We start from the raw sequence: 91,479 nt of genomic DNA on the forward strand, positions 1-91,479 counted from the left end.
GGCAGCGTCAGCATCCGGTCCGCGAGCTCCCTCACCGGGGCCGGGATGCCGGTCTCCGCCCCGACGGGGTCGCGCGGGTCGATGCTCTTCGACCAGGCGTCCTGCTGGCCGGGGGAGAAGCCGAGCGCGCGCGCCGCGTCCCGGACGGCCATGCGCGGGCGGTAGCTGATGACGTTGGCGACCTGCGCGGTGTGCTCCCGCCCGTACTTCTCGTAGACGTACTGGATGGCCTCCTCGCGGCGCCGGTGCTCGATGTCCAGGTCGATGTCGGGCGGGCCGTCCCGTCCGGGCGAAAGGAAGCGCTCGAACAGCAGGCCGTGCCGGACGGCGTCGACCCCCGTGATGCCGAGCGCGTAGCAGACCGCCGAGTTCGCCGCCGAGCCCCGCCCCTGGCACAGGATCCCCTTGCTCCGGCAGAACTCCACGATGTCGTGCACGATCAGGAAGTAGCCGGGGAAGCGGAGCTGCTCGATCACGTCCAGCTCCCGGGCGATCTGCTCGTAGGCGCCGGAGACCCGCTCCCGCTCGGGCGGCCCGTACCGCTGGAGCGCGCCCTCCTTCACCAGGCGCCGCAGCCAGCTCGCCTCGTCGTGCCCGTCCGGGACGGGCCAGTCGGGCAGCCGGGGCGCGACGACGTCGAAGGCGAACCGGCACTCCTCCGCCAGCGCGACCGTCCGCTCCCGGACTCCGGGGAACCGCGCCAGCCGCCTCTCCATCTCCGCGCCGCTGCGGATGTGCGCGGTGCCGCCCGCCGGAAGCCAGCCGGCCATGTCGTCCAGGCCGCGCCGGGCCCGGACGGCGGCCATGGCCTGCGCGAGCCGCGCGTCGGCTCCGGGCGCGGCGAAGTGGACGTTGTTGGACGCCACCACGTCCACCCGGGCCCGGCGCGCGAGCGCGAAGAGGGCGTCGTTGCGCAGGTCGTCGTCGGGCTGGTCGTGGTCGACCAGCTCGACGAACACGTTCTCGCGGCCGTAGGCGCCGACCAGCGCGCGCAGCTCCCGCTCCGCCGCGTCGGGGCCGCCCGCCTCCAGCGCCGCCGGGACCGGGCCCTTGCGGCAGCCGGTGAGGACGGCCCAGTGCCCGCCGTGCGCGCCGGCCAGCGCCTCCGCGTCGTACACCGGGCGGCCCTTGCGCCCGCCGGCGAGCTGCGCGGACGTGATCGCCGAGCAGAGCCGCGCGTACCCGGGGGCGCCCCGCGCGAGCACCAGCAGGTGCCGGCCCGCCGGGTCGGGCTCGCCGGTCCGCGGCCCGGGCAGGCCGAGGCCCAGCTCCGCGCCGAACACCGTGCCGATCCCGGCCTCGCCGGCCGCCCGCGCGAACTGCACGGCCCCGTACATGCCGTCGTGGTCGGTGACCGCCATCGCCCGCACGCCGAGCCGCGCCGCCTCGGCGACGAGCGAGCCGGGGTCGCTCGCCCCGTCCAGGAAGCTGAACGAGGAGTGGACGTGGAGCTCCGCCCACGGCACCTCCGCCTCGGCGCGGCGGGGGACGGCGGCCGGCTCCGGCGGCGGCTCGGGCGCCCGCTCGCCGGGCCGCCACGACAGCCGCTCCTCGAACTCCCGCCACGGGATCGGCGGGTTGTGCCATCCCATCAGCCGGGGCGCCTTCCGCTCGTCGGGGGCCGCTCAGTCATAGACGGCCTCGACGTGCCAGCGCCCGCCCTCGACGGCGAGCAGGTAGGCGGCGCCGTCGTCGGTGGTGACCTGGAACCGGGCGCGGCGGCGCGCGGCGGACGGGTCCCACCAGCGCTCGTCCGCCGGCCACGGGCCCGTCCAGCCGGTCACGGCGGCGGGACGGCCGTGCACGCGCAGCGTCGCGGGCGGCGCCGACACCTCGCACCGCGCCGACACCACGACCGCCGCGCCGGACGCGTCGGCCAGCTCGGCGGGCGCGGGCGCCGCCGGGACCACCGCCGGCGCGGGCCCGGACACGCTCCCGGGCCACGGCCCCTCCCGCGGTTCGGCGGGGGCCAGGTCGCCGACCGGGACGCGGACGACCCGCTCGCCCGGCCCGCGCCCGCCCACCAGCACGGGCCGCGCGATCCCCTGGTGGCCGAGGAGCGCCTGGATCCGGTCGGCGGCCCGCGCGACGCGGTCGGTGACGGTGGTGCGCCCCCAGAGCCCCTCCTGCCGTCCGAGGTCGGGGACGAGCTGGTCGGGCGCCAGTTCGACCCACGTGACACCGCCCCAGCCGTCCTCGCCGCCGCCGTCCCCGGCGGGCCGGTGGGCCGACAGCTGCCACCGCACCCGCTCGGCGACGGCCAGCGCCGACAGCCCGTCGTGCCGCCACAGCCGCCGCAGGACGTGCCCGTCGGCGAACCCGGCCGCGACCTCCAGCCGGACGCACGCCAGCCCGCCCGCCGCGAGGCCCTCGTGCAGCTCGCCCGCGAGGCGCTTCGCCGCGAACACGACCCGCTCCGCCTGCTCGGCCGGCGGGTCGAAGGCGGCGCGCACCGACAGGTCGGCGGCGGCGCGGACCGGCGCGAGCGGGCGCGGCTCCTCGCCCCGCGCCAGCCGGTGCGCGAGCGCGCCGTCCGTCCCGAAGCGGCCCGCGACGTGCCCGGACGGGAGGGCCGCGAAGGCGCCGAGGCTCGCGACGCCGAGCCGCCGCAGCAGGTCGGCCAGTTCCGGCCGGTCGAGCACGGACAGGGGGTACGGGGCGAGGAACGCCGCCGCGCCGCCCTCCGGCACGACGACGCCGCCCTGCCCCGCCCGCGCCGCCAGCTCGGCCGCGAACAGCCCGTCCGCGACGCCCGAACCGCAGTCGTGGCCGGCCTCGACGACCGTGTCCTGGACGAGGACGCGCAGCGCCTCCTCGCCTCCGTAGAACCGGGCGGGGCCGCGCGCCGGGATCGCGCACAGCCCCGGCCGCACCACCTCCACGCGCGGCGTCAGCTCCGCGACCGCCTGCGCGACCGCCTCGAAGCGCCGCCCCTCCGCGTCGGTGTCGCGCTCGCGGACCGCCAGCTCGGGGCACCGCCGCTGGGCGTCGCGGACGCGCTGACCGCGCCGCACCCCTCGGCGCGGGCCGCCGCCGAGCACGCCGCCACCTGCCCCCGCGCGACCACGGCGCCCGGGGTGGCCGCGTCGATCCCGACCGCGGTGACCGGCCAGTCGGGGCACCACGCCGCGAGGACCCTGGTCACGCGATCCCCTCCTCGACCGGCACCCGCACGAGCGGCGGGAGGGCGGAGGGGCGCGGGTGGACGGGCGCGCCCGCGGCCACGGCGCCGGGCACCAGCTCCAGCGGGGGCCGCGCCGTCTCCACCGGCCGGACGGAGCCGTCGGGCGCCGGGAGCCAGAGGAGGGCGCCGCGGCCGGAACCGGGGGCGTCGCGCCCCTCGGCGACGACCTGGACGCGGCGGCCGGTGAGCCGGCCGTGCCCCTCGGCGAGGCCCTCCCACACCGGGTCCTCCGCGCGGAGGCGGAGCCGCGTGCCGGGCCAGTCGCGGGCGAACGCGCCGGTCAGCGTGAGGACGCAGCCGTGCTTGCGGGCCAGCGCCGACAGCCGGCGGACCGCGGCGGCGCCGGGGCGCTCGGGCGGGCACAGCAGGACCAGCTCGACGGCCTCGGCCAGGGCGGCGACCACGTCGGGCCAGCGGTCGCCGGGCTCGTCGACGAGCAGCAGCCGCTCGGGCGCGGCGCCCATGCCCGCCGCGGCGGCCACGCCGAAGCCGGGGAGGCCGACGACGCCGCACCAGCCGCCGGCGCCGTCCTCGCCGCCGTGCCGGGACACGCCCGCGGCGAGGGCGAGGCCGAGGGAGGCGGCGCCGGGGCCGTCCAGCCCGACGACCGAGCCGGGCCGCAGCCCGCCGCCGGGGACCACGCCTCGCAGCGCGGGCAGCACCGGCACCGCCGCGTGCGGCGCCGTCGCCGGCCCGGCGTCCTCCAGCGCCGCCGCAAGTTCCCGCAGGGCCGCCTCCGGCACGCTCGCCCTCCTCTCACGCCCTCCCGCACAAATCTCGAACATGAGTTCGACCCGTGTCAAGTCGTCGCAGGTCACGCGGCGGACTCGGGACGGCCCGAAAGCCCGGCAGTGTCGGGCTTCGCGGCATTTTGTGCATCATGAAGACATGACGACCGATGTGCCGACCATCGAATGGACGGGCGAAGCCCTGCGCCTGCTGGACCAGACCGTCCTGCCCCACCGGGTGGAGTTCCTCACGGTCCGCGACACCGGCGCGCTCGTGGACGCGATCCGGCGGCTGGTGGTGCGGGGAGCCCCCGCGCTGGGCGTGGCGGGCGCGTTCGGCGTCGCCGTCGCCGTGCGGCAGGCCGAGCGGGAGGGCTGGGACGCCGCCGCCCGCGACGCCGCGATCGCCCGCGTCCGGGAGGCCCGCCCGACGGCGGTGAACCTGGCCGCCGGGGTGGACCGGGTCCTGCCGCTCGTCGCGAAGGGCGCCGACGCGGTGGCGGCCGAGGCCCAGGCGCTGCTGGACGAGGACGTGCGCGGCAACCGCGCCATCGGGGCGTTCGGCGCCGACTGGATCCTCGACCGGGTGGGGGACCGGCCCCTGCGCGTCCTGACGCACTGCAACGCCGGCTCGCTCGCCACCGCCGGCTGGGGGACGGCCCTCGGCGTCGTCCGGGAACTCCACGGCCGGGGACGCGTCGAACTCGTCTACGCCGACGAGACCCGCCCCCTCCTGCAGGGCGCGCGGCTCACCGCGTGGGAGCTCGACCAGGCCGGCATCCCCTGCGTGGTGCAGGCGGACGGCGCCGCGCCGAGCACCGTCCTGCGCGGCCTGGTGGACGTCGCGGTCATCGGCGCCGACCGGATCGCCGCCAACGGCGACACCGCCAACAAGATCGGCTCGGTCGGCGTGGCGCTGGCCTGCCGGGAGGCCGGGATCCCGCTGGTGGTCGCCGCGCCGTGGAGCACCGTCGACCTCGCGCTCCCCGACGGCGCGGGCGTGCCGATCGAGGAGCGCGACGCCGGGGAGGTCCTGGCCTTCGGCGGCGCGCGGACCGCCCCGGAGCGGGTGGGCGCGTTCAACCCCGCGTTCGACGTCACGCCCGCCCGCCTCGTGACCGCGCTGGTCACCGAGACGGGCGTGCTGGAGGTCTCGGCGGGCGCGACGCCGTCCACCGCCGCGCCCCGGATCTAGGCTGTGTTTCAAAGCCCCGGCCCACTTCGCTCGCCTGGCGGCTCGCTACGCGACCGGGCCTGGGCGAACGCAGCATCGCTTCGCGATCCGCCCGGCTCCGCTCGCCTCCGGCTTCGCTCCACCGGCCGGGTCACGCGTTCGCGAGCATGGCCGAAGCCACCTCGAGACAGGCACTAGCTCTGCGGGTCGGTCAGAAGTAGGTGCCGAACAGGTTCGTGGACGGCCAGGTCGTCATCGCGTTCGCGACCTTGTGCAGCGGGGCGCTGAAGTCGTCGTACTCGTAGGTGAGCCCGGACGGGTCGTCGCGCTGGTCGAACAGCAGCGCCCAGGTCACGCCGTCGTAGCGGCGCGTCACGATCGTGCTGGTCCCGTCGAGGGCGCCGGAGTGCCAGGTGTTCCGGCCGCCCGTCACGTCGCGCACGTACCAGCCGAAGCCGTAGTAGGACCCGCCCGAGTTCAGGCCCGTCTCCGGCTTGGCGAAGATCGAGGCGATCGAGGAGGAGTTCAGGACGCTCGTCCCGCCGTCGTGGATCTGGGTGAAGCGCACGTAGTCGACGGCGGACGCGAGCCAGCCGCCCATCGGGGTGCGGTTCTCGACGTTGAACGTGCCGTAGGGGGCCGGGAGGGTCGTCCCGGCCTCGTCGAACACCGACGGCCCGGTCCGCTGCGAGAAGTAGGGCACCTCCCCGGGCGCGCGGCCTGCCGCCAGCGACTTCCCGGGCCGCATCCGGGTGATCCCCATGGGGCCCAGCACGCTCTTCTGGACGTACTGCTCGTAGCTCGTCCCCGCGGCCTTGGCGATGATCTGGCCGAGCAGGAGGTATCCGTAGTTGCTGTAGGCGAAGGTGGAGCCGGGGTCGTGGTTGAGCTTCAGGCCCGTCCCGTACTGCACCATCTGGTCCCGGGTGATCGGCAGCGGGACGCCCAGCAGTTTCGCGGTGGTGCGGTCGCGGTAGGTGGCGTCGCCGGAGATGTCGCGGTCCCAGCCGCCGAGGTGCTGGAGCAGCCGCTGCACCGTCACCTGGGCGAGGCGCGGGTCGGCGGACTGGCCGGGCGGCGGCGTCAGCGTCAGCAGGTCCGTCACGCGCGCCGACAGGCTGAGCCTGCCGTCCTGGACGAGCCGGGCGACCGCCGTGGCCGTGACGGCCTTGCTGAGGCTGGCGAGCCGGAACAGCGACGTCGGCTGGACCTTGAGCGACGTGTCGTCGCTCCAGGTGTAGCCGCGCGCGAGCACGAGCTTGCCCTTGCGCATGACGGCGAGCGATCCGCACGGGATGTTCCGGGCCTGCATCAGCGACTTGACCGCGGTGTCGAAGCCGCCGAGCCCGGCGCCCGCCGCCCCGGAGACCTGCCACGTCCGCGTGCCCGCCCGGGTCGCCGCCTGCTGGGACGCCGTCCCGCAGCCGCCGACGAGCGCGGGCGCCGCGAGGCCGATCCCCGCCGATCCCATGAGCCTGCCGAAGTCCCGCCGACTGAGCCGCCGTGTCACCGCGTCCCCTCCCGATCACCTGTCCCACATGATCCACATGGGCTTGAGCGGGGAAAATAACATGATCTTGGGGTGGTGCGGCCGGTTTCCGGCATATGCCACCGGGCCGATCGGGCACCATGGTGGTCGTGCCGAGCTCCCCGAACCCGCCCGCCGCGCCGCATCCGGCGGAGTTGGAGGCGGTGCTGGAACGGATCACCTACGCCAACGAGGACACCGGCTACACCGTCGCGCGCGTCGCGACCGCCAAGAGCGGGCCCGACCTGCTCACCGTCGTGGGCGCCCTGCTCGGCGCGCAGGTGGGGGAGAGCCTGCGCCTGGTCGGGCGGTGGCGCTCGCACCCGAAGTACGGCAAGCAGTTCGAGGTCGACTCCTACACGACCGTCCTGCCGGCGACGATCCAGGGCATCCGCCGCTACCTCGGCTCCGGCATGATCAAGGGCATCGGCCCGGTGATGGCCGACCGGATGGTCGGGCACTTCGGCACCGACATCCTGCGCGTCATCGAGGAGGAGCCCGAGCGCCTCGTCGAGGTCCAGGGCCTCGGCCCCAAGCGCACCCGGCGGATCGGGGACGCCTGGCAGGAGCAGAAGGCCATCAAGGAGGTCATGGTCTTCCTGCAGGGCGTCGGCGTCTCCACGTCACTCGCCGTCCGCGTCTACAAGCAGTACGGGGACGCCTCGATCGACACCGTCCGCAAGCGCCCCTACCAGCTCGCCTCGGACGTGTGGGGCATCGGTTTCAAGACCGCCGACACCATCGCGCAGGCCGTCGGCATCCCGCACGACAGCCCTGAGCGGATCAAGGCGGGCCTCCAGTACACCCTGTCGGAGGCCGCCGACGACGGGCACTGCTTCCTGCCCGAGCCCAACCTGGTCACGGCGGCGGAGAAGATCCTCGGCGTCGGGCGGGAGCTGGTCGTCCCGGCGCTGGACGAGCTGGCGGGCGAGGAGGGCGTCGTCCGGGAGCCGATCCCCGGGGACGGTGAGGACGCCGCGACGATCCCGGCCGTGTACCTCGTCCCGTTCCACCGGGCCGAGCGCTCCCTCGCCCGCGGCCTGCTGGAGCTGCTCGACGCCCCCGCCGACCGGCTCAAGGCGTTCGCCGGCGTCGACTGGGACAAGGCGCTGCCGTGGCTCAGGCAGCGCACCGGCCAGGCGCTCGCCCCCGAGCAGGAGGACGCCGTCAAGCTCGCGCTCACCTCCAAGGTGGCCGTGCTGACCGGCGGCCCCGGCTGCGGCAAGAGCTTCACCGTCCGCTCGGTGGTGGAGCTCGCCGCCGCCAAGCACGCCAAGATCGTCCTGGTGGCGCCGACCGGCCGGGCGGCCAAGCGGCTCGCCGAGCTGACCGGGCACGAGGCCGCGACCGTGCACCGGCTGCTCCAGCTCCAGCCGGGCGGCGATCCCAAGTTCGACCAGGACGACCCCCTGGACGCCGACCTGGTCGTCGTCGACGAGTGCTCCATGGTCGACCTGATCCTGGCCAACAAGCTGGTGAAGGCGATCCCGCGCGGCGCGCACCTGCTGCTCGTCGGGGACGTCGACCAGCTGCCGTCCGTCGGCGCGGGCGAGGTGCTGGCGGACCTGCTCGCCGCCGAGGCCGTCCCCCGCGTCCGGCTCACCCGGATCTTCCGGCAGGCGCAGCGGTCGGGCATCGTCGTCAACGCGCACCGCGTCAACTCCGGCGAGCACCCCCAGACCCGCGGCTTCCCCGACTTCTTCCTGTTCCCCTGCGACGAGCAGGACGAGGCCGCCGAGCTGACGGTGGACGTCGTCGCCAACCGCATCCCGCGCAGGTTCGGCCTCGACCCGCGCCGCGACGTCCAGGTCCTCGCCCCCATGCACCGGGGCGCGGCCGGGGCCGGCACGCTGAACTCCCTGCTCCAGGAGGCGCTGACCCCGCACGACGACGCCCGCCCCGAGCGCCGCTACGGCGGCCGCGTGTTCCGCGTCGGCGACAAGGTGACCCAGCTCCGCAACAACTACGACAAGGGCGAGGCCGGCGTCTTCAACGGCACCGTCGGCGTCGTCACGTCCGTGTCCGTGGAGGACCAGTCGCTGACCGTCGTGACCGACGAGGACGAGAGCGTCGACTACGCCTTCGACGAGCTGGACGAGCTCGCCCACGCGTACGCGATCACGATCCACCGCTCGCAGGGCAGCGAGTACCCGGCCGTCGTCATCCCGCTGACCACCGGCGCGTGGATGATGCTGCGCCGCAACCTCCTCTACACCGGCCTCACCCGGGCCAAGAAGCTCGTGGTCCTCGTCGGCTCGCGCCGCGCCCTGGCCGCCGCCGTCCGCACCGCCGGCGCGGGCCGCCGCCACACCGCCCTGACCCACCGCCTCTCTCAGCGGTAACGGGCCAGTTCCCAGGGGTCGTGGGCGCTGAACACCTCGACCTCGCCGCCGCGCGCCAGCTCCCGCAGGCGCGCCACGTTCGCGAGCCGCAGCTCGCGGTCGACCTCGCCGCCCGCCTGGACGAGCTCCATCAGCGGGTGCGTGACCGGCTCGGGACGGTCGACCTCGCCGTGGTACATGTACGCGTCGCCCGCGTGGAGCAGCCAGCGGGCGCCGTCGCGGACCGCCACGCCCGCGTGTCCCGGCGTGTGGCCGCCGATCGGCACCAGCAGGACGTCCTCGGGCACGCCCTCCAGCGAGCGGACGCCCTCGAAGCCGTGCCAGGTCTCGCCCTCGGCGCCCGCGTAGGGGACCCACTTCGGGCCGTGGGCGAGCTGCGCCGGGGTCCTGCCGCCGTCGGCCAGCTCGGCCTCGAACAGGTGCACCGCCGCGTCCGGGAAGTCGCTCAGCCCGCCCGCGTGGTCGCGGTGCAGGTGCGTGGGGACGACATGCCGGACGTCGGCCGCCGCGTACCCGAGCGCCTCGATCTGCCGGACGGCCGTCGCGGACGGGTCGAGCGTGGGCCCCGCCATCTCCACCCAGTCGTCCAGCAGCCGCTCGGACGGGTGCTCGATGTCGCCGAGCCCGATCCCGGCGTCCACGAGCACGAGCCCGGCCGCGTCGGTCTCCAGCAGCAGCACGTGGCCCACGGCGCGCGCGGGCCTCAGCGGGCTCTCCGGACCGTCGGCCGGTTCGATCTCCCGCAGGGGAGCGCAGTCGAGATGGTGGACGCGCATGCGATGCTCCTTCAGATCAGGTCGCCGAGCTGGCGGGTGACCTCGTGGATGACGGACACGTCCCGCCGGACGCGGGCCAGCATGACGGCGCCCTGGACCGACGACAGGACGAGCGCGGCCAGCGGGTCGGCGCGCCCGTCCGGCACGCCCCAGCCGCGCAGGGCCATCGCGATGCCGTCCTGCCACTCGGCGTAGGCGCCGTCGCAGGCGGCGCGGATGGTCTCGCTCTCGGCGGCCGTCTCCAGCGCCACGGTCGCGACCGGGCACCCCTTGCCGAAGTCGGACTCCAGCAGGGCGCGCGCGAAGTGGTCGCCGAGGGCCGCCAGCCCGGCCCGGCCGTCCGGCGCGGCGACGAGGGACTCCGCGAGCGCCTCGCCCACCGCGCGGCCGGACAGCGCGACCGACTCCGACGCGAGCTGCTCCTTGCCGTCCGGGAAGTGGAAGTACAGCGAGCCCTTCGGCGCCCCGCTCTCGGCGAGGACCTGGTTGAGCCCGGTGCCGTGGTAGCCCTGCCGCTGGAACAGCTCCGCCGCCGTCGCCAGCACGCGCTCACGCGTCTCGCCCCGAGGTGCCATGGGGCGATTCTATGTAGACTGGTCTAATAATTCAATGGCGGAGCGCGGCCCGCAGCGCCTCCATCGACCCGGCGAGCCGCGCGCGCGGCTCGGCGGTGCGGACCAGGCCGTCCTCGCCCACGTCGGGCCGGGTCACCGGGATCCGCGCGCACGCGGCCTCGACGATCTCGGTGCCCGCGTAGCCGAGCACCTTGCGCAGCGAGGCGTGTGCGTCGCCGCCGCCCGTGGGCGCGGCGGGGGAGGCCACGTTCAGCCAGGCGACGGGCTTCTCGTAGATCTCGCCGCCGCCGATCGTCCAGTCGAGCAGGTTCTTGAACGAGCCGGGCAGCGCGCCCGCGTACTCCGGGGTGCAGATCAGGAGGGCATCGGCGGCGCCGACGGCCGCGCGCAGGCCCGCGACGGCAGGGTGGAGCGGCTTGCGGTCGTCGTCGGGATTGAAGTGCGGCAGGTCGCCCATGCCGGCGTAGAGCGTCGCGTCCACCCCGGGCGGCGCCGCCGCCCGAGCGGTGAGCAGCGCCGCCTCGTTCGTGGACCCCTTGCGCAGGCTCCCGCAGAGCATCAGCACCTTCGTCATGATCGTCAGGCTACGCGTCAGTCCCCGATGGCCAGGCGGTCGAGGCGCAGGCCGGTGAAGGCGTCGGCGGTGACGCCGCGGGCGCGCTCGGACCAGACCAGGTGGTCGTGGCGGGACCACAGCGGCATCGCGGGCATGTCGCGCAGCAGGGCGCTCTCGGCGAGGCGCGCGGGTATCACGCCCTCGTCCGGGGTGGCCGCGCGCTCGGCCTCGGTGAGCAGGCCGGTCGCGTACGCGTCGCCGGGGCCGGTCCCGGCGTCCAGCAGCGGCGCCAGCGCGGCGACGGGCGCGGGGTAGTCGGCCGTGGTGCGGACGACGAAGGGCCCGTCGACCTGGCAGGAGTCCGCGGCCTCGCGCAGGTCGGCGACGGGACGCGGGCGGGCGTCGAGCTTCAGCTCCCTGGCGAGCTGGTCCGCGACGGCCTTCACCCACGCGTCGTCGCCCCGGCCCGCCTCGTACCAGAGGTTCAGCGGGCCCTTCAGCCCGCCCGCGTCGGCCAGCGCGGCGACCGCCGCCCTGGAGTCGTGGACGCACAAGCGGCACTGCCCCTCGCGGTGACCAGGGCGGACGCCCGGAGCGACGAGAGAGTCGGCGGGGGAGTACTGGTGGCCGAGCGGCCCCTCCGTGACGGCGGAACGGTCGATCGCCATCGACAGCGCCGTCCGGACGGTCGGGGACGACAGCCGCTCCACCCGGGCCGGGAACGCCAGGAAGGTGACGTCGCGGCCGGGGACGGCGAGGTGCCGGTCGCCGAAGTCGGCCTCCATCGACTCGTGCCGGTCCGGCGGCACCAGCGTGGCGACGTCCAGGTCGCCGGCGCCGGCCGCGGCGTACTGGCGCTTCGCGTCCGGCATCGCCCTGACGACCACGGAGCGGCCCTCGCCCGAGCGGCGGCGCAGGACGATCTCGCGCGCGCTCCGCGACCCCACCCGGAAGGGCCCGTTGCCGACCGGGGCGCGGCCGTAGGCCGCCCAGTCGCGCGAGGCCAGGACGCTCTCCGGCATCGGGAAGAACGCCGGGTCGCCGAGAAGGGCGGGGAAGCCGTTCAGCGGGCGGTCCAGCGTCACCTCGAAGGTCAGGTCGTCCTTCACCTTCAGGCCGGGCACCCGGTCCTCGCCCGCGCGGGCGCCCTTGACGCGGGCGGTCTCGGTGAACAGGCGCGCCCCGGCCCAGCGTTCGCGCAGCACGGCCGTCCAGGCGCCGGTGAACGAGCGGGACGTGACGGGCGAGCCGTCCTGGAACGTCGCGCCGGGACGGAGCCGGACCGTCCAGACGCGCCGGTCCGGGCTCGTGACCGACGCGGCGGCGGCGTTCGCGGGCGCGCCGGTCTTCGGGTCGTAGGAGACCAGGCCCGTCCACACCGCGTTCGCGATCATCCGGCCGGAGGCGTCGCGGACGTCGCCGGGCAGCAGCGTCGCGGGGGCCGCGGCGCCGACCGAGATCCGCGGTTCGGCGGGCTCGCTCCACGCCTTCAGGGCCGCGACCGGCGCCACCAGCACCGCCACGGCGCCGGCGACCAGGGCGGCGGTGCGGGCAGAGCTCTTCACTGGCCTCTCCTGGGAGCTGGGCGACCCCAGGGGAGGGTAGACCACGCTGTCAGGTCCCACCAGTCCTCACGGTGCTGAGTCCATTTCGTGACCCGCCGACCTGTTGATCAAGTCCGCGGCGCCGGTCACACTGGCGCTTGCGAAGATCCATTCCGTGGAGGCGCGATGCTCCCCCGCACATCCTTTCCCACCCGACGCCTGCTGCAGGGCGGCGTCGCGGTCGCGGCGTCCGTCGCGCTGACGGCCGGCAGCGCCTGGGCGTGCCCGCCCGAGCCGGAGAAGTCCCAGACCACGCAGGCCGCCGCCACCGAGGGCGAGGGCGCCGGCGGCCACGCGGGGCACTACCGCCGGGCGGCCCCCGCGAGCACGAAGTCCGAGGCGGTGAAGGGCGTGCGGCGCGTCGGCGGCGTCACCGACGCCAAGGGCGCCATCTCCCTGATGTTCATCGACTACGGCCAGGGCCGGCACAAGCGGACGATCATGTACGCGACCGGCGAGTTCGGGCTGAAGGCCTACGACATCAGCGCCGACCCCCGCGTCCCCAAGCTGGTCGGGCAGCTGAACATGCCCGGCATGTGGGAGACCGAGGACACCGACTTCGACCCCAAGCGCAAGATCATCTACCTGTCCCGGGACCCGCGCGCGTTCGGCGGCACCACCGCCACCGGCGAGTCGGGCATCTACGTCGTGGACGCCTCCAAGCCGGAGAGCCTGCGCCAGATCACCTACGTGACGGTGCCCGCGGGCCACACGACGACCTGCGTGGACGACTGCAAGTACCTGTGGACGGGCGGCCCCGCGAAGGCGAGCTGGATGCCCGCGGACTGGGGCGGGCGCCCCGTGTGGGTCACCGACGTCCGCGACCCGGCCAAGCCGAAGGTCCACAGGGACCCCATCGACACCGGCCGCAACGACGGCAAGACCGACTACACCCACGACATCCAGGTCGACTCCGACGGGGTCGCCTGGGCGTCCGGGCGCGGCGGCGTGCGCGGCTACCACACCACCGGCCGCCACTACGACCCGGTGAAGAAGAAGTGGCGCAGGGCCACCGCGGTCGACCCCGTCCCGTACGCGGGCGGCGGGCTGGACGAGGCCACCACGAACTCCACCTTCATGCACAACAGCTACCGGGCGGTCGGGCAGACCCGCGACCAGGCGGCCGACCCCCGCAGGTGGGGTAACGGGCAGCTGCTGTACGTCACCGAGGAGACGTTCAACGACGGCTGCGCCAACGACGGCCTGCTCGTCATCGCGTCGCTGAAGGGCTCCTACGGCGGTGAGGGCTGGCGGTCCACGCCGGAGCGCAAGTTCCGCCTGAACACCGTCGCGACGTGGGGCGTGGCGGGCAAGGAGGGGAGCGACCCCGCGAGCACGGACTGCTCGGCGCACTACTTCGACGTCCGCGACGGCGTGATCGCCCAGTCGTTCTACTCGCAGGGCACCCGGTTCCTGGACGTCCGGGACCCGACGAACCCGCGGCAGATCGCCTACTACCGCCCGGCGGACGCCGCGTCCTGGCAGCCGTACTGGCACGGCAAGTACGTCTACGTCGCCGACAACACCCGCGGCGTCGACGTCCTGGAGCCCACCTTCCGCTGACCGTCCCACCGGGGTCCGCGACCCCGCGCGAAGGCCCGTCCTCATCCCCCCGAGGACGGGCCTTCGTCCTGCTCGGGCCGGTTGACGCGCGTTTCGGTCTCGCCTGCGCCGCGCTCGGCCGCCGCGACCGCGGACCCGGCCGCGCGGCGCAGCTGCTGCCCCGCCTGCTGGACGACCTGGACGGGCCGCGCGGGCAGGTGCCGCGAGGCGCCGCGGTGCCGCCGCCAGTGCTCGCGGGCGCGGGCGCGGTGCTCGACGCGCAGGTTCTCGATGAGCCGGTCGATGTCCATGGACACCTCCCCGTACAGCGGCCACAGGTCGCCGGCCGCGGCCCGCTCGTGCAGCCGCCGGGTGAGCCGGGCGCGGCGCTCGCGGGCGACGTCCACCCGCACCTCCAGTTCGTGCTCGGCGAGGAACGGCCGGGCGTCGCGGGTCAGGTCCGAGCGGGCCAGCCGGCCGTAGGAGGCGACGCTGGCCGCGATCCCGGCCAGCGCGTCGCCGAGCTCGCGGCGCAGCTCGGGGTCGGTGAGCAGCCGGCCCCGGTCGCCGAGCCGCTCGTCGTCGGCCAGGGACCGGGTCAGCCCGCGCAGCGACAGCGTGAAGTGCTCCATCGTCTCCATGGCGTTGCGCAGCGCGACGCCGGCGTCGATGAGCCGCCGCGCCCGCGTCCGCGGGTTGAGCCGGACGCTCTCCTCGGCGGCGCCGAGCTCGCGGTCGGTGCGGCCGAGCTCGCGGGCGAGCCGCTCCGCCTCCGCCTGCCAGCGGGCCGCCTCGTCCTCGGTGCGCTCGCCGCGCAGCCCGTCGGCGATGCCGGCGATCAGCTCCCGCAGCTTCTCGGCGACGTCCTGGACGGCCTCCTCGGCGGGCCGCACCCGCACCGTCGGGACCAGCAGCGTCGCCGCCAGCCCGGTGGCGGCGCCGATCAGCGTCTCCAGGACGCGGTCGGCCGCGCCCGCCTCGCTCGCCGACCCCAGTGCGAAGATCAGCATGGCGGAGATCGGCGCCTCCAGCACGTGCTCGCCGAGGCGCAGCGCGTGCCCGATGACCAGGGCCGCGAGGATCGTCAGGCCGAGGGTCCACCAGGAGAACCCGATGGTGCCGGCGGCCATCACCGCGATCAGCACCCCCGAGGTGACGGCGGCGACCCGCAGGACGCTCGCCTTGATCGTCTGGTAGACGGAGAACTGCACGACGAGCAGCGCGGTCAGCGGCGCCAGCAGCGGCTGCGGCCCGCCGGCCGGCAGCACCGCCAGCGCCAGCACGAACGCCAGCGTCGCGGTGATCGTCAGACGGGCGATGCGATACGCGGTGGACCGCACCTCCGTCGCCACGCGCAGCGGCGAGCGGCCGACGCGATCACCCTCGCCGGAGCGGCGGCGGAAGAACACGAGCGACATGCGCACTGTCATGCCCGCCGGCGGGCAAAGGTCACAATGGGGCTGGTCACTCCCGCCGGCGGGCGCGGAACGCGGCGACGTTCGTGCGGTTCGCGCAGGCCTCCGAGCAGAACCGGCGCCGCCCCGCCCGCGAGGTGTCGGCGTACACGCGGTCGCAGCCCTCCGCGGCGCAGACGCCCGTCCGGCCGAGCCCGTGCTCGACGATCAGCTCGGCCAGGTTCATCAGCGTGGTCGCGCGGAACCGCTCCACCAGCCGGGACGACGGCGGCGCGTAGTGCATGTGCAGGCCGTGCGGCTCGTGGTCGGCCAGATGCGGGTGCATGGGGATCTCCAGCATCAGCCGGTTCAGCATCGCCATCGCCTCCTCCAGCCGGTCCGCCTGGAAGAAGGGGCGCAGGACCCGTCCCCAGCGCCGGAAGTCGGCGGCGTCGGCGTCCTCGAACTCCTGCCAGAAGAACTGGTTCTCCCGCAGGACGCGGCGCAGCGCCTCCGGGGAGTCGTCGCCGTCGGCGCTCGTCACGGCGTTGACCAGCGCGGCGGCGGCCGCCACCCCGTGACTCTTGTATCCAGTGATGCGCATTACCCGGGCCTCCGGTCCCGCAGCCGATCAGTAAATGTTATCTTGTTTACAACCCTTACAGACGTTCCTGGGATGCGCGGTGGAATGCCCACGCTGTGGCTGGTCTGAGTCCGATGTCTACGAGGTGCTGTCACGGCACCTGACCTCCGAGGGAGTGGTCACCTACACCCGCTGCGCCTGCGGCAGGCCGCAGATGCGCGTGCAGCGGTTCGAGCCGGGCCCGGTCGCGGCGGCCGGGCGCGACGGCGCGCCGGAGCACCGCTAGTGCCGCCAGCGGGTGGCGGCGGCCACCTGCTGCGGCGTGGCCCCGTCCAGTAGCGCGATCTCCCCGCGCCGCACCGCCGCCACCGTGTCGGCGACGGCCTCGCCGAGCGCCGCGCGCAGGACGGCGTCGGCCTCGAACGCCGCGACCGACTCGGCCAGCGACGCCGGCAGCGGGGCGATGCCCCGCGCGGCGCGCTCCTCCTCCGCCAGGGCCGCCGGGTCGACGTCGACCGGCTCCGGCAGCCGCAGGCCGTCGCCGAGGCCGTCGCGCCCCGCCGCGAGCAGCGCCGCCAGCAGCAGATACGGGTTCGCGGCGGCGTCCAGGCACTTGACCTCCAGGTTCGCGGCGGTCGCCCGCTCGCCCTCGGCCCCCGTCACGAACCGCAGCGCGGCCTCCCGGTTCTCCAGCCCCCAGCACGCGTACGCGCCCGACCAGTGCGACGGGACCAGCCGCAGGTAGCTCGCCACCGACGGCGCGCCGATCGCGAGCAGCGCGGGCAGCCGGCGCAGGATGCCCGCGGCGAACGCCTCCCCGGCCGCCGTCATCCCGTACGGGCCGGGGCCGCCCGCCATCGCGTTCACCGGGCCCGCGTTCACCGGGCCGTCCGCCGTGCCGTCCCGCCACAGGCTGAGATGGGCGTGCGCGCCGTTGCCGACCGCGTCGGCCTCGACCTTGGGCGAGAACGAGGCGGCCATCTCATGCCGGATCGTCACCGCCCGGATCGTCTCCCGGACGAGCACCGCGGTGTCGGCCGCGCCGACCGGGTCCTCGGCGGCCACCGACACCTCGTACTGCCCGGCCGCGTACTCCGGGTGGAGCTGGACGACCGTCACGCCGGTCCGCCTGAGCGACTCCAGGACGTCCCGCAGGTAGCCGGCCAGTTCGGTGACCCGCGTCATCCCGTACGCGGGGCCCTTGCAGGCGGGTGAGAACTCCTCGCCGTCGCCGTCCGACACCGCCCACTCGATCTCGAACGCGGCCTTCACCGTGTAGCCGCGCCCGGCGAGCCGGTCCACCTCGCGGCGCAGCAGGGCCCGCGCGTCCAGCGGGTGGACGGATCCGTCCTGGGCGTACCGGAGCGCGGGCGCGTGCGCCCAGCCCGGGAGCGCGGCCAGCGGGACGAGCCGATCCAGGTCGGGGTGCAGCCGCAGGTCGCCGGTCGGGCCGCCGATGTGGCGCCCGGACACGATCGAGTCGTCCAGCAGGAACACGTCGAACACCGGGGACATCCCCACGCCCCACGCCGCGGCGTGCTCCAGCCGTTCCACCGGGACGGTCTTGGTGCGGGTGATCCCGCTGACGTCCACCCACGTCAGCGCGACGGCGGCGATGCCCTCGCCGGCCAGCCTGCGCGCCGCCTCGGCCGCGCGGGCGCCGAGCCTGGCGCGCTCGCGCCCGTCCAGGGCCCGCTCTCCGGCGTCGCGTCCCCGCGGGGCGGTCTGAGAGGTCGGTTCCACGGTTGCTGACTCCCGGTCGGGTGGCGGTGGACGTGAACACGGTCCGTAAGGGCATCGTAGGGAGAACGCAGTCGTGTTTCAGGGAGGAAGCGGGAGCCGTGCTGGAGTATCTGGAGGCGCTGCGGCTGGTCGACCACCACTGCCACGGCGTCCTCGGCGAGGACCTCGGCCGCACGGCGTTCGAGGAGATGCTCACCGAGGCGGAGAACGCGGGACCGCCCGGCGTGAGCATGTTCGACACCCAGGTCGGGTTCGCGCTGCGGCGCTGGTGCCCGCCGGTCCTCGGCCTGGACGCCCACGCCGAGCCCGACGAGTACCTGGCGCGCCGGGCCGAGCTCGGCGCGGCGGAGGTCAACCGGCGGTTCCTGCGCGCCGCCGGACTCGACGCGCTCTGCGTGGACACCGGCTACACGCCGGCGGCGATCCTCGACCCGCCCGGCCTCGGCCGGCTGGCCGGCGCGCGGGCGCACGAGATCGTCCGGCTGGAGGCGGTCGCGGAGCGGGTGGCGGCGGACGGCGTCGAGGCGGCCCGGTTCGCGGGCGAGGTGCGGGCCCGGCTCCACGCCGCGTCCGCCGCGGGCGCCGTCGGGGCCAAGTCGATCGCCGCCTACCGGGCCGGGCTGGAGCTGTCGGGGGAGCGGCCGGCGGAGGCCGAGGTCGCCGGGGCGGCCGGGCGGCTGATGCTCGCGGCGCCCGGCGGCGGCGCGCCGCCGCGCGTGTGCGACGAGACCCTGCACCGGTTCCTCGTCTGGTGCGCGGTGGACGCCGGGCTGCCCGTCCAGTTCCACGTCGGCTACGGGGACGCGGACGCCGACCTGAGGCGCGGCGACCCGCTGCTGCTCGTCGGGCTGCTGCGCGCCATGGACCCCGTCCCCGCGATGCTGCTGCACAACTACCCGTTCCACCGGCACGCCGGGTACCTGGCGCAGGTGCTGCCGAACGTGTACGTCGACGCGGGCCTGGCGACCCACAACCTCGGGCACCGCTCGCCCGCGCTCATCGCCGAGCTGCTGGAGCTGGCGCCGTTCGGGAAGGTGCTGTACTCCTCGGACGCGTTCGGGCTGGCCGAGCTCTACCACCTCGGGGCGCTGCTGTTCCGGCGCGGGCTCGCCGGATTCCTGGCCGGGGGAGTGGAGGACGGCGCCTGGACGGCCCGCGACGCCGAGCGGGTCGCGGGGCTGGTGGGGTCCGGCAACGCCCGCCGGGTCTACGGTCTGGAGTGAGCCGATCTTCGCGGCGGAACCGGCATTCGGGAGGACTCGTCATGGCGGCACGTGAACGCCTGCTCGTCATCGGGGGCGACGCCGCGGGGATGAGCGCCGCGTCCCAGGCCCGCAGGCTGCGCGGCCCGGACGACCTGGAGATCGTCGCCGTGGAGCGCGGGCACCACGCGTCCTACTCGGCGTGCGGCATTCCCTACTACGTCGGCGGCGTGGTGGACGAGCTCGACGCGCTCGTCGCCCGCACGCCCGCCGAGTTCCGCTCGCGCGGCATCGACCTGCGGCTGCGCACCGAGGCCGTGGAGATCGACACCGGCGGCGGCCGGGTGCGGATCCGCTCGCTCGACGGCGGCGGCGAACACTGGGAGCCCTACGACCGGCTCGTGGTCGCGACCGGCGCCGTCCCCGCGCGCCCGGATCTGCCCGGCGCCGACGCGACGGGCGTCCACGGCGTGCAGATCCTCGACGACGGTGTGGCGATCCGCCGCGCCGTCGGGGAGGGGAGCCCCCGCCGCGCCGTCGTGGTGGGCGGCGGCTACATCGGCCTGGAGATGGCCGAGGCGATGGTGATGCGCGGCCTGGAGGTCTCGCTGGTGGACTTCGCCGACCAGCCGATGCGCACCCTCGACCCGGACATGGGCGCGCTCGTCGCGGACGCGATGCGCGGCATCGGCGTGCGGCTGTACCTGGGGGAGCCGGTCGAGGGCTTCGACACCTCCCCGGACGGGCACGTCACCGCGGTCCGCACGCGCGACCGCACGCTGCCCGCGGACCTGGTCGTCCTCGGGCTCGGCGTGCGACCGGCCTCCGGGCTGGCCGAGAGCGCCGGGATCGCGACCGGCCCGACCGGCGGGATCGTCACCGACCGGCGGATGCGCACCCGCGCCGAGCGGGTGTGGGCGGCGGGCGACTGCGTCGAGACCCGCCACCGGGTGTCGGGCGCGCCGGTCGCGATCGCGCTCGGCACGCACGCCAACAAGCAGGGCCGCGTCGCCGGGATCAACATCGGCGGCGGCTACGCCACCTTCCCCGGCGTGGTCGGCACGGCCGTCTCCAAGATCTGCCGGGTGGAGGTCGCGCGGACCGGGCTGAACGAGGCCGAGGCGGCCGCGGCCGGGTTCGAGACGCTGAGCGTCGCCGTCGAGTCCACCACCCGGGCCGGCTACATCCCGGGCGCCGCCGCGATGACGACCAAGCTGATCGCCGAGCGCCGCTCCGGCCGGCTGCTCGGCGCGCAGATCGTCGGCGAGGAGAACGCCGCCAAGCGCGTCGACGGCCTGGCCATCGCGCTGTGGAACGGGATGACGGTCGAGGAGATGACGGGCCTCGACCTCGGGTACGCGCCGCCGTTCGCGCCCGTCTGGGACCCCGTGCTGGTCGCCGCCCGCAAGGCCGCCGACGCCGTCGAGCGGGACATGCGCTCCGGTTCCTGATCCGCTTTGTCGGTGATCTCCCCTACGGTGATGCCTCATGGCGACTGCGGGGCCGGTGGCGGCCGACGAGAGCACCTGGGAGATGCCGGACGCGTGGCGGCGGGTCGCCCACCCCCGCCGGGACCGGCCGGGGCCGTGGCCGCGGGCGCGGATCGACCCCGCCGCGGCCGAGAAGGCGAGGGCGTTCGTCGAGGCCGCCAGAGCCGATGTCGAGGACGTCCTGGCACTCCCCGGCACCACTCCCGAACTGGCCGAGCACGGCCGCGCCTACCTGAAGGGCGAGGCCGACGCGCTGGGCGCGGCGGTGGTCGCGACCGTCGCGGTGTCCAAGCGCGGCCTGCCCGGATCCCGCGGGAAGGACCCGTTCCGGGACGCGTGGGCCGCCGAGCACGGCCTGCCGTTCGCCGCGTGCGCCTTCGCCGAACTGAGCGACGTCACGTCCGACTACGTTCAGGCGGGCAGCAAGGCCACCTGGGCCGGGGTCCGGTGGGCGCGGCCGTCGGACTACCAGGGCGGCTGGTGGGCGGAGGAGAGCGCGGCGCGGCACCTGCGCGCCCTGCTGGCCGCGGCGGACGACGACGTGTACGCGAGGGCCGTCGATGAGCTGGCGGGACGGCGCCGGACGCCGCTCCAGCGGATGGTCGTCTCCTACCTGGCGCCGACCAGGCGGGACTGGGTGGACGAGGTCCGCGCCGACCCGGCGGTCATCGGCCTGCCGCCCCACTCCCAGCACCGGTGGATGCTCTTCTGCGCGCTCGCCGACCCGGAGCAGGTCGACCCGGTCGCCCTGCCGCTCGGCTTCTACGACCGGAGGACGAGCGTCGTCGCGACCCTCGTGGACGGCCTCGGGCCGTCCGGGGCGGTGCCGCTGGTGGTCGAGGCCCTGGAGGGCCAGTACACCCAGACCGACACGTTCCGGAGCCTGCTGGACGTGCTCGTCGAGCTGCCCGTGGACGAGGCGTTCCAAGCGCTCGTGGACCGGGCCGGCCACAGGTACGTCCTGCCCATGGTGATCGCCGCCGCGCGGGCGCATCCGCGGCGGGCGCTGCGCCTGCTCGCCCCGGCCGCCGGGACGCCGGAGGCCGGGGAGGTGCTGCGAGCCCACCTGCTCACCCATCCCGAGCTGGTGGAGGAGATGCTGCCGGAGCTTCCGGAGGAGTCCCGCGCGGCGATCGACGCACTCCGCGAGACCATCGTCCGGGTGCCGGAGGCGCCCGCCGACGCCCTGCCGCCGCTGCTCGTGGACCCTCCGTGGACCCGCCCCCGGACGAAGGCCAAGGCCGTCGTCATCAAGGACCTGGCCTCGCCCGGCACGCGCCTCATCGACTGGGAGCCCGGCGAGCGGGACGCCTGGACGGTGGACCTCCACCATCTGTGGCGATGGGTGGAGCGCATGAAATGGCCGGCCATGGTGGAGAGGTTCCAGCACGGTGCGCTGTCCTCCCACCAGCAGCCCGTGCTGTTCGTCGAGGCGCCCGAGGACCTCGTCCGCCCGCTCCTGGCGGGCTGGGAGCCGCCCGACCCGTGGTACGTGGACGACTGGATGCGGGTCGTCGTCGCCCGGTTCGAGCTCGACGCGCTGGACCCGGCCGTCCACGCGGCGCGGCGCGACCCCGCGGGCGCGGGCGGCGTCCTCCTGCCGTTCCTGAGCGACGAGGTCGCGCGGCTGATGGCCGACTGGCTCGTCCGGCTCAAGCAGGCGGGCCGCACCGCGCAGGCCTGGTTCCGGCGGCACGGCACGGCCGCCGTCCCGGCCCTGGTGCCGCCCGCGCTCGGCAGGGCGGGCGCCCAGCGCCGCGCCGCCGAGGCCGCGCTGCGGTTCGTCGCCGCCCGGCACGGCGCCGAGGCGGTCGTCGCGGCGGCCCGCGTCCACGGCGACGCGGCGGCGGACGCGGTCCAGGCCCTGCTCACGGCCGACCCGCTGGACGTCCTGCCCGCGAAGACGCCGCACGTCGGCGACTGGGCCGACGTGCGGCTGCTCCCGCAGATCCTGCTGCGCGGCCGCGAGCGGGCGCTGCCGGACGCCGCCGTGCGGCACGTCCTGACGATGCTCGCGATGTCCCGGCCCGGCGAGGACTACGCGGGGGTGCGGACGGTCCGCGACGCGTGCGACGGGGAGTCGCTCGCCGAGTTCGGCTGGCGGCTGTTCCGGCAGTGGGAGGCGCAGGGCGCGCCGTCCAAGGACGGGTGGGCGCTGGCGCAGCTCGGCCTGACCGGCGACGACGGGACCGTCCGCCGGCTGACCCCGGTGATCCGGGCGTGGCCGGGCGACGGCGGGCACGCCAAGGCCGTCGCCGGCCTGGACGTCCTCGCCGGCATCGGCACCGACGTGGCGCTCATGCACCTGCACGGCATCGCGCAGCGGGTGAAGTTCAAGGCGCTCAAGGCCAGGGCGCAGGAGAAGATCGAGGAGGTCGCCGCCGGGCTGGAGCTGACCGGCGAGCAGCTCGCCGACCGGCTCGTCCCCGACTTCGGCCTCGACGCCGACGGGACCCTGACGCTCGACTACGGCCCGCGCCGCTTCGTCGTCGGCTTCGACGAGCAGCTCAAGCCGCAGGTGTCGGACGAGGGCGGCGCCCGCCGCAAGGCGCTGCCCAAGCCCGGCGCCAAGGACGACCCCGAGCTCGCCCCCGCCGCCTCCAAGGCGTTCTCGGCGCTCAAGAAGGACGTGCGGACCGTCGCCGCCGACCAGATCCGCCGCCTGGAGGCGAGCATGGTCGCGCGGCGCCGCTGGCCCGTGCGGGAGTTCCGGGAGCTGCTGGCCGGGCACCCGCTCGTCCGGCACCTCGTCCGGCGCCTGGTGTGGCTCGCGTCCGGCGGCCCGGAGGGGGACGAGGGGACGATCGCGTTCCGCGTCGCCGAGGACGGCACGTTCGCCGATGTCGACGACGAGGCCGTCGAGCTCGCCGGTCAGGCGGAGGTCAGGGTCGCGCATCCGGTCGACCTCGACGGCTCGCTCGCCGCCTGGTCGGAGGTGTTCGCCGACTACGAGATCCTGCAGCCGTTCCCGCAGCTCGGACGTCCCGTCCACGCCCTCGCCGACGGCGAGGGGAGGAGCGGCAGGCTGGAACGCTTCGAGGGCCTGACCGTCCCGGTCGGCAAGGTGCTCGGCCTGACCTCGCGCGGCTGGGACCGCGGCGCCCCGCAGGACGCGGGCGTCGAACCCTTCATCTCCCGGCGGCTGCCCGGAGGCCGGTACATCGTCATCGACCTCGATCCCGGCATCGCCGTCGGCACCGTGGACGCCCTGCCGGAACAGCGGCTGGACGCGGTCGCCCTGGCGAGTCGCCCCGAGCAGGGGTGGCTCGGCGGCGGCCCCACGGGCTCCTTCGCCGATCTCGACCCGGTCACCGTTTCCGAGATCCTCGCCGACCTGGCGACGCTCACCTGAGAGAGAGAACCCCCACATGGATCTGCCGAAGGCGCTGCTGGACCCGCCATGGGCGCGCCGGCCGACGCCCCCGCCGGCCGGCGACGAGCCGGTCATCGTCCCCGGCCTGGCCGCGCCGGACGGCCGCGCGGTCGTCTGGGAGCCCGGCGAGCGCGAGACCTGGGCCGAGGTGAGCCCCTACGGCTCCTGGCAGGACGGCGAGTGGGAGAAGGCCGCCGAGGGGTTCCGCGACGGGTGGATGGGCTACGAGCCCACGCGGGCGGGTTTCCTCGCGCAGGCGCCCGAACATCTCGCGCTGCCCCTGCTGGCCGGGTGGGAACCGCACGTGACGTGGGACTTCGACCACTCCCTCAAGCCGATCGTGGCGCGTTTCGAGACCGCCGCCTGGGACGTGGCGGTCCGGCTGGCCAAGCAGAACCCCCACGGGACGGGTCGGATCGTGCTGCCGTTCCTGTCCGCCGACGTGGCCCGGCTGGTCGCCGACTGGCTCTACCGGCTCAAGTCGGCGCAGAAGCTCGCGCGCGCGTGGTTCGCACGGCACGGTCTCGACGCCGTCCCCTACCTGGTGCCGGACGCGCTGGGCAAGCGGGTCGGGCCGCGCCGGGGCGCGGTGAAGGCCCTGCGGATCATCGAGGGCGACGTCGTGGAGGCCGCCCGCGTCCACGGGGACGAGGCGGCCGAGGCGGTCGCGCGGCTCCTGGCCGCCGCGCCTCGCGACTCCGCGCCCGTCGAACCGCCGGTCAGGGCGCCGTCCCTGCCGAGGTGGCTCGACGCCGACGCCCTTCCCCGCCCGGCCCTGCGGGACGGCGGGGAACTGCCGCGCGACGCCGTCCGCATCCTGCTCCTCGCCCTGACGGTGAGCCCGGGAGGCCGGCTCGACGTGACCGGCGTCGTCGACGGCGCCGCCCAGGTCTGCGAGCCGGAGTCGCTGACCGCGCTCGTCTGGGCGCAGTTCGAGGCGTGGCAGGCGGCGGGCATGCCCAAGGGCAGCGGGTTCGTGGTGTCGGCCCTCGGGCGCTTCGGCGACGACGTGGTCGTCCGCAGGCTCGCCCCGCTGGCCAGGGAGTGGCCGGGGCGCAGCGGCGGGTACAGCAGCGCCGTCCAAGGGCTGGAGGCGCTGGTCGACATCGGCACCGACCTCGCCCTGACGCACCTCAACGGCATCGCGCAGAAGTCCCAGTACAAGGGGCTGCGGGGCGAGGCGCAGCGCAAGCTGGCGCAGATCGCGAAGCGGCGCGGCCTGACGGCCGTGCAGCTCGCCGACCGGCTCGTCCCCGACTTCGGCCTGGACGCCGACGGGACCCTGACGCTCGACTACGGCCCGCGCCGCTTCGTCGTCGGCTTCGACGAGCAGCTCAGGCCGCAGGTGTCGGACGAGGGCGGGGCCCGGCGCAAGGCGCTGCCCAAACCCGGCGCCAAGGACGACCCCGACCTGGCCCCGGCCGCCCACCGGCGGTTCGCGGAACTGAAGAAGGACGTCCGCGCGGTCGCGGCCACCGAGGTGGCGCGGCTGGAGTCGGCCATGGTCACGGGCCGCGCGTGGACGCGCGCCGAGTTCGGCGCGTTCCTCGTCGCGCACCCGCTCATGCGGCATCTCGCCCGCCGGCTGGTCTGGCTGAGCGGCGACCGGGCGTTCCGGCTCGCCGAGGACCGGACGTTCGCCGACCTCGACGACGAGGCCGTCGAGCTCGCCGATCCGGCGGACGTCCGGATCGCCCACCCGGTGCTGCTGGGCGACTCCGTGACCGCCTGGTCGCAGGTGTTCGCCGACTACGAGATCCTGCAGCCGTTCCCGCAGCTCGGACGCCCCGTCCACGCCCTCGCCGACGGCGAGGGGAGGAGCGGCAGGCTGGAACGCTTCGAGGGCCTGACCGTCCCCACCGGCAGGTTCCTCGGCCTCACCCGCACGGCGTGGCGGCGCGGCGCGCCGCAGGACAACGGCATCGAGCGCTGGATCTCCTGCGCGCTCGCGCCCGGCGTCACCGCCGTGGTCGACCTGAACCCCGGCATCGCGGTGGGCTACGTCGACCTGAACCCCGTCCAGACCATCGAGCGGGTGTGGATCGGCGCGGCGCCCGGCGACCCGTCCCGCGCGATCGAGAACGGGCTCGCCGGCGTCGACCCGGTCCTCGTCTCGGAGCTGCTGGCCGACCTGACGGGCCTGACCGCCTCCTAGGCGAAGCGGCTGCTCGGCACGGGGCCGGGGGAGCGCACCATGTCCCTCGGCCCCGTGAGCCAGTGGCCGGCGACCGTCCGGACGAAGCCCGCCAGACGCTCGTCGGGGTCCGGCGGCGCCCCGTCGCCGTCGTCGTCGGCCAGGGGCTCGGCGGCGACGATCTCGGCGGCGAGCTCCTCCTCGGGGCGCTCGTCCGGCGGGGCGGTCTCCGGCTCGCCGCCGGACGCGACCCTCAGCCGCTCGCCCCAGGGAGCCACCGCCACCTGGTGCAGGAACCCGGCGACGTCGGCGCTCACCGCGGGCGGGTCGGTCCAGCAGGACGCGTGCTCGAACAGCACCTGCCCCTCGGCCCGCTCCCGCAGGCCCTCCACGTCCGTCTCGTTCAGGTCGTAGGCGACCACGAGCGCGCCGGGGCGGCCCGGGGCGAACGGCTCGGCGGGCAGCCCGAGCAGTCGCGCCGCGGCCAGCCCCAGGATCCGGCTCGACCGGCCGGGGAGCAGGCCGACCGACGCGGGGCGCCGCCCCGCCGCGTCCAGGACCAGCCGCAGCCGGGCGAGGGTCCGCCTGCACATGGCGAAGCTGTCGGAGGTGTAGGCGTAGCGGCCCGTCATGCCGTCGTCGAACCCGTACGGCGAGATCGCGGCGAGGACGCCGCCGCCCAGCGCGAATTTCGCGCTACCCGGCCGCCGCGAGCGCTCGCAGGACGTCGGCGACGAGGTCGGCGGTGTCCTCGACGCCGGCCGAGAAGCGCACGAAGCCGGGCGCCACGGCGTCGCCGCCCCACCGGGCGCGGCGCTCGGCGGAGCTGTGCACGCTGCCGAAACTGGTGGCCTGCATGACGAGCCGCAGTGAGGCGAGGAACCTCTCGGCGGTGGCCTCGTCCTTCAGCGCGAACGACACGACGCAGCCGAACCGGCGCATCTGCCGGGCCGCGGCCTCGTGGGACGGGTCGTCCGGCAGCCCCGGATACCGGAGCCCGGACACCTGCGGACGCCCCCGCAGCGCCTCCGCCACGGCCATCGCGTTGGCCGCCTGCCGGTCCAGCCTCAGCTGGAGGGTGGCGAGCGACCGGTGCGCGAGCCACGCCTCCATCGGCCCGGGGATCGCGCCGACGGTCCTGCGCCAGACCCGGACCCCCTCCGCCAGGGCCGCGTCGCGGGTCGCGACGTGCCCGAGCAGCAGGTCTCCGTGCCCGGTCAGCGCCTTGGTGTCGCTGGCGACGGAGAAGTCGGCCCCGAGGTCCAGGGGCCGCTGCCCGAGCGGGGTGGCGAGGGTGTTGTCCACCGCCACGAGCGCGCCCGCCCGATGCGCGGCCTCGGAGACCCGCCGGATGTCGCAGACGTCCAGCTCCGGGTTGGACGGTGTTTCGAGCCAGACCAGCCGCGCGCCCTCCAGCAGCCCGATCTGGGCGTCGCCCGCGGTCGGGCCCATCCGGACCACGGCGCCGTAGGACTCCAGGCGCTCCTTCAACGCGCGGGTCGTGTGGTAGCAGTCGTCGGGCAGCACCACGACGTCGCCGGACCGGACCTGCGACAGCAGGACGGCCGAGACCGCCGCCATCCCGGAGGAGAACGCGACGGCCTCCGCGCCGCCCTCCAGCTCGCCGATCGCCCCCTCCAGCAGGGTCCACGTCGGGTTGGTGTCGCGCCCGTAGGTGTAGGGCCCGCTCGCCTCACCGGCCAGGTGGTAGTGCGCCGCGAACACGGGCCCGGGCAGCCCCGGCGCGAAGTTCCGCGCCTCCGGCCGCCCGGCGCCCACGGCCAGCGTCCCGTCCCCGATCTCCATGCGCGCCCTCCCCGGCAGGTCCGCCCCCATCGTCCCACCTGCGGGAACCCTCCCGGGCCGGGCCCCTCGCGGGGCGTGCGGAGAACCGGCTGCATTCATCGGAACCTACGGATTTGTCGGCTCTCTCCTCTACCGTTGGGCGGCATGGAAGATCAGCTCCCCGGCGAGGACGATCTGGTGATCCCGGACGCGTGGCGGCGTTCGCTGCACGCGCGGCGCGGCGGCGCGCCCGGTCCCAAGATCAAGGTGAACGGATCGGCGGCGCGCGCCGTCCGGGACTTCGTGGAAGGCGGCCGCGGGGTGGTGGAGGCGCTGCTGGAGGGCGGCGCGGGCGAACCCGAGCTGGCCGAGGCGGCGCGGCGGCACCTGGACGGGCAGGCCGATCCGGCCGGGGCGGCGGCGGTCGCGGCCGCCGCCTCGATGGGCGTGGGCGGCCACCAGCAGGACAAGGTGTACCGGGCGTACGTCGACGCGTGGGTCGGTGAGCACGGGCTCGCGTTCGCGGCGTGCGCGCTGGTCGAGCTGAGCCGCATGAAGGCCACCCGGAAGGGCGGCGGCAACTGGCTCGGAACGTGGGTCGGCGTCGACCGCATCACCGACGAGTACGCGTTCAGGATCCCGGAGCAGGAGGCGCGGCGCGTCCGCGGGCTGCTGGCCGTCGCGTCCGAGGCCGACTACGCCGGCGCGGTCGAGCGGCTCGCGGAGTACAGGTCCGGATGGTGCGCGGGCTGGCTGGTGTCCTACCTCGTCCCGACCCGCGAGGACTGGGTCGAGGAGTGCTGCGCCGCCCCGCCCCCGCAGGTGCGCCGCCACGACCTCCTGGGGGTGGTCATGCCGGCGCTGGGCAAGCCGGAGCAGCTCGCGGCGGCGTACCCGGCGCGCGGCCTGTTCTACGGCCACGCGAACCGGGCCCTGCTCGCCAGCATGGCCGACGGCATCGGTCCCGGCGTCCTGCCCTTCCTGCTCGCCCAGGCGGACGGCCTCTCCCTGGAGTCCGACGACCGCAAGCGCATCTACGAGACGGTCGCGATCCTGCCGACGGACGAGGCATTCCAGGCGCTGCTCGACCGGATCGACCACAAGCACGTCCGGGCCGCCCTCGGGGAGGCCGCGCGCCGGTTCCCGATGCGGGCGCTGCGGCTGCTGGCCCGCGCGGACGCCGGCGACCTGCTCGCCTCCCACATCGAGGCCAACCCCGAACTGGTCGCCGCGGCGCTGCCCGACCTGCCGGCGGAGGTCGCCGCCGCCGTCCGGCGCGTCGCCGCCTCGTCCGCCCGCGTTCCGGACGCGGCGCCGGGCGAGCTGCCCGCCGTGCTCGTCGACCCGCCGTGGCTGACCCCGCGGCGCCCCGTGCTGCAGGGCCTCGCCGTCCCGGAGCCGCGACTCGCGTGGCGGGACGGCGAGCGGCAGAAGTGGCTCCAGTGGGACCCGAAGACCGAGAGGCCGGAGGACCCCGACTGGGAGGCGCTGGTCGAGGCCTACACGTCCGCGGGCCACGACTCCGGCAACGTGCAGCTGATGGTGTACGGGCCGGAGGAGCTGATCCGTCCCCTCATGCCGCGCTGGAAGGGCTACGGCGTCCGGTGGGCCCACGTGTGGATGCGGCCGCTCGCGGCCCGCTACGAACTGGACGCCCTGCCTTCGGCGATCCGGACGGCCAAGGCGTTTCCCGACTACTGCTGCGAGCCGCTGATGCCGTACCTGGACGGCGGCGTGGCGACGTTCATGGCGGGAGGGCTCGTCAAGCGCGGCGCGCTCCTCGTCCCCGCCCGCCAGTGGTTCGGCCGCCACGGGCTCGACGCGGTGCCCCTGCTGGTCCCGGCGGCGCTCAGCGACAAGCCCAAGGACTGGCGGAGCGCCGAGACCGCCCTGCGGTACGTGCGTGACCTGCGCGGCCTCGACGGCGTGGTGGCCGCGGCCCGCGACGCGCACGGCGAGGAGGCCGCCGAGGCGCTCCGGGCCCTGCTGTCCACCCCGCCGGTCGAGACGGGCCTCGACAAGGCTCCCGTCATCGGCGCATGGATGGATCCGACCCCGCTCCCGCAGGTGCTGCTGCGGGGACGCGACCGCGCCCTGCCCCGGGAGGCGGTCGGTCACCTGGTCGGGATGCTCGCCCTCCCGACCTCGTACAGGGTCGAGGAGCTGGCGGAGGCGGTCGCGCCGGGCACCCTCGCGGAGTTCGGGTGGGCGCTGTTCCGGCAGTGGCTCGACGCCGGCAAGCCCTCCAAGGACGCGTGGGCCCTGCGGCAGCTCGGCCGCACCGGCGACGACGACACCGTCCGGCTCCTCACCCCCGTCATCCGGGCGTGGCCGGGGGAGGGCGGGCACAAGAACGCCGTACACGGCCTGGACGTGCTCGCCGAGATCGGCACCGACGTGGCGCTGACGCATCTGCACGGCATCGCCCAGAAGGTGAAGTTCAAGGGACTCCAGGCGGAGGCGCAGGAGCGGATCCGGCAGGTCGCGGAGCGGCTCGACCTCACCACCGACCAGCTCGCCGACCGGCTCGTCCCCGACTTCGGCCTCGACGACGAGGGGGGCATGACCCTCGACTACGGGCCCCGCCGCTTCCTCGTCCGGTTCGACGAGCAGCTCAAGCCGTTCGTCGCCGACGAGGACGGCAGGCGGCGCAAGTCCCTCCCCAAGCCCGGCGCCCAGGACGACCCCGAGCTCGCGCCCGCCGCCTTCAAGGCGTTCGCCGGGCTCAAGAAGGACGTCCGCGCCGTCGCCGCCGACCAGCTCCGCACGCTGGAGCGGGCGATGGTGGCGCGGCGCCGCTGGACGCCCGCCGAGTTCGGCGAGTACATCGTCCGGCACCCGCTCGTCTGGCACATCGCCCGCCGCCTGGTCTGGCTGGCGGAGGACGGCCGCACCGCCGCCGCGTTCCGCATCGCAGAGGACCGGACGCTCGCCGACGCCGGCGACGACGCGTTCGCCCTGCCCGAATCGGCCCGCGTCGGCATCGCCCACCCGCTGGACCTCGGGGAGGCGGTGAAGGCGTGGTCGGAGGTCTTCGCCGACTACGAGATCGTGCAGCCGTTCCCGCAGCTCGCCCGACCCGTCCACGCGCTGACCGAGCAGGAGCGCGGCAGCGGCCGGCTGGAGCGGTTCGAGGGCCTGAAGGTGCCCTTCGGCAAGGTCCTCGGCCTGGTCAAACTGGGCTGGGACCGCGGTGTACCGCTCGACGCGGGCGTCGAGCGGTGGATCTACCGGCGCGTCGCCGACGACCGGTACGCCGTCATCCAACTCGATCCCGGCATCGCGGTCGGCGCCGTCGACGCCACCGGCGACCACCAGGTCCTCGACGTCGTGTGGTTCGCGCAGGAGCCCACCGACTTCCGGATCAGAGTGGGCACCCCGCTGAGGTTCGGCGAGCTGCACCCCGTCACGGCGTCCGAGATCCTGTCCGACCTGACCACCCTCGCCGAGGCGGCCGAGAAGTGAAGGACACGACCAAGAGCGAGACCCCGCCCGGCCACCAGCGGCCCCCGGCGGAGGTCCGGTTCGCCGGCGAGCTGGAGAGGCTCCGCGAGAGCGACACCGGGCCGAGGCCGCCCGGCTGGGCGCTCGGCCTGACGGCCGCGCGGCGGTTCATCGTCGGGGACGAGGCGCTCGGCGTCCGCCGCAAGTTCGTCGGCGACACCGCCCTCATCGACCGGGCCCTGGTCACCCTCGCCACCAGCCGGGGGCTGATGCTCGTCGGCGAGCCCGGGACGGCGAAGTCGCTGCTGTCGGAGCTGATCGCGGCCGCGGTCGGCGGCACCTCCACGCTGACGATCCAGGGCGGCGCGGCCACCACCGAGGACCAGATCAAGTACTCGTGGAACTACGCGCTGCTGGTGTCGGAGGGGCCGTCCAGGCGCTCCCTCGTCCCGGCGCCGCTGCTCACCGGGATGGCTGAGGGCAGGGTGGTCCGGTTCGAGGAGATCACCCGCTGCCCGCTGGAGGTGCAGGACTCGCTGCTGTCGCCGCTGTCCGACCGCGTCCTGGCGATCCCGGAGCTGTCCCGCGCGGCCTCCGGCGGCGCGGCGCCGCCCTCCCACGGGGGGCAGAGCGCGGACGCGATGGTGTTCGCCCGCGACGGGTTCAACATCATCGCGACCGCCAACACCCGCGACCGCGGCGTCAACGAGATGAGCGCCGCGCTCAAGCGGCGGTTCAACTTCGAGACGGTGTTCCCGATCGCCGACTTCGCGACCGAGCTTGACCTGGTCGAGCAGGAGGCCGGGCGGCTGCTGGAGCACAGCGGCGTCGAGGTCGCGCCGCGCCGGGACGTCCTCGAGGTGCTCGTCACCGTGTTCCGGGAGCTGCGCGACGCCACCACCGAGGAGGGCCGGTCGATGGACCGCCTGTCGGCGGTGATGAGCACCGCCGAGGCGGTGTCGGTCGCCCACCAGGTCGGCGTGCGCGGCTGGTTCCTGCGCGGCGAGGCGGGCGGCGCCGCCGACATCGTCGAGAGCCTCGCCGGCACCGCGGCCAAGGACAACCCCGAGGACCTGGCCCGGCTGCGCCGCTACCTGGAGCAGCAGGCTCCCCGCCGCGACGGGGAGCAGTGGAAGGCGCTGCACGCCGCCCGGCACCTGCTGCCCGGCTGATGGCCGCCACGTTCGTCGGCGTCCGGCACCACAGCCCCGCCTGCGCCCGGCTCGTCCGGGAGACGATCAGGCGGCTGCGGCCCGCGTACGTGCTGGTGGAGGGGCCCGCCGACTTCGGGGACCGGATCGGCGAGCTGCTCCTCGGGCACGAGCCGCCCGTCGCGGTCTTCAGCCACTACCGGGACGACGAGCGCGTGCACGCCTCCTGGTCGCCGTTCTGCGCCTACTCCCCGGAATGGGTCGCGCTGGAGGAGGGCCGGGCCGCCGGGGCGGAGCTGCGGTTCATCGACCTGCCCGCCTGGCACCCGGCGTTCGCCGGCCGCAGCAACCGCTACGCCGACGCCGAGCGCCGCTACGCCGAGGTGACCGCGCGGCTGTGCCGGGAGTTCGCCGTCGACAACACCGACATCCTCTGGGACCACCTGTTCGAGATCGACGCCGAGGGGGCGGGGGAGCGGCTCGGCGCGTACTTCGCCCTCCTGCGGGGCGAGGCGGAGGCCGGGGAGGACGACACCGCCCGCGAGTCCTACATGGCGGAGTGGGTGCGGGCCGCCGAGGCCGACGCCGGAGACCGCCCCGTCGTCGTGGTGACCGGCGGCTTCCACAAGCCGGCCCTCGAAGTCCTCGCCGCGTCCGGCGGCACGGCGTGGCCGAGCGTGCCGGAGCCGCCCGGCGACGCCACCGGCGGCAGCTTCCTCGTCCCGTACTCGTTCCGGCGCCTCGACGCGTTCACCGGCTACCAGTCGGGCATGCCGTCGCCCGAGTACTACCAGCGGCTCTGGGAGGACGGCCCCGACGCGGCCGCCGGGGCGCTGGTGGAGACGGTCGTGGCCCGGCTGCGCAAGCGGGGGCAGGTCGTGTCGACCGCCGACCTGATCGCCGCCCGCACCCTCACCGGCGGCCTCACCCGCCTGCGCGGCCACCCCGCGCCGGCCCGCACCGACCTGCTCGACGGCCTGGTGGCCGCGCTGGTGAACGACGACCTCGACCAGCGGCTCCCGTGGACCTCCCGCGGCGTGCTCGCGCCGGGGGCGCACCCGGCCGTCGCCGAGATGGTCGACGCGCTGAGCGGCGACCGGACCGGGCGCCTGCACCCGGACACCCCCGCCCCGCCGCTCGTCGGCCACGTGACCGCCGAGTTGAGGCGCCTCGGGATCGACCGCGACGGCCCGGTCGCGCTGAAGCTGGCGACCCCCCGCGGCCTGGAGCGCAGCCGGGTGCTGCACCGCCTGCGCGTTCTGCGGATCCCGTTCGCCGACCGCGACTCGGGCCCCGACTCGGGCGCCGACCCGGTGCTGGAGGAGCGCTGGACCGTGGACGCCTCCGACCGCGACGGGCGCCGCCACGCCGCGCTCATCGAGGCGGGCGCCTACGGGCCGACGCTGGCCGGTGCCGCGGCGGCCGCCCTGGACGAGCGGATGAACGCCGCGGGCGCCGACATGGAGCGCCTCGCGGGCGTGCTGTTCGACGCGGCGCTGTGCGGCTGCGCGGACCAGTCCGGCCGGATCGCCGAGTCCATCTCCGCCGGGATCGCGGGCTCCTCCGACATGGCCGCGCTCGGCGCCGCGCTCGGATCCGTCCTCGGGCTGTGGCGCCACGACCGCGTCCTCGGCACGGCCGGCAGCCCCCTGTTCGGCACGGTCATCGAGGAGTGCGCCGACCGGATCCTGTGGCTGGCCGAGGGCGTGCGCGGCGGTCCCGCGCCCGCCGACCTGCGCCGGCTCCGCGCGCTCGCCGCCGTCCGCGACGCGCTGCTGCACGCCTCCGGCGCGCTGCGCCTCGACCGGGACGCGGCGCTCGGCGTCGCGCGCCGCGTCGCCGCCGGATCCGGCGCGCCGCCCGACCTGCGCGGCGCCGCGTTCGGGCTCGCCCGCGTCCTCGGCGACGCCTCCGACGCGGCCCGGGCGCTGCGCGGCGCCGCCGTCCCGGCGACGTTCGGCGACTGGCTCGCCGGCCTGTTCGCGCTGGCCAGGCAGGAGGTGCTCGACCCGGGCGCCGCCCTCCTCGGCGTCCTGGACGAGCTGGTCGCCGGGCTGAGCGAGGACGACTTCCTCGTCGCGCTGCCCGCGCTGCGGCAGGCGTTCGAGTTCTTCCCGCCCCGCGAGCGCGCGGCCATCGCCCAGGGGCTCCTGGACCGCCGCGACCTGCGCGGCTCCGCCCGCGCGCTGCTCCGCGCGCCGGCCTCGCCGGTGCTCACCGCCGAGGCCCTCGCCCTGGACGCCCGCGTGGACCGGGCGCTCGCGGCGGCGGGCCTCGCCGCGGACGCGGAGGACCCGCCCACCGCACCGCCCAGCGAGGAGGCATCGTGATCCCGCCCGACCTGGAACGATGGCGGCTCGTCCTCGGCTCGCCCGCCGAGTCGTGCACGGGCGCGCTCGACGGCGAGGCCGCCGAACGGGACGCGGCCCTCGGCTGGCTGTACGGGCGCGACCCCGACCTCGCCAGGCGCGGCGTGCGGCGCGGCTCCGGCGCGGGCGGCGGCGCCGACGCCGACCGGCAGGGCGACGACCGCACCGGCGGGACGGGGCCGTCCCAGCTCACCACCGTCGACTGGCTCGACGCCGTGCACCGGCTCTTCCCCAGGGAGACGATCGAGCGGCTCGAACGCGACGCCGTCGAGCGGTACGAGATCCACGAGATCGTCACCGACCCGGCCGTGCTGGAGCGCGTCGCGCCGGACGAGGCGCTGCTGCGCGCCGTCCTGCGGACCAAGCACCTGATGAACCCCGAGGTCCTCGCGCTGGCCCGCAGGATCGTGGAGGCCGTCGTCCGGCAGCTGATGGAGCGGCTGGTCACCGAGGTCCGGCAGGCGTTCCACGGCACCCGCTCGCGGCGGCCGAGCCGGGTGAAGAACTCCCGCAACTTCGACTTCCACGGCACCGTCCGCGCCAACCTCGCCCACTACCGGCCGGACGAGCGCCGCCTCTACATCGAGAACCCGCGGTTCGTGTCGCGGACGAGGCGGCACGTCGAGCAGTGGCAGATGATCCTGCTCGTCGACCAGTCCGGCTCCATGCTCGGGTCGGTCGTGCACGCCGCCGTCACCGCCGCGTGCCTGTGGGGGCTGCCCGGCCTGAAGACGCACCTCGTCGCGTTCGACACCTCCGTCGTCGACCTGACCTCCGACGTGACCGACCCGGCCGAGCTGCTGATGAAGGTGCAGCTCGGCGGCGGCACCGACATCGCGCGGGCCGTGGCCTACGGGGCCGGCCTGGTGGAGAACCCGCGCCGGTCGATCGTCGCGGTCATCACCGACTTCTACGAGGGCGGGAACGAGCACCGGCTCGTCGAGGAGGTGCGGCGGCTCGTCCAGCAGGGCACGCAGGTGCTCGGCCTGGCGGCGCTCGACGAGGAGGCCAACCCCTCCTACGACCGGAGGACGGCGCAGCGCCTCGCCGACGAGGGCGCCCACGTCGGCGCGATGACGCCGGGGCAGCTCGCCGGGTTCGTCGCGGAACGGATCGGCCGATGACGCGCGCCGACCTGCTCGCGCTGACCCCGGACGCGCTCGCCGCCCTCGCCAACCGCGGCCTGGTCAAGCGCGCCGCCAAGGACCTGGACGCCGGCGGCGGCCCCGAGATCACCGTCGCCCCGGACGGCGGGATCGACGGCGCCTTCCCCGACGGCACCATGACGTCCCTGCCCGCCGGGGCGGGCCTGGAGGCCGCGCGCTGCTCGTGCGCGGCGACCGGGACGTGCCGGCATCGGATCTGCCTCGTCCTGGCCTATCAGCGGACCGCCGCCGGGCCGGAGGCCACCGGGGCCCCGGAGCCGGCGGCCGGCTGGTCTCCGGGAGCCTTCGACGACGACGCGCTCGCCCGCGTCCTCGGGCGGCGGGCCCTCACCGCCGCCCGCCGAAGCCTCCGCGCCGGGTACTCGGCGAAGATCCGCCGCCCCACCGCGCAGGACCCGGTGGCGCAGGTGGAGCTGCCGGCCTGCACGGTCCGGTTCCTGGTGCGGGGCGAACTCGGCTACGTCCACACCGACGCGGTGGCGGCGGTGCGCGGCGAGGTCACCGTGCTCGCCGTCTGGGCGTTCCGCGCCGCCGACGAGCGCGGCCTGGCGGGCGAGGAGGTCCGGCTGGACGTCGGCGGTTCGGCCAAGGCCGGCGGGGACGGCCTCGACGCCGCGCTCGACCTCGCCGACCAGGTGCTCCTGGAGGGCGCGGCGCACGCCGGGCCCGTCCTCGCGACCGCGCTCGGACGCACCGCCGCCGACCTCGGGGCGGCCGGCCTGCACTGGCCCGCCGCCGCGCTCGCCGACCTGGCCGCGCAGCTGGCCGCCCACCACGACCGCCGCGCCGACCACGACCCGGCGCGCGTCGCCGAGCTGCTCGCCGAGGTCCACGCCCGGCACCGCGCCGCGCGCGGCGGCGCCGCCCGCTCCCAGGTGCTCGGCACGGAGGAGGCCGCGGACACGCCGCTGCGCCGCGTCCGCCTCGCCGCCCTCGGCTGCCGCGTCGGCGGCACGGGCGCGGCCCGCACCGCCGACGTCTACCTCGCGCACACCGGCACCGGCATCGTCCTGGTGCTGAAACGGCGCTGGGACGTCCCGGACGGCGACGGGCTCACCGGCGCCGATCTCGCCGGGCGCCGCGTCCTCGGGTCGCCGCTGCGGTCCCTCGCCGCCGCGAACGTCGTGTCCGAGAGCGCCTCGCGCAGCGCCGGGCGGGTCGTCCGGGTCGCCGCCGGGCGGATCGCCAGGACGACGGTCACCCCGCTCGGCGACGCCTGGGAGGGCCTGCCCGCCGCGCTGCTCGTGCGCGACCTGGCCGCCGCGGGGCGGGCCCTGGACGCGCTGCCGCCCCGCCTCGTGCGGCCCCGCGTGGAGGCCGAGCTGGTCCGCGTCGTCGAGATCGCCGAGGTCCGCGAGATCGGCTACCACCCCGGGGCGCAGCGGCTGGAGGCCGTGGTCGCCGACGCGGCGGGCACCGCCGCCGTCGTCCGCGCCGACTACAGCCCGCACCGCCCCGCCGCGCTGGACGCCCTGTCCGGGGCGCTCACGGCGGGGGCCCGGTTCGTCTCGGGCGCCGTCCGCAGAGACCGCGGCGGCCTCGTCATCGACCCGCTCGCCGTGCTGACCGAGGACGGCCCCGTCGTCCCCGACCTGGCCCCCGGCGACGGCACCGCCGCCCTCGGGGCGCCGCCCGCGGCCGCGCCCGATCCGCTGGCCCGGGCACTGGACGAGGCGCTCGCCGCCTGCGCCGAGGCGGCCCACCGCGGCCTGCTGCGTCCGCCGTCCGGGACGCGGGAGCGCCTCGCCCGCGCGGGCGAGGCGCTGGAGCGCGCCGGCCTCCGCACGTCCGCCGGGACGCTCGCCGCCCTCACCGCCGCGCTCGCGGCCGACGACCCGCAGGGCATGACCCGCGCCTGGGCCACCGCCCACATCCGGCTGGTCACGGCGGCCGAACTGCGCTGACGCGCCGCTACGCGCGGCAGGTGAGCGGGCGGCCCCCGTTGAGGGCGACCATGTCGTTCAGGGCGGCGACCAGGTCGATCGGCGCGCCGGGCGCGTGCCCGTCCAGCTCGGCGTAGGCGCGGTGGAGGTTGCCCGCCAGGCGCTCGGGGTCGGTCAGCTCCGCGTACGGGCCGAGGTCGGCCTCGCGGGCGGCCTCCAGCGGCGACAGCCCGGCCGGCTTGGCCTCGGCGGCCGTCGCCTGGACGAAGCGCGCGTAGCCGAGCACCCGGTCGACGAGTTCGGGACCGGCGACGGGTCCGTGCCCGGGGACGATGGTCTCCGCGCCCAGCGGCGCGACGACCTCCTCCAGCACCCGGACCGCGCCCGCGACCGACCCCTGCATCAGGAACGGGGTGCCGCCGTTGAACAGCAGGTCGCCGCAGAACAGCACGCGCCGCTCCGGGATCCACACGATGGAGTCGTTGGTGGTGTGCGCGGGCGTCCCGACGTGCCGGACCTCGCAGCGCAGGTCGTCCACCCACAGCGTCACGCCGTCGGTGTAGGTGAGGAACGGCGGCTCGATCTCGACGTCGCCCCACTCGACCTTCGTCCAGAACGGCTCGTCGAACGGCATGCCCCAGCTGAGCGCGCCCTCCCGCGTGCCCTCGTGGCCGACCACGGTCGCGCCGGAGAACAGGTAGTTGCCGAAGGTGTGGTCGCCGTGGTGGTGGGTGTTGACCAGCGTCCGGACGGGACGGTCGGTGACCGACCGGATCGACTCCAGGTACGCGCGGGTGCGGCGCTCGGTCGAGCAGGAGTCGACGCTCGTCACCCCCCGCGCGCCCGTGAGGAAGCCGGTGTTGTTGATCCACCAGGTGCCGTCGGGCTGGACGTAGGCGAAGATCCCGTCGGAGACCTCCTCCAGCCGCGGGCGGCCCGGTCCCTCGCGTTCGGGTGCGTCGCTCATGGGTGTGGAAGTGTAACCGGCATCGGAAGCGCGACCGCGGCGACGGGAGGGCCGCGGCCCTCCCGGCGGTCGGCCGCGGTCAGTACTCCGCCAGGCTCGTCAGCAGGTGCGGGCGCGGCGAGACCTCCCGGGCGGACGGCTCCCGCGACCCGGCGGAGCGCAGCACCTCCCCGGCGCCGAGCACGGCCGCGTCGCCGGTGTCGTCCCCGACCCGCGCGCCCAGGCCCGTCCGGTCCTGGATCAGCCGCTCCAGGCCGGGCAGCCGGGCGCAGCCGCCGGTGAGCGTGATGCCGACGCCGAGCAGGTCGCCGGAGATCTCGGGCGAGCAGCCGGCGAGCCCGGCGCCGATCGCGTCCACGATCCGCGCCACCGGAGCGGAGATCGCGCGGGCGACGTCCACGGTGGTGAGGACGACGCCGCGCGGCATGCCCGTCGCGATGTCGCGCCCGTGCACGACGGTCTGCCGCACCGGGCGGCGGCCGAGCGGCGGCACCGCGCCGACCTCCAGCTTGGCCGCCTCCGCCGCCGGCAGCGACACCGCGATGCCGTGCTCCTGGCGGACGAGCGCCGCGATGGCGCGGTCCAGCGCCGACCCGCCGACGTGCGCGGTGTGCGAGGTGACCAGGCCGCCGAACGCGATGACGCCCACGTCGGTGACGTCCGCGCCGATGTCGGCGATCACCGTGATGTCGGGCCGCGCGCAGGAGGTCATGCCCATCCCGATGGCGGCGGCGATCGGCGTCGGCACGAGCGTGAGCCGCCGCGCGCCCGCCTGGTAGGCGGAGAACTGCAGCGCCCGGTAGTGGACGGAGGTCAGCCCGCTCGGCACCGTGACGACCAGGCGCGGTCGCGCCGTGTAGTGGCGCCGGTGGTGGCGACGCACCAGGTGCCGCATCAGGTACTCGGCCTCGTCGGTCTCGGTCGGCGCGCCCTCGCGGATGGGCCGCACGAGGGTGACCTCGGGGTTGCGTCCGGCCATCTCCCGCGCGGGGGCGCCGAGGGCGAGGATGCGCCCGGTGTCCCGGGAGCGCGCGAGCAGCGACGGTTCGCGGCACACGACGCCGCGGCCCTTCACATGCATCCGCACGGTCGAGCTGCCCAGGTCGATAGCGGTGTCCCGGCCCGCGAAGTCCCACATCGCGCCCTCCCAATCGCCCTGTTCGTCGCAAGAGTCCAGATGATTCCCGTGCTACCTGCGGCGATGCCCACGCCCGGGTAAGCGAATCGCAACGACCTGGCGATCCAGGATCCGAAATGTCGGGAACGCGGAGCGCGGTGCGGCGCCCGCCCGGGACGCAATCCCGGGCGGGCGCCAAAAGATCATGTGGGGACGGTCCCGGGCCGCGCGCCCCGCCGCGCCGTCCACCCGCGGCGGGCCCGGACGGCGCCCGCCGCGCGGCACGCCCCGTACAGCAGGAACGAGACCGTGGTGACGTACGGGCTGATCGGGATGCTGGACCCGATCGACAGCAGGATCCCGCCCAGCACCGACACCGTCGCGAGCGCGGCGCTCAGCAGCGGCGCCAGCACCGGCGACGCGGTGACCCGCACCGCGGCCGCGGCCGGGGTGCAGATCAGCGCGAGCACCAGCAGCGCGCCGACGACCTGCACGGACACCGCCACCGCCAGGCCGAGCACCAGCATGAACGCCGGGGACAGCACCCGCACGGGAACGCCCCGGGCCGCCGCCACGTCCGGGTCCAGGCTGGCGAACGCCAGCGGGCGCCACATGACGGCGAGGCAGGCCAGCACCACCGCCGACGTCGCGAGCAGCCACGACAGCCGCGGCGTGTCGATCGCGACGATCTGCCCGGTGAGGATGCCGAACTTGTTGGCCGACCGCCCCTGGTAGAGCGACAGGAACAGCACGCCGAGCCCGAGCCCGAACGGCATCAGCACGCCGATCGCCGACCCGCGGTCGCGCGCCTTCGCGCCGAGCACCCCGATCAGCGCGGCGGCCGCCAGCGCCCCCGCGATCGAGCCGCCCGCCACGCTCGCCCCGGCCAGCAGGGCGGCCGCCGCTCCGGCGAACGACAGCTCGCTGATGCCGTGCACGGCGAACGCGAGGTCGCGCATGACGACGAACGTCCCGGCGAGCCCGCCGACCAGCCCGAGCACGGCCCCCGCGACGAGTGAGTTGCGCACCAGCCCGAGCAGCGCCCCGTAGTCCTGGAAGTTGAAGATCTCGTGCCATGCCTCCTGCCAGCTCATGCGGTCTCCTGGCGGGAAGTTTGCGCGCCGCGGCCGGCGCCCATGTCCAGGATCCGGTCGGCGAAGGGGACGACCGGGTCGATGTCGTGCGTGACGAACACGACGGCGGTGCCGTGGTCGCGGCGGTGCCGGTCCACCAGACCGGCGACGACCCGCTGGTGCTCGGCGTCCAGGGAGGCCAGGGGCTCGTCGCACAGCAGGACGCGCGGGCCGGTGGCGAGGGCCTGCGCGACCCGGACGCGCTGCAGCTCGCCGCCCGAGAGGAGCGCGACCGGGACGTCGGCGAACGCGGCGGCGCCCACGTCGGCGAGGAGGGCGTCGACCCGGCGGCGCGCGTCCCTGCGCGGCCGCCCGGGGCCCCAGCGGTGCCCGTCGATTCCGAGGCGCACGAGGTCGCGGGCGCGCAGCGGGGTGTGCGGCGGGACGGCCCGGTGCTGCGGGACGTAGCCGACGGCGCCGCTGCCCCGCCGGGGGCGGCGCCCGTCCACCTCGACCGTTCCGGACGACAGCCGCTGGAGCCCGAGCAGCACCCTGAGCAGGCTGGTCTTCCCCGACCCGTTGGAGCCGACGACGGCGAGGAACTCGCCGGGCCGCACGTCCAGGTCCAGCCCGCGCCACAGGGTCCGCTCGCCGTAGGACAGGGCCGCGCCGCGCATGGCGATCACGACAGCGCCTTGTGGAGCGCGGCGATGGAGCCGTCCATCCAGGCGACGTAGTCCCGCCCGGCGGGGAGGGTCTCGGTGACCGGCACCACCGGCACGCCCGCCTCGGCCGCCGCCTTCCTGACCCTGTCGGTCTGCGGTCCGCTCGTCTGCACGTTCACGACCAGCGCCCGCACCTTCCCGCCGTCGAGCAGCGCCAGCGTGTCGCGCATCGCGCGCGGCGGGACGTCGTCCCCTTCCTCGACCGCCTCGGCGAACTCCTCCGGGGTCCGGTCGACCAGCCCGGCCGCCTCCAGCAGGTAGACGGGGACGGGCTCGGTGACGGCCACGCCGTCCCCCGAGTGCGCGGCCCTGACCGCCGCGACCTTCTCCTCCAGCGCCTTCAGCCGCGTCTTGAAGGAGGCGGCGTTCGACGCGTACGTCCGCGCGTTCCCGGGGTCGGCCCCGGCGAGCGCGGCGGAGATCCGGTCGGCCAGCAGGGCGACGGAGGGCAGGTCGTACCAGACGTGCTCGTTCAGCTCCTCGCCCTTCGGGGCGGTCTTCCCGGAGATCTGGACGGCGTTGAGCACCCGGGCCTTCGACCCGGAGCCCCGGAGCAGCGTCTCCATGAAGTCGTCGTAGCCGCCGCCGTTCTCGATGACCACCCCGGCCCTGGACAGCGCGAGCCGCGTGCGCGTGCCCGCCTCGAAGGAGTGCGGGTCCTGCGCGGGGTCGCTGATGAACGAGGTCACCTTCACCCTGTCGCCGCCGATCTGCCGCGCGATGTCCCCGTACACGTTGGTCGAGGCCACGACCGAGACCGCCTCTCCGGCCCCGGCGCCGGAGGACGACCCGCAGGCGGCGGCTCCGAGCGCCGCGAGGGTGAGGGCGGCGCCGGCGCCGAGGACGCGGGTGCGCTGAGCAGACATCATGGAAGCTCCTGAAAATGAAAACGATTTTCAGTGGCAACTTAACATGAATCGTCCCCCTTGGTCCGGTCCGCTTGCCGCTTCGGCAACCCCCCGCACGCGAAAGGCCGCCGTCCCGGTCCCGGGTCGGCGGCCTTCGAGGCGGTCGCTCTAGCGCTTGCGGAGGACTCCGCCGTACTCGTAGATGCCGCGGTCCAGCTTGGAGGCGCCCTCGTACTGCTCCAGCTCCGGCGGGACGGGGGCGAGCGGCGGCTGCACGTCCAGCGGGCGCCAGTCGACCAGGTTGCACAGGCCCGGCTCGACGGGCTCGAAGTCCGACAGCAGCGCGTCGATCTCGGCGGGCGTCCGCGTCTGCCACGGGATCCCGGCGCCGCGCACCTGCTCGTTCATCTGCGCGCTGCGCGCCGGGTCGTCGCAGGCGACCTGGGAGAAGGTGAGGTGGCTGCCCGGCGCGGCCCGGTCCATGATCGCGTGCAGGACGCGGCGGGGGTCGTCGGCGTCGGGAAGGTGGTGGCCGACCGACAGGAACAGCGTCGCGACCGGCTCGCCGAAGTCGATCAGCCGTTCGACCTCCGCGTCGGCCAGGATGGCCTCCTGGTCGCGCATGTCGCCCTGGATGACCGTGGTCGAGGAGTCGCCGGCCAGCAGCGCCCGCCCGTGCGCGAGGACGATCGGGTCGATGTCGACGTAGACGACGCGCGCGTCCGGCGTGAACTCGCGGGCGACCTGGTGCACGTTCGCGTCGGTCGGCAGGCCGCAGCCCATGTCGATGAACTGGCGGATCCCGGCCTCGGCGGCCAGGTACCGCACGGCGCGGTACAGGAACAGGCGGTTCTGCCGGGTGATGTCGAGCCCGGCGGGGTGGTGTTCGAGCTGCCCCCGGATGAACTGCCGGTCGACCTCGTAGTTGTCCTTGCCGCCGAGCAGCCAGCCGTAGGCGCGGGCGGACGTCGGGACGTCGTGGGGGATGTCCGCCAGGGACGGCCTGTCTTGATCGTTCACAGGGGGAACGGTACCCCGCCGCGGCCCGGCGCGGGGGCTTGCCGCCACCCCGGCCCGCGGCGGCGGGCCGAGCGTGACGCGCGCCCCGGCGTCGTGCGCCGCGCGCACGACGCCGGAGCGGCGGAAAGGGGCTAGGGAGAGACGTACTTCGCCCACGGCTCCAGGCCGGGGTCGTCCCAGGAGGGTCTGGGGTGCGCCACGGCTCTCGGCCGGGGCTCAGGCTTTGACTCGTTCGACGGTCTGTCGCTTCGCGGAGCCTGTGCCGCGGAATCGTCCGGCTTCGCGGGGTGGCCGCCGGGTGGCGCGGCCTTCTTCGCCGGGATGTGTCCGGGGGCGGTGATCGGGGGATTGTCGGATTTCTTCGAATGTGTGCTACTTCGTGGCGGAATCTGGGGGGTCCGCTCGCTATCAGGGGGCTGTGCGGACCGCTTCTCCGCGCTCATCCGGTCTATCTTGTCCACGAGCTCCCGCACGGACGGCGACCACTCCCGATAGGCGGGGGCGCCGGGCCGCACCGCGCCCGCGAACTGCCTCTTGCGCGCCGCCCCGAACTTGTCGATGCGGATCCTGCTGCCCGAATTGGGCGCGTGCAGGAATCGGCCGTGCCCCACGTACATGCCGACATGGCTGCGGCCGTGGAAGAAGATGAGGTCCCCGGGTTTGAGATCGCCCATCTGCACCTTCCGGTTCACCTGGCGGTACTGCGCGTAGGTGACCCGGGGGATCTTGACGCCCGCCCGGCGCCACGCGGCCATCATGAGACCGGAGCAGTCGTAGCCGCCGGGCCCGTCCGCGCCCCACCGGTACGGCTTGCCGAGCTGCTTGCGGGCGAAGCGCAGCGCCTTCTTGGCGCGCTTGCGCTGGACGGTCTCCTTCGTCCGGTACTTGTCGTACGCCTGGACCCTCTCCAGGGTGGCCGCGTCGAGGTGCAGGCTCTTCAGCACCGTCGGGTTGAGCGCGGCGAAGGCCGTGGAACCCAGCGGGACCGTCAGCGCGAGCCCGGTCACCGTCGCCGTGACGGCCGTTCGGAGCATGCCCCGTTTTCGGTCGGCCCCCCGGCCGCGGCCGCTATGGCCGGGGATCGCTCCGCTTGCGCTTGCGCTTCCGGTCTCCTGCGAGTGGCGTGCGGTGGACATTCCTCTGCTCTCCTGTTTCCGTTCGGGAATCGGCAGGTGATCATCATCCCGCCGAAGGATCGGATACCCGTTGATCGGCACGGAATTGTGAGAGCGGCCCGATTTTACGTGATCATGGTGCGGAATTGGATGCGGGCTTCAGTGTCTTTGATCAGGCGGTCAGATGGGCGAGCGATTTCAGCGGAACGGCGAGCCAGGCCGGCCTGTTCCGCGCCTCGTAGCGCACCTCGTAGACGGCCTTCTCGAATTCGAACGCGCGGATGAGCACCGAGTGGGCGGCCGGATCCGGCCCGCCTCCCGCCGCGTAGCCGCGGCAGAACGCGGCGCGGTTCCGCGCCGCCCAGGCGTGCGCCCGGGTCTCCAGCCGCGGCCCCGACTCGCGCGGCACCGCGCCCGCCTTGGTGATGAGGAACCGCGCGGCGTACTCGAACGAGCGGAGCATCCCGGCGACGTCGCGCAGCGGGTGCGCGAGGGCCCGGCGCTCGCTCTGCGTCCGCGCCGGCTCGCCCTCGAAGTCCAGCACCGTCCACCCGGACTCGGTGCGCAGGACCTGGCCGAGGTGGTAGTCGCCGTGCACGCGCTGGACGGGCAGCGGCTCCGCTCGCGCCGCCAGGTCCAGGAACGCCTCGGTGAGCGCCTTGGCGTGCGGCGCGAGACCGGGCACCGCCCGGCAGGTGCCGGTCAGCTCGGCGTTCATCCGCGCGGCCATCGCGCGGACCTCCGCGGGCGGGACGACCGTCACCCCGAACGCGTCGGCGAGCGCCCGGTGCACCTGCGCGGTGGCCGTGCCGAGCCGTTCGGCCTCGGCGGCGAAGTCGCCGCCGGCGGCGCTCGCGTCCAGTTCCGCCCACTCGTCGCCGCCGGGCGGGGGCGTGTGCGCGAACCAGTCGCGGACGCTGGCGATCGCGAGGCTCCACCCGTCCACGCCGGTGTGCAGGTAGTCCGACAGGAGCGCGAGCGTCACCGGCTCCCCGCCGGCCCCCGCCCCGCGCCCCGGTTCCAGCTCGATCCAGCCGAGGACCGCCGGGACGTGCGCGCAGCCGCCGCGGGTCAGCGCGAGGTTGACCTCCAGGTCGAGGTTGACGCCGGGGGACAGGCGGCGGAACAGCTTGCAGATGTACTCGTCGCCGAACAGTAACGAGGTGTTGCTCTGCTCCGCGGTCATGGGCAGGCTCGCCAGGTCCGTCCGGATGCGGGAGCCGCCGGCGTGGTGGAACCGCAGCGGGCCCACGGACGCCCCGCTCTCCAGGTCCTCCAGCAGTACCCGGGTCAGCTCCGGATCGTGCGCGGCGTCGTACAGGCGGGCCTTCGCGGAACGGTCGCCGCAGGGCCCGCCGATCTCGACGTGCCGGAGCCGGTCGGGCAGGTCGCGGCGGACGCCGAGGAGGAGCTGGTAGTGGTCGGTGGTGCCGTCCTGGTGGACGTCGAGGATGAGGTGGTGCAGGGCGGGGTCGCCGGGGTGGAGTTCGGTGGCGGTGCCGATGGCGAGGTCGTGGATGGGGCCGTCCTTGCCGCCGAACCACCGTTGCCGGGGCAGCCAGTCGGCGAGGTCCCGGACGAGGTCCGGCTCTGGAGGAAGCACGGTCAGACGGTCCTTCCCGCGCGGGTGCCCGGCCCCGCGTCCGCGCCCGTCCCGGGAACGCCGTCCTCAGGAGGGACCAGCTGGAACCAGTAGAAGCCGTGCCCGGGAAGGGTCAGCAGGTAGGGCAGTTCGCCGATGGCGGGGAACTGGACGCCGCCCATGCACTCGACGGGGGAGTAGCCCTCGAAGCGCCGCAGGTCCAGCTCGACCGGCTGCGGGAACCGCGACAGGTTGCTGACGCACAGGACCGTGTCCATCTCGTCCCACGGGCTCTCGTCCTCGGTGATCTCGCGGGTGAAGGCCAGGACGGAGGGGTTGGAGGCGGACAGTTCGACGTAGGAGCCGACGCCGAAGACGGGGTGGCGCTGGCGGATCTCGATCATCTTGCGGGTCCAGTGGAGCAGGGATCCGGGGTTGTTGGCCTGGGCTTCGACGTTGACGGCCTGGTAGCCGTAGATGGGGTCCATGATGACCGGGAGGTACAGGCGGGCGGGGTCGCAGGTGGAGAATCCGGCGTTGCGGTCGGGTGTCCATTGCATGGGGGTGCGGACGGCGTCGCGGTCGCCGAGCCAGATGTTGTCGCCCATGCCGATCTCGTCGCCGTAGTACAGGACGGGGGAGCCGGGGAGGGAGAGCAGGAGTGCGGTGAACAGTTCGAGTTGGTTGCGGTCGTTGTCCAGGAGGGGGGCCAGGCGGCGGCGGATGCCGATGTTGGCTTTCATGCGGGGGTCTTTGGCGTATTCGGTGTACATGTAGTCGCGTTCTTCGTCGGTGACCATCTCCAGGGTGAGTTCGTCGTGGTTGCGCAGGAAGATGCCCCATTGGCAGTTGTCGGGGATCTTGGGGGTCTGGGCCATGATCTCGGAGATGGGGTAGCGCTGCTCGCGGCGGACGGCCATGAAGATGCGGGGCATGACGGGGAAGTGGAAGGCCATGTGGCATTCGTCGCCGCCGGCGGCGGGGTCGCCGAAGTACTCCACGACGTCGGCGGGCCATTGGTTGGCTTCGGCGAGCAGGACGCGGTCGGGGTAGAGGCGGTCGACTTCGGCGCGGACGCGTTTGAGGTAGGCGTGGGTTTCGGGGAGGTTCTCGCAGTTGGTGCCTTCGCGGGCGTACAGGTAGGGGACGGCGTCCAGGCGGAATCCGTCGATGCCCAGGTCGAGCCAGAATCGCAGGTTCTCCAGCATGGCGTCCTGGACGTTGGGGTTGTCGTAGTTGAGGTCGGGCTGGTGGGTGAAGAAGCGGTGCCAGTAGTACTGGCCGCGGACGGTGTCGTAGGTCCAGTTGGAGGACTCGGTGTCGACGAAGATGATGCGGGCGTCGGGGTAGCCGGTGTCGTCGTCGGCCCACATGTAGAAGTCCCCGAAGGGCCCGTCGGGGTCGGTGCGGGAGGCCTGGAACCAGGGGTGCTGGTCGGAGGTGTGGTTCATCACCAGATCCGCGACCACCCGGATCCCCCGCGCGTGCGCCTGCTCGATCAACTCGACGAAGTCCCCGAGTTCCCCGAAGTCGGGGAGGATGCTGGTGTAGTTCGCGATGTCGTAGCCGCCGTCTTTCAGCGGTGACTGGTAGATGGGCAGGAGCCACAGGCAGTCCACGCCGAGCCATTGCAGGTGGTCCAGCTTGGAGATCAGCCCCCGCAGGTCCCCGTACCCGTCGTCGTTGGAATCGGCGAACCCCCGGACCGACACCTCGTAGAACACCGCCGTCTTGAACCAGTCCGGGGTGCGCGGGGTGTCCTCGTCGAACGGGTCCGGGATGGGGCCGGCGGCCGGTCCCACGGCCGGCCGGGGGGCGTCCTCCGGGGGGACGGCGCCGGCGTCCGGCGCGGTGAACCCGTCGCCGCCCCGGTCCCGTCGGGTGCTGCGGGTGAAGTTCTTCGGCTGGCCGTCCATGGGTCACCCCGGGTGTGTTGGAGACATCTAGATCAGCAATTCCCTCCGGCCCGTCCAGGTGTATGCGCGACAGGCAACCATCCGTAAAAGGTTCCGTACGGTCCGTGACCGTGGGGCCGGTTTCGGGACCCGGCGGCGCCGCGCCGCCGCGCGGAGGCGTCCATGACCGGGGTAGATCGCGCCGGTCCGCGGGCCGTCCCCGCGGGCGGCCGCCCGCCGGGAAGGTCATCGCCCGGTCGCGGCCGGGCAGCGCGCGGAAAAGCAGCGCAAAAGGACGGCGATTCCCGGCCCGTCGAGTGGCGCCGGACGCCGCGAATACTTGCCGCGCGACGGTTGTGTCATGTCCGTGTTTTTAGATTCGTCGCTTTTTTTGTCGCAACCCTCGGGTAGGTCATTTCCAACCTCAGAACCCGTCAGGTCGGCGGGTTCTGCTCAGTTCGGACGGAATCGCGTCCGTCCAGAAGCGATCGGAGGGACAGTGGAGCGCTGGGAGAAGTCGCCATCGGTCGTACCGACGCGGGATGACCTCGTGGCACGGCTGCGCGTCCGCTTCGCCGACATTCCGGTGGAGCGCGTGCGGCGCTGCGTGGACGACCTGTGGTGCTGCTGCGCCCATCTGGGGGTGCGGCCCGAGGAACGGACCATCGAGCGCCTCGCGGCGTCCCGGCTCACGGGCGTCGTGCGGGGCGGCCGCCCGCCCTACCCGGACGAGCGGCCGGGGTCCAGACCGCCCGGCCACCTGACCGCCCCGCCCCGGCCCGCCCGCGCGGCGGCCCGAACTCCGATCGGGATGTGACAGATGAAGGACACGGCGGTGCCGGGCCTGAGCACCGAGACCCGGCGAGGGTTCATCGTGCTCAGCCTGCCGGCGCAGATCAGTTGGCAGAACTACGCGGGGATCCGGGAGGAGGTGAGCAAGGCGCTCTCCCTCGCCTGCGCGGGCGCGCGGGACACGCGGGGGCGCCGGCGCGGCGGGGTCGTGGTCGACTTCGGCGACGCGGTCCTGCTGGACGCGGCCGGGCTCGTGCTGATGGCGCGGGCCGAGACGCGGGCACAACTGCTCGGCTGCCCGCTGCGGGCCGTGGTGCCGGCCCTGTCGGCGCACGTCCGGCGGGCGCTGCACCTCACCGGGCTGGACCGCCTCGTCCCGGTGTTCGCCGACGTCGGGTCGGCGACGGCCGCGCCGGTCCCGGAGGCGGCGCCGGGGGAGGTCGACACCACGCACGTGCTCGACGCGATCCGCGCGCTGCATCCGGGGGACGCCGGCCTGACCCCGACGCCGCCCGCCCCGTCCGAGTTGATGATCACCACGGCGGCGGCCGGCGACGGCGACCACACCGTCGTGCACCTGTCCGGGGTGCTGGACGAGGTGACCGTGCCGCGGCTGGGGGAGACGCTGACCAGGCTGGTCGAGGGCGACCTGCGGCACCTGATGGTGCGGATGCACGACCGGCTCGGCGTGCGCTGCGACCCGCTGCCGATCCTGCTCGGCATCCGGTGGCGCGTCGCCGCCGAGGGCGGCTGCCTGGCGCTGCCGGCGCTGCCCGCGAAGCTCCGCGAGATCATCGACCGCGAGGGCCTCGGCTCGGTGTTCACCGGCTGCCGGTCCATCGAGGACCGCGCCCTCAGCGGCGCCGGGGCCGGGTAGCCCCGCCGTCCTGACCGTCACCGGCCCGCACACGCCCGTTCTCCTCGAACGTGAAGACGTGTGCGGGCTTGGTGTGCGGGTCGAGCCGGACGTAGTTGGACCTGGTCCAGGTGTAGGTGGCGCCGTCGAGTTGGTCGGTGAGGGTGTGGGGTTGGTCGGGGTGGTCGGGGAGTCCGAGGGCGGGGAGGTCGAGGTGGACGGTGGCTTCGCGGGGTTGGTGGGGGTTGAGGTTGATGATGGTCAGGACGGTGTCGTGGAGGTGGCGTTTGGAGAAGGCGAGGAGTTCGGGTTGGTCGATGTGGTGGAAGTGGAGGTTGGTGAGTTGCTGGAGGGCGGGGTGGGTGTTGCGCAGGGTGTTGAGGGTGGTGATGAGGGGGGCGATGGTGGTGCCGGTGCGGTCGGCGGTTTCGTGGTCGCGGGGGCGGTACTGGTATTTCTCTGAGTCGCGGTATTCCTCGCTGCCGGGGCGTACGGGGGTGTTCTCGCAGAGTTCGTAGCCGGAGTAGATGCCCCAGGTGGGGGAGAGGAGGGCGGCGAGGATGGCGCGGATTTCGAAGGCGGGGCGGCCGCCGTGCTGGAGGTATTCGTTGAGGATGTCGGGGGTGTTGGTGAAGAAGTTGGGGCGCATGTAGGCGGCGGTGGGGCCGGTGAGTTCGTGCATGTATTCGGTGAGTTCTTCGGCGTTGTTGCGCCAGGTGAAGTAGGTGTAGGACTGGTGGAACCCGATTTTGGCGAGGGTGTGCATCATGGCGGGTCGGGTGAAGGCTTCGGCGAGGAACAGGACGTCGGGGTCGGTGGTGTGGATGTCGGCCAGGAGCCGTTCCCAGAAGGCGACGGGTTTGGTGTGGGGGTTGTCGACGCGGAAGATCCGGACGCCGTGGTTCATCCAGTGGTGGATGAGGTCTTTGACGGCGGTGTAGAGGCCGTCGGGGTCGTTGTCGAAGTTGAGGGGGTAGATGTCCTGGTATTTCTTGGGTGGGTTCTCGGCGTGGGCGATGGTGCCGTCGGCGCGGGTGGTGAACCATTCGGGGTGGTCGTGGACCCAGGGGTGGTCGGGGGAGCATTGCAGGGCCAGGTCCAGGGCGATTTCCAGGCCGCAGTTGCCGGCGTGTTCGACGAAGGCGTCGAAGTCGTCCAGGGTGCCCAGGTCGGGGTGGATCGTGTCGTGGCCGCCGTCGGGTGATCCGATGGCCCAGGGCGATCCGGGGTCGTAGGGGCCGGCGTCCAGGGTGTTGTTGGGGCCTTTGCGGTGGCTGGTGCCGATCGGGTGGACGGGCGGCAGGTAGACCACGTCGAAGCCCATGTCGGCGATCGCGGGCAGGCGTTTCATCGCGGTGCGGAGGGTGCCGGAGGTCGGGCCGCGGCGTCCCAGGGGGTCGAAGGCGGCGCCTTCGGAGCGGGGGAAGAACTCGTACCAGGCTCCGAACAGGGCCCGCTGCCGGTGCACGACCAGCGGACACCAGTCACTCACCGTCAGCAGATCCCGCAACGGATACCGCTCCAGGACGTCCAGCACGGTCGGGTCCTCGGTGGCGGAGAGCCGGTCCAGGGCGTCCTCGCCCTCGTCCGTCAGGAAACGGGCGACACGGGCCAGGACGCGGCGATCCTTCGACGGGGCCTGGCGCGCCGCCCGCATGAACAACGCGACGCCCTCGGCGAACATGAGCGCGACGTCCTGCCCGCGGGGGACCTTGATCTCGGCGTCGTGCCGCCAGTGCGCGATCGGATCGCCCCACGCCTCCACCCGGAACGACCACGACCCCATCTCGGTCGGGGTCACCCGCGCCGACCACCGGTCCAGCCCGACGCCGACCTCGCTCATCCGCTGCGGCGCCAGCTCCTCGCCCTCCGGCGTCCGCAGCACCACCGCCGCGCCCAGCCGCTCGTGCCCCTCCCGGAACACCGTCGCCGACACCTCGACCGTCTGGCCCACCACCGCCTTCGCGGGCCACCGCCCGCACCCCACCACCGGCGCCACGTCGAGGATGGGGATGCGGCCGAGCTCCGCCTCCAGCTTCACCTGCATGCGTCCCGCTCCCGCTCGTCGTGCCGGGCCGTCCCGGTACCGGTCGCAGACATCCATGCCCCGTCCGCAACTCACCGGCATCCGCGAAATCACAAGATCACGCAAAGAACCGCCCCGGGCGGAGAACGGCGGGGTCCCGGCGGGACGCGCCCGCCGGGACCCCGATCCGCTCAGGCCCCTAGCCGGCGGCGCGGATGACCGAGGCGACGCCGTCGGCGGTGGTGACGAGGCGCTGGTACTCCGGCCTCCGCAGCTCCCCGCCCATGAACGGGTACGGGTTGCGGTGCACGGCCGGGCTCGGCTCCTCGCTGAGCGCGGCGAAGTGGACCTCGCGGGCGCCGGTCGCCGCCACGACCCGCGCGACGTTCCGGTCGGTGACGCCGCCGCCGGGCATCACGATGACGCGGTCGCCGGCGTGCCGCACCAGCTCGGCGATCAGCGGCGCGCCCTCCAGCGCGCTCGCGTCCTGCCCCGACGTCAGGACGCGGGCCACGCCGAGGCCGGCGAGGACGTCCAGCGTGCCGAACGGGTCGGCGGCCATGTCGAACGCCCGGTGGAAGGTGACGGGCAGCCCGTCCGCCGCCGCCATGAGCCGCTCGGCCACCGGGCGGTCGACCGTCCCCTCCGGGGTGAGCGCGCCGATCACCACGCCGTGCGCGCCCGCCTCCCGGACGAGCGCCACGTCGTGCTCCATCGCCGCGACCTCGTGCTCGTCGAAGATGAAGTCGCCGCCGCGCGGGCGGATGATGACGTGCACCCTGATCGAGGACACGGCGGCGAGCGCGGCGCGGACCGTGCCGAGGGTCGGCGTGAGCCCCCCGTCGAACAGCGCCGCGCACAGCTCGACGCGCTGGGCGCCCGCCTTCTCGGCGGCGACGGCGCCCGCGACGCTGTCGATGCAGATCTCGTAGGTGAGGCTCACGAACGTCCTTCCGGGATGGTGCGGATCTCTCCCACCGGGCGCCCCCCGCCGAGGACGGGGACGGCGCCGAGCGGGTCGGCCGGGGTGGTGTCGGCGCCGAGCGCGGCGAGCGCGCGCAGCGCGATGGCGGTGGTGGCGCGGGGGCTGCCGTCGATGACCTTCACTGCGACGGCGCGGCCCTCGGCGGTGGCGGCGACGAGCACGCCCTCCGCGCCGCCCTTGCAGACCGAGCCGGGCAGCGCCCGCATGAACTCGGTGTTGGGGTGTCCCGTCCCGCCCACGTACTCGGGATGGGCGCGCATGGCGTCCGCGACCGGGCGGGCGTCCTCGGCCAGGACGAGGGACCGCGCGGCCCGGGCCAGGCCGGTCAGGGTGAGGCCGAACAGCGGCGCGCCGCACCCGTCGACCGCGACCGGTGCGGGGTCCTCCCCGGCGCAGTCGGCCATCACCTGCCGCACCAGCCGCTGCAGCGGGTGCGACGGGTCGAGGTAGGTGTCGAGCGGCCAGCCGTTGGCGGCGCACGCGGCGAGCATGGCGGCGTGCTTGCCGGAGCAGTTCATCCGCACCCGCGACTCGCCCTCGCCCGCCTTGACCAGCGCGTTCCTGGTCGCCTCGTCCTCGGGCCAGGACGGCGGGCACCGCAGCGCGCCGGCGCCGAGGCCCGCGTCCGCGAGGATCCCCTCGACGGTCCTGACGTGGAAGTCCTCGCCGGTGTGGCTGCCCGCCGCGATGGCGAGCCGCTCGCCCTCCAGCGGCGCGCCCGCCTTCAGGCAGGCGAGCGCCTGGAACGGCTTGGTCGTGGAGCGCGGCAGGACGGTGTCCGCGACGGCGCCGCGCGCGTGGGCGAGGGAGCCGTCCGGGGCGATCCCGGCGACGCTGCCGTAGTGGCGGCTCTCGGCGAAGCCGTTGCGCACGACCTCGGCCAGTACTTCGTACATGTCGGTCCTCACGGTCGCGCCGCCGGGGCGGCCTCGCGGACGGCGCGGGACGGACGGGTCCGCTGCCGCGCCTCCAGCGTCCGCGCGAGCTTGGCCAGCGACGCGTTGATCACCAGGTAGATCAGCGCGATCACCAGGTAGGTCTGGATGAGCAGGTGGTTGTAGTTCGCGAGCACCTTCCCGCTGTAGAGCAGTTCGGCGTAGCTGACGACGTAGCCGAGCGAGGTGTCCTTCAGCAGCCCGGCGGACTGGCTGACCAGCGACGGCAGGACGCGCCGCGCCGCCTGCGGCAGCACGACCAGCCGCATCGCCCGCCCGCGGGTCAGGCCGAGCGCGAGGCCCGCCTCCAGCTGCCCGCGCTCCACCGACCGGATCCCGGCCCGGAAGATCTCGGCGAACGCGGCGGCGTTGGACACCGACAGCGGGACGACGAGCTTCCAGAACAGCGGGAGGTCGAGGCCGTACTTCGGCAGCGCGAACAGCACGACGTAGACCAGCAGCAGCGCCGGGACCGTCCTGACGATCTCGACGTAGGCCGCCGATGGGACGCGCAGCCACCGCGCCGGCGACAGCCGCCCGAGCGCGAGCGCGACGCCGGCCGCCATCGCGATGGCGATCGACACGGCCGCGGCGTAGAGCGTGGAGCGCAGCCCCTCCAGCAGGTACCGCCACATCGGCCACGTCCCGTAGGGGCGCCACCGGTCGGCGGCGAGCTGGCCGTTCTCGCCGAACTGGCGCAGCGCGAGCGCGACCAGGACGGCGCCGCCGAGCAGGGTCAGCGCGGTGGCGATCCGGATGCGGCGCCGGGCGCGGGGGCCCGGCTCGTCGAACAGCAGGCGCGAGGAGCTCATCGCAGGATCGCCAGCTTCCGTTCCAGGCCGCCGGTCACCAGGCCGAAGACCGCCGACAGCGCCATGTACGCCAGGCCCGCCGTCACGAAGATCCAGATCGGCTGCGCCTCGGCGAGGTTGACCCGGTTCGCGGCGGCGGTCAGCTCGACCACGCCGACGGCGGCGGCCAGCGCCGTGTTCATCAGCGTCATGATCGCGATGTTGCCGAGCGGCTGGACGACCGTCCGCAGCGCCTGCGGGAGGACGACCAGCCGCAGCGACTGGACGAACGTCAGCCCGAGCGCGCGGGCGGCCTCGCCCTGCCCGGCCGGCACCGCGTTGATCCCGGAGCGGATCGCCTCGGCCGTGTACGCCCCCTGGTAGAGGGCGATCACGACGACCGAGGTGGTGAACAGCCCGGCGATCACCCCGATCTCGGGCAGCCCGAACACGGCGATGACGAGCCACACCAGCAGCGGGATGTTCTGCAGCACCTCGACGTAGGCCATTCCGGCGGCGCGCAGCACGCGCACCGGGCTGACCCGCATCGCGGCGACGGCGATGCCGGTCGCGAGGGCCCCGGCGAGGGCCAGCAGCGTCAGCTCGACGGTGAGCAGCAGGCCGTCGCCGAACTCCCCGAGGTGGTCGGTGATGACGTTCATGACAGGGCGGGGCCTCCGCTCACTCCGAGCCCGGGGCCGAGCCGATCGCGGGCGGCTGCGGCGCCTCGCCCTGCACGACCGTCCCGATCGAGTTCTTCCAGACCTTCGCCCACAGGCCCGACTGCTGGATCTGCTTGAGCCAGTCGTTGACGAACTGCTTCATCTGCGCGTCGCCGTGCTTGAGCCCGATGCCGTAAGGGTCGCTGGTGAACGGCTTGCCCTGGATCTGGATGGAGGGGTCCTGCTTGGCGGTCGCGAGCAGCACGGCCTCGTCCTGGACGTAGGCGTCGCCGCGGCCCTGCTTGAGCGCCTGCACGCACTCGGGGTCACTGCCGAAGGTGACGATCTTCGCGCCCGGGGCGGCCTTCTTGATCGCCGGGATCGCCGGGGTGTTGGCGCCCGCGATGACGGTCTTGCCCTTCAGGTCGGCCGGCGCCTTGATGCCGGTCTCGTCCTTCTTGGTGGCGATGACCAGGCCGGAGCTGTAGTACGGCCCGGCGAACGCGACCTGCTTGGCGCGTTCCGGAGTGATGCTGTAGGTCTGGAACACCACGTCCACGGTGCCGTTGGCCAGCAGCGCCTCGCGGGTCTCCGACGCCGAGTTGACGATCTTCACGTTGGGCTTGCCGATGATGTACTTGGCGAGCAGCCGGCCGAAGTCGGCGTCCAGCCCCTCGACCTTCTTCGTCGCCGGGTTCTGCTGGGAGAGCAGCGGCGCGTCCAGCGAGCCGCCCACGACGAGCTCGCCGCGCTGCTTGATCTTCTCCATGGTGGAGCCGGAGGGCAGGTTCGCGGCGACCGGGGCCGAGGCCGCCAGGTCGTCGCCCTTCCCGCCGCCGGAACCGGGGACCGCGGAGTCGGAGTCGCCGCCGGAGCAGGCCGCCAGGCCCGTCAGCGACAGCGCCGCGACCGCGGCCACCGCCGCCCGCCGCATCCCCGCAGGGGTACGCACCATGATCATCAACCTTTCTCGGGTGGCGCGCCATGGGCGGCGCGCCGGGGTCGCACTAGTGGCTGAGGACCTTGGCCAGGAAGTCCCGGGCCCGGTCGCTGGCGGGGGAGTCGAAGAAGGCGGCCGGCGCGCCGGTCTCGACGACCTCGCCGTCCGCCATGAACACGACGCGGTCGGCGACCCGGCGGGCGAACCCCATCTCGTGGGTGACGACCACCATGGTCATGCCGTCGCGGGCGAGGCCCGTCATCACGTCGAGGACCTCGCCGACCATCTCGGGGTCGAGCGCCGAGGTCGGCTCGTCGAACAGCATCGCCTTCGGCCGCATCGCGAGCGCGCGGGCGATCGCGGCGCGCTGCTGCTGGCCGCCGGACAGCTGTGCGGGCAGCTTGCCGGCCTGCTCGCCGATGCCGACCCGGTCGAGCAGTTCGCGGGCGGTCCGCTCGGCCTCGGCGCGCGAGACGCCGCGCACCCGGGTGGGCGCGAGCGTCAGGTTCTCCAGCACGGTCTTGTGCTGGAACAGGTTGAACGACTGGAACACCATGCCGACGTCCGCGCGGAGGCGGGCGAGCGCGCGGCCCTCCGCGGGCAGCTCCTCGCCGTCGACGCGGATGACGCCGCCGTCGGGCGTCTCCAGCCGGTTCAGGCACCGGCACAGCGTCGACTTGCCCGACCCGGACGGGCCGATCACCACGACGACCTCGCCGCGGGCCACGTCCAGGTCCACGTCGCGCAGGGCGGTGTGGTCGCCGAAGCGCTTGTACAGGCCGCGAACCTCGATCATTCGGTCACCTTCGTTCCAACTTCCTTTGAAATCGAAGTCAAAGAGGACGATAGAGTGTCAAATCGACGTAAGTCAACGCGTTGCCGTACCAAGTTCGCGCATGCTATCTATCTGGGGTGCGTAACAGCAGAGACGACGGACCGGCGGCACTCGTGCGGCTGGTGGCGACCGGCCAGGCGGAGTCGCGGGCCGAGCTCGCCCGGCTCTCCGGCCTCGCGGCCTCCAGCGTCTCGCTGCGGGTCGAGCAGCTCATCGAGGCCGGCCTGTTCGCAGAGGAAGGCGCCGGGGCCTCGCGCGGGGGCCGGCGGCCCCGTCGCCTTCGGCTCGCCCGCGAGGCGGGCGTGCACCTGGTCGCCGACCTCGGCGCGCACCACGCCCGCCTCGCGGTCGCCGACCTCGCCGGGACGCCCCTCGCGCTGTCCGACCTCGCGTGCGACATCGCCGTCGGGCCCGAGGAGACGCTGGCGGCGGTCCTGCGCAGCCTGCACGCCCTCGCCGGCGAGCACGGCCTGCGGGACGTCCCCGTCCGCGGGGTCGGGATCGGGCTGCCCGGCCCGGTCGACCCGGCGACGGGCCAGGTCGTCTCGCCCTCGCGCATGCCGGGCTGGAACGACTTCCCCGTCCGCGACTACGTGGCCGGCCGCGCCGGCGTCCCGGCCCTGGTCGAGAACGACGCCAACCTCATGGCCGTCGGCGAGCACCGCGGGTCATGGCCGGGCCTGGACAACGTGATGGTCATCAAGCTCGGCAGCGGCATCGGGTGCGGCGTGATCGTCGACGGGCGGCTGCACCGGGGGCGCGGCGCGGCGGGCGACATCAGCCACGTCCGGATCCTGTCCGAGGCCACCGTCGACTGCTCCTGCGGCCACCCCGACTGCCTGGAGGCCCACGCCAGCGGCGCCGCCCTCGCCGCGTCCCTGGCGGCCCAGGGCATCGAGGCCGGCACCCCGTCCCGGATCGTCGACCTCGTCGCCGACGGCGTCCCGCAGGCGACCAGCGCGGTGCGGACGGCCGGGCGCCTCATCGGCGACGTGCTGACCGCGCTGGTGAACTTCTTCAACCCCGACGCGCTCGTCATCGGCGGCAGCCTGTCCAACGCCGAGCCGCTCGTCGCGACCATCCGGGGCGTCATCTACGAGCGCTGCCTGCCGCTCGCCACCCGCAACCTGGAGATCGCCACCTCCCGCGCGGGCCGCGACGCCAGCATCCTCGGCGCGGGCCACCTGCTCCTCGGCGTCGCGGACGAGTGGATCGACCGCGCCCTGGAGCGCTGAGGGGCTACCCGCCGCGCGCCGCCGACAGCGCCTCGCGGGCCGTCGCCACGTCCGGCGCGATCGCGACGCGGCGCTGCAGCCCCGCCACCTCCGACACCCTGCGGACGATCCCGCGCGGCGGCAGCACGACCCACATGGGCACGCCCAGCTCCGTCGCCCGCATCTGCGAGCGCGTGATCACGTTCAGCCCGTTGGAGTCGCAGAACGTGCAGCCGGTCAGGTCGAGGATCAGGGCGGGCGTCCCGGAGTCCAGGAGCCGGACGGCCTGGTCGAGGACCGCCTCGCCGTTGCTGAGGTCGACCTCGTCCGGGAACGTCAGCGTCCCGCAGGTCTCCGTGCGCTCCACGCGTCCCACTCCGAGATCCATGACTCGCCCCAAAGCCGATTTCCTCACCTGGATGACAACGGGGGGTACTTCACTGCGACTGTAAGCTCCAAAGCTGGACGAAACCTGAAAGAAAGAGTCAAGTCTAGGACCTCCCTCATCCATATCGCCGACGATCCCGTTCACTAGCGATTGATCCTGGTTTGTCGCATTGGAGGATGCGTGCCGAAGCCGCTCTCCCTCGCCGCCGTCCAGCCGCCCTGCACGTCCCACGACGTGGCGGCGAACGTGGCGGAGCACGTGCTGGCGATTCATGCCGCCGACTCCAGGGTGGTCCTCTTTCCTGAGCTCTCCCTGACCGGATACGAACTTGACGCTCAGGACGTCCTCCTGGATGACCCGCGCCTGGAACCTTTGGCCGAAGCGTGCGCGTCCTCGGACACCATCGCCCTCGTGGGCGCCCCGGTCGAAAGGCGCATCGCGATGCTCCGGGTGGACTCGTCCGGCATAACGGTCGCCTATCGCAAGATCTGGCTGGGCCACCTTGAGGTGGAGCACTTCGGACCAGGCGAGAAGCCCGCCGTCATCACCGTCGACGGCCGCCGCCTCGGCCTCGCCGTCTGCAAGGACACGGGCGTCCGCCGGCACGCGGCCGACACCGCCGCGCTCGGCGCCGACGCCTACCTCGGCGGCGTGTGCGAGGACGACGCGGCCGTCCTCGCGGAACGGTCCCGCCGAATCGCCGCCGAGCACGGCGTCTGGGTGGCGTTCGCCAGCTTCGCGGGCATGACGGGCGGCGGCTACGCGCCGGCCGCGGGTTGCTCCAGCGTCCGCGACCCCGCCGGGCGCGTCGTCGCCCAGGCGGGCCCCGAACCCGGCGGCATCGCCCGGGCCGTCCTGGTCTGACCACCACGCTTGTCACACCAAAGCCCTATATTTCCCCCTACGCCTGCAAGCCTCGCGGAGCCGGAGGTGGGAATGAGTTCGGACCCCGTCGTCATCGACGGCGGCGACCGCTCCTGCGTGCGTCTCCTGCTCGAACTGCGCGGCCGCATCGCGGACCTGGCGCCCGGCACCGTCGTCCACCTCGTCGCCGCCGACCCGGCGGCCCCCATCGACCTGCCCGCCTGGTGCCACCTGACCGGCCACGACTACCTGGGCCCCGTGGACGGCGCCCCCGCCCCCACCTACGCGCTCCGGGTGGCGGCCGAGGCCCGCCCGACATCCCCGAACTCCCCCTGGCGCCCGGGCTGACCCCCGCGGCGCCTCGCCGCGCCCCGGCCGCCCCCGGTCTCAGTCCTCGCTCGCCGCGCGCCGCGCCGCGGTGCGGACGGCGTCCGCCATGGTCGTGTCGCCCTGGGCCCGGTAGCCCGCGACGACGCCCGCGATGTCGGCCTCGGGGCGGTTCTGACTCATCTTCGCCTTGGCCTCGACGCGGGTGACGCGCAGTTCCAGGCCCACGATCGCGCGCAGCTGGCCGGCGACGAACGAGGGCGGGGCGTCGTCGACCGCCCAGGACGGGTCGCGGCCCTGCTCGTGGCGTTCGGTCAGGCGGCGGACCATCGACTCCACCCACGCCGGGTCGTCGTGCACGACGAGGTCGCCGTAGACGTGGGCGGTGAGGTAGTTCCACGTCGGCACCACGCGCCCGTGCTCGGCCTTGGACGCGTACCAGGACGGCGACACGTACGCGTCCGGCCCGTGCACGATGAGCAGCGACTCCCCGGCGGCGGGCTCGCGCCACTGGTCGTTGTTGCGCGCCACATGCGCCAGCATCGCGCCGTGCTCGCCCGCCGACGGGTCGTACAGGACGGGCAGGTAGGTCGCGATCAGCCCGCGCGGGGAGGCGGTGACGAGATCGGCCGCCCCGCACCCGGCCAGCAGCTCCCTGACCTCGGCGTCGTCCACCGAGAACTGCGAGGGTACGTACATGGGAGCGACGCTACCCCACGGCGTTGTCGGCACCCCGTGCGAAGCTGGAGGGGTGAGCGCCGATGAAGAGCGTGACGGGGTTCGGCTGACGAACCTCGACCAGCCCCTGTTCGAGGGGGCCGACGCGACGAAACGCGACCTGGTCGACTACCTGGACGCCGTCGCCGGATGCCTGGTACCCCATCTCGAAGGCCGGCCGCTGTCGGTCAAGCGCGTGCTGCGCGGCCAGAAGCCGTTCATGCAGAAGAACACGCCGAAGTACACCCCGTCCTGGGTGCGGACTGTGGCGGTGTGGGCGCAGACCTCGCAGCGGGAGGTGTCCTACGCGCTGTGCGACGACCGCCGCACGCTGCTGTGGTTCGCCAACCAGCGCGCCGTCGAGTACCACCCGCCGCTCGTGCGCGCCGAGACGTGGGACCGGCCCACCCACCTGGTCATCGACATCGACCCGCCCGGCGCGGACGCGTTCGGCGACGCGGTCGCCGCCGCCCACCTCGTGCGCCGCGCGATGGACGACTCGGGCCTGCGTGGCGCCGTCAAGACCAGCGGCGCCAAGGGCGTCCACGTGTTCGCGCCCCTGGACGGCGCCACGCGCGCCGAGGACGTCGCCGCCGCGACGCGGGCCCTGGCCGTCCGCGCCGAGCGGCTCGACCCCGGCCTGGTCACGACGGCGTTCATCCGCGAGGACCGCGGCGGCAAGGTGTTCCTCGACTCGACCCGCGCGGGCGGCGCGACCGTCGTCGCCGCCTACAGCCCGCGCATCCGGCCGGGCGCGCCGGTCTCGTTCCCGGTGGCCTGGGACGACCTCGACCGCGTCGCGCCCGCGGACTTCACGATCCGCACGGCCGCCGCCCTGCTCGCCGGACGCGACGTCTGGACGGACCTCATGCCGGAGCCGCAGCCGGTCCCCGCCGACCTCGTCGAGCAGGGGCACACGATCCCGATCGCCCGGGTCCAGGCCATGCACGAGGGCAGGCGCCGGGCCCGGGCGCGCCGCGACGGGTAGCGGAGGCGCTCAGGAGCCGAGCACGACGGGCAGGTCCCGGTGGCCGTTGGAGATGAACGACGCGACCGGCTTCAGCTCGGCGGGGCCGACGGCGAGCGCCAGGTCGGGGAAGCGGCCGAAGAGCGCCGGCAGCGCGATCTCGGCCTCCATCCGCGCGAGGTGCGAGCCGACGCAGAAGTGCACGCCGTGCCCGAACGAGATGTGCTCCTTGTTCGCCCGCCTGATGTCGAACAGGTCGGCGTCGTCGCCGTGCAGGGCGAGGTCGCGTCCCGCGGCGCCGTAGGCGGCGAGGATCGCCTCGCCCTTGCCGATCGTCACGCCGTCGACCTCGATGTCCTCCACGGCGTAGCGCAGCGGCAGGTTCATGACCGGCGCCTGCCAGCGCAGCGCCTCCTCGATCACCTCGCTCCACGGCACCTCGCCGGACCGCACGAGCGCGTACTGCTCCGGGTGCGTCAGCAGCGCCGCGATCGCCTGGTCGAGCAGGTTCACCGTCGTCTCGTGCCCGGCGGCGATCATCAGGATCAGGGTGTCGACCAGTTCCTGCTCGCTCAGCCGCGAGCCCTCCTCGTCGCGGGAGGAGATGAGCACGCCGGCCAGGTCGTCGGCGGGCTCGCGGCGCCGGAACGCCACGAAGTCCTGGAGGATGCCGTACATCTCGACCTGGTTGGCGAGGGCCTCCTCGGGCGTCTGCCCGGTGTTGAAGATGCCGTCCACGCAGTGGCGCAACGCGGGCCGGGTCTCGTCGGGGATCCCGAACAGGCGGCAGATCACCTCGATGGGCAGCGGGTAGGCGAACGCCTCCCGCAGGTCGGCGCGGCCGCCGGGGGCGGCGGCCAGGTCGTCCAGGAGCGACCGGGTGATCTCCTCGACGTCCGGCCGCAGCGCCTCGGTACGGCGCGGGGTGAAGGCCCGCGAGATGATGGTGCGCAGCCGCCGGTGCTCGTCGCCGTAGGCGGTGAACATGTTCCGCACCGAGACCCACAGGCTCAGCGGCCAGTCCTCCCCGACCTCGCCGCTGATCCACTTCGTCCAGTGCAGGTTCGGGTCCTTGGAGACCCGCGGGTCGGCCAGCAGCCGCTTGAGCTGCTCCTGGCCCGTCACCGCCCAGGCGACGACGCCGCCGGGCAGCTCCACGGGGGTCACCGGCCCCCGCGCCCGCAGTTTCGCGGCCTCTCCCTGGACGTCGCTGCCGGCCGGGTCGATGACGTGCGGGATCTCCATTGAGGTCCTCTCCAAGCGGGATATGGAACATGTCCGTAACGACATGCATGCGATGAGCGACGGGTGCCAACGTAAGGGGTCGTGGCGCCTTACCGCCAATTCACCTGGAAATGGACGCGTCCCGCTCGTTTCGGCCTTTCCTTAAACAGCCGTACGGAAATCCTCTGCTCGGGTCTCGGTGTACTGGGGGTCCCGCCGCCTCACCCGTGCCCGGGCGCCGCCGCGTTGCCGGGCGGCGCCTCCGGCACGGTGCCGTACGGGTGGGAGCCGGGCCCGATCCGGTTCAGCCGGCGGCCGAGGCGAGGCCGGGCGGGGCGGCGGCGAGGGCCCGCTGGATGGCCTCGACGAGCGCCAGCGCCGACTCCTCGGTCAGCTCGACCGCGACGCGCGCGGACGGCCCCTCCCCGGCGTTGGTGAAGTCGATGTTCACGGTGTGCTCGTGGCAGGCGTGGTACGGGTGGTCGACGTAGACCGCGCCGCCGGTCAGCGTGAACCAGCCGTTCGCGCCCTTGGCCGCGCCGTCCAGCTCCATCTTCACCGTCTGGTAGGTGCACATGGGGTCTCCTCTCAGGCGCCGAGGTGGCGGCCGAGGAAGGCGAAGATCTTCTCCCAGCCGTCCTTGGCCGCGGCGGGACGGAACGCGGGCCGCTCGACGGCGAAGAACGCGTGCCCCGCGCCGGGGTAGCTGTGGAACTCGTGCTCCTTGCCGAGCCTGGTCAGCTCGGCGTCCAGCGCGGCGACCTCGTCGGGAGCGGGGAACCGGTCCTCCTCGCCGAACAGGCCGAGCAGCGGGCACGACAGGCCGGGCGCCTTGGACAGGATCGACCGGGCGGAGGTCGGGTAGTCCTCGGGCGGATCGCTGACGACGAAGGCGCCCTAGCAGTCGACGGCCGCGTCGAGGTCCAGCTCGCAGGCCGCCAGGAACGCGTGCCGCCCTCCCGAGCAGTGCCCGATCACCCCGATCTTGCCGCTGGCGTGGTCGAGCGAGTTCAGATGCGCGGCGGCCCCGGTGACGTCGCCGACGAGCTGCTCGTCCGGGACACCGCCCTTGGCGCGGGCCGCGGCCGCATGGTCGTCCGGGCCGACGCCCGCGCCCGCGCCCTCGCGCGAGTACAGGTTCGGGGCGTTCGCGGCGTACCCGTGCGCCGCGAACGTCCGGACGAACTCCTTGGTGCCGGGGTCGTAGCCGGGCATGTGGTGGATCACCACGACGCCGCCGCGCGGGGCGTCGCCCAGCGGCCGCGCCAGGTAGGCCTCCAGCTCGTCCTCGCCGTGCCCGGTGATGGAGACCGTGCCGGCCCACATCGCGTCGCTCATGCTCGAAGCTCCGTTCCTCAGCGGGGTCCGCGCGCACGCCGTGCTCTCACCGACATGCGGACAGTCTCTCGCATACCGTTGCTCGAAGCCTTAGCGGCACTGAGCATCCCGGGCCTTTTGGCCTAGAAGGTCCGTCACATCACCAAAGCTTGGGGCTTTGGTTTGAGTACGGTCTCTCGTTTCTGTCTGCCGCTGGTGCGGCAGGGTTGCGCCACCTGCCCGCCCCGTCCTCGTCTTGAGGCGACGACGGGTGGTGCGGGTCTTCCGGTCGGCTCCACGAGGTTTCGGCACCATGCGGGTGCCCAGGTCTCCGGCCACTCCGGTACCTGTTACAGCGCCAGCCGCGAGTGCGGCGAGGTTGAATGCGGCGTTGGCATCCCGGTCGATGACCAGGCCGCAGGCGTCGCATTCGAAGGTCCGGACGTGCAGCGGCAGTTTGGCTTTCACCGCGCCGCATCCCGAGCAGGTCTTGGACGAGGGGAACCAGCGGTCGGCGACCACGATGCGGCTGCCGTTGCGCTTGGTCTTGTAGATGAGTTGGCGGCGGATCTCTGCGAACCCGGCGTCGGCGATGTGGCGGGCGAGGCGCCGGTTGCGGAGCATCCCGGCGACGTTGAGGTCTTCGACCACCACGGTGCCGTACTCGGCCGCCACCTTCGAAGTGAGCTTGTGCAGTGCGTCTTGGCGGAGGTCGGCGACGCGATGGTGAACTCGGTTGCGGGTCGCATCGGCCTTCTCCCACCGCTTGGACGGCTTGCGTCCACTCCTGCGGTCGGGCCCCTGGCGGCGGGAGGCGATGCGGGAGGCGCGGCGCAGCCGTGTGAGCGCCGCGTCCAGGTGCCTGGGGTTGGGCTCCCGGCATACTTGGCCGGTGCTGTCGGCCATGACCGCGAGGGTCTTCACACCGAGGTCGACGCCGACCGCCGTGTCCGGCCGGGCGACCTTCACCGGATCGTGCTTGACCTCGGTCTGGAAGGAGACGAACCAGCGCCCGCGCTCGAACCTGACCGTCGCCGACAGGATCCGCGCCGTCCCGGCCTGGAAGCGTGCCAGGAGCTTGCAGGTGGGCTCATGTGTGCGGATCGTCCCGAGCCTGGGCAACGTCACGTGACGGCCGCTGGACTCGAGACGAATGGTGCCGGTGGTGAACCGGCAGGCCAGACGCGCTTTCCGTTTCGACTTCAAGCGTGGCATCCCGACCCGCTTGCCCCGCCGCTTGCCCCGTTTCGACCTCGCGTAGTTGTCGAACGCGGCGGCGGCGTTGGCCAGGCCCGTGGAGTACGCCTCCTTGGAGTTCTCCTGCCACCACGCGGCAAATCTCGGATCGGTGTGCTTGGCGGCGTTGAACGCCTTGCGCAACGCGGGCAGCGACCACGGCCGCCACCCGGTCAACTCCTCCTCGACGATGCCGTACGAATCTTCCGCACGGCGCTGCCACCAGGACGCCTCGACCCACGCGACGGCCCAGTTGTAGGCGGCGCGGGCCGCACCGCAATGCGAGCGCAGCACAGACTCTTGGGTGACATTGGGATCCAACGCGAACCGATACGCCTGCATCACGAAACCGGGCTGCGGCCGGAACTTCTTCACTCGACGGCCAAGCTCGTGGCCATGGCCCTCGTGTGAGCCGCACAGTTCTTCGCCACTCGTCAACCGTAGAGCCACGTGCACGTCGAAGTCAGCGCCTCCGTGAAATCAGGCGTTCAACGTCCCGGCGCTGAGGAGGCCGAACAGGAGGAGGCCGACGACGATCCGGTAGACCACGAACGAGGTGAAGCTGTGCCGGGCGACGAAGCGCAGCAGCCAGGCGATGGAGGCGTAGGCCACGACGAACGACACCGCCGTGCCCACCGCGAGGGGCAGGACGCCGGCGCCCGAGCCGAGGGCGCTCGGCAGCTCGTAGATGCCGGCGCCGGTCAGCGCGGGGATGCCCATGAAGAACGACAGCCGGGTCGCGGCGACACGGTCGAGGCCGAGCATGAGACCGGTCGACATCGTCGCGCCCGACCGGGAGAAGCCGGGGAACAGCAGGGCGAGGATCTGCGACGAGCCGATCAGCATCGCGTCGGTGAGGGACGTGTCGTCCTCGCCGCGCTTGTGCGTGCCGAGCCGGTCCGCGGCGAACATCACGGCGCTGCCGCCGATCAGGGACCCGGCGACCACCCACAGCGAGGCGAGCGGGCCCTCGATGAGGGGTTGGGCCGCGACCCCGACGATCACGACCGGGATGGTGGCGTAGATGACCCACCAGGCGAACTTGTAGTCGTGGTGGTAGCGCTCGGACGGCCGGGCGAGCCCGACGCCCCAGGCCTTGACGATCCGGACGATGTCGGAGAAGAAGTAGACCAGGACCGCCGCGATGGCCCCGACCTGGATCACCGCGGTGAAGCCGACCACGGACTTGTCGTCCACCGGGATGTTCATCAGACCCTCGGTGATCTTCAGATGCCCCGTCGAGGAGACCGGGAGGAACTCGGTCAGGCCCTCCACGATCCCGAGGACGATCGCCTGCCCGACATTGATCACGCTCAAGGACCCGGTTCCTCTCCGACCTGCGCCTGGTTCGCGCCGAGCCTACTGCCGAGACGCGACCGGATCCCGTGACGAGAAGGATAACTTCACTGATCGTTAACCGGCCGGACGGCGTCCGGACATGCTCGGCCCCAGGTCTTCTGGGCCCGCCCCGGTGCTACCGGCCGGAACCGGCCGGGGCGGCGACCCCCGGGCCGTGCACGGCGGCGACCGCCGCGAGGGCGCGCCAGGCGTCGGCCGGGCGCAGCGTCTCGTCCGGGTCGCCGTTGAAGGGATCGAGGAGGACCGTGCCCGCGCCGAGCAGCCGCAGCTGCTCCAGGTCGTCCGCGACCTGGTCGAGGGTCCCCTCACCGGCGAGGCGGTCAGGGCCGGTGACGGGGGAGGACGTCAGCCGCAGGACGATGCGGGGCTCCAGTGCGGGAACCGGGCGCTCCTGCTCGTCCGCGAGGGCGCTCAGCCGCTCCAGCGCGCCGCGGAGCCAGGGGAGGGTGAAGCGCAGGGGGTGCCAGGCGTCGCCGACGCGCACGGCCCGGCGGAGTGCGGCGTCGCTGTTCCCGCCGATCCAGAGGGGGATCCGTCCGGAGCGGTAGTCGCCCTCGTCCTCCCACGCCGCGCGGATCGCGTCCAGGTGCTCGTCGGTGAGGGCGCCGCGCCGGGTGAAGGGGACTCCGAGCGCCGCGAACTCCTCGCGGGCCCAGCCGACCCCGGTGCCGAGGACGAGGCGCCCGCCGCTCAGGTCGTTGAGGTTGGCGGCCATGCGCGCGACGAGCAGCGGATGCCGGTACGGGACGATGAGCACGGTGGTGCCGAGCCGCACCCGCTCGGTCACGCCGGCCAGCCAGGAGAGCGTGGTGAACGGTTCGTAGAACGGGGCCGGGTACTGCGCGGCGACGTCGGCCGTGATCGCGACGTGGTCGGAGACCATCAGCAGGTCGAAGCCGAGGCCCTCGACCGTTCGCGCCCACTGCCGCAGGACGCCCGGGTCGGTGCCGGGCCCGAAGTTGGGGACGTTCACACCGAGGCGCATCGCCCCAGGCTATCGGCGGCCCCTGGCGGGCGTGCCAGGTCAGGGGCGGGGCCAGGGGCTTCCGGCGAGGCGCTCGATGTCGGTGTTGAAGCGCTGGAGGAAGACGGCGAAGGCCTCGACGTCCTCCGCCGTCCAGTCCGCCATGATCTTGTCGATGCCGGCGGTGATCTGGCCGCGCTCGCTGTCGAGGCGGCGCTCGCCCTCGCCCGTGATGCGGAACTTGCGGGCGATGCCGCCCGCCGGGTCGGGGATGCGCTCGACGAGGCCGTCGCGCAGCATGGCCGAGGTCTGCCGGTTCAGCGTCGAGGGGTCCAGGTCGAACGCCTCGCTGAGCTGCCGGATCGACATGGGGCCCTCGATGCGGATGCGGCTGAGCAGGATGTAGGCGCTGCGCTCCAGCAGGCCGCCCTCGCGTTTGGAGCGGCGGGTGGCCAGGCTGTGCCGCCCGAGCAGCATGGTCTCGTACTCGATCAGATCCGTGGGCTTGTGCATTCCGGTCCTTCTCCCGCGCGCGGTCCGCCCGGGTCGTTCCCGCATCGATGCTCGCACCCCATGCCTACCACAGGGATGTGCGCCGTACATAAGTTGTGCATCGACCATATCGTATGTATGGTGCACATGTTCCTTGACCCGACAGAAGGGATGTCACGTGGACGAGTCCGCGCCCGCCGTCCGACCCGGCGGGATCGTCGGCGTTCTCGCCGTGGGCGGCATCGTCGCCGCGTTCATGCAGACCCTCGTGGTGCCGCTCATCGCCGAGCTGCCGCGGCTGCTGCACACCTCGGCCTCCAACGCGACCTGGGTGGTCACCGCGACGCTGCTGGCCTCCGCGGTCGCCATGCCGATGATCGGGCGGCTCGGCGACCTGTACGGCAAGCGCCGGATGCTGCTGGTCTGCATGGTGCCGCTCATCACCGGGTCGGTGGTCTGCGCGCTGTCCGGCTCGCTCATCCCGATGGTCGTCGGCCGGGGCATGCAGGGCGTCGGCATGGGCATGATCCCGCTCGGCATCAGCGCGCTGCGCGACCTGCTGCCGCCCGAGCGGCTCGGGTCCTCGATCGCGCTGCTGAGCTCGTCCATGGGCATCGGCGGGGCGTTCGGCCTGCCGCTGGCGGCCGTCATCGCGGACAACATGAGCTGGCGGGTGCTGTTCTGGGGCTCGGCCGCGCTGAGCGCGCTCGTCGCCACGCTGATCTACCTGCTGGTGCCGGCCACGCCCGTCCAGGCCAGGGGCCGCTTCGACGCGCCGGGGGCGGTCGGCCTCGGCACCGCCCTCGTGTGCCTGCTGCTCGGCGTCTCCAAGGGCGCCGACTGGGGCTGGGCGAGCGGCACGACCATCGGGCTGTTCGCCGCCACGGTCGTCATCCTGCTGGCGTGGGGCTGGTGGGAGCTGCGGACCCGCGACCCGCTGGTCGACCTGCGCGTCACCGCGCGCACCCAGGTGCTGCTCACCAACGCCGCCTCGGTCGTGATCGGGTTCTCGATGTACGCCCAGTCGCTGATCGTGCCGCAGCTGCTGCAGCTCCCGAAGGCGACCGGGTACGGCCTCGGCCAGTCGATGGTCGCCGCGGGCCTGTGGATGGTGCCGTCCGGCCTGCTGATGATGGCCGTGTCCCCGCTCGGCGCCCGGCTGTCGGCCGCCCGCGGGCCCAAGGTCACCCTGGTCGCCGGGAGCCTGGTGATCGCGCTCGGCTACGGGTCGTCCACGCTGCTCATCGGCGCCGCGTGGGGCCTGATGATCGTCACGGCGATCTGCGGCATGGGCGTCGGACTCGCCTACGGCGCGATGCCCGCGCTCATCATGGGGGCGGTGCCGCGGTCGGAGACCGCGTCGGCCAACAGCTTCAACACGCTGATGCGCTCGGTCGGCACCTCGGTGTCGGCGGCCGTGGTCGGGGTCGTGCTGTCCCAGCTGACCATCGACCTCGGCGGGCACGTGCTCCCGTCCGAGGACGGCTTCCGCGCCGGGCTGCTGATCGGCTGCGGCGTGGCGCTGCTCGCCGGGCTCATCGCGCTGGCCATTCCCGGGCGCGGGCGCTCGGTCACCGCCGCGGCCGGGCAGGACGCCCCGGCGGAGCGGAGCGCGGCGTCCAAGGCCTGACGCCGGACGGCGCCGCGCCGGTCAGTCCCGCGCCGGGGACTCGCGCCGCAGGAGGTAGGTGTCCATGATCCACCCCTTGCGGTCGCGGGCCTCGGCGCGCACGGCGCGGATCTCCTCGGCCACCTCCGCGACCGGGCCGGAGACGAGGATCTCGTCGGGCGTGCCGAGGTAGGCGCCCCAGTAGATGTGGTAGCCCTCGCCCGCCTCGGCGAACGCGCAGTGCGCGTCCAGCATGACGAGCACGTCGTCGGCGGTGGCGCCCTCGGCGGCGAGGCGGCGTCCGGTGGTGACGTGGACGGGGCGCCCCACCCGCGTGAGCCCGACGCGGTGCCGCGCGGTGAGCGCGGAGACGCTGCTGATGCCGGGGATCACCTCGCACTCGAACTCGGCGCCGACCTCCTCCAGCGCCGCGAGGGTGCTGTCGTAGACGCCGGGGTCGCCCCAGACGAGGATCGCGCCGGTCTGCCCGTCGGCCAGCTCGCCGGTGACGAAGGACTCGTAGATCCGCGCGCGCCGCGACCGCCAGTCCTGCACGGCGGCGGCGTAGGCGGCGGCGTCCCGGTCGCGGTCGGGATCGCGGGCCTCCACGACCCGGTACGGGGGCCGGCCGTGCGCCGCGATGAGGTCGTGCCGCAGCCCGGCCAGGTCGTGCTTGGCCTCGCCCTTGTCCACGACGAGGAAGACGTCGGCCGCGGCGATGGCCTTGGCCGCCTGGAACGTCAGGTGGTCGGGGTCGCCCGCGCCGATGCCGATGATCAAAAGCCGCTTCACGGCGCCAAGTGTGCCAGAGCGCTCCTATAGGGTTGATCTCCCTTTCGACCGAGGAGACCAGTGGACGCGCGTGTCATCACCGTCGTGGGAATCGGCGCGGACGGGTGGGACGGGCTCGCGGCGGAGTCGCGCGAGGCGCTGCGGGCGGCGGAGGTCCTGTTCGGCAACCGCCGGCAGCTCGACCTCGTCCCCGGCGAGGACCACGAGCGCATCGCCTGGCCGTCGCCCCTGCTCCCCGCGCTGCCGGGGCTGATCGAGCGGCACGAGGGACGCGCGATCGCCGTGCTGGCGAGCGGCGACCCCATGTTCCACGGGATCGGCTCCACCCTCGCCGGGATGCTCGGCGCCGACCGGCTCCGCGTGCTGCCCCATCCGTCGTCGGCCTCGCTCGCGTGCGCCCGGCTCGGCTGGCCGCTGGACCGGGTGGACGTCCTCAGCATCGTGGGCCGTCCCGCCGCGGCGCTGAACGCGATCATCGCCCCCGGGCGGCGGCTGATCGTGCTCGGCGCCGGACGGGAGGCCCCGATCATCGTCGCCGCCGTGCTGTCCGGCCGCGGCTTCGGCGCGAGCCGCATGACCGCCCTGTGCGACCTGGGTTCGGCCGGGGAGACGGTCCGGCACGGCGTCGCGGAGGAGTGGACCGAGCCCGCCGCGTCCGCGCTGGCCCTCATCGCCGTCGAATGCGTGCCCGGCCCGGACGCGGCGCCGCTGCCCCGCGCCCCCGGGCTCCGCGACGACGCCTTCGAGCACGACGGGCAGATCACCAAGAGCGAGGTCCGCGCGGTGACGCTGTCGCGCCTCGCGCCGCTGCCCGGCGAGCTGCTCTGGGACGTCGGCGCCGGCTCCGGCAGCGTCGCGATCGAGTGGGCGCGGGCGCACCCGGCCTGCGAGGCCGTCGCGATCGAGAGCAGCCCCGCGCGGGCCGAGCGGATCGGCGCCAACGCGGCCGCGCTGGGCGTGCCGCGCGTGCAGGTCGTGAAGGGCGAGGCTCCGGGCGTGCTGGACGGCCTGCCGGCGCCGGACGCGGTCTTCGTCGGCGGCGGCCTCACCGCTCCCGGCCTGCTGGAGCGCTGCTGGGACGCCCTGAAGCCGGGCGGACGCCTGGTCGCCAACGCCGTGACCCTCGAATCCGAGGCCGTCGTGGCCGAGGCGCGCCGGTCGCGCGGCGGCGAGCTGGTCCGGGTCAGCGTCGAGCGCGCCGGGCCGCTGGGCGGGTTCACGGCCTGGCGTCCGGCGATACCCGTCGTCGTCTGGACGGTCCGGAAGAGCCCGGCGTGACGGTGTACTTCGTCGGCGCGGGCCCCGGCGCCGCCGACCTCATCACCGTGCGCGGCCTGCGGGTCCTGGAGGCCGCGCCGGTCTGCCTGTACGCGGGGTCGCTGGTGCCGGCCGAGCTGCTGGAGGCGTGCCCGCCCGGCGCCCGGCTCGTCGACACCGCGAACATGACGCTGGACGGGATCGTCGCCGAGCTGACCGCCGCCCACCGGGACGGCCTGGACGTCGCGCGGCTGCACTCCGGCGACCCGTCGGTGTTCAGCGCGGTCGCCGAGCAGATGCGCCGCCTCGACGCGGCGGGCGTGCCGTACGAGGTCGTCCCCGGCGTCCCGGCGTTCGCGGCCGCGGCGGCCTCGCTCGGGCGGGAGCTGACCGTCCCCGGCGTCGGCCAGACCGTGATCCTGACCCGCACGGCCGTCCGCGCCACCCCGATGCCGGACGGCGAGGACCTCGCCACCCTCGGCGCGAGCGGCGCCACGATGGTGCTGCACCTGGCCGTCCAGCGCATCGAGGAGGTCGCCGCCGAGCTGCTGTCCCGCTACGGCGCGGACTGCCCGGTCGCCGTGGTCGCCCGCGCCAGCCGCGCGGACGAGCTGGTCCTGCGCGGCACCCTCGCCGACATCGCCGCCCGGGTGCGCGAGGCCGGGGTGCGGCGCACCGCGGTGATCGTCGTCGGGCGGGTCCTCACCGCGTCGGCGTTCCCCGACAGCCACCTCTACAGCGCCGCGCGGGACCGGGCGTGCGGCGCGTCCTGATCCTCGGCGGGACGGCGGAGGCACGCGCGCTCGCGGCCCGGCTGACCGGCGTGCACGTCGTGTCCTCGCTCGCCGGCAGGGTGTCCGATCCGCTCCTGCCCGCCGGAGAGGTCCGCATCGGCGGGTTCGGCGGCGCCGAGGGGCTCGCCGCGTGGCTGCGCGAACACCGGATCGGCCGCCTCGTCGACGCGACGCACCCGTTCGCGGAGCGGATGAGCGCGTCCGCCGCGCGCGCGTCGCGCCTGACGGGCGTGCCGCTGCTCGCGCTGCGCCGCCCCGGCTGGGACGCGGAGGGCGGCGACGACTGGCGGCGCGTCCCGTCCCTGCCGGACGCCGCCGCCGCGCTGCCGGACGGCGCCCGCGCCTTCCTCACGACGGGCCGCCGCAGCATCCCGGTGTTCGCCGCGCGGACCGGCGTGTGGTTCCTCGCCCGGTCGGTGGACCCGCCGGAGCCGCCCGTCCCGCCCAACATGCGGGTCCTGCTGGCGCGCGGCCCCTACACCGTGGACGGGGAGCGCGCCCTGATCCGCGAGCACCGCCTGGACGTCCTGGTCACCAAGGACAGCGGCGGCGCGATGACCCGCGCGAAGCTCACCGCCGCCCGCGAGGCCGGGCTGCCGGTCGTGATGGTCGACCGCCCGGCCCTCCCCGGGGGCGTCGAGGCGACCGGCGACGTGGCCGTCGCCGCCGCCTGGGTTCAGGGGTAGCGGCGCGGGGTGAAGACCACGCCCCGCCCGGTCACCCGGGTCGCGGACGACCCGACGATGAGCAGGCAGCGCATGTCGACCCGCTCGGGGTCCAGCGCGCCGAGCGTCGTCACCGTCACGCTCTCCTCCGGCCCGCCGACGTCCCGCCCGACCACCACCGGGGTCTCGGGGGAGCGGTGCTTGAGCAGCAGGTCGCGCGCCGCGGGGAGCCGGTGCCGGCGCCGGCTCGACGAGGGGTTGTAGAGGGCCAGCACCAGGTCGGCCTCGGCGGCGAGCGCGAGCCGCCGCTCCACCACGTCCCACGGCTTGAGGATGTCCGACAGCGACAGGACGCAGAAGTCGTGGCCGAGGGGCGCGCCCGCCCGGGCGGCCACGGCCTGCGCCGCCGTCAGTCCGGGCACGACCTGCACCGGCACGTCCGCGAACTCCTCGCCGGCCGCCGCCTCCAGCACGGCCGTCGCCATCGCGAACACCCCGGGGTCGCCGGACGAGACGACGGCGACCCGGGCCCCGTCCCGCGCGAGCGCCAGCGCGTGCCGGGCCCGGTCGGCCTCCACCCGGTTCCCGGAGCCGTGCCGCCGCTGCCGGGGGTTCGGCGGCACCCGGTCCAGGTAGGGGCCGTAGCCGACGAGGTCGGTCGCGGACGCCAGGACGTCCTGCGCCTCCGGGGTCAGCCACGGCCGCCCCGCCGGTCCGAGCCCGACGACCCACACCCCGCCGGCCCCCTCCGGCCGCGCCGGGGGAGGCGCCGCGAACGAGCGCTCCGCCGGGCTCGTCAGCAGCGCCAGCGACATGTAGGGCACGTCCGCCGGGTCGACCTCGGCGAGCGGGAGGACGCGCTGCCGGCCGGTGGCGGCCCGCTCGACGTACCAGCCGTCGCCGAGCCGCCCCGCGTCCTCGAACGCCTGCCTGACCTTGGGGAACGTCCGCCCGAGCTTGAGGACGGCCGCCGCGTCCGCGGTGCTCAGCCGCTCGGCCAGCTCCTCGCCGGGCAGCGTCCCCGGCAGGATGGTCAGCGTCTCCTCGCGCTCCACCAGCGGGCGCCCCGCCGCCGCCGACGCCGCGCTCAGCGACGTCACGCCCGGCACGACCTCGGCCGGGTAGTGCGGCGCGAGCCGCTTGTGCAGGTGCATGTACGACCCGTAGAACAGGGGGTCGCCCTCGCTCAGCACCACGACCGTCCGCCCCGCGTCGAGGTGCGCGGCGAGCCGGGCGGCGCAGTCGGCGTAGAACTCCTCCAGCGCCCCGTGGTACCCGCCGCGGTGGTCGGTGGCCTCCGTCGTCACCGGGTAGACGAGCTGCTCCTCGATCCGCCCGTCCCGCAGGTACGGCTCGGCGATCGCCCGGGCGATGCTGCGGCCGTGCCGCGCGCAGTGGAAGGCCACCACGTCCGCCTCGCCGATCAGCCGCGCCGCCCGCACCGTGACCAGCTCCGGGTCGCCGGGCCCGACGCCCACGCCGAACAGCCGTCCCGCCATCACTCCGCCTCACTGGCGAGGGCGTTGACCGCCGCCGCCGTCATCGCGCTGCCGCCGCGCCGCCCGCGCACCACCAGATGGTCCAGCCCGCTCGCGGCGAGCGCCTCCTTGGACTCGGCCGCCCCGATGAACCCGACCGGGATCCCGAGGACCGCCGCCGGGCGCGGCGCGCCCTCCTCCATCAGCTCCAGCAGCCGGAACAGCGCCGTCGGCGCGTTGCCGATCGCGACGACCGCGCCGCCGAGCCGGTCGCGCCACAGCTCCAGCGCCGCCGCGCTGCGCGTGGTGCCGAGCCGCTCGGCCAGCTCGGGGACGCCCGGGTCGCCCAGGGTGCAGACGACCTCGTTGCCGGCGGGGAGCCGCGCGCGGGTCACCCCGGAGGCGACCATCCGCGCGTCGCACAGCACCGGCGCGCCGGCCAGCAGCGCCGCCCGCGCCCGCTCCACGACCCCCGGCGACCAGGCCAGGTCCCCGACCAGGTCGGTCATGCCGCAGGCGTGGATCATGCGGACCGCGACCCGCGCCACGTCGTCCGGCAGTCCCGACAGGTCGGCCTCCGCGCGGATCGTCGCGAACGACCGCCGGTAGATCTCGGCGCCGTCCCGGACGTAATCGATCACTGCTGTCCCTCCGCCGTCCTCAGCACGACCGGGCCGCGGGGCATCCCGCAGCGCCGCTCGCACCCCGTCCAGTGGACGGGGGTCCCGGGCGCGCGGACCAGGCCGTCCACGAAGCGCCGCGCCTCGCCCTGCACGTCGCCGCGCGACTTCGCGCATCCGGGGCTGCCGGTGCAGGCCGTCACGCCGCCCCAGGGCGACGCCGGATCGGTCGCGAAGCCCGCCGCCGCGAGCTCCGCCGCCGCGCGTGGCGCCTCGCCCGCGTCCCGGTCCCGCAGCACCACGCTGCGCCACGGCGTCACCCGCACCTCGTCCGCGACCGCGGCGAGCGCCTCGGCCTGCGCGGCGGACAGCCGGCCGAGCGGGGGCACGGCCTCCAGCGCGGCGCGCCCGTCCCGCTGCGCGACGATCCCGGCGTGCGGCGGCGCGGGGTCCGGGCGCGGCGGCGCGTCCCGCACGTCCGCGCCCAGCCGCTCCGCGACGAGCCGCGCGCCGTCCGGCACCTCCGCGAGGCGCCAGGCGTCCCCCGGATCTCCAGGAACGCCTCCGCCGCCGCGAGCAGCGCGGCGACGGGCTCGCCGGGGACGGGCCCGAGCCGCGTCCCGGCCAGCCGCAGCCCTTCGGGGGTGCAGGCGGCGTCGGCGCCCAGCGCCGCCATGTCGCCGGTGCCGTCGTCGAGCGCGAACAGGAACCGCCCCGGCAGCCGGGCCAGTTCCGGACGCGCGCGCAGCGCCTCGTCCAGCGCCGTGACCAGCGGGTCCGTGGCGAGAACGCCGCGCGGGCCGCGCCCGCCGAGCGGGGACGCGACGATGTTGCGCACCCGCTCGTGGGTCGCCGACGGCAGCAGCCCGGCGGCCGCCAGCCGGGCCGCGAGCGCCGCCGGGTCGCGGACGCCGCGCACCTGGAGGTTGCCGCGGGACGTGAGTTCGATCACGTCCCGCCCCAGCTCGCGGGCGGCGGCGCCGAGCACCGCGAGCTGCGCGGCGGACACCGCGCCGCCCGGGACGCGGACGCGCGCCAGCGGCCCGTCGGCGGCGTCGTGGGTGCGCAGCGCCCCGGGGCACGCGTCGGCACGGGCTCTGACATTCGGCACGGGGAGGATGTTAACCACAGTTTGCAGGGCGACCGCGCTGCCGTACTCTTCTGCTCAGGCGATGGCAATGGGAGGAAGCCGGTGCGAATCCGGCGCGGTCCCGCCACTGTGACCGGGGAGCGAACCCCGCTGTAGGCCACTGTCCGCAAGGACGGGAAGGCCGGGGCGAGCGTCGATCCGGGAGCCAGGAGACTCCTGCCGTCGACACCCGCGACCGGGGCGAGGACCCCAGGGGGAGGATGCGCCGTGCCCGAGCACAGCCGCACGGTCCTGTTGCTGTCGACGTCCGACACCGATCTGCTGAGCGCCCGCGCGTCCGGCGCCGCCTACCGGCTCGGCAATCCCGCGCGGCTCGCCGCCGCCGACCTGCCCGAGCTGACCGAGGGCGCCGACCTCGTCGTGGTGCGGCTGCTCGGCGGCCGGCGCGCCTGGGAGGACGGCCTCGACGCGCTGCTCGCGGGCCCCCGGCCCGTCGTCGTCCTCGGCGGCGAGCAGGCCCCCGACGCCGAGCTGATGGAGCTGTCCACGGTCAGCGGCGGGGTGTGCGCCGAGGCGCACGCCTACCTCGCGCACGGCGGCCCCGCCAACCTCGCCGAACTGCACGCGTTCCTGTCCGACACCGTGCTGCTGACCGGGCGCGGCTTCGCTCCGCCGGCCCCGACGCCGACCTGGGGGCGGCTCGACCGCGCCGCCCGCGACGGCGGCGGGCCCGTGGTCGGCGTGCTCTACTACCGCGCCCACCACATGGCGGGCAACACCGCGTTCGTCGAGGCGCTCTGCGCCGCCGTGGAGGACGCGGGCGGGCGCGCCATGCCGGTGTTCTGCTCGTCGCTGCGCACCGCCGAGCCCGAGCTGCTGGACACGCTGCGCCAGGCGGACGCGCTGGTGACGACCGTGCTCGCGGCGGGCGGGTCGCGGCCCGCCACGGCCGGGGCGGGCGGCGACGACGAGGCGTGGGACGTGGGCGCGCTCGCGGCGCTGGACGTCCCGATCCTCCAGGGCCTCTGCCTCACGACCAGCCGGTCCGACTGGGAGGGCGGCGACGACGGGCTGTCCCCCCTGGACGCGGCGTCGCAGGTCGCGATCCCCGAGTTCGACGGGCGGATCATCACCGTCCCGTTCTCGTTCAAGGAGGTCGACGAGGACGGTCTCACCGTCTACGCCGCCGACCCCGAGCGGGCCGCGCGGGTCGCCGGGATCGCGGTCCGGCACGGCCGGCTCCGCCACACCCCGGCCCCCGGGCGCCGCCTCGTCGTGATGCTGTCGGCGTACCCGACCAAGCACGCCCGCGTCGGCAACGCCGTCGGCCTCGACACCCCGGCGAGCACCGTCCGCCTGCTGGCCCGGCTCCGCGACGCGGGGTACGACCTGGGGGACGGCTTCCCCGGCGTCGACGAGCAGGACGGCGACGCCCTCGTCCACGCGCTCATCGCGGCGGGCGGCCAGGACGAGGACTGGCTCACCGAGGAGCAGCTCGCGGGCAACCCCGTCCGCATCTCCGCCGCGTCCTACGCGCGCTGGTACCGCACCCTGCCCGCCGACCTGCGGGAGGGGATGGAGCGGCACTGGGGCCCGCCGCCCGGGGAGCTGTTCGTCCAGGACGGCGACATCGTCCTGGCCGCCCTGCGCGCCGGCAACCTCGTCGTCATGGTGCAGCCGCCGCGCGGCTTCGGGCAGAACCCCATCGCCGTCTACCACGACCCCGACCTGCCGCCCAGCCACCACTACCTGGCCGCGTACCGGTGGCTCTCGGACGAGTTCGGCGCGCACGCGATCGTCCACGTCGGCAAGCACGGCAACCTGGAGTGGCTGCCCGGCAAGGCGGCGGGCATGTCCGCCTCGTGCGGCACCGACGCGGCGCTCGGCGACGTCCCGCTGGTCTACCCGTTCCTCGTCAACGACCCCGGCGAGGGCACGCAGGCCAAGCGCCGCGCGCACGCCGTCCTCGTCGACCACATGGTCCCGCCGATGGCCCGCGCCGAGACCTACGGCGACATCGCCCGCCTCGAACAGCTCCTGGACGAGCACGCGACGATCGCCGCGATGGACCCGGCGAAGCTGCCCGCGATCCGCGCCCAGATCTGGACGCTCATCCAGGCCGCCAGGCTCGACCACGACCTCGGCCTGGACGACCGCCCCCACGACACCGAGTTCGACGACTTCCTCCTGCACGTCGACGGCTGGCTGTGCGAGGTGAAGGACGCGCAGATCCGCGACGGCCTGCACGTCCTCGGCCAGGCGCCCACCGGCGCGACCCGCGTCGACCTGGTGCTGGCCATGCTCCGCGCACGCCAGATGTGGTCGGGCCGCGAGACGCTGCCCGGCCTGCGGGAGGCGCTCGGGCTCAGCGAGGCCGGCGGCGAGGCGCTCGCCGACGTGGACGCCGCCGAGGCCGCCGCCCGCGCCCTCGTCCAGGCCATGGAGGACGCGGGCTGGGCCGTGGACGCGGCCCGGGAGGCCGCGAGGGACGTTCCGGCGGAGCGCCGCGACGCCGTGGCGCGGGTCCTGGAGTTCGCCGCCGCCGAGATCGTCCCGCGCCTGGCCCGGACGTCCGACGAGCTCGACCACGTCCTGCACGCCCTGGACGGCGGCTACGTCCCGGCGGGCCCGAGCGGGTCGCCGCTGCGCGGCCTCGTCAACGTCCTGCCGACCGGCCGCAACTTCTACTCGGTCGACCCGCGCGCCGTCCCGAGCCGCCTCGCCTGGGAGACGGGGCAGGCGATGGCCGACTCGCTCCTGGAGCGCTACCGCGCCGACCACGGGGAGTGGCCGCGCTCGGTCGGGCTGTCGGTGTGGGGGACGAGCGCGATGCGCACGGCGGGCGACGACGTGGCCGAGGTCCTCGCGCTGCTCGGCGTCCGCCCGGCCTGGGACGAGGCGTCCCGCCGCGTCACGGCGCTGGAGCCGGTGCCGCTCGCCGAGCTCGGCCGGCCGCGCATCGACGTGACCGTCCGCATCAGCGGCTTCTTCCGGGACGCGTTCCCGCACGTCGTCGCCATGCTGGACGACGCCGTCCGGCTCGTCGCCGGGCTGGACGAGCCGGACGACGACAACCACGTCCGCGCCCACGTGCGGGCCGACCGGGAGCGGCACGGCGACGAGCGCCGCGCCACCCTGCGCGTGTTCGGGTCGGCGCCCGGCGCCTACGGGGCCGGGCTGCTCCCGCTCATCGACAGCCGCAACTGGCGCGACGACGCCGATCTCGCCGAGGTCTACGCGGTGTGGGGCGGCCACGCCTACGGCCGCGACCTCGACGGGGTGCCCGCCCGCGCCGACATGGAGAGCGCCTACCGGCGGATCGCCGTCGCCGCCAAGAACGTCGACACCCGCGAGCACGACATCGCCGACTCCGACGACTACTTCCAGTACCACGGCGGCATGATCGCCACCGTCCGCGCGCTGACCGGCCGGGCCCCGGAGGCCTACGTCGGCGACAGCACCCGCCCGGACGCCGTGCGCACCCGCACCCTCGCGGAGGAGACCGCGCGGATCTTCCGGGCCCGCGTCGTGAACCCGCAGTGGCTGGCCGCGATGCGCCGGCACGGCTACAAGGGCGCGTTCGAGCTGGCCGCGACCGTGGACTACCTGTTCGGCTACGACGCCACCACCGGCGTCATGGCCGACTGGATGTACGACCGGATCACCGCCGCCTACGTCCTGGACGAGGAGAACCGCGCGTTCATGGCGGAGTCGAACCCGTGGGCGCTGCACGGCATCGCCGAACGGCTGCTGGAGGCGGCCGAGCGCGGCCTGTGGGAGCACCCCGACCCGGCGGTCCTGCAGGGGCTCCAGGAGGTCTACCTCAAGACGGAGGGCGACCTGGAGGACGACACCAGCCGCTGAGCCGCCTCCGGGAACCCCGCCCAGTGCAGGTGGAGGTAGGAGGCGGTGATCCGGTCGTCGCCGTACCCGTCGCGGCCGTCCCGCCACCGGAACAGCGGCCCGGCCCGCGTGCCCGGCGCCGCGTCCAGCTCCGTCCGGTGGAACTCGTGGCCGCGGAACCGCTCACCGGGACGGGTCAGCGGCGACTCCGCCACCGCGACCGCCTCCCGGTAGCCGAGCGTCAGCCGGGACGTCATCCGCGCGCGCCCCGGCACCCGCCCGCACATCGCCCGGCCGTCGAGCTCCTCGCACAGGTAGAGGAGCCCGGCGCATTCGGCGGCGATCGGACCGGGGAACGCCGCGACCTCGGCGAGCATCGGCGCGTTGGCGGCCAGATCGGCGGCGTGCACCTCCGGGAAGCCGCCGCCGACGACGAGCGCGGCGGCCCCGTCCGGCAGGGCCTCGTCCCGCAGCGGATCGAAGACCGCCACGTCGGCGCCCGCCGCGCGCAGCAGCTCCACGTGCTCGGCATAGGAGAAGGTGAACGCCGCCCCGCCCGCGACCGCGACCACCGGGCCGCCCTCGACCGGCACCACCTCGCCGGACGGATCCCACGCGGGCCCCGGCAGCGGGGGAGCGGCGGCCGCCAGACGGAGCAGGGCGTCCACGTCGCAGGAGCGCTCCACCAGCGCGCCGAGCCGCTCCACCGCCCGGACGGCGTCCGCGCCCCGCTCGGCCGCCGGGATCAGCCCGAGGTGGCGGGACGGCGTGACCACCGCGTCGTCCCGCCGGATCGCGCCGAGCACCGGCACGCCCGTCGCCTCCAGCGCGCTCCGGCACAGCTCCTCGTGCCGCTCCGAGCCCACCCGGTTGAGGACGACGCCGCCGATCCGCACGCCCGGCTCGAACGTCGCGAAACCGTGCACGAGCGCCGCCACCGACCGGCTCTGCCGCGCGGCGTCCACGACCAGCACCACCGGCGCCGCGAGCAGCCGCGCGACGTGCGCCGTGGACGCGAACCCGGTGTCGCCGCGCCCGTCGAACAGGCCCATGACCCCCTCGACCACCGCCACGTCGCAGCCGGCGGCGCCGTGCAGGAACAGCGGCGCCACCCTTTCCTCGCCCGCGAGCCACGGGTCGAGGTTGCGGCCGGGCCGTCCCGCCGCGAGCGCGTGGTAGCCGGGGTCGATGTAGTCGGGGCCGACCTTGTGCGGGGACACGGCGAGACCGCGCGCCCGCAGGGCCGCGATCAGCCCGGTCGCCACGGTCGTCTTGCCGCTGCCGGACGCCGGCGCCGCGACGACCAGCCGGGGGATCACCACTCGATGCCCCGCTGCCCCTTCTGCCCGGCGTCCATCGGATGCCGGACCTTGCCCATCTCCGTCACCAGGTCGGCGGCCTCGACCAGCCGGCCGGGCGCGTCCCGGCCGGTGACGACGACGTGCTGGTTCCCGGGACGCGCGGCGAGGGTCTCGACCACGTCGTCCAGGTCGAGCCAGCCCCACTTGATCGGATAGGTGAACTCGTCGAGCACGTAGAAACGGTACGTCTCGGCGGCCAGGTCCCGCTTGATCTGCGCCCAGCCCTCCCGGGCGTCGGCCGCGTGGTCCTCCTCGGCGCCGGGCCGCTGGATCCACGACCAGCCCTCGCCCATCTTGTGCCAGGCGACGGGCCCGCCCTCGCCGCTCTCCCCGAGCACGCGCAGCGCCCGCTCCTCGCCGATCCGCCACTTCGCCGACTTCACGAACTGGAACACCCCGACCGGCCAGCCCTGGTTCCAGGCCCGCAGCGCCATCCCGAACGCCGCCGTCGACTTCCCCTTCCCGGGGCCGGTGTGGACCATCAGCAGGGGCCGGGTGCGGCGCTGCCGCGTGGTGAGGCCGTCGTCGGGGACGGACACGGGCTTTCCCTGGGGCATCTCAGGCCGCCTTTCCAGCGTCGCGCCCGCGGTGGGCGCGGACGATCCCGTCGAGGTCGGCGAGCGGGACGAGCCGCGCCCCGAGCCGGGCCGCGAGGCGTCCCGCGAGGCCGAGCCGGACCGGGCCGTCCTCGCAGTCCACGACGATGCCGGCGGTGCCGGCCAGCGGCCCGGCGGCCCGGTCCACGTCGCCGGCCGCGGTCGCCCGCCCGTCGGTGACGACCACGAGCAGCGGGCGCCGCGCCGGGTCGCGCAGCCGCTCGGCGCGCAGCACCTCGGCGGCGCGCGCGAGCCCGGCGGCCAGCGGCGTGCGGCCCCCGGTCGGCAGGGCCCGCAGCCGCGCCGCGCCCGCCTCGACCGACGACGTCGGCGGCAGCACCAGCTCGGCGGTCCGCCCCCGGAAGGTGATCAGGCCGATCTTGTCGCGGCGCTGGTAGGCGTCCAGCAGCAGGCTGAGGACGGCCGTCTTCACCGTCGTCATGCGGCGGCGCGCGGCCATCGAGCCGCTGGCGTCCACGACGAACAGCACCAGGTTCCCCTCGCGGCCCTCGCGGACCGCCTCCCGCAGGTCGTCCGGGCGCAGCACGAGGCCGGCGCCGGACCGGCCGCGCGCCCGCTGCCGCGGCGCGGCGGCCAGCAGCGTCGCCACCACGTGGGGGTCGCGGACCTTCGCGGCCGGGCGGCGCGCCCCGGTGACCCGGCCACGCGCCGCCCGCGACCGCGACCGCCGTCCCGCGGCGCCCTCGCCGACGCCCGGCACCTCCAGCAGCGGCACGGCGTGCGGCGCGGCGGCCGCCGCGACCCGCTCGCCGCCCCCGCCTCCGGGCCGCCCGTCCTGCCCGGAGCCCGCGTTCTGCTCCGTGCCCGCGTCCTGGGACGAGCTCGCGTCCCGCTCCATGTCCGCGCCTTGGGGCGAGTTCGCGTTCTGCTCCGTGCCCGCGCCCTGCCCCGTGCCCGCGCCCTGCCCCGGGCCCGGGTCCGGGTCCGGGGACGAGGGCTCCTCGCCGCCCCCGCCGCCGTCCGGGGGAGGGCCGTCGGGGGACGTGCGGTCGAGCAGTTCGTCGAGCAGGGACTCGTCCAGGCCGGGGGCGTCGAACGGGTCCCGCCTGCGCCGGTGCGGCAGCGACAGCCGGGCCGCCGCGCGCACGTCCTCGTCGGTCACCTCCTCGCGTCCCCGCCACGCGGCGTGCGCGAGGGCGGCGTTCGCCGTGACCAGGTCGGCGCGCAGCCCGTCCACCTCGAAGCCCGCGCACACCGCCGCGATCTGCTCCAGCCGCTCGTCCGGCAGCGCGACCCCGGCGAGCCTCTCCCGCGCGGCCGAGATGCGCCGCGCCAGCTCGGCCTCGGCGTCCTCCCAGCGCGCGGCGAAGGCGGCGGGGCCGGCCTCGAACGCCAGCCGCCGCCGGACGACCTCGGCGCGCTCCCTCGGGTCCCGCGACGCCCGCACCTCGACCGTCAGCCCGAAGCGGTCGAGGAGCTGGGGGCGCAGCTCGCCCTCCTCGGGGTTCATGGTCCCGACCAGCAGGAACCGGGCCGCGTGCCGCACCGACACCGACTCGCGCTCCACGTAGCAGGTGCCGAGCGCGGCGGCGTCCAGCAGGAGGTCGACCAGATGGTCGTGCAGGAGGTTCACCTCGTCCACGTACAGGACGCCGCGGTGGGCCGCGGCGAGCAGCCCCGGCTCGAACGCCTTGACGCCCTCGGTCAGGGCGCGCTCCACGTCCAGCGACCCGGCGAGCCGGTCCTCCGAGGCGCCCACCGGCAGCTCCACCAGCGCGGACGGCCGCCGCACCGCCGGTCCGCCCGGCTCGTGCGGGCCGTCCGGGCAGGACGGGTCGGGCGCCGCCGGGTCGCACGCGAACCGGCAGCCCGGCACCGTGTCCACGGCGGGGAGCTGCGCGGCCAGGGCCCGCACGATCGTCGACTTGGCGGTGCCCTTCTCGCCGCGCACCAGCACACCCCCGACCCGCGGCGAGACGGCGTTGAGCAGCAGCGCCAGCTTCAGGTCGTCCAGCCCGACGACGGCGCTGAACGGGTAGGCGACGTTCACACCTGGACCTTCCGGTTGACATGGGCGACCCGCCAGCCGCTCCCGGCGGCGGCGAGCCTCGTGGTGGACAGCGGCGCGAGGTCGATCCGGTCGGCCGCGAGGACGCCGGCGCCGAGCGCGTGGGCGAGCGCCGCCCGGATCACGCCCGCGTCGCAGACGGCGACGCCGGACGGGCGGCCGCCGAGCCACGCCGCGACCCGCGCCGCGAGCGCGGACCGGCTCTCGCCGCCGTGCGGCGCGGCGTCCGGGTCCGACAGCCAGGCGGCCAGCGCGTCCGGATCGGCCGGCCTCCGCGAGGCGGAGGCCCGCCCAGGAACCGTGGTCGGCCTCGGCGAGCGCCGCGACCGGGCGGGCGTCCAGGCCGAGCGCGGCGCAGGTCTCCCGGGCGGCGCGGGCGGGCGACGTCCACGCCTCCCCGTCCGGCAGTGCCCCGGCCAGGGCCTTCGCCCTCGCCAGGCCGGACGGGTCGGCGGCGGGGTCGGCGGGGAAGCGGGCCTCCCGCATCCCCGCCGACGTCGCGTGCCGCACGAACAGCACGCCGGTCAGGGCGGCCCGCTCACGCCGGGGCCGGGGCCGGGGCCGGGGCACGGGCGGCCCGGTCGCAGAACCACCCGAACAGGGTTCCGAAGGACGCCCAGAACACCAGCTGCGTCCCGAGCGAGGTGATGCGGAACTGCCACAGCAGCGTGGCGGGGAACCCGTCCGGCACCTCGTCCACGGTGGGCAGCAGCAGCGACGCCACCGCCACCGGCACGACGAACGCCAGCACGGCCGCCGGCCACCGCGCCCACGGCCCGCCGCGCACGCTGCGCGCCGTGGTCACGGCGATGGCGGTGGACAGCAGCCCCACCCCGATCATCGCCAGGTACAGCAGGGTGCGGGTGTTGATCGTCTCCGGGTCGCCCACCGCGGGCGGGTTCGCCGGATACTTCAGGAACGGCACGACGATGACGGCGGCGAAGGCCGTCCCGGCGGCGGCGAGCGCGAGCGCGGCGTCCGAGCGCGGCCCGACGCGCCCCCGCAGCCCCGCGAAGGCGAGCGCGAAGACGCCGCCCACCGCGAGCCCGTAGAGACCGGTGGCGAGGAAGAGCCCGGCCTTCTGCGTGCCGCGGCTCACCTCCTCGCCGTGCTCGTGTGTTCCGGATTCCTGTTCGTGTGTTCCGGACCCGTGCCCGTGTGTTGCGGACTCGGGGCCGGCCGCCGCGCCGTGCTCGTGCGCGGCGGCGGCGTTCTCCAGGGCGATCGCGTCGTCGACGCGGGGTTCGCCGACCGCGAAGGCGAAGACGCCCGCGACGAGACCGGCCAGCAGGCCCAGAAGAAGGCCCCTGACCAGCAGGGTGCGCACCATGCGGCGGCCTAGTGGCAGGGCACGCCGAGCAGGTGCCGCCCGTCGTGCATCAGCTCGTGGAGGTAGCCGCCGGTCTGCGACACGGCGCCGTTGTCCATCAGGACGAGGTAGCCGAGGAGCAGCAGCGCGGGAACCGCGAGCAGCCAGGGAACGAGGTGGGAAAGGGGGATGTGGCGAGCCGACAGCGTGCTCACGGAGCCTCCGTAGGGGATCTGGCGCGTCCCGGACAATGAGGTCGCGATCACCCGAGCGACCTGGCTCCCGGGATCGTCGTCCCGGATACAGTGGCGCGTCCGCACCGGCATCTCACCGGATTTCCCTCGGGCAACCGTGAATCAGCCGAACCGTACGGTCCCGGCGAACGCACTGTCAACAGCGTGCCCCCGACTCCGACCCGCCCGTGGAACCGGATAAGCCGCAAGTAAGAGCCTGAAATCCGGCTTTGTTGCGATCAAGAGCGACTCGCCTATCATGGCGATTTTCGTCTCGCGTCCCCCCGCTGTCGACAACGACGACGTTGGAGCCCCCTGCATGATCAGCCAAGAGACCGGCCGGCCTGCCTCCCTCGACGATGTCAAGGGATGGTTCCCCAAGATCGACCAACTCCTCTTCACCTGGCTCCTGGACCGCCAGGAGCGGCTCGGCGAGCGGGGCGACCTGGTGGAACTCGGCTCCTACCTCGGCAAGAGCGCCATCCTGATGGGCCGCCACGTGAAGGAGGGCGAGACCTTCACCGTCTGCGACCTGTTCGACGGCGACGCCCCCGACGACTCCAACCGCGCGGAGATGCAGGGCTCCTACTCCACCCTGACCCGCCAGGCGTTCGAGTCGAACTACCGCGCCTTCCACGACCGCCTCCCGGACATCGTGCAGGGCCCGACCTCGATGATCCTGGACCACGTCCAGCCGGAGACCTGCCGGTTCGTGCACGTGGACGCGTCCCACCTGTACGAGCACGTCCACGCCGACATCCAGGCCGCCCAGGTGCTGCTCCCCAGCGGCGGCCTCATCGTCTGCGACGACTACCGGTCCGAGCACACCCCGGGGGTCTCCGCCGCGGTCTGGGAGTCGGTGGCCACCGGCGGCCTGCGCCCGATCTGCGTCACCACCCAGAAGTTCTACGGCACCTGGGGCGACGCCGACGCGGTCCAGGACGACCTCCTGGACTGGCTGGCGTCGCGGGACGACGCCTGGCACGAGGTCCAGCAGGTCGCCGGGCGGCGGCTCGTCCGCGTCAAGGGCAGCGGGGCGACGCGCCCGCCGAACGAGACGGGCCGGCTGAAGGAGCGGCTCGCGCGGGCCGAGAAGCGGCTCGCCCGCGCGGAGGACAGGCTGTCGCGCGCCCGCGGCGAGTTGGAGGCCGTCCGCGGCTCGGTCAGCTTCCGGGTCGGCCGCGCGGCCACCGCCCTCCCGCGCGCCCTGCGCGGCGGACGCCGGGGGTAGCCCGCCCTCGGCGCGAGGATAGAACGCGTTCTAGTATCGGCCGCATGCGACACGGCATCGTGCTCTTCACCAGTGACCGGGGCATCACGCCCGCCGCCGCCGCGCAGGCCGCCGAGGAGAACGGGTTCCACACCTTCTACGTGCCCGAGCACACGCACATCCCGGTCCGGCGCGACGCCGCGCACCCCGGGACGGGCGACGAGACGCTCCCCGACGACCGCTACACGCGCACGCTCGACCCCTGGGTCGCGCTGGCGTCCGCGGTCACCGTCACCTCGAGGATCCGGCTCGCGACGGCCGTCGCGCTGCCGGTGGAGTCGGACCCGATCACGCTCGCCAAGACGGTCGCCTCGCTCGACCACCTGTCGGGCGGCCGGATCACGCTCGGGGCGGGGTTCGGCTGGAACACCGACGAGCTCGCCGACCACGGCGTGCCGGCCGACCGGCGCCGGACGGTGCTGCGCGAGTACGTGGAGGCGATGCGGGCCCTCTGGACGCGTGAGCAGGCCTCCTACGCGGGGGAGTTCGTCTCGTTCGGGCCGTCCTGGGCGTGGCCGAAGCCCGTCCAGGCCCACGTCCCCCTGCTGATCGGCGCGGGCGGCGGCCCGAAGACGCTCGCGTGGATCGCCGCCCACGCCGACGGCTGGATGACCACCCCGACCGAGCGCGACATCCTGCCGAAGGTCGCCGCCCTGCGCGCGGCGTGGGCGGACGCGGGGCGCGACGGCCGGCCGGAGGTCCGCGTCCTGGCCGCGGCGCGCCCCTCGCCCGAGGAGGTCGCCGCCTGGGAGGAGGCCGGCGTCACCGAGATCATCTGGGGGCTGCCGGACCGGTCCGCCGACGAGGTCGTCGCCTTCCTCGGCCGTCACGCCGCCCGCCTCGGCCTGTGACGCGGCCGGGGCGACGCGGATGAAGAAGGGTCTTTAACCCGTTTAGCCAAGCTCGTCCGAAATGCCGTAAATAATGGCATTGATCGGTGGTCAGCGCTTTCGGCCGACCCCCGCGTAGCACCATTGGCGGTCCGCGCGGGGCGGCACGGTCGAGCCCGGATCGGGACGCCACATCGACAGGGTGGTGAGGCCGGGGTCCACGAGGTCGAAGCCGTCGAACAGCCGCGTGACCTCCGCGCGGCTGCGCAGGGTGATCTGGTACGTGGCCCGCTCGTACACGGCGCCCGCGTGCCGGACCCTCAGGTCGGCGTCGAAGTCGGCGGTCACGTGCGACACCGTGAGGTAGCTGCCGGGCGCCATCGCCTCGCGGAGCCGCGCCACGATCCCGGGCGGGTCGTCGCCGTCGCCGATGAAGTGCAGCACGGCCAGCATCAGCACGGCGACCGGCCGGTCGAAGTCGATGAGCCTGTTCAGCTCGGGGTGCGCCAGGACCTCGCCCGGGCGGCGGGCGTCGCCCTGGATGACGGTCACCTCCGGCGTCCCGGCCAGCAGCGCCCGCCCGTGGACCAGCACGACCGGCTCGATGTCGACGTACACGACGTGGGCGTCCGGCGCGACCTGGTGGGCGATCTCGTGCACGTTGCCCTGGGTGGGCAGGCCCGAGCCGATGTCGATGAACTGCCGGATCCCGGACTCGGCGAGGAAGCGCACCGCGCGCCGCAGGAACGCGCGGTTCTGGCGCGCCATGAAGGGCGTGTCGGGGGCGTGTTTGACGACCTCGTCCACGGCCTCCCGGTCGGCGGCGTAGTTGTCCTTTCCGCCCAGAAGGTAGTCGTACATCCGCGGAACGTTCGGCGTGTGCGGATCGACGGTGTCCAGCGTCCTCTCCCCGACTCTCGGCGCCGCGACTCTCCGGCCTGGGAAATGTCGCGAAGTTACCCGGGACATGTAAGCATTGAGATCAACTCGGAAACAACCGAAACGATGACGCCGACGCGGAGGGCTCGAATGCGAAGCGACGCCGACACCCCATCGCGGATCCCCGGTCCGCCCGCGGGGGACGACGGGACGGCGGCCATCGCGGCGGCCGGCGGGCTCCACGAGTACCAGCTGAGGCTGCACGCCGAGTACGGACCGGTGGTGCGGTTCCCGCTGCCCGGGGCCGGCCTGGCGGTGTCCGTGGCCGACCCGGTGCTGCTGGAGGCCACCGCGAAGATCAACAAGCGGCCGGAGAAGCTGTTCGAGTTCCTGGCGCCGCTCCAGGAGTCGGGCAACCTGCAGACGATCCCGGCGGACGAGCACGGCCCCTGGCGCCGGGTGATGCTGTCGGTGCTGGCCGGGCGCCCCTCCCACGAGGCGCACTTCGCCCGCTTCACCGCGCTCGCCGCCGAGCTGGCCGACCGGTGGGAGGCGCACGACGGCCCGGTGGCGCTGCAGCAGGATCTGAGCGAGCTTTCGCTGCGCATGATCTGCCAGTACGCGCTCGGCAGCGGCCTGGAGTCGCCGGAATCGGCCGCGCGGGTCGTGTCCGCGTTCGAGACCGTCCTCACCGAGTACATGGGCCAGGCCGGGGACGGCGCGGGGAGCCGCGCCGAGGAGGCCCTGGCCTACCTGCGCGCCACCGTCGACCAGGTGCTGGAGGCGCACCGCGAGCGCGGCGACTCGGCGCCCGCCGGGCGCAGCGACCTGATCGCGGCGCTGGCCGAGGCGGGGGAGTCCCCGGCGCGGATCCGCGACACGGTCCTGATGACGATGCTCGCCGCCCACCACACCACCGGCGTCGCGATCTCCTGGACGCTGTACCTGCTGGCCCGGCACCCCGACGCGGCCGAGCGCGTCGCCGAGGAGCTGGACCGCGTGCTCGGCGACCGGCCCGTTCCCGAGTACGCCGACCTCAAGCGGCTGACCTACCTGGACATGGTGCTGCGGGAGACCATGCGGCTGTACCCGCCGGGACCGTACGGCGCGCGGGAGGCCACCGAGGACGTCGTGCTCGGCGAGTACACCGTCCCGGCGGGCACGACCGTCTTCTATCCGTTCTGGGCCGTGCACACGAACCCCGACCACTGGCCCGACCCGCAGCGCTTCGACCCCGGCCGGTTCGCCCCGGAGGCGTCGGCGGGCCGCCCGCGCCTGGCCTACATCCCCTTCGGGATCGGCCCGCGCAGCTGCGAGGGCGCCGCGCTCGCGACGGTCGAGGCGCAGCTCGTCCTGGCCGTCCTCCTCAAGCGCTTCTCCCTCCGCCCGGCGCCCGGCCGGACGGTCACGCCCGTCGAGCGCTTCGTGCTCTGGGCCGCCGAGGACATCCACATGACCCTCACCCCGCGCCGGCCGGCCTGAGCGCGGGTGGTAGAACGACCGGATGGAGTTCTTCTGCTACCACCGTGACCGTGCCGGCTCGATCGGGCTCCGCGAGCAACTGGGGGAGCAGCACTGGTCCTACATGGACCGGTTCGAGAAGGAGCTGATCGCCCGGGGCCCGACGTTCGCCGGCGAGGTCCCCACCGGCAGCGTCCACATCGTCGACCTGCCCGATCCCGCCGCCGCCCGCGCGTTCGCCTTCGACGAGCCGAACTACCAGGCGGGCGCGTACCGGGACGTCATGGTGCGCCGGTGGCGCAACGCGCTGGGCCGCACGATGTGGGACTTCCCCGGCGGCCGGACGGGCGGCGACCGCTTCCTGGTCATCGGCCTGGGGGAGGGGGAGCCCGTCGACCTGGAGGTCGCGGCGGGCGACGACCTCATCGCCTACGGCCCCCTGCTCTCCGACGACGGAGCGGCCTGGCTCGGCACGGCCGCGCTGCTCCGCGCCCCGGACGCCGGCGCGGCCCGCGCCGTCCTGACGCAGGACCGCTACGCCGCCGTCGAGGTCCACCAGTGGGAGTTCGGCGGACGGCGCTGACCTGAGCCCGGCCCGGGGTCAGAGGTTGCGCAGGACGGAGACGACGACGCCGAGGACGGCGGCCTCGTCGCCGTCGATGACGTCGTAGGCGGGGTTGCGGGGTTCGAGCAGGACGTGGCCGTCGCGGCGCCGGTACACCTTCACCGTGGCCTCGCCGTCGATCATGGCGGCGACGATCTGGCCCGAGTGGGCCTCGGGCTGGCGGCGGACCACGACGATGTCGCCGTCGCAGATCGCGGCGTCCACCATCGAGTCGCCGCGCACGCGCAGGCCGAAGACGGTGCCGCGCCCGGTGAGCTCGCGGGGCAGCAGCAGCGTGTCGTCGGCGTGCTCCTCGGCCGGGATCGGGACGCCGGCGGCGATGTCCCCGACCACGGGCACGGTCACCGGGCCGCCCGCCGACTCCCGCGGCGGGCCCTCCCGCAGGAACGCGCGCACGTCGATCGGCCGGGCCACCGCGTCGCCGCGCCGCAGGAAGCCCTGGTCCTCCAGGCTCGCCAGGTGGCGCGACACCGAGGACGGCGACCGCAGGCCCACGGCGTCGCCGATCTGGCGCGTGCTCGGCGCGTACCCGTACCTGACCGCCCAGTCGCGGATCATGGCCAGGATCCGCTGCTGGCGCGGGGGCAGCGCGGAGGCGTCCAGGTCCCCGAACGGGTCGGCGTCGCTGTAGGCGGTCACCCACGGAATTGTAGGGGCGCGGCGGCCGGGAGAGCGGGCGGGACGCGCCCCCGCCGCGGCCTCAGGAACGCGTGGCGGCCTCCAGCGCGGCCGTCTCGAACGCGGCGGCCAGTTCCACGACGTCCTCGGGTGCGCGCGAC

The 91,479-nt window shown here is 74.7% G+C and carries 77 protein-coding genes, 2 pseudogenes and 1 riboswitch (1 of these 80 running past the window's edge); of the genes and pseudogenes, 28 read left to right on the top strand and 51 right to left on the bottom strand.

Annotated features, from left to right (window positions below; all coding sequences use genetic code 11):
* The 3 genes from ACQEU6_RS45455 to imuA' all read right to left on the bottom strand — a co-directional run.
* Positions 1-1,592: the 5' end (the start) of an error-prone DNA polymerase gene (locus ACQEU6_RS45455; protein ID WP_499340006.1), read on the bottom strand. It extends 1,678 nt beyond the left edge of the window; only the first 1,592 of its 3,270 coding nucleotides appear in the window; its start codon is at positions 1,590-1,592; its stop codon lies off the left edge, out of view.
* A gap of 33 nt (positions 1,593-1,625) precedes the next feature.
* Positions 1,626-3,041, bottom strand: coding sequence for a DNA polymerase Y family protein (locus ACQEU6_RS45460; protein ID WP_499340007.1), 1,416 nt, complete (start codon positions 3,039-3,041; stop codon positions 1,626-1,628).
* A gap of 100 nt (positions 3,042-3,141) precedes the next feature.
* The gene (imuA', locus tag ACQEU6_RS45465; protein WP_499340008.1) at positions 3,142-3,927 is read right to left on the bottom strand and encodes a DnaE2-dependent mutagenesis accessory factor ImuA'; all 786 of its coding nucleotides are present in this window, start codon (positions 3,925-3,927) and stop codon (positions 3,142-3,144) included.
* Positions 3,928-4,072: 145 nt separating this feature from the next.
* Here imuA' and mtnA point away from each other — a divergent pair, with 145 nt between their 5' ends.
* Positions 4,073-5,107, top strand: coding sequence for an S-methyl-5-thioribose-1-phosphate isomerase (gene mtnA / locus ACQEU6_RS45470; RefSeq protein ID WP_499340009.1), 1,035 nt, complete (start codon positions 4,073-4,075; stop codon positions 5,105-5,107).
* A 190-nt stretch (positions 5,108-5,297) separates the two neighbouring features.
* Here the strand turns inward: mtnA and ACQEU6_RS45475 are convergent, their stop codons facing one another.
* Positions 5,298-6,596, bottom strand: a complete 1,299-nt coding sequence (locus ACQEU6_RS45475) for a serine hydrolase domain-containing protein (protein ID WP_499340010.1) — start codon at positions 6,594-6,596, stop codon at positions 5,298-5,300.
* Positions 6,597-6,715: 119 nt separating this feature from the next.
* On the opposite strand from ACQEU6_RS45475, the gene recD2 reads away from it, so the two are divergent.
* Entirely contained in the window at positions 6,716-8,956 is a 2,241-nt protein-coding gene (gene recD2, locus ACQEU6_RS45480) for an SF1B family DNA helicase RecD2 (RefSeq protein ID WP_499340011.1), read from the top strand.
* Here the strand turns inward: recD2 and ACQEU6_RS45485 are convergent.
* From ACQEU6_RS45485 to ACQEU6_RS45500, 4 genes are read right to left on the bottom strand one after another with little or no spacing between them, the layout of a single operon-like run.
* Positions 8,947-9,732 carry an MBL fold metallo-hydrolase gene (locus ACQEU6_RS45485; RefSeq protein WP_499340012.1) on the bottom strand — a complete coding sequence of 262 codons (786 nt, stop codon included), beginning with the start codon at positions 9,730-9,732 and terminating at the stop codon, positions 8,947-8,949. The genes recD2 and ACQEU6_RS45485 overlap by 10 nt on opposite strands.
* Positions 9,733-9,743: 11 nt before the next feature.
* Positions 9,744-10,307: a TetR/AcrR family transcriptional regulator gene (locus ACQEU6_RS45490; RefSeq protein ID WP_499340013.1), complete on the bottom strand. Its 564-nt coding sequence runs from the start codon at positions 10,305-10,307 to the stop codon at positions 9,744-9,746.
* A 31-nt stretch (positions 10,308-10,338) separates the two neighbouring features.
* Complete coding sequence (locus tag ACQEU6_RS45495; RefSeq protein ID WP_499340014.1) at positions 10,339-10,881, bottom strand: NADPH-dependent FMN reductase; 543 nt, start codon at positions 10,879-10,881, stop codon at positions 10,339-10,341.
* A gap of 17 nt (positions 10,882-10,898) precedes the next feature.
* Positions 10,899-12,428, bottom strand: coding sequence for a peptide ABC transporter substrate-binding protein (locus ACQEU6_RS45500; RefSeq protein WP_499340015.1), 1,530 nt, complete (start codon positions 12,426-12,428; stop codon positions 10,899-10,901).
* A gap of 165 nt (positions 12,429-12,593) precedes the next feature.
* Here ACQEU6_RS45500 and ACQEU6_RS45505 point away from each other — a divergent pair, with 165 nt between their 5' ends.
* Positions 12,594-14,030 carry an LVIVD repeat-containing protein gene (locus tag ACQEU6_RS45505; RefSeq protein ID WP_499340016.1) on the top strand — a complete coding sequence of 479 codons (1,437 nt, stop codon included), beginning with the start codon at positions 12,594-12,596 and terminating at the stop codon, positions 14,028-14,030.
* Positions 14,031-14,071: 41 nt separating this feature from the next.
* On the opposite strand, the gene ACQEU6_RS45510 is transcribed toward ACQEU6_RS45505, so the two are convergent.
* Both ACQEU6_RS45510 and ACQEU6_RS45515 read right to left on the bottom strand, forming a co-directional pair.
* Positions 14,072-15,427 (bottom strand): aromatic acid exporter family protein, encoded by a 1,356-nt coding sequence (locus ACQEU6_RS45510; RefSeq protein WP_499340017.1) that lies wholly within the window; start codon positions 15,425-15,427, stop codon positions 14,072-14,074.
* 46 nt (positions 15,428-15,473) lie between these two features.
* A complete protein-coding gene (locus tag ACQEU6_RS45515; RefSeq protein WP_499340018.1) occupies positions 15,474-16,007 on the bottom strand; it encodes a CGNR zinc finger domain-containing protein in 534 nt (177 codons plus the stop codon).
* 124 nt (positions 16,008-16,131) lie between these two features.
* Here ACQEU6_RS45515 and ACQEU6_RS45520 point away from each other — a divergent pair, with 124 nt between their 5' ends.
* The gene (locus ACQEU6_RS45520) at positions 16,132-16,272 is read left to right on the top strand and encodes a hypothetical protein (RefSeq protein WP_179847823.1); all 141 of its coding nucleotides are present in this window, start codon (positions 16,132-16,134) and stop codon (positions 16,270-16,272) included.
* Here the strand turns inward: ACQEU6_RS45520 and ACQEU6_RS45525 are convergent.
* A complete protein-coding gene (locus ACQEU6_RS45525) occupies positions 16,269-17,729 on the bottom strand; it encodes a type I glutamate--ammonia ligase (RefSeq protein ID WP_499340019.1) in 1,461 nt (486 codons plus the stop codon). The two genes, ACQEU6_RS45520 and ACQEU6_RS45525, sit on opposite strands and share 4 nt — an antisense overlap.
* 98 nt (positions 17,730-17,827) lie before the next feature.
* On the opposite strand from ACQEU6_RS45525, the gene ACQEU6_RS45530 reads away from it, so the two are divergent.
* From ACQEU6_RS45530 to ACQEU6_RS45545, 4 genes are read left to right on the top strand one after another with little or no spacing between them, the layout of a single operon-like run.
* Positions 17,828-18,952 (top strand): amidohydrolase family protein, encoded by a 1,125-nt coding sequence (locus tag ACQEU6_RS45530; protein WP_499340020.1) that lies wholly within the window; start codon positions 17,828-17,830, stop codon positions 18,950-18,952.
* A gap of 41 nt (positions 18,953-18,993) precedes the next feature.
* Positions 18,994-20,382 carry an FAD-dependent oxidoreductase gene (locus ACQEU6_RS45535; protein ID WP_499340021.1) on the top strand — a complete coding sequence of 463 codons (1,389 nt, stop codon included), beginning with the start codon at positions 18,994-18,996 and terminating at the stop codon, positions 20,380-20,382.
* Positions 20,383-20,419: 37 nt separating this feature from the next.
* Complete coding sequence (locus ACQEU6_RS45540) at positions 20,420-23,773, top strand: DUF4132 domain-containing protein (RefSeq protein WP_499340022.1); 3,354 nt, start codon at positions 20,420-20,422, stop codon at positions 23,771-23,773.
* A 16-nt stretch (positions 23,774-23,789) separates the two neighbouring features.
* Entirely contained in the window at positions 23,790-25,949 is a 2,160-nt protein-coding gene (locus ACQEU6_RS45545; RefSeq protein ID WP_499340023.1) for a DUF4132 domain-containing protein, read from the top strand.
* Here the strand turns inward: ACQEU6_RS45545 and ACQEU6_RS45550 are convergent.
* Positions 25,946-26,560 (bottom strand): hypothetical protein, encoded by a 615-nt coding sequence (locus tag ACQEU6_RS45550; RefSeq protein ID WP_499340024.1) that lies wholly within the window; start codon positions 26,558-26,560, stop codon positions 25,946-25,948. The two genes, ACQEU6_RS45545 and ACQEU6_RS45550, sit on opposite strands and share 4 nt — an antisense overlap.
* Positions 26,561-26,624: 64 nt before the next feature.
* Complete coding sequence (locus ACQEU6_RS45555; RefSeq protein ID WP_499340025.1) at positions 26,625-27,734, bottom strand: cystathionine gamma-lyase; 1,110 nt, start codon at positions 27,732-27,734, stop codon at positions 26,625-26,627.
* A gap of 144 nt (positions 27,735-27,878) precedes the next feature.
* Here ACQEU6_RS45555 and ACQEU6_RS45560 point away from each other — a divergent pair, with 144 nt between their 5' ends.
* Genes ACQEU6_RS45560 through ACQEU6_RS45580 form a run of 5 tightly spaced genes read left to right on the top strand, consistent with a single transcriptional unit; the run spans position 27,879 to position 37,747 of the window.
* Positions 27,879-31,178, top strand: a complete 3,300-nt coding sequence (locus ACQEU6_RS45560; RefSeq protein ID WP_499340026.1) for a DUF4132 domain-containing protein — start codon at positions 27,879-27,881, stop codon at positions 31,176-31,178.
* A complete protein-coding gene (locus tag ACQEU6_RS45565) occupies positions 31,175-32,329 on the top strand; it encodes an ATP-binding protein (RefSeq protein ID WP_499340027.1) in 1,155 nt (384 codons plus the stop codon). Before ACQEU6_RS45560 ends, ACQEU6_RS45565 begins: the two co-directional genes overlap by 4 nt.
* Positions 32,329-34,638 (top strand): DUF5682 family protein, encoded by a 2,310-nt coding sequence (locus ACQEU6_RS45570; RefSeq protein ID WP_499340028.1) that lies wholly within the window; start codon positions 32,329-32,331, stop codon positions 34,636-34,638. The genes ACQEU6_RS45565 and ACQEU6_RS45570 overlap by 1 nt, the downstream gene beginning before the upstream one ends.
* The gene (locus ACQEU6_RS45575) at positions 34,635-35,801 is read left to right on the top strand and encodes a VWA domain-containing protein (RefSeq protein WP_499340029.1); all 1,167 of its coding nucleotides are present in this window, start codon (positions 34,635-34,637) and stop codon (positions 35,799-35,801) included. The genes ACQEU6_RS45570 and ACQEU6_RS45575 overlap by 4 nt, the downstream gene beginning before the upstream one ends.
* Entirely contained in the window at positions 35,798-37,747 is a 1,950-nt protein-coding gene (locus ACQEU6_RS45580; protein ID WP_499340030.1) for a YehQ family protein, read from the top strand. Before ACQEU6_RS45575 ends, ACQEU6_RS45580 begins: the two co-directional genes overlap by 4 nt.
* Before the next feature lie 7 nt (positions 37,748-37,754).
* On the opposite strand, the gene ACQEU6_RS45585 is transcribed toward ACQEU6_RS45580, so the two are convergent.
* The 9 genes from ACQEU6_RS45585 to treS form a co-directional block, all read right to left on the bottom strand.
* The gene (locus tag ACQEU6_RS45585) at positions 37,755-38,693 is read right to left on the bottom strand and encodes an MBL fold metallo-hydrolase (RefSeq protein WP_499340031.1); all 939 of its coding nucleotides are present in this window, start codon (positions 38,691-38,693) and stop codon (positions 37,755-37,757) included.
* Between the two features lie 79 nt (positions 38,694-38,772).
* Positions 38,773-39,831 (bottom strand): rod shape-determining protein, encoded by a 1,059-nt coding sequence (locus ACQEU6_RS45590; protein WP_499340032.1) that lies wholly within the window; start codon positions 39,829-39,831, stop codon positions 38,773-38,775.
* Positions 39,832-40,013: 182 nt separating this feature from the next.
* Positions 40,014-40,904 carry a metal ABC transporter permease gene (locus ACQEU6_RS45595; RefSeq protein WP_499340033.1) on the bottom strand — a complete coding sequence of 297 codons (891 nt, stop codon included), beginning with the start codon at positions 40,902-40,904 and terminating at the stop codon, positions 40,014-40,016.
* Positions 40,901-41,560, bottom strand: coding sequence for a metal ABC transporter ATP-binding protein (locus ACQEU6_RS45600; protein WP_499340567.1), 660 nt, complete (start codon positions 41,558-41,560; stop codon positions 40,901-40,903). Before ACQEU6_RS45600 ends, ACQEU6_RS45595 begins: the two co-directional genes overlap by 4 nt.
* 5 nt (positions 41,561-41,565) lie before the next feature.
* Positions 41,566-42,477 (bottom strand): metal ABC transporter solute-binding protein, Zn/Mn family, encoded by a 912-nt coding sequence (locus ACQEU6_RS45605; RefSeq protein WP_499340034.1) that lies wholly within the window; start codon positions 42,475-42,477, stop codon positions 41,566-41,568.
* Positions 42,478-42,624: 147 nt separating this feature from the next.
* Positions 42,625-43,476: an SAM-dependent methyltransferase gene (locus tag ACQEU6_RS45610; RefSeq protein ID WP_499340035.1), complete on the bottom strand. Its 852-nt coding sequence runs from the start codon at positions 43,474-43,476 to the stop codon at positions 42,625-42,627.
* Between the two features lie 131 nt (positions 43,477-43,607).
* Positions 43,608-44,510 (bottom strand): C40 family peptidase, encoded by a 903-nt coding sequence (locus ACQEU6_RS45615; protein WP_499340036.1) that lies wholly within the window; start codon positions 44,508-44,510, stop codon positions 43,608-43,610.
* A 253-nt stretch (positions 44,511-44,763) separates the two neighbouring features.
* Positions 44,764-46,194 carry a maltokinase N-terminal cap-like domain-containing protein gene (locus tag ACQEU6_RS45620; protein ID WP_499340037.1) on the bottom strand — a complete coding sequence of 477 codons (1,431 nt, stop codon included), beginning with the start codon at positions 46,192-46,194 and terminating at the stop codon, positions 44,764-44,766.
* A gap of 2 nt (positions 46,195-46,196) precedes the next feature.
* Entirely contained in the window at positions 46,197-48,089 is a 1,893-nt protein-coding gene (gene treS, locus ACQEU6_RS45625; RefSeq protein WP_499340038.1) for a maltose alpha-D-glucosyltransferase, read from the bottom strand.
* A gap of 529 nt (positions 48,090-48,618) precedes the next feature.
* Here treS and ACQEU6_RS45630 point away from each other — a divergent pair.
* The gene (locus tag ACQEU6_RS45630; RefSeq protein WP_143227064.1) at positions 48,619-48,885 is read left to right on the top strand and encodes a hypothetical protein; all 267 of its coding nucleotides are present in this window, start codon (positions 48,619-48,621) and stop codon (positions 48,883-48,885) included.
* A 3-nt stretch (positions 48,886-48,888) separates the two neighbouring features.
* On the top strand, positions 48,889-49,737 hold the full coding sequence (locus ACQEU6_RS45635; RefSeq protein ID WP_499340039.1) for an STAS domain-containing protein: 849 nt from the start codon (positions 48,889-48,891) through the stop codon (positions 49,735-49,737).
* Here ACQEU6_RS45635 and ACQEU6_RS45640 read toward each other — a convergent pair.
* The 7 genes from ACQEU6_RS45640 to ACQEU6_RS45670 form a co-directional block, all read right to left on the bottom strand.
* Positions 49,715-51,763 carry an alpha-1,4-glucan--maltose-1-phosphate maltosyltransferase gene (locus tag ACQEU6_RS45640; protein ID WP_499340040.1) on the bottom strand — a complete coding sequence of 683 codons (2,049 nt, stop codon included), beginning with the start codon at positions 51,761-51,763 and terminating at the stop codon, positions 49,715-49,717. The two genes, ACQEU6_RS45635 and ACQEU6_RS45640, sit on opposite strands and share 23 nt — an antisense overlap.
* A 178-nt stretch (positions 51,764-51,941) precedes the next feature.
* The gene (locus ACQEU6_RS45645) at positions 51,942-52,685 is read right to left on the bottom strand and encodes a copper homeostasis protein CutC (RefSeq protein ID WP_499340041.1); all 744 of its coding nucleotides are present in this window, start codon (positions 52,683-52,685) and stop codon (positions 51,942-51,944) included.
* On the bottom strand, positions 52,682-53,623 hold the full coding sequence (locus ACQEU6_RS45650) for an asparaginase (RefSeq protein WP_499340042.1): 942 nt from the start codon (positions 53,621-53,623) through the stop codon (positions 52,682-52,684). Before ACQEU6_RS45650 ends, ACQEU6_RS45645 begins: the two co-directional genes overlap by 4 nt.
* Positions 53,624-53,631: 8 nt before the next feature.
* Positions 53,632-54,474, bottom strand: coding sequence for an amino acid ABC transporter permease (locus ACQEU6_RS45655; RefSeq protein ID WP_499340043.1), 843 nt, complete (start codon positions 54,472-54,474; stop codon positions 53,632-53,634).
* Positions 54,471-55,115, bottom strand: a complete 645-nt coding sequence (locus ACQEU6_RS45660) for an amino acid ABC transporter permease (protein ID WP_499340044.1) — start codon at positions 55,113-55,115, stop codon at positions 54,471-54,473. The genes ACQEU6_RS45655 and ACQEU6_RS45660 overlap by 4 nt, the downstream gene beginning before the upstream one ends.
* 19 nt (positions 55,116-55,134) lie before the next feature.
* Positions 55,135-56,070, bottom strand: coding sequence for a glutamate ABC transporter substrate-binding protein (locus tag ACQEU6_RS45665; RefSeq protein WP_499340045.1), 936 nt, complete (start codon positions 56,068-56,070; stop codon positions 55,135-55,137).
* 52 nt (positions 56,071-56,122) lie between these two features.
* Positions 56,123-56,851 carry an amino acid ABC transporter ATP-binding protein gene (locus tag ACQEU6_RS45670; RefSeq protein ID WP_499340046.1) on the bottom strand — a complete coding sequence of 243 codons (729 nt, stop codon included), beginning with the start codon at positions 56,849-56,851 and terminating at the stop codon, positions 56,123-56,125.
* A gap of 116 nt (positions 56,852-56,967) precedes the next feature.
* On the opposite strand from ACQEU6_RS45670, the gene ACQEU6_RS45675 reads away from it, so the two are divergent.
* Complete coding sequence (locus tag ACQEU6_RS45675; protein ID WP_499340047.1) at positions 56,968-58,125, top strand: ROK family protein; 1,158 nt, start codon at positions 56,968-56,970, stop codon at positions 58,123-58,125.
* Positions 58,126-58,129: 4 nt separating this feature from the next.
* Here ACQEU6_RS45675 and ACQEU6_RS45680 read toward each other — a convergent pair whose 3' ends face one another.
* The gene (locus ACQEU6_RS45680) at positions 58,130-58,492 is read right to left on the bottom strand and encodes an STAS domain-containing protein (RefSeq protein ID WP_499340048.1); all 363 of its coding nucleotides are present in this window, start codon (positions 58,490-58,492) and stop codon (positions 58,130-58,132) included.
* Positions 58,493-58,672: 180 nt separating this feature from the next.
* On the opposite strand from ACQEU6_RS45680, the gene ACQEU6_RS45685 reads away from it, so the two are divergent.
* The gene (locus ACQEU6_RS45685) at positions 58,673-59,356 is read left to right on the top strand and encodes a carbon-nitrogen hydrolase family protein (RefSeq protein WP_499340049.1); all 684 of its coding nucleotides are present in this window, start codon (positions 58,673-58,675) and stop codon (positions 59,354-59,356) included.
* A 72-nt stretch (positions 59,357-59,428) separates the two neighbouring features.
* On the top strand, positions 59,429-59,704 hold the full coding sequence (locus tag ACQEU6_RS45690) for a sulfurtransferase TusA family protein (RefSeq protein ID WP_499340050.1): 276 nt from the start codon (positions 59,429-59,431) through the stop codon (positions 59,702-59,704).
* A gap of 39 nt (positions 59,705-59,743) precedes the next feature.
* Here ACQEU6_RS45690 and ACQEU6_RS45695 read toward each other — a convergent pair whose 3' ends face one another.
* Entirely contained in the window at positions 59,744-60,382 is a 639-nt protein-coding gene (locus ACQEU6_RS45695; RefSeq protein ID WP_499340051.1) for an FMN-binding negative transcriptional regulator, read from the bottom strand.
* Positions 60,383-60,434: 52 nt separating this feature from the next.
* Between ACQEU6_RS45695 and ligD the strand changes: the two genes are divergently transcribed.
* Positions 60,435-61,388: a non-homologous end-joining DNA ligase gene (gene ligD, locus ACQEU6_RS45700; protein WP_499340052.1), complete on the top strand. Its 954-nt coding sequence runs from the start codon at positions 60,435-60,437 to the stop codon at positions 61,386-61,388.
* A gap of 9 nt (positions 61,389-61,397) precedes the next feature.
* Here ligD and ACQEU6_RS45705 read toward each other — a convergent pair whose 3' ends face one another.
* From ACQEU6_RS45705 to ACQEU6_RS45735, 7 genes and pseudogenes are all read right to left on the bottom strand, one after another.
* Entirely contained in the window at positions 61,398-62,627 is a 1,230-nt protein-coding gene (locus ACQEU6_RS45705) for a cytochrome P450 family protein (protein ID WP_499340053.1), read from the bottom strand.
* A gap of 268 nt (positions 62,628-62,895) precedes the next feature.
* A complete protein-coding gene (locus tag ACQEU6_RS45710; RefSeq protein ID WP_179847860.1) occupies positions 62,896-63,168 on the bottom strand; it encodes a DUF6295 family protein in 273 nt (90 codons plus the stop codon).
* 11 nt (positions 63,169-63,179) lie between these two features.
* A pseudogene (locus ACQEU6_RS45715) lies at positions 63,180-63,929 on the bottom strand (dienelactone hydrolase family protein).
* A 90-nt stretch (positions 63,930-64,019) separates the two neighbouring features.
* Positions 64,020-65,519 carry an IS607 family element RNA-guided endonuclease TnpB gene (gene tnpB / locus ACQEU6_RS45720; RefSeq protein WP_499340054.1) on the bottom strand — a complete coding sequence of 500 codons (1,500 nt, stop codon included), beginning with the start codon at positions 65,517-65,519 and terminating at the stop codon, positions 64,020-64,022.
* A 105-nt stretch (positions 65,520-65,624) separates the two neighbouring features.
* Positions 65,625-66,455 carry an undecaprenyl-diphosphate phosphatase gene (locus ACQEU6_RS45725; protein WP_499340569.1) on the bottom strand — a complete coding sequence of 277 codons (831 nt, stop codon included), beginning with the start codon at positions 66,453-66,455 and terminating at the stop codon, positions 65,625-65,627.
* Positions 66,456-66,618: 163 nt separating this feature from the next.
* The gene (locus ACQEU6_RS45730) at positions 66,619-67,488 is read right to left on the bottom strand and encodes an LLM class flavin-dependent oxidoreductase (protein ID WP_499340055.1); all 870 of its coding nucleotides are present in this window, start codon (positions 67,486-67,488) and stop codon (positions 66,619-66,621) included.
* 39 nt (positions 67,489-67,527) lie between these two features.
* Positions 67,528-67,980, bottom strand: a complete 453-nt coding sequence (locus ACQEU6_RS45735) for a MarR family winged helix-turn-helix transcriptional regulator (protein ID WP_499340056.1) — start codon at positions 67,978-67,980, stop codon at positions 67,528-67,530.
* 157 nt (positions 67,981-68,137) lie between these two features.
* Between ACQEU6_RS45735 and ACQEU6_RS45740 the strand changes: the two genes are divergently transcribed.
* Positions 68,138-69,589, top strand: a complete 1,452-nt coding sequence (locus ACQEU6_RS45740; RefSeq protein WP_499340057.1) for an MFS transporter — start codon at positions 68,138-68,140, stop codon at positions 69,587-69,589.
* Positions 69,590-69,610: 21 nt separating this feature from the next.
* Here ACQEU6_RS45740 and cobF read toward each other — a convergent pair whose 3' ends face one another.
* Positions 69,611-70,360 (bottom strand): precorrin-6A synthase (deacetylating), encoded by a 750-nt coding sequence (cobF, locus tag ACQEU6_RS45745; protein WP_499340058.1) that lies wholly within the window; start codon positions 70,358-70,360, stop codon positions 69,611-69,613.
* A 60-nt stretch (positions 70,361-70,420) separates the two neighbouring features.
* On the opposite strand from cobF, the gene cbiE reads away from it, so the two are divergent.
* Genes cbiE through ACQEU6_RS45760 form a run of 3 tightly spaced genes read left to right on the top strand, consistent with a single transcriptional unit; the run spans position 70,421 to position 73,097 of the window.
* Positions 70,421-71,638, top strand: coding sequence for a precorrin-6y C5,15-methyltransferase (decarboxylating) subunit CbiE (gene cbiE, locus ACQEU6_RS45750; protein WP_499340059.1), 1,218 nt, complete (start codon positions 70,421-70,423; stop codon positions 71,636-71,638).
* A complete protein-coding gene (gene cobM / locus ACQEU6_RS45755; RefSeq protein WP_499340060.1) occupies positions 71,635-72,390 on the top strand; it encodes a precorrin-4 C(11)-methyltransferase in 756 nt (251 codons plus the stop codon). The genes cbiE and cobM overlap by 4 nt, the downstream gene beginning before the upstream one ends.
* Complete coding sequence (locus ACQEU6_RS45760) at positions 72,375-73,097, top strand: cobalt-precorrin-6A reductase (RefSeq protein WP_499340061.1); 723 nt, start codon at positions 72,375-72,377, stop codon at positions 73,095-73,097. The genes cobM and ACQEU6_RS45760 overlap by 16 nt, the downstream gene beginning before the upstream one ends.
* On the opposite strand, the gene ACQEU6_RS45765 is transcribed toward ACQEU6_RS45760, so the two are convergent.
* From ACQEU6_RS45765 to ACQEU6_RS45780, 4 genes are read right to left on the bottom strand one after another with little or no spacing between them, the layout of a single operon-like run.
* Complete coding sequence (locus ACQEU6_RS45765) at positions 73,088-74,575, bottom strand: precorrin-2 C(20)-methyltransferase (protein WP_499340062.1); 1,488 nt, start codon at positions 74,573-74,575, stop codon at positions 73,088-73,090. The two genes, ACQEU6_RS45760 and ACQEU6_RS45765, sit on opposite strands and share 10 nt — an antisense overlap.
* A complete protein-coding gene (locus ACQEU6_RS45770) occupies positions 74,575-75,195 on the bottom strand; it encodes a precorrin-8X methylmutase (protein ID WP_499340063.1) in 621 nt (206 codons plus the stop codon). Before ACQEU6_RS45770 ends, ACQEU6_RS45765 begins: the two co-directional genes overlap by 1 nt.
* On the bottom strand, positions 75,192-75,563 hold the full coding sequence (locus ACQEU6_RS45775) for a ferredoxin-like domain-containing protein (RefSeq protein WP_499340064.1): 372 nt from the start codon (positions 75,561-75,563) through the stop codon (positions 75,192-75,194). Before ACQEU6_RS45775 ends, ACQEU6_RS45770 begins: the two co-directional genes overlap by 4 nt.
* On the bottom strand, positions 75,491-76,285 hold the full coding sequence (locus tag ACQEU6_RS45780) for a ferredoxin-like domain-containing protein (protein WP_499340065.1): 795 nt from the start codon (positions 76,283-76,285) through the stop codon (positions 75,491-75,493). The genes ACQEU6_RS45775 and ACQEU6_RS45780 overlap by 73 nt, the downstream gene beginning before the upstream one ends.
* Before the next feature lie 71 nt (positions 76,286-76,356).
* Positions 76,357-76,480: riboswitch (cobalamin riboswitch) on the top strand.
* A 51-nt stretch (positions 76,481-76,531) separates the two neighbouring features.
* Here ACQEU6_RS45780 and cobN point away from each other — a divergent pair.
* A complete protein-coding gene (cobN, locus tag ACQEU6_RS45785; protein WP_499340066.1) occupies positions 76,532-80,128 on the top strand; it encodes a cobaltochelatase subunit CobN in 3,597 nt (1,198 codons plus the stop codon).
* On the opposite strand, the gene ACQEU6_RS45790 is transcribed toward cobN, so the two are convergent.
* The 6 genes and pseudogenes from ACQEU6_RS45790 to ACQEU6_RS45815 form a co-directional block, all read right to left on the bottom strand.
* Positions 80,083-81,426 (bottom strand): cobyrinic acid a,c-diamide synthase CobB, encoded by a 1,344-nt coding sequence (locus tag ACQEU6_RS45790; protein WP_499328314.1) that lies wholly within the window; start codon positions 81,424-81,426, stop codon positions 80,083-80,085. The genes cobN and ACQEU6_RS45790 overlap by 46 nt on opposite strands.
* Positions 81,423-82,025, bottom strand: coding sequence for a cob(I)yrinic acid a,c-diamide adenosyltransferase (gene cobO, locus ACQEU6_RS45795; protein ID WP_499328315.1), 603 nt, complete (start codon positions 82,023-82,025; stop codon positions 81,423-81,425). Before cobO ends, ACQEU6_RS45790 begins: the two co-directional genes overlap by 4 nt.
* Position 82,026: 1 nt before the next feature.
* Entirely contained in the window at positions 82,027-84,075 is a 2,049-nt protein-coding gene (locus ACQEU6_RS45800; protein ID WP_499328317.1) for a VWA domain-containing protein, read from the bottom strand.
* Positions 84,072-84,579 (bottom strand): annotated as a pseudogene (locus tag ACQEU6_RS45805) (histidine phosphatase family protein). Before ACQEU6_RS45805 ends, ACQEU6_RS45800 begins: the two are co-directional and overlap by 4 nt.
* A gap of 52 nt (positions 84,580-84,631) precedes the next feature.
* Positions 84,632-85,423, bottom strand: coding sequence for a CbtA family protein (locus tag ACQEU6_RS45810; RefSeq protein WP_499328319.1), 792 nt, complete (start codon positions 85,421-85,423; stop codon positions 84,632-84,634).
* 8 nt (positions 85,424-85,431) lie between these two features.
* Positions 85,432-85,617 (bottom strand): CbtB domain-containing protein, encoded by a 186-nt coding sequence (locus ACQEU6_RS45815; protein WP_179835852.1) that lies wholly within the window; start codon positions 85,615-85,617, stop codon positions 85,432-85,434.
* A gap of 337 nt (positions 85,618-85,954) precedes the next feature.
* Between ACQEU6_RS45815 and ACQEU6_RS45820 the strand changes: the two genes are divergently transcribed.
* Together ACQEU6_RS45820 and ACQEU6_RS45825 are read left to right on the top strand one after the other, a co-directional pair.
* Positions 85,955-86,866, top strand: a complete 912-nt coding sequence (locus tag ACQEU6_RS45820; RefSeq protein WP_499328321.1) for a class I SAM-dependent methyltransferase — start codon at positions 85,955-85,957, stop codon at positions 86,864-86,866.
* Positions 86,867-86,910: 44 nt separating this feature from the next.
* Positions 86,911-87,756 (top strand): LLM class F420-dependent oxidoreductase, encoded by an 846-nt coding sequence (locus ACQEU6_RS45825; RefSeq protein WP_499328323.1) that lies wholly within the window; start codon positions 86,911-86,913, stop codon positions 87,754-87,756.
* Between the two features lie 90 nt (positions 87,757-87,846).
* Here the strand turns inward: ACQEU6_RS45825 and ACQEU6_RS45830 are convergent, their stop codons facing one another.
* The gene (locus tag ACQEU6_RS45830; protein ID WP_499328325.1) at positions 87,847-88,704 is read right to left on the bottom strand and encodes an SAM-dependent methyltransferase; all 858 of its coding nucleotides are present in this window, start codon (positions 88,702-88,704) and stop codon (positions 87,847-87,849) included.
* 60 nt (positions 88,705-88,764) lie between these two features.
* On the opposite strand from ACQEU6_RS45830, the gene ACQEU6_RS45835 reads away from it, so the two are divergent.
* A complete protein-coding gene (locus ACQEU6_RS45835; protein ID WP_499328327.1) occupies positions 88,765-90,096 on the top strand; it encodes a cytochrome P450 in 1,332 nt (443 codons plus the stop codon).
* Positions 90,097-90,118: 22 nt separating this feature from the next.
* Entirely contained in the window at positions 90,119-90,658 is a 540-nt protein-coding gene (locus tag ACQEU6_RS45840; protein ID WP_499328329.1) for a YciI family protein, read from the top strand.
* 18 nt (positions 90,659-90,676) lie between these two features.
* On the opposite strand, the gene lexA is transcribed toward ACQEU6_RS45840, so the two are convergent.
* The gene (gene lexA / locus ACQEU6_RS45845; RefSeq protein ID WP_499328331.1) at positions 90,677-91,339 is read right to left on the bottom strand and encodes a transcriptional repressor LexA; all 663 of its coding nucleotides are present in this window, start codon (positions 91,337-91,339) and stop codon (positions 90,677-90,679) included.
* Positions 91,340-91,479: the final 140 nt, after the last annotated feature.

The sequence above is a fragment of the Spirillospora sp. CA-108201 genome, from assembly GCF_050936235.1.
GTDB lineage: Bacteria > Actinomycetota > Actinomycetes > Streptosporangiales > Streptosporangiaceae > Spirillospora.

Bases quoted from the DNA above. Each gene is read 5' to 3' on its own strand.
- mtnA (WP_499340009.1), top strand. From the start codon at position 4,073: ATGACGACCGATGTGCCGACCATCGAATGGACGGGCGAAGCCCTGCGC.
- recD2 (WP_499340011.1), top strand. From the start codon at position 6,716: ATGGTGGTCGTGCCGAGCTCCCCGAACCCGCCCGCCGCGCCGCATCCG.
- ACQEU6_RS45485 (WP_499340012.1), bottom strand. From the start codon at position 9,732: ATGCGCGTCCACCATCTCGACTGCGCTCCCCTGCGGGAGATCGAACCG.
- ACQEU6_RS45490 (WP_499340013.1), bottom strand. From the start codon at position 10,307: ATGGCACCTCGGGGCGAGACGCGTGAGCGCGTGCTGGCGACGGCGGCG.
- ACQEU6_RS45495 (WP_499340014.1), bottom strand. From the start codon at position 10,881: ATGACGAAGGTGCTGATGCTCTGCGGGAGCCTGCGCAAGGGGTCCACG.
- ACQEU6_RS45505 (WP_499340016.1), top strand. From the start codon at position 12,594: ATGCTCCCCCGCACATCCTTTCCCACCCGACGCCTGCTGCAGGGCGGC.
- ACQEU6_RS45510 (WP_499340017.1), bottom strand. From the start codon at position 15,427: ATGTCGCTCGTGTTCTTCCGCCGCCGCTCCGGCGAGGGTGATCGCGTC.
- ACQEU6_RS45515 (WP_499340018.1), bottom strand. From the start codon at position 16,007: ATGCGCATCACTGGATACAAGAGTCACGGGGTGGCGGCCGCCGCCGCG.
- ACQEU6_RS45535 (WP_499340021.1), top strand. From the start codon at position 18,994: ATGGCGGCACGTGAACGCCTGCTCGTCATCGGGGGCGACGCCGCGGGG.
- ACQEU6_RS45540 (WP_499340022.1), top strand. From the start codon at position 20,420: ATGGCGACTGCGGGGCCGGTGGCGGCCGACGAGAGCACCTGGGAGATG.
- ACQEU6_RS45545 (WP_499340023.1), top strand. From the start codon at position 23,790: ATGGATCTGCCGAAGGCGCTGCTGGACCCGCCATGGGCGCGCCGGCCG.
- ACQEU6_RS45550 (WP_499340024.1), bottom strand. From the start codon at position 26,560: ATGACGGGCCGCTACGCCTACACCTCCGACAGCTTCGCCATGTGCAGG.
- ACQEU6_RS45555 (WP_499340025.1), bottom strand. From the start codon at position 27,734: ATGGAGATCGGGGACGGGACGCTGGCCGTGGGCGCCGGGCGGCCGGAG.
- ACQEU6_RS45560 (WP_499340026.1), top strand. From the start codon at position 27,879: ATGGAAGATCAGCTCCCCGGCGAGGACGATCTGGTGATCCCGGACGCG.
- ACQEU6_RS45570 (WP_499340028.1), top strand. From the start codon at position 32,329: ATGGCCGCCACGTTCGTCGGCGTCCGGCACCACAGCCCCGCCTGCGCC.
- ACQEU6_RS45580 (WP_499340030.1), top strand. From the start codon at position 35,798: ATGACGCGCGCCGACCTGCTCGCGCTGACCCCGGACGCGCTCGCCGCC.
- ACQEU6_RS45585 (WP_499340031.1), bottom strand. From the start codon at position 38,693: ATGAGCGACGCACCCGAACGCGAGGGACCGGGCCGCCCGCGGCTGGAG.
- ACQEU6_RS45590 (WP_499340032.1), bottom strand. From the start codon at position 39,831: ATGTGGGACTTCGCGGGCCGGGACACCGCTATCGACCTGGGCAGCTCG.
- ACQEU6_RS45595 (WP_499340033.1), bottom strand. From the start codon at position 40,904: ATGAGCTGGCAGGAGGCATGGCACGAGATCTTCAACTTCCAGGACTAC.
- ACQEU6_RS45600 (WP_499340567.1), bottom strand. From the start codon at position 41,560: ATGCGCGGCGCGGCCCTGTCCTACGGCGAGCGGACCCTGTGGCGCGGG.
- ACQEU6_RS45605 (WP_499340034.1), bottom strand. From the start codon at position 42,477: ATGATGTCTGCTCAGCGCACCCGCGTCCTCGGCGCCGGCGCCGCCCTC.
- ACQEU6_RS45615 (WP_499340036.1), bottom strand. From the start codon at position 44,510: ATGCTCCGAACGGCCGTCACGGCGACGGTGACCGGGCTCGCGCTGACG.
- treS (WP_499340038.1), bottom strand. From the start codon at position 48,089: ATGGACGGCCAGCCGAAGAACTTCACCCGCAGCACCCGACGGGACCGG.
- ACQEU6_RS45635 (WP_499340039.1), top strand. From the start codon at position 48,889: ATGAAGGACACGGCGGTGCCGGGCCTGAGCACCGAGACCCGGCGAGGG.
- ACQEU6_RS45640 (WP_499340040.1), bottom strand. From the start codon at position 51,763: ATGCAGGTGAAGCTGGAGGCGGAGCTCGGCCGCATCCCCATCCTCGAC.
- ACQEU6_RS45650 (WP_499340042.1), bottom strand. From the start codon at position 53,623: ATGTACGAAGTACTGGCCGAGGTCGTGCGCAACGGCTTCGCCGAGAGC.
- ACQEU6_RS45655 (WP_499340043.1), bottom strand. From the start codon at position 54,474: ATGAGCTCCTCGCGCCTGCTGTTCGACGAGCCGGGCCCCCGCGCCCGG.
- ACQEU6_RS45660 (WP_499340044.1), bottom strand. From the start codon at position 55,115: ATGAACGTCATCACCGACCACCTCGGGGAGTTCGGCGACGGCCTGCTG.
- ACQEU6_RS45665 (WP_499340045.1), bottom strand. From the start codon at position 56,070: ATGGTGCGTACCCCTGCGGGGATGCGGCGGGCGGCGGTGGCCGCGGTC.
- ACQEU6_RS45670 (WP_499340046.1), bottom strand. From the start codon at position 56,851: ATGATCGAGGTTCGCGGCCTGTACAAGCGCTTCGGCGACCACACCGCC.
- ACQEU6_RS45680 (WP_499340048.1), bottom strand. From the start codon at position 58,492: ATGGATCTCGGAGTGGGACGCGTGGAGCGCACGGAGACCTGCGGGACG.
- ACQEU6_RS45690 (WP_499340050.1), top strand. From the start codon at position 59,429: ATGAGTTCGGACCCCGTCGTCATCGACGGCGGCGACCGCTCCTGCGTG.
- ACQEU6_RS45695 (WP_499340051.1), bottom strand. From the start codon at position 60,382: ATGTACGTACCCTCGCAGTTCTCGGTGGACGACGCCGAGGTCAGGGAG.
- ACQEU6_RS45710 (WP_179847860.1), bottom strand. From the start codon at position 63,168: ATGTGCACCTACCAGACGGTGAAGATGGAGCTGGACGGCGCGGCCAAG.
- ACQEU6_RS45730 (WP_499340055.1), bottom strand. From the start codon at position 67,488: ATGCGCCTCGGTGTGAACGTCCCCAACTTCGGGCCCGGCACCGACCCG.
- ACQEU6_RS45735 (WP_499340056.1), bottom strand. From the start codon at position 67,980: ATGCACAAGCCCACGGATCTGATCGAGTACGAGACCATGCTGCTCGGG.
- ACQEU6_RS45765 (WP_499340062.1), bottom strand. From the start codon at position 74,575: ATGGCGGGACGGCTGTTCGGCGTGGGCGTCGGGCCCGGCGACCCGGAG.
- cobO (WP_499328315.1), bottom strand. From the start codon at position 82,025: ATGCCCCAGGGAAAGCCCGTGTCCGTCCCCGACGACGGCCTCACCACG.
- ACQEU6_RS45810 (WP_499328319.1), bottom strand. From the start codon at position 85,423: ATGGTGCGCACCCTGCTGGTCAGGGGCCTTCTTCTGGGCCTGCTGGCC.
- ACQEU6_RS45820 (WP_499328321.1), top strand. From the start codon at position 85,955: ATGATCAGCCAAGAGACCGGCCGGCCTGCCTCCCTCGACGATGTCAAG.
- ACQEU6_RS45825 (WP_499328323.1), top strand. From the start codon at position 86,911: ATGCGACACGGCATCGTGCTCTTCACCAGTGACCGGGGCATCACGCCC.
- ACQEU6_RS45830 (WP_499328325.1), bottom strand. From the start codon at position 88,704: ATGTCCCGGGTAACTTCGCGACATTTCCCAGGCCGGAGAGTCGCGGCG.
- ACQEU6_RS45835 (WP_499328327.1), top strand. From the start codon at position 88,765: ATGCGAAGCGACGCCGACACCCCATCGCGGATCCCCGGTCCGCCCGCG.
- ACQEU6_RS45840 (WP_499328329.1), top strand. From the start codon at position 90,119: ATGGAGTTCTTCTGCTACCACCGTGACCGTGCCGGCTCGATCGGGCTC.